At 45.1% G+C, this 115343-nt stretch carries 102 protein-coding genes and 1 riboswitch (1 of these 103 cut by a window edge); of the genes, 45 read left to right on the top strand and 57 right to left on the bottom strand.

The annotated features are described in order from the left end of the window. Positions 1 to 290 precede the first annotated feature (290 nt). The 3 genes from L3V37_RS01055 (at position 291) to L3V37_RS01065 (ending at position 4479) form a co-directional block, all read left to right on the top strand. Entirely contained in the window at positions 291 to 797 is a 507-nt protein-coding gene (locus L3V37_RS01055; protein WP_005374788.1) for a hypothetical protein, read from the top strand. 120 nt (positions 798 to 917) lie between these two features. Then, positions 918 to 2531 (top strand): alpha-amylase family glycosyl hydrolase, encoded by a 1614-nt coding sequence (locus L3V37_RS01060; RefSeq protein WP_237305668.1) that lies wholly within the window; start codon positions 918 to 920, stop codon positions 2529 to 2531. Positions 2532 to 2862: 331 nt separating this feature from the next. Beyond that, positions 2863 to 4479, top strand: a complete 1617-nt coding sequence (locus tag L3V37_RS01065) for an endonuclease (RefSeq protein WP_237305669.1) — start codon at positions 2863 to 2865, stop codon at positions 4477 to 4479. 99 nt (positions 4480 to 4578) lie between these two features. Here L3V37_RS01065 and pulA read toward each other — a convergent pair whose 3' ends face one another. Continuing rightward, positions 4579 to 8568, bottom strand: a complete 3990-nt coding sequence (pulA, locus tag L3V37_RS01070) for a pullulanase-type alpha-1,6-glucosidase (RefSeq protein WP_237305670.1) — start codon at positions 8566 to 8568, stop codon at positions 4579 to 4581. Positions 8569 to 9114: 546 nt separating this feature from the next. Between pulA and L3V37_RS01075 the strand changes: the two genes are divergently transcribed. The 6 genes from L3V37_RS01075 (at position 9115) to pdxY (ending at position 16565) form a co-directional block, all read left to right on the top strand. Next, positions 9115 to 10311, top strand: a complete 1197-nt coding sequence (locus L3V37_RS01075) for a tetratricopeptide repeat protein (RefSeq protein WP_237305671.1) — start codon at positions 9115 to 9117, stop codon at positions 10309 to 10311. Positions 10312 to 10848: 537 nt separating this feature from the next. Further along, positions 10849 to 11295 (top strand): helix-turn-helix transcriptional regulator, encoded by a 447-nt coding sequence (locus L3V37_RS01080; RefSeq protein WP_025768646.1) that lies wholly within the window; start codon positions 10849 to 10851, stop codon positions 11293 to 11295. Between the two features lie 410 nt (positions 11296 to 11705). After that, a complete protein-coding gene (gene speF, locus L3V37_RS01085; RefSeq protein WP_237305672.1) occupies positions 11706 to 13886 on the top strand; it encodes an ornithine decarboxylase SpeF in 2181 nt (726 codons plus the stop codon). Between the two features lie 61 nt (positions 13887 to 13947). Beyond that, complete coding sequence (gene potE, locus L3V37_RS01090) at positions 13948 to 15258, top strand: putrescine-ornithine antiporter (protein WP_005374814.1); 1311 nt, start codon at positions 13948 to 13950, stop codon at positions 15256 to 15258. A 147-nt stretch (positions 15259 to 15405) separates the two neighbouring features. Then, positions 15406 to 15594: an AbrB/MazE/SpoVT family DNA-binding domain-containing protein gene (locus tag L3V37_RS01095; protein WP_005374817.1), complete on the top strand. Its 189-nt coding sequence runs from the start codon at positions 15406 to 15408 to the stop codon at positions 15592 to 15594. Between the two features lie 101 nt (positions 15595 to 15695). Next, a complete protein-coding gene (pdxY, locus tag L3V37_RS01100) occupies positions 15696 to 16565 on the top strand; it encodes a pyridoxal kinase PdxY (protein ID WP_213886428.1) in 870 nt (289 codons plus the stop codon). Positions 16566 to 16630: 65 nt separating this feature from the next. On the opposite strand, the gene sstT is transcribed toward pdxY, so the two are convergent. From sstT to malT, 7 genes are all read right to left on the bottom strand, one after another. Further along, positions 16631 to 17848: a serine/threonine transporter SstT gene (gene sstT / locus L3V37_RS01105; protein ID WP_005374821.1), complete on the bottom strand. Its 1218-nt coding sequence runs from the start codon at positions 17846 to 17848 to the stop codon at positions 16631 to 16633. Between the two features lie 356 nt (positions 17849 to 18204). Next, positions 18205 to 19281: a ribosome small subunit-dependent GTPase A gene (rsgA, locus tag L3V37_RS01110; RefSeq protein ID WP_237305673.1), complete on the bottom strand. Its 1077-nt coding sequence runs from the start codon at positions 19279 to 19281 to the stop codon at positions 18205 to 18207. A 275-nt stretch (positions 19282 to 19556) separates the two neighbouring features. Beyond that, entirely contained in the window at positions 19557 to 19865 is a 309-nt protein-coding gene (locus tag L3V37_RS01115) for a PTS transporter subunit EIIB (RefSeq protein WP_005384641.1), read from the bottom strand. Continuing rightward, entirely contained in the window at positions 19855 to 20469 is a 615-nt protein-coding gene (locus L3V37_RS01120; RefSeq protein WP_042522188.1) for an SCO family protein, read from the bottom strand. The genes L3V37_RS01115 and L3V37_RS01120 overlap by 11 nt, the downstream gene beginning before the upstream one ends. Positions 20470 to 20478: 9 nt before the next feature. Beyond that, the gene (locus L3V37_RS01125; RefSeq protein WP_017820123.1) at positions 20479 to 20904 is read right to left on the bottom strand and encodes a hypothetical protein; all 426 of its coding nucleotides are present in this window, start codon (positions 20902 to 20904) and stop codon (positions 20479 to 20481) included. Positions 20905 to 21147: 243 nt separating this feature from the next. Next, positions 21148 to 22065 carry a DUF368 domain-containing protein gene (locus L3V37_RS01130; RefSeq protein ID WP_031778872.1) on the bottom strand — a complete coding sequence of 306 codons (918 nt, stop codon included), beginning with the start codon at positions 22063 to 22065 and terminating at the stop codon, positions 21148 to 21150. A gap of 578 nt (positions 22066 to 22643) precedes the next feature. Then, positions 22644 to 25352 (bottom strand): HTH-type transcriptional regulator MalT, encoded by a 2709-nt coding sequence (gene malT / locus L3V37_RS01135; protein ID WP_005374834.1) that lies wholly within the window; start codon positions 25350 to 25352, stop codon positions 22644 to 22646. Positions 25353 to 26086: 734 nt separating this feature from the next. On the opposite strand from malT, the gene L3V37_RS01140 reads away from it, so the two are divergent. The 5 genes from L3V37_RS01140 (at position 26087) to L3V37_RS01160 (ending at position 36384) form a co-directional block, all read left to right on the top strand. Continuing rightward, the gene (locus L3V37_RS01140) at positions 26087 to 28540 is read left to right on the top strand and encodes a glycogen/starch/alpha-glucan phosphorylase (RefSeq protein ID WP_005374836.1); all 2454 of its coding nucleotides are present in this window, start codon (positions 26087 to 26089) and stop codon (positions 28538 to 28540) included. A 117-nt stretch (positions 28541 to 28657) separates the two neighbouring features. After that, positions 28658 to 30838: a 4-alpha-glucanotransferase gene (gene malQ, locus L3V37_RS01145; protein WP_237305674.1), complete on the top strand. Its 2181-nt coding sequence runs from the start codon at positions 28658 to 28660 to the stop codon at positions 30836 to 30838. 283 nt (positions 30839 to 31121) lie between these two features. Then, complete coding sequence (gene glgB, locus L3V37_RS01150; protein ID WP_237305675.1) at positions 31122 to 33314, top strand: 1,4-alpha-glucan branching protein GlgB; 2193 nt, start codon at positions 31122 to 31124, stop codon at positions 33312 to 33314. A 151-nt stretch (positions 33315 to 33465) separates the two neighbouring features. Then, positions 33466 to 34143 (top strand): monofunctional biosynthetic peptidoglycan transglycosylase, encoded by a 678-nt coding sequence (gene mtgA / locus L3V37_RS01155; protein WP_151515271.1) that lies wholly within the window; start codon positions 33466 to 33468, stop codon positions 34141 to 34143. Positions 34144 to 34323: 180 nt separating this feature from the next. Continuing rightward, complete coding sequence (locus tag L3V37_RS01160; protein WP_237305676.1) at positions 34324 to 36384, top strand: alpha-amylase; 2061 nt, start codon at positions 34324 to 34326, stop codon at positions 36382 to 36384. Positions 36385 to 36453: 69 nt separating this feature from the next. On the opposite strand, the gene L3V37_RS01165 is transcribed toward L3V37_RS01160, so the two are convergent. Next, positions 36454 to 37170 (bottom strand): DsbA family protein, encoded by a 717-nt coding sequence (locus tag L3V37_RS01165; RefSeq protein WP_237305677.1) that lies wholly within the window; start codon positions 37168 to 37170, stop codon positions 36454 to 36456. Between the two features lie 97 nt (positions 37171 to 37267). Beyond that, positions 37268 to 37555, bottom strand: coding sequence for a hypothetical protein (locus L3V37_RS24225; protein ID WP_049872671.1), 288 nt, complete (start codon positions 37553 to 37555; stop codon positions 37268 to 37270). A gap of 448 nt (positions 37556 to 38003) precedes the next feature. Between L3V37_RS24225 and L3V37_RS01175 the strand changes: the two genes are divergently transcribed. From L3V37_RS01175 to L3V37_RS01190, 4 genes are all read left to right on the top strand, one after another. Further along, entirely contained in the window at positions 38004 to 38744 is a 741-nt protein-coding gene (locus tag L3V37_RS01175; protein ID WP_237305678.1) for a nucleoside recognition domain-containing protein, read from the top strand. Continuing rightward, positions 38744 to 39211 (top strand): YjiG family protein, encoded by a 468-nt coding sequence (locus tag L3V37_RS01180; RefSeq protein ID WP_005374849.1) that lies wholly within the window; start codon positions 38744 to 38746, stop codon positions 39209 to 39211. The genes L3V37_RS01175 and L3V37_RS01180 overlap by 1 nt, the downstream gene beginning before the upstream one ends. Positions 39212 to 39220: 9 nt before the next feature. After that, on the top strand, positions 39221 to 40345 hold the full coding sequence (locus tag L3V37_RS01185) for a M20 family metallopeptidase (RefSeq protein WP_130545723.1): 1125 nt from the start codon (positions 39221 to 39223) through the stop codon (positions 40343 to 40345). 208 nt (positions 40346 to 40553) lie between these two features. Next, the gene (locus L3V37_RS01190) at positions 40554 to 40928 is read left to right on the top strand and encodes a YkvA family protein (protein ID WP_053303903.1); all 375 of its coding nucleotides are present in this window, start codon (positions 40554 to 40556) and stop codon (positions 40926 to 40928) included. 104 nt (positions 40929 to 41032) lie between these two features. Here L3V37_RS01190 and L3V37_RS01195 read toward each other — a convergent pair whose 3' ends face one another. From L3V37_RS01195 to L3V37_RS01205, 3 genes are all read right to left on the bottom strand, one after another. Beyond that, entirely contained in the window at positions 41033 to 42337 is a 1305-nt protein-coding gene (locus L3V37_RS01195) for a dicarboxylate/amino acid:cation symporter (protein ID WP_017634452.1), read from the bottom strand. Between the two features lie 389 nt (positions 42338 to 42726). Beyond that, positions 42727 to 43992 carry a DUF1835 domain-containing protein gene (locus L3V37_RS01200; RefSeq protein WP_005374868.1) on the bottom strand — a complete coding sequence of 422 codons (1266 nt, stop codon included), beginning with the start codon at positions 43990 to 43992 and terminating at the stop codon, positions 42727 to 42729. A gap of 280 nt (positions 43993 to 44272) precedes the next feature. Further along, positions 44273 to 45163: a LysR family transcriptional regulator gene (locus L3V37_RS01205; RefSeq protein WP_213970676.1), complete on the bottom strand. Its 891-nt coding sequence runs from the start codon at positions 45161 to 45163 to the stop codon at positions 44273 to 44275. A 109-nt stretch (positions 45164 to 45272) separates the two neighbouring features. Here L3V37_RS01205 and L3V37_RS01210 point away from each other — a divergent pair, with 109 nt between their 5' ends. Together L3V37_RS01210 and L3V37_RS01215 are read left to right on the top strand one after the other, a co-directional pair. Continuing rightward, positions 45273 to 45581, top strand: coding sequence for a monooxygenase (locus tag L3V37_RS01210; RefSeq protein WP_237305679.1), 309 nt, complete (start codon positions 45273 to 45275; stop codon positions 45579 to 45581). Positions 45582 to 45588: 7 nt separating this feature from the next. Further along, complete coding sequence (locus L3V37_RS01215; RefSeq protein WP_165401686.1) at positions 45589 to 45960, top strand: hypothetical protein; 372 nt, start codon at positions 45589 to 45591, stop codon at positions 45958 to 45960. A 65-nt stretch (positions 45961 to 46025) separates the two neighbouring features. On the opposite strand, the gene L3V37_RS01220 is transcribed toward L3V37_RS01215, so the two are convergent. The 3 genes from L3V37_RS01220 to L3V37_RS01230 form a co-directional block, all read right to left on the bottom strand. Further along, the gene (locus L3V37_RS01220; RefSeq protein WP_237305680.1) at positions 46026 to 48194 is read right to left on the bottom strand and encodes a polysaccharide biosynthesis tyrosine autokinase; all 2169 of its coding nucleotides are present in this window, start codon (positions 48192 to 48194) and stop codon (positions 46026 to 46028) included. Positions 48195 to 48245: 51 nt separating this feature from the next. Further along, positions 48246 to 48686, bottom strand: a complete 441-nt coding sequence (locus tag L3V37_RS01225; RefSeq protein WP_154204039.1) for a low molecular weight phosphotyrosine protein phosphatase — start codon at positions 48684 to 48686, stop codon at positions 48246 to 48248. Between the two features lie 130 nt (positions 48687 to 48816). Further along, complete coding sequence (locus L3V37_RS01230) at positions 48817 to 49935, bottom strand: polysaccharide export protein (protein ID WP_017820139.1); 1119 nt, start codon at positions 49933 to 49935, stop codon at positions 48817 to 48819. 458 nt (positions 49936 to 50393) lie between these two features. On the opposite strand from L3V37_RS01230, the gene L3V37_RS01235 reads away from it, so the two are divergent. Then, complete coding sequence (locus tag L3V37_RS01235; protein ID WP_047102404.1) at positions 50394 to 51287, top strand: hypothetical protein; 894 nt, start codon at positions 50394 to 50396, stop codon at positions 51285 to 51287. Positions 51288 to 51356: 69 nt separating this feature from the next. Here L3V37_RS01235 and nfsA read toward each other — a convergent pair whose 3' ends face one another. Continuing rightward, positions 51357 to 52079: an oxygen-insensitive NADPH nitroreductase gene (gene nfsA, locus L3V37_RS01240; RefSeq protein WP_005384597.1), complete on the bottom strand. Its 723-nt coding sequence runs from the start codon at positions 52077 to 52079 to the stop codon at positions 51357 to 51359. 194 nt (positions 52080 to 52273) lie between these two features. On the opposite strand from nfsA, the gene L3V37_RS01245 reads away from it, so the two are divergent. Further along, entirely contained in the window at positions 52274 to 52915 is a 642-nt protein-coding gene (locus L3V37_RS01245; protein WP_005374889.1) for a MarC family protein, read from the top strand. 190 nt (positions 52916 to 53105) lie between these two features. Further along, positions 53106 to 53978, top strand: a complete 873-nt coding sequence (locus tag L3V37_RS01250; protein WP_237305681.1) for a patatin family protein — start codon at positions 53106 to 53108, stop codon at positions 53976 to 53978. 53 nt (positions 53979 to 54031) lie between these two features. Here L3V37_RS01250 and gbpA read toward each other — a convergent pair whose 3' ends face one another. The 3 genes from gbpA to L3V37_RS01265 form a co-directional block, all read right to left on the bottom strand. Further along, positions 54032 to 55495, bottom strand: coding sequence for an N-acetylglucosamine-binding protein GbpA (gbpA, locus tag L3V37_RS01255; protein WP_237305682.1), 1464 nt, complete (start codon positions 55493 to 55495; stop codon positions 54032 to 54034). A 98-nt stretch (positions 55496 to 55593) separates the two neighbouring features. Then, positions 55594 to 55694, bottom strand: a riboswitch (cyclic di-GMP riboswitch). A 268-nt stretch (positions 55695 to 55962) separates the two neighbouring features. Next, positions 55963 to 56463, bottom strand: coding sequence for a fasciclin domain-containing protein (locus L3V37_RS01260; RefSeq protein ID WP_237305683.1), 501 nt, complete (start codon positions 56461 to 56463; stop codon positions 55963 to 55965). A gap of 80 nt (positions 56464 to 56543) precedes the next feature. Beyond that, positions 56544 to 58025 carry a cryptochrome/deoxyribodipyrimidine photo-lyase family protein gene (locus tag L3V37_RS01265; RefSeq protein WP_237305684.1) on the bottom strand — a complete coding sequence of 494 codons (1482 nt, stop codon included), beginning with the start codon at positions 58023 to 58025 and terminating at the stop codon, positions 56544 to 56546. Positions 58026 to 58133: 108 nt separating this feature from the next. On the opposite strand from L3V37_RS01265, the gene L3V37_RS01270 reads away from it, so the two are divergent. Beyond that, complete coding sequence (locus L3V37_RS01270; RefSeq protein ID WP_237305685.1) at positions 58134 to 58439, top strand: DUF6482 family protein; 306 nt, start codon at positions 58134 to 58136, stop codon at positions 58437 to 58439. Positions 58440 to 58507: 68 nt separating this feature from the next. On the opposite strand, the gene L3V37_RS01275 is transcribed toward L3V37_RS01270, so the two are convergent. Both L3V37_RS01275 and L3V37_RS01280 read right to left on the bottom strand, forming a co-directional pair. Further along, entirely contained in the window at positions 58508 to 59488 is a 981-nt protein-coding gene (locus L3V37_RS01275; protein WP_017634441.1) for a rhodanese-related sulfurtransferase, read from the bottom strand. 463 nt (positions 59489 to 59951) lie between these two features. Continuing rightward, positions 59952 to 61247, bottom strand: a complete 1296-nt coding sequence (locus L3V37_RS01280; RefSeq protein ID WP_237305686.1) for an alpha/beta fold hydrolase — start codon at positions 61245 to 61247, stop codon at positions 59952 to 59954. Positions 61248 to 61457: 210 nt separating this feature from the next. Between L3V37_RS01280 and L3V37_RS01285 the strand changes: the two genes are divergently transcribed. Then, the gene (locus L3V37_RS01285; protein ID WP_237305687.1) at positions 61458 to 62615 is read left to right on the top strand and encodes a D-alanyl-D-alanine carboxypeptidase family protein; all 1158 of its coding nucleotides are present in this window, start codon (positions 61458 to 61460) and stop codon (positions 62613 to 62615) included. A gap of 84 nt (positions 62616 to 62699) precedes the next feature. Here the strand turns inward: L3V37_RS01285 and L3V37_RS01290 are convergent, their stop codons facing one another. Together L3V37_RS01290 and L3V37_RS01295 are read right to left on the bottom strand one after the other, a co-directional pair. Beyond that, a complete protein-coding gene (locus L3V37_RS01290; RefSeq protein ID WP_237305688.1) occupies positions 62700 to 65357 on the bottom strand; it encodes an alpha-amylase family glycosyl hydrolase in 2658 nt (885 codons plus the stop codon). 129 nt (positions 65358 to 65486) lie between these two features. Beyond that, entirely contained in the window at positions 65487 to 66950 is a 1464-nt protein-coding gene (locus tag L3V37_RS01295) for a helix-turn-helix transcriptional regulator (RefSeq protein WP_237305689.1), read from the bottom strand. 167 nt (positions 66951 to 67117) lie between these two features. Between L3V37_RS01295 and nfsB the strand changes: the two genes are divergently transcribed. Together nfsB and L3V37_RS01305 are read left to right on the top strand one after the other, a co-directional pair. After that, the gene (nfsB, locus tag L3V37_RS01300) at positions 67118 to 67771 is read left to right on the top strand and encodes an oxygen-insensitive NAD(P)H nitroreductase (protein WP_237305690.1); all 654 of its coding nucleotides are present in this window, start codon (positions 67118 to 67120) and stop codon (positions 67769 to 67771) included. Positions 67772 to 67840: 69 nt separating this feature from the next. Next, on the top strand, positions 67841 to 68131 hold the full coding sequence (locus L3V37_RS01305; protein WP_167415850.1) for a putative quinol monooxygenase: 291 nt from the start codon (positions 67841 to 67843) through the stop codon (positions 68129 to 68131). Here the strand turns inward: L3V37_RS01305 and L3V37_RS01310 are convergent. Next, a complete protein-coding gene (locus L3V37_RS01310; RefSeq protein WP_005374928.1) occupies positions 68128 to 69051 on the bottom strand; it encodes a LysR family transcriptional regulator in 924 nt (307 codons plus the stop codon). The two genes, L3V37_RS01305 and L3V37_RS01310, sit on opposite strands and share 4 nt — an antisense overlap. 132 nt (positions 69052 to 69183) lie before the next feature. Between L3V37_RS01310 and L3V37_RS01315 the strand changes: the two genes are divergently transcribed. Continuing rightward, positions 69184 to 69402 (top strand): VF530 family DNA-binding protein, encoded by a 219-nt coding sequence (locus tag L3V37_RS01315; RefSeq protein ID WP_005374929.1) that lies wholly within the window; start codon positions 69184 to 69186, stop codon positions 69400 to 69402. Positions 69403 to 71419: 2017 nt separating this feature from the next. On the opposite strand, the gene L3V37_RS01320 is transcribed toward L3V37_RS01315, so the two are convergent. After that, positions 71420 to 71872: a thioesterase family protein gene (locus L3V37_RS01320; protein WP_005374933.1), complete on the bottom strand. Its 453-nt coding sequence runs from the start codon at positions 71870 to 71872 to the stop codon at positions 71420 to 71422. Between the two features lie 210 nt (positions 71873 to 72082). On the opposite strand from L3V37_RS01320, the gene L3V37_RS01325 reads away from it, so the two are divergent. Beyond that, positions 72083 to 72847 (top strand): ferredoxin--NADP reductase, encoded by a 765-nt coding sequence (locus L3V37_RS01325; protein ID WP_005374935.1) that lies wholly within the window; start codon positions 72083 to 72085, stop codon positions 72845 to 72847. Between the two features lie 180 nt (positions 72848 to 73027). Continuing rightward, complete coding sequence (locus L3V37_RS01330; protein WP_017634410.1) at positions 73028 to 73474, top strand: RDD family protein; 447 nt, start codon at positions 73028 to 73030, stop codon at positions 73472 to 73474. A 59-nt stretch (positions 73475 to 73533) separates the two neighbouring features. Here L3V37_RS01330 and L3V37_RS01335 read toward each other — a convergent pair whose 3' ends face one another. The 10 genes from L3V37_RS01335 to L3V37_RS01380 all read right to left on the bottom strand — a co-directional run bounded on the left by L3V37_RS01335 (position 73534) and on the right by L3V37_RS01380 (position 84733). Continuing rightward, complete coding sequence (locus tag L3V37_RS01335) at positions 73534 to 74205, bottom strand: DUF2057 domain-containing protein (protein ID WP_237305691.1); 672 nt, start codon at positions 74203 to 74205, stop codon at positions 73534 to 73536. A gap of 216 nt (positions 74206 to 74421) precedes the next feature. Further along, positions 74422 to 75570 carry an AI-2E family transporter gene (locus L3V37_RS01340; protein ID WP_005386936.1) on the bottom strand — a complete coding sequence of 383 codons (1149 nt, stop codon included), beginning with the start codon at positions 75568 to 75570 and terminating at the stop codon, positions 74422 to 74424. Then, positions 75563 to 76249, bottom strand: coding sequence for a potassium channel family protein (locus tag L3V37_RS01345; RefSeq protein WP_017634413.1), 687 nt, complete (start codon positions 76247 to 76249; stop codon positions 75563 to 75565). Before L3V37_RS01345 ends, L3V37_RS01340 begins: the two co-directional genes overlap by 8 nt. 16 nt (positions 76250 to 76265) lie before the next feature. Continuing rightward, complete coding sequence (locus tag L3V37_RS01350; protein WP_237305692.1) at positions 76266 to 77156, bottom strand: HlyD family secretion protein; 891 nt, start codon at positions 77154 to 77156, stop codon at positions 76266 to 76268. 12 nt (positions 77157 to 77168) lie between these two features. Beyond that, positions 77169 to 77372: a DUF1656 domain-containing protein gene (locus tag L3V37_RS01355; protein WP_005374946.1), complete on the bottom strand. Its 204-nt coding sequence runs from the start codon at positions 77370 to 77372 to the stop codon at positions 77169 to 77171. Next, on the bottom strand, positions 77372 to 79015 hold the full coding sequence (locus tag L3V37_RS01360; RefSeq protein ID WP_033906682.1) for a TolC family protein: 1644 nt from the start codon (positions 79013 to 79015) through the stop codon (positions 77372 to 77374). The genes L3V37_RS01355 and L3V37_RS01360 overlap by 1 nt, the downstream gene beginning before the upstream one ends. Before the next feature lie 10 nt (positions 79016 to 79025). After that, the gene (locus tag L3V37_RS01365) at positions 79026 to 81200 is read right to left on the bottom strand and encodes an FUSC family protein (RefSeq protein ID WP_237305693.1); all 2175 of its coding nucleotides are present in this window, start codon (positions 81198 to 81200) and stop codon (positions 79026 to 79028) included. Positions 81201 to 81588: 388 nt separating this feature from the next. After that, the gene (locus L3V37_RS01370; RefSeq protein WP_237305694.1) at positions 81589 to 82458 is read right to left on the bottom strand and encodes a DMT family transporter; all 870 of its coding nucleotides are present in this window, start codon (positions 82456 to 82458) and stop codon (positions 81589 to 81591) included. 141 nt (positions 82459 to 82599) lie between these two features. Continuing rightward, complete coding sequence (gene yidZ, locus L3V37_RS01375) at positions 82600 to 83568, bottom strand: HTH-type transcriptional regulator YidZ (protein WP_005374957.1); 969 nt, start codon at positions 83566 to 83568, stop codon at positions 82600 to 82602. Then, on the bottom strand, positions 83543 to 84733 hold the full coding sequence (locus tag L3V37_RS01380) for an MFS transporter (protein ID WP_237305695.1): 1191 nt from the start codon (positions 84731 to 84733) through the stop codon (positions 83543 to 83545). The genes yidZ and L3V37_RS01380 overlap by 26 nt, the downstream gene beginning before the upstream one ends. A 132-nt stretch (positions 84734 to 84865) precedes the next feature. Here L3V37_RS01380 and L3V37_RS01385 point away from each other — a divergent pair, with 132 nt between their 5' ends. Together L3V37_RS01385 and L3V37_RS01390 are read left to right on the top strand one after the other, a co-directional pair. Beyond that, positions 84866 to 85336 carry a GNAT family N-acetyltransferase gene (locus L3V37_RS01385; protein WP_017820545.1) on the top strand — a complete coding sequence of 157 codons (471 nt, stop codon included), beginning with the start codon at positions 84866 to 84868 and terminating at the stop codon, positions 85334 to 85336. 24 nt (positions 85337 to 85360) lie between these two features. Next, entirely contained in the window at positions 85361 to 85819 is a 459-nt protein-coding gene (locus L3V37_RS01390) for a GNAT family N-acetyltransferase (RefSeq protein ID WP_053303884.1), read from the top strand. A 34-nt stretch (positions 85820 to 85853) separates the two neighbouring features. Here L3V37_RS01390 and L3V37_RS01395 read toward each other — a convergent pair whose 3' ends face one another. Then, a complete protein-coding gene (locus L3V37_RS01395; protein ID WP_017634421.1) occupies positions 85854 to 86366 on the bottom strand; it encodes a DUF2799 domain-containing protein in 513 nt (170 codons plus the stop codon). Positions 86367 to 86625: 259 nt separating this feature from the next. Here L3V37_RS01395 and L3V37_RS01400 point away from each other — a divergent pair, with 259 nt between their 5' ends. The 4 genes from L3V37_RS01400 to L3V37_RS01415 all read left to right on the top strand — a co-directional run bounded on the left by L3V37_RS01400 (position 86626) and on the right by L3V37_RS01415 (position 90609). Next, positions 86626 to 87336 (top strand): response regulator, encoded by a 711-nt coding sequence (locus tag L3V37_RS01400; protein ID WP_237305696.1) that lies wholly within the window; start codon positions 86626 to 86628, stop codon positions 87334 to 87336. Beyond that, positions 87336 to 88778: a two-component system sensor histidine kinase CreC gene (gene creC / locus L3V37_RS01405; protein ID WP_237305772.1), complete on the top strand. Its 1443-nt coding sequence runs from the start codon at positions 87336 to 87338 to the stop codon at positions 88776 to 88778. The genes L3V37_RS01400 and creC overlap by 1 nt, the downstream gene beginning before the upstream one ends. 75 nt (positions 88779 to 88853) lie before the next feature. Beyond that, positions 88854 to 90194: a cell envelope integrity protein CreD gene (gene creD, locus L3V37_RS01410; protein WP_237305697.1), complete on the top strand. Its 1341-nt coding sequence runs from the start codon at positions 88854 to 88856 to the stop codon at positions 90192 to 90194. Next, positions 90181 to 90609, top strand: coding sequence for a DUF2809 domain-containing protein (locus tag L3V37_RS01415; protein ID WP_237305698.1), 429 nt, complete (start codon positions 90181 to 90183; stop codon positions 90607 to 90609). The genes creD and L3V37_RS01415 overlap by 14 nt, the downstream gene beginning before the upstream one ends. A gap of 237 nt (positions 90610 to 90846) precedes the next feature. Here the strand turns inward: L3V37_RS01415 and L3V37_RS01420 are convergent, their stop codons facing one another. Beyond that, positions 90847 to 91521, bottom strand: a complete 675-nt coding sequence (locus L3V37_RS01420) for a fructose-6-phosphate aldolase (RefSeq protein ID WP_237305699.1) — start codon at positions 91519 to 91521, stop codon at positions 90847 to 90849. Positions 91522 to 91775: 254 nt separating this feature from the next. Between L3V37_RS01420 and L3V37_RS01425 the strand changes: the two genes are divergently transcribed. Further along, positions 91776 to 92717 carry a glycyl-radical enzyme activating protein gene (locus tag L3V37_RS01425; protein WP_237305700.1) on the top strand — a complete coding sequence of 314 codons (942 nt, stop codon included), beginning with the start codon at positions 91776 to 91778 and terminating at the stop codon, positions 92715 to 92717. A 2-nt stretch (positions 92718 to 92719) separates the two neighbouring features. After that, positions 92720 to 95158, top strand: a complete 2439-nt coding sequence (locus L3V37_RS01430) for a formate C-acetyltransferase/glycerol dehydratase family glycyl radical enzyme (RefSeq protein WP_237305701.1) — start codon at positions 92720 to 92722, stop codon at positions 95156 to 95158. Between the two features lie 84 nt (positions 95159 to 95242). Here the strand turns inward: L3V37_RS01430 and L3V37_RS01435 are convergent, their stop codons facing one another. Beyond that, positions 95243 to 95788, bottom strand: coding sequence for a TetR/AcrR family transcriptional regulator (locus L3V37_RS01435; RefSeq protein WP_031781077.1), 546 nt, complete (start codon positions 95786 to 95788; stop codon positions 95243 to 95245). 98 nt (positions 95789 to 95886) lie between these two features. On the opposite strand from L3V37_RS01435, the gene L3V37_RS01440 reads away from it, so the two are divergent. The 4 genes from L3V37_RS01440 (at position 95887) to L3V37_RS01455 (ending at position 97433) form a co-directional block, all read left to right on the top strand. After that, a complete protein-coding gene (locus L3V37_RS01440) occupies positions 95887 to 96360 on the top strand; it encodes an HPP family protein (protein ID WP_005374998.1) in 474 nt (157 codons plus the stop codon). A 138-nt stretch (positions 96361 to 96498) separates the two neighbouring features. Further along, entirely contained in the window at positions 96499 to 96714 is a 216-nt protein-coding gene (locus L3V37_RS01445) for a TIGR02450 family Trp-rich protein (protein WP_005374999.1), read from the top strand. A 112-nt stretch (positions 96715 to 96826) separates the two neighbouring features. Continuing rightward, positions 96827 to 97204, top strand: a complete 378-nt coding sequence (locus L3V37_RS01450) for a PH domain-containing protein (protein ID WP_005386881.1) — start codon at positions 96827 to 96829, stop codon at positions 97202 to 97204. A gap of 10 nt (positions 97205 to 97214) precedes the next feature. After that, a complete protein-coding gene (locus L3V37_RS01455; protein WP_005375001.1) occupies positions 97215 to 97433 on the top strand; it encodes a DUF6500 family protein in 219 nt (72 codons plus the stop codon). Here L3V37_RS01455 and L3V37_RS01460 read toward each other — a convergent pair. The 9 genes from L3V37_RS01460 to fliD form a co-directional block, all read right to left on the bottom strand. Then, positions 97430 to 97717, bottom strand: a complete 288-nt coding sequence (locus tag L3V37_RS01460; protein ID WP_005375002.1) for a hypothetical protein — start codon at positions 97715 to 97717, stop codon at positions 97430 to 97432. The genes L3V37_RS01455 and L3V37_RS01460 overlap by 4 nt on opposite strands. Positions 97718 to 97794: 77 nt before the next feature. Then, a complete protein-coding gene (locus L3V37_RS01465) occupies positions 97795 to 98790 on the bottom strand; it encodes a flagellar motor protein MotB (RefSeq protein WP_005375003.1) in 996 nt (331 codons plus the stop codon). Beyond that, complete coding sequence (motA, locus tag L3V37_RS01470) at positions 98790 to 99647, bottom strand: flagellar motor stator protein MotA (protein ID WP_005375006.1); 858 nt, start codon at positions 99645 to 99647, stop codon at positions 98790 to 98792. The genes L3V37_RS01465 and motA overlap by 1 nt, the downstream gene beginning before the upstream one ends. Before the next feature lie 10 nt (positions 99648 to 99657). After that, positions 99658 to 100386, bottom strand: coding sequence for a FliA/WhiG family RNA polymerase sigma factor (locus L3V37_RS01475; protein ID WP_005375008.1), 729 nt, complete (start codon positions 100384 to 100386; stop codon positions 99658 to 99660). Positions 100387 to 100398: 12 nt separating this feature from the next. Next, a complete protein-coding gene (gene fliL, locus L3V37_RS01480) occupies positions 100399 to 100899 on the bottom strand; it encodes a flagellar basal body-associated protein FliL (protein WP_005375011.1) in 501 nt (166 codons plus the stop codon). A gap of 22 nt (positions 100900 to 100921) precedes the next feature. Then, complete coding sequence (locus L3V37_RS01485; protein ID WP_237305702.1) at positions 100922 to 101995, bottom strand: flagellar hook-length control protein FliK; 1074 nt, start codon at positions 101993 to 101995, stop codon at positions 100922 to 100924. Next, complete coding sequence (locus L3V37_RS01490) at positions 101992 to 102312, bottom strand: hypothetical protein (protein ID WP_005375013.1); 321 nt, start codon at positions 102310 to 102312, stop codon at positions 101992 to 101994. Before L3V37_RS01490 ends, L3V37_RS01485 begins: the two co-directional genes overlap by 4 nt. Then, entirely contained in the window at positions 102296 to 102682 is a 387-nt protein-coding gene (gene fliS, locus L3V37_RS01495; RefSeq protein ID WP_005375014.1) for a flagellar export chaperone FliS, read from the bottom strand. Before fliS ends, L3V37_RS01490 begins: the two co-directional genes overlap by 17 nt. A 32-nt stretch (positions 102683 to 102714) precedes the next feature. Further along, positions 102715 to 104061 (bottom strand): flagellar filament capping protein FliD, encoded by a 1347-nt coding sequence (fliD, locus tag L3V37_RS01500; RefSeq protein WP_237305703.1) that lies wholly within the window; start codon positions 104059 to 104061, stop codon positions 102715 to 102717. A gap of 416 nt (positions 104062 to 104477) precedes the next feature. Between fliD and L3V37_RS01505 the strand changes: the two genes are divergently transcribed. Beyond that, a complete protein-coding gene (locus L3V37_RS01505) occupies positions 104478 to 104765 on the top strand; it encodes a hypothetical protein (protein WP_005375016.1) in 288 nt (95 codons plus the stop codon). A gap of 70 nt (positions 104766 to 104835) precedes the next feature. On the opposite strand, the gene lafA is transcribed toward L3V37_RS01505, so the two are convergent. The 9 genes from lafA to L3V37_RS01550 all read right to left on the bottom strand — a co-directional run bounded on the left by lafA (position 104836) and on the right by L3V37_RS01550 (position 113046). Continuing rightward, the gene (gene lafA, locus L3V37_RS01510) at positions 104836 to 105687 is read right to left on the bottom strand and encodes a lateral flagellin LafA (protein ID WP_005375019.1); all 852 of its coding nucleotides are present in this window, start codon (positions 105685 to 105687) and stop codon (positions 104836 to 104838) included. Between the two features lie 301 nt (positions 105688 to 105988). After that, positions 105989 to 106759 carry an EAL domain-containing protein gene (locus L3V37_RS01515; protein ID WP_005375023.1) on the bottom strand — a complete coding sequence of 257 codons (771 nt, stop codon included), beginning with the start codon at positions 106757 to 106759 and terminating at the stop codon, positions 105989 to 105991. A gap of 19 nt (positions 106760 to 106778) precedes the next feature. After that, on the bottom strand, positions 106779 to 108869 hold the full coding sequence (gene flhA, locus L3V37_RS01520; RefSeq protein ID WP_005375024.1) for a flagellar biosynthesis protein FlhA: 2091 nt from the start codon (positions 108867 to 108869) through the stop codon (positions 106779 to 106781). Positions 108870 to 108900: 31 nt separating this feature from the next. Next, positions 108901 to 110028 carry a flagellar biosynthesis protein FlhB gene (gene flhB, locus L3V37_RS01525; protein ID WP_005375025.1) on the bottom strand — a complete coding sequence of 376 codons (1128 nt, stop codon included), beginning with the start codon at positions 110026 to 110028 and terminating at the stop codon, positions 108901 to 108903. Further along, on the bottom strand, positions 110025 to 110801 hold the full coding sequence (gene fliR / locus L3V37_RS01530) for a flagellar biosynthetic protein FliR (protein ID WP_237305704.1): 777 nt from the start codon (positions 110799 to 110801) through the stop codon (positions 110025 to 110027). Before fliR ends, flhB begins: the two co-directional genes overlap by 4 nt. Beyond that, on the bottom strand, positions 110801 to 111070 hold the full coding sequence (fliQ, locus tag L3V37_RS01535) for a flagellar biosynthesis protein FliQ (RefSeq protein ID WP_005375036.1): 270 nt from the start codon (positions 111068 to 111070) through the stop codon (positions 110801 to 110803). Before fliQ ends, fliR begins: the two co-directional genes overlap by 1 nt. A gap of 12 nt (positions 111071 to 111082) precedes the next feature. Continuing rightward, entirely contained in the window at positions 111083 to 111841 is a 759-nt protein-coding gene (fliP, locus tag L3V37_RS01540; RefSeq protein WP_005375037.1) for a flagellar type III secretion system pore protein FliP, read from the bottom strand. Between the two features lie 18 nt (positions 111842 to 111859). Next, positions 111860 to 112231, bottom strand: a complete 372-nt coding sequence (gene fliN / locus L3V37_RS01545) for a flagellar motor switch protein FliN (protein WP_005375038.1) — start codon at positions 112229 to 112231, stop codon at positions 111860 to 111862. Then, positions 112228 to 113046, bottom strand: coding sequence for a FliM/FliN family flagellar motor switch protein (locus tag L3V37_RS01550; RefSeq protein WP_005375039.1), 819 nt, complete (start codon positions 113044 to 113046; stop codon positions 112228 to 112230). Before L3V37_RS01550 ends, fliN begins: the two co-directional genes overlap by 4 nt. A 379-nt stretch (positions 113047 to 113425) precedes the next feature. Here L3V37_RS01550 and L3V37_RS01555 point away from each other — a divergent pair, with 379 nt between their 5' ends. Next, the gene (locus tag L3V37_RS01555) at positions 113426 to 114445 is read left to right on the top strand and encodes an OmpA family protein (protein WP_237305705.1); all 1020 of its coding nucleotides are present in this window, start codon (positions 113426 to 113428) and stop codon (positions 114443 to 114445) included. Further along, positions 114445 to 115343: the 5' portion of a sigma-54-dependent Fis family transcriptional regulator gene (locus L3V37_RS01560; RefSeq protein WP_047102378.1), read on the top strand. Its footprint extends 433 nt past the window's final position; the window shows 899 of its 1332 coding nt (coding positions 1-899); it begins with the start codon at positions 114445 to 114447; the stop codon falls past the right edge of the window. The genes L3V37_RS01555 and L3V37_RS01560 overlap by 1 nt, the downstream gene beginning before the upstream one ends.

Here is a 115343-nt window from a genome sequence, read left to right on the forward strand (position 1 = left end):
TGACCTTTTTCATAGAAAATAAACTAATAAAAATACCCCTACATAGAGTTACCTTATTCACATAATTATTTTTATTACTTTGTTTTTTATATAGGTTGGATCAATAATTAATGGCAGTTCCTAATTTATTTTTTGTACTTAGGAAATAAACAAACTTCTCGAAGTGATTTAAATTCACAATCTGACGATATTTATTTGGCGTTTGATATTTCCATTTTAATAACGATTAATATTTCTTTTAACCGTTGAGTTTATTTTGCTTTGGATATACTAAAAAGGAATTACGTGAAATGAACATGATGAAGACCTCTCTTGCTGCTGCTCTACTTGTTGCCTTAGTGGGTTGTCAATCGACTGCAGAACCAGAAGCGGCCGCAGAGCCTGTTGTTAATATGTCTCAAGACGAAGTGGTTGCTTTCATGAAAGCGTGTGACAACCCAGATAGCACAGCGAAAGGACCTATTTCTAAACCACTATTTGTGGTGGGTACTTTTGCGGATTCCGATTGGAAACACGTGCCTCAGCGTCAATACACCTACAAAGGGAATAATTTCTACCAAGCCGTGGTTCAAGAAAAAGTAGGCTCCTACAAAATGCAGTACGCGACCGAGTTGTGGTTCCCACAATTTACCGCAAAAGGTAATAGAATGAACGTTGGTGAATTAACACCATTAACATTTGGTGGTTACGGTACGGATACTTCGGTTGATATTAAAGAAGATGGTAAATATGTATGGAGTCTTCAGTTTGAAGGAAAAGGTAAACCTGTTCATGTCATGGTAAATAAGTGCCAATAATATTCCATTCAATTATTTAAAATCTATTTTTATTTATTAACCCCTGCATGAAACACATGTCGGGGTTAATTTTATTACTCAAATTTCCGTAGTTTATTTGAGTAAGTTAGGGAGAGTAAAATGCGTAATATCCTACGTAACCATCACCTGTCTCGCTCGTTGCTTGCGTTAAGTGTGATTGGTGCTTTATCTGCGTGTAATTCTTCTGGTGGTGGCGACACTAATAGCAGCACTCCGCTACCGGATACCAGTTATGCTTGCCAAGCCAATGTCATGGCGCAAAGTAACCAACTTCGTACTTATCAAATCATGGTAGAGAGTTTTGTGGATGGTGATGCGAGCATTGGTCACGGTACAGGTTATGGCACCAGCCATCATAACGGCGATTTGCAAGGAGTGATTGATTCACTCGATTACATCCAAGATTTAGGGATGAACGCGATTTGGTTGACGCCAGTTTTTGAATCGGAAGCGATAGCGGGCCAAGAACACTGGGCCGATCGTCTGGATGCCACGGGCTACTTTGCTACGGATTACTTCACCATTGATCCACGTTTTGGTGATTTAGAAACGGCGAGAACCTTGGTCGATGAAGCACACAAACGCGGTTTGTACGTGTTTTTTGATGGCGTATTTGGCCACCATAAGAATGGTTTGATCAAACCATCTCCCTCCGGTTTGTTGCCATCGGGATCGAGCAACCCCGTTGATTACCCAGCCAGTCTCGATTTCTACAAAGAAGTGGCAACGTATTGGATCAAAGAACTGAAGATTGACGGCTGGCGTTTAGATCAAGCCTATCAAGTTCCGACAGACGCTTGGACACAACTTCGTAAAGCCGTCGATGAAGCCTCACAAAGTGTGACGTACACCAATAGCAAAGGCGAACAAGTGAATCCGTTGGGTTACATGGTGGCAGAGATTTGGAAAGGGGAGTCTGAAATCGCGAATGAGGCGTATGGATCGAACAGCGATCCAGCATTGTGCTCTGCATTTGATTTTCCTATGCGCTATCGCATCGTTGAAACTTTGGCCGTGAATGAGAGTGGCGTGGGTGGTCGCGGTGCGGATTGGTTAGACAACGGCTACAGCACACACAACCAATATCCAACACATGCGCAGCCGAATTTGATGATCGGCAACCATGATTTAGTGCGCTTTGGTGACTTGTTACAGCGCGGAAATTTAGCGGATGTGAATGATGTAGAATATTGGTTACGCCATAAAGCCGCATTGGCTTTCCAAGCGGCGTACACCGGGCCAATCACGTTGTACTACGGTGATGAAATCGGGGATCAAGTGGATGGTTTTGCCGCAAAAGAAGACAACAGCACCTGTGCCATTCAAGGTTTGTGCGATGATCACGTTGCGCGCAGCAGTGCGAAAATTGAAGGCGTGACGGCGACGCTTGATGCAAACCAAGCCGATCTCAAATCTTATGTGACATCGCTGATGACAATGCGCGATGCGCATCCTGCACTTTATCAAGGGTCACGCACGAATTTAGTTGCGAGTAACGGCAGTTATGTGGACTTGAAACAATCTGGTTCGGACAAAGTCTTGTTTGCGCTAAATACCTTAGAGAGCGCTAGAAGCGTCACTCTTACTCAGGAGAGTGTTGGTACTGGTGAGTTGGTGGATTTGCTCACGAATGAAAAAATTACTCCGAGTAATGGTCGATATCAGATTCTGATGTCGCCACTACAAGGACGATTCTTTGCGGTAAAACCTTAAGGAATTATCCTGAATTGATGCTCACCAGTTGAGCTGACCACAAGCTTTCTTATAAACAAGCCAAGTGTTGTTGCTGACCCCCATAGGCGCACACTTGGCTTTTTTCTGTCTGTTTTACTTTTCCCTTAATGGTTTTACGACGATGTAGCCAACAAGTTGCTTCGCTTTTTGTATTGGCGTTTGTTTTCAGCAGATGGATATTTGTGAGATAAGCTGCACATTAAAAAGTAAATTAACACTTGTGCAACGTAAAAATGTGACTGAAGGATTATTTATGCCCCACTAATATGTTTATCGTGTCTGGGATTTATATAACTAATGGAAAAGTATAATGAAATCCATAACGAACTCCCTCTGTCTCCTTGCTGCTGTTAGCTCTCCGTTTGCATATAGCCAAATTATCAACGGTGACTTTGAACAGTGGAATGGCAATGTACCTACGCAGTGGTCAGAGATTGACGCGGGCATTACAGTGTCGCCAAGCAGCGAGCAAATCAAATCGGGTGGTCTGGCTGCCCAGGTCGTCGTGAATACAGGTACCCAAAGCAACACCGACTTTTTGCAAACCATTAATGTGGAGCAAGGGAAAACCTATCCGTTTTCTGTTTCGGTTTATCATACCGAAGGAAATGTAAAAGCACGTCTGGTGGTTGATGGTTATCACAATTACTCGAACCCACAACAGATAAACCAGTGGCAAGAGCTCGCGCACAATTACACAGCGAGCTCGAACAAGACCATCAACGTCGGTTTGCGTTTTTACGATGAAGCCAGTTTTGATGGCTCAGAAGTTGTCTACGTCGATAATTTTCAACCGACCGAGACAAGTACACAACCTCCTGTAGAAAATTGTAGTGATCATGAGGTGGTTCTTACACTCACGACGGACAACTATGGCTCAGAAACTAGCTGGGAGTTGAAAAATAGCCAAGCGCAAGTGCTTTTCTCTGGTCAGGGGTATGAATCGTCAACCTCTGTTGAAAAGACCATGTGTTTGGCCGATGGTAACTACCAATTCACGATTCAAGACGAGTATGGTGATGGCATTTGTTGTGGCAGTGGCGCGGGGTCGTACACGCTGACTGAGGGAGATAAGACTCTTGCTTCTGGCGCTGAATTCTCGAAAAGTGAAACCACCGATTTTAACTTAGGTGACACAACGACGACCCCACCAGTGGTTGATGGTTACTATCAAGCGGCATCTGGTAAGACGGGATACGCTCTAAAAACAGCGTTGTTTAACATTATCAATAATCACTCCAGCCGAGGCTATTCTGCGGTCTGGACCTTGGTAAAAGATGCCGATATTGATCGTTATTACGAAAATGATGGCTCTATTCTCGATATGTATTCTGAAAAGCCATCTGGTAGCGATACAGTAAGCTTTACCAAAGTCACAGACCAATGTGGCCAATACAAAACGGAAGGGGATTGCTACAACCGTGAGCACTCTTTCCCGAAAAGCTGGTTTGGCGGTAAGGTTGAGCCGATGAACTCAGACGGTCATCACTTGTTTGCAACCGATGGTTATGTAAACGCGAAGCGCAGTAATTGGCCATTTGGTGAAGTGGGCACCGCGACCTACGTGTCTAGTAATGGCTCTAAACTTGGACAAGCAAGCACTAGTCTGGGCTACTCCGGTACGGTGTTTGAGCCGATTGATGAGTTTAAGGGCGACTTCGCCCGTGCTTATTTCTACATGGCAACCCGCTATGAAAATGTTGTAGGTAACTGGGAAGGCAATTCAAGCAATGCGGATGCTGTCCTTGATGGTTCAAGTTCAACGGTTTTTGAACCTTGGATGTTAAACATGCTGAAACGTTGGCACAAAAATGATCCCGTTAGTGAAAAAGAACGAAACCGCAATCAACAAGTGTTTGATTTTCAGGGCAATCGTAATCCATTCATTGATCACCCTGAGTTTGTTGAACAGATTTGGGGAAACTAACACCTTCTTGATTTTGGTATCCGCCATTTAGTGACGCCAATAAAACAAAGGGGAAGCGTGATGCTTCCCCTTTTTCATTATGGATGTTTTCAAATGAAACTAGTTTTTCGTAACGGTTACGATTGGCGCTGACTTGTCAGCTGCATTGAAGTGGAAGTTGTAATTTCCTGCTTCTGCAATCGCAATTTTTAGGTTTGCGCTACCGCCACCGGCTTCCATCGTCAGCCCTTTACCAAGTTCAACACTGCCTTCACCACCGAAGTTGGTGTCTGCTGCCCAGTCTGCGCTCGCAACTTTCATCTCGTAGTTGCCCGCCGCTAGGTCAATGTCTAGCGAGTAAACATCATTAGCGACGTAGCTGAACTTCGCTGCTGAATCTTGCGCTGGAGTGTCCCAACTTGTGATGGTGCCACGTAGGTACAGTGCAGTTTCACCGAATGTTGGTGCATCTGCTGACTTGGTCACTGACACGACCGGTTTTTCTACGCTTTCATCTTGAACATGTAGCGCGTTCAGAGTGAAGTTGTACTTACCTGTTTCAGCAACAGACAGCTTACAGTTACCTTCTGAACCTAATTCTAGTGAACCAGAAGCTATATTCGCAGCTTCACAACCGATGTTTGGATTTGCCCAACCAGAGTCCGCGAATTTGAACTCGTGTTCACCTGCTTCAAGAACGCCAGTTACAGAGTACATGCCGTTGCCAATAAAGGTCATCGCCCAGTCACTGCTATCTGACCACTCGTTCATGGTGCCTTTGACGTAAACCACGGTTTCGCCGTAAGGAGGAATACTCGATACGTCTTTGTTATCCGTGTTTACTGGTAGGCCAGCACCTTGCGCGCCGTTTTGTGGCTGCACGAATACCGCTGTTGTCAGTGCTGGTACTGTGAAGGTTTCATTGGTGAAGCTTGCACCTTTCACGATGTCATCCGCAGAGTTTTGTTGAACTTCATGTAACTCGAACCCAGTTGCGCCAGCAACTTTGAAAGATTTCTCAGTTGATGTTGAGTTCACAACGGCCACAACAGCATCGTAGTTCGAATCTAAATCGGCACCTGCTGATGTACCATCGTCGATAGACATCACAATCAAGCCTTCCACTTGGTCTTTCCCTACGTTGCGGAAGTCCACACGGTTCATCACTTCTTGCGCGGTATCTAGGCGGAACAGTTCGCTTGTGCTACGGATTTTTAGTAGCTCTAGGAATTGTTGCTTAGTCAGCTCGATGTCGGTTGAATCTGGTTTCGCCGTGCTGTCACCAACGATGGTTTTGATCAGCTCCCAGTTTGCACCGTCTTTGTCTTCACGTGGTAGACCAACGTTCCAGTTATTGTCGCTTCCGTCGAAGAATACACGGTTGAACCAGTCACCAGAATCGTACGAGTCGCGCTGCATAGATTTAGAGCGCAATAGCTCAGAACCCATGTGGATAAATGGAATGCCTTGACCAAGCATCACCGTTGATAGGGACACAGACTGCATACGTGCACGCTCGGCAGATGAAGTGCCTGTCGCAATCTTGTAGGCGTTGTTATCCCACAATGTTTGGTTGTCGTGCTTAGACACGTAAGAGATGTTCTCTGATGGCACTTTTGTGTAGCCTGCAGGCGCACCATTGTAATCAACGTTCTTACCCAGCTTGGTTTCGCCTTTGTAATCAAGAAGGATGTAGTCAGCCAAGTTACCAGCCATACCTAGACGAACCAGATCTTGGTTGTGTAAACGACCATTCACCGACTCTGCGTCAGTTTTGGTTTCTTCGTTAGGGTAAGCGGCGTTACCAAAGCCTTGGTTAAAGCGAAGTGGGTGCTTACCTTCAGAATCTAAACCGCCATCAAACGGGCTTCCGCCACGAACTGCGTCACGCAGACGATCAGAGAAAGTACCGATTTCTGTCCCCGCCATGTTGACTTGTGTCGCCTGATCGAAGCGAGCGTTTTGCGCGACTTCACCAAAGTCCCAACCTTCGCCGTAGAACAAGGTATTCGGGTCAATTTCACGGACTTTTTCAAGTGCGTAAACCATCACATCTTTCGGCTGGTGGCCCATAAGGTCAAAACGGAAACCATCGACTTTATAGTCATCCGCCCATACCATCAATGAGTCAACCATTAGTTTACCCATCATCAAGTTCTCGGTTGCGGTGTTATCACAACAGGTTGAGTTTTCGACGCCGCCAGTGTTGACGTTTAGGCGGTGGTAGTACCCAGGGACAATCTTATCCAGTACTGATTTTTCGTTCACACCAGATGCATTTGTGTGGTTGTACACGACGTCCATGACCAGTTTCAGATCCATTTTATGCGTCGCTTGAACCATTTCGCGGAACTCTAGAATACGCTTAGACCCGTTAGGATCGGTCGCATAACTGCCTTCTGGCACGGTGTAGTGGTAAGGGTCGTAACCCCAGTTGAAGCTGTCTAGCATGCGAAGATCGTTCATCAACGCTTGTGCTTTGCCCGTTGTTGGGTCGTAGCTATTTAATACCTCTTCAATTACTTTGCCGTCATCTTCGGTCTCACAAATGGAGGCTTCTGGCTTGATGCCACAAAGTTTACCCACGGTGTCGGTGATATCGACTCGCTGGTCAGCGTCTTCATCCACGGTTGCAATATCAAACGCAGGCAGGATATGTAGCGTTGTTAGGCCAGCATCTTTCAGGGCTTGTAAGTGAGATACAGACTCACGCTCAGGTTCTGTAAGCGCCAGATATTTGCCATCAAGACTTGGTGTGCCTTTGCTGTCGTTAAAGCTGAAATCACGAATGTGTGACTCGTAAAGGACGTGGTCTTCGTCTTTTTTAACCGTTGGGCGTGCGTAGTTTTTCCAATCTTGAGGCATTAAGCTTGGATCATCTAAATCAACCACTTGCGAGTATCGTGAGTTCTTAGACAAGCTCATTGAATATGGGTCTGTTACCAAACGCGTTTCAACGACGCCAGTTGTTGGGTGGTATACCTTAACTTGGTAGCGATAGTATTTGTTAACAACATTACTTTGTGCCTCAGAAGCCCAGATACCTGTTGCCGGGTCTTCTGTCATTGCAACGGTCGCTTCTTCTGCTAAGTTTTCATCGTAGATAATCAGATCAACATCTTGGGCAGTTGGCGCCCATAGCTTGAAGGTTGCAGCACCGCCTTCCACAATCGCACCGAGTTCTTGACCAATCGCGTTACCTGCCTTGGAATCGGCAAACACCGCATCCAAAACGCCCGGCTTTTGCACTTCAGTTGCAGAAATGACGTCACCATTTGCGTTGTAAGCCACCATAACGATTTGTGACTTCAGGATCGTACGCAAGGTCGCGTCATCGACATCGATACCCGCAGCTTGAAGGCTAGCAAGGTGACGGAAGCGTGATTTTAGTCCATCAGATAACTCACCAGCTTTTGTCAGCTCAACCGCAGTACCGCCAGAGATTTGCTTGTCTTCATCCATTTTGATGTCATTGCTAAGGCTGTAGAACAGCTTCATGGAATCCGCACTGGTCGCCGCTTCCCATGCAATGGTGTTGGCGTCTAACCAATGGGCTTTTTGACCATCAATATCAACAGGGCGCTCTTCTATTGGCTCGTAGTAAAGTTCACTGCTGCCGTGGAAGCCAAACAAACCTTTCGATTCGCCGATTTTCGTCAACTCTACTTTTGAGTTTGCGCTGCCGAACGCTTTCTCATCACCTTTGTGCAGAATGAAGTTCATGCATTCGTGTGGGTCAGAGGCGTCTGGGTTTATTTTCAGTACGTAGTAAGCACCGTAGGTGTCGTTGATGCCATCGAATGGGTGTGGCGCAGACCAATCCGTTCCTGTTCCCGGAATGCCCATTGCGTCTAAATCTGTGCTGGTACAGCCCTCACCGTTCCATAGGTGCAAGCCCCAACCTTCGTAGTCGCTTGCTGTTGAAGCTGATGCTACATCACGTTTGTAATAAATGACGACTTCGTTCTCTCCCGCAGGGTATAAGCCTGAGCCAGGGTTCGTCGTATCTTCGTTCGTGCTATCACTACCACAACCGCTGATTACCGCGACGGAAATCAAAGGCAGTACGGTTTTGGCAATTGTTGATAATTTAAATGTCTTATTGTCCACGTTTACAAATCCATTGTTATTGAATTGATATTGAGCTGCGCGCTGCCTTCGCTGACTCAATCATCAAGAAGGTTTTGCACACGCTAGAAAGGCAGATGCCAAAAAAGGAAATGTTCAATTAGATGCTAATACACTGAATCATCAGCAAAATGTGAGAGCAGGCTGTTAAGTTTTTTACAGATGCAAATTTTCTGTCACAGTCGATTTTGTTCACAAATTAAATAATAAAATAGGCGCATAGTGAGAGATTCTGCACATCATTAAAATGTAAATTTTTATGGGATGAGTAAGGGGGGATGATAGGGGATGAGAATGTCTCAGCCCCAAAACCGTGATTAAGTTCTATAAAAATGAGGGCTATATTTTTCTTTTAAAAATAAGTTGCAGTGATGTTGAATAAAATACCGCCATTAAGTCTTCGCAAGCTTCAGATTTTCGCTAAGTGGTCGTTATATAATGAAGGTAGTCGGCGTGATGTCGGCGCGTAATCATAAGATTTCCCTGAAAGGGAGTTGAATTGGGCCCTGAAACCAAAAGAGGCTATTTATGAGTAGTATGGGCATTGCCATTGCGGCAACTGGCCTTTCACTCGTCCTGATATTTGTGTGGATGATCTCGTTGTCGATGCGGAAACAGAGACTCGAGGCAGAGAGGAAAGCTCGCGAAGCCGCTTATCGAAAGGCGATGCATAAAGCGCGAGAGCAAGAGCGTAAAGAGCGAGAGTTCAAAGCAGAAACCGGGCATATCCCCACCATTTTATTTCTAGCGAAAGAAGCCGAAAAGGACAACATTCGTCAAGCGCTGTATTGGTATGATAAAGCCGCTAAACTGGACAATGTGACGGGGATGTACGGCATTGTTCGCTTAAGTGAACGCATGCGCGAAGATGTGATTTTAAAAGAGCAGGCAAACTTCTGGCGTACCGCAATTGCGGGAATGGAAGGGGATACCGAAGCGAAATTTTCGACGGGCAAGGCCTTGGTCTTTGGTCGAGGAACTGAAAAAAATATCCCAAAAGGTAGCCAACTGATTGAAACGGCCGCCGAAGAAGGTTGCATTGATGCCATGATTTATATGGGGGAATGGCAGCTTTCACCAGACAATAGTGCAGGACGCAGTGCAGATGCGCTTTACTGGTTTATGAAAGCGGCGGAAAAAGACAGTGCGGATGGCAAAATCCAAGTCGGCTTATGTTACCTAAATGGCATTGGTACAGAAAAAAGCATGGTTAAAGGTTGCTACTGGCTAGAACGGGCCGCGGAAGGTGGCAGTGCTAAAGCGATGTATCATGCTGGCGAAGCGTGGAAGGATAAAGGTAAAACGGGTAATGCAATTGCTTACGTTTGGCTGTTTCTTTCTGCCAATATGGGCTACCAACCTGCGCGTACGTTGCGTGATGAAGTGGCGACCAATATTGGTGTTGATGTTGTCGTTGGATTGCAGTCCATAGCGAAGCCGTTGCAAAGAAAGCTGGCCTCAGGAATGGTGAGAAAGCACTCTATTATTCGAGCCCTTAACAAAGTGTACAAACGCGAAGCGTATTTTCCTGCGGAAGAGGAGCTCAATGCGGTGTTGAATGATGAGAATAAAGACGCCTCCGAAGCTTGGGAGGATACATCAACACTAGATTTTCAGCCTAACATGACAACGGTAACAGCAGAAGGCCAGGCAAGCACATCGCCCAACGAAAAAAAGCTCTCTAAAGAGGCGCTCGATTTCACTCAAAACTTCCTTCAGCCATAACCTATCTTATCCAAAAGCCTCAAGATTGAGGCTTTTCTTTTGCTCTTTTGCCAGTATCTCTATCAGTCACGACAACAGAATGTAAACTTACTTAAGCAGTCATTTTACTGATGTGCATACTATTTATGCGATTTTTCAACATATTTTTAGTACTTAACTAAGATGGGATCTGTTTACCTTAAAAAAGAGGTTTTTCCCTCTTTATTTACTTCCGCTATTGGGCTTAGATCAAGACTTTTCAATTGATAGTAATAATGATTGAAGAGCAATACTTGATGCCCTGATTTATAGGTGAATAGTACTCATTACTTTATCTAATAATGTAAATTAAAAAATGTATTATAAATCTTAAATTGTTCTTTTATATTTAGGTGTCGATTATTGATTTTATGATTAATTAGGCGCAAGATAACGTAAAAATAAAATAGCATAGTTAATATGCAGAATTACACTAGGAAGTAACTTTTTCATTACATGTTTCATAATAAATAGAGATAATTTTTTATCTCTGTTTTTATTTATATTAGAGATTTGTGTATGTTGAGAATCATTAGTGCAGATAAATTTATCTCTTCAAGGTTTATCTTAGAGTACAGTAAGGCTGAGTTCGCTTCTTTATTAGGTGTTTCCGTCGCTAAAATAAGTAATATTGAAAGTGGAAAATCTTCAATCCCCCCGGTGTATGATTACGCCATTAATTACTTGTTGAGTGAACATCCATTTAAAGATAGTGCTGTTGAGGCTTTATGTTCTCACGAAACGTTAAACTTTGCTCGTCGTATTGACGTCAATACCAAAGTAAAACGCTTGTCCTGTAAGCGTTGTGATAGCCGTAGACTGCACGTTATGGCTGGCATGAGTGGCTTGTATTTTGTCGAGTGCATGGATTGTAAACACACTATGTACTCGTCAGGCATGTCTGTAAAACGTTATCAGCAATGGTCGAATGATGGAGTCAAACTAGATAGTCATTTATTTAATTGAATTGTGTTTCCTTTGCACCTAAAGTAAAAAGCCATCAATACATGTGTTGATGGCTTTTTTATTATGTGTTTAAATTTAGTTAAAATTAAAATATTTATCATTCCTAATAATATACTCCTAATAATTATATAGTGATGGAAATCTCAAAAAATTATTTTCTTGATATTTTATTTCTAACAATAATGGTTGTGGTCACACAATTTTTAATTGTTTTTCCTTTTAATTCTGGTTTCAATATCATTGGACTATCAATTGGAAAGTGATGAAGGTCGCGAAATTTTAATTCGAGGAAATAAGTCTTTTAAATGTGAAAATTTAATCACGAAATTTGTTTTTTGAATTTTAAATATCGTTTTCGTTTGTAATATCTGTACTTGTCAATTTTAAAGAACAAAAAAGAGATATTCCAAATGAAAAGTTTAATTATAGGTGTTAGTAATTACATGCCAGAAGACTTCAGTTTATTAGCTGAGTCTTTAGATGAACAATTTAATCGTCATTTACAACCTTTAGAGCAAGTTGAATTAACCGACGTTGGTGCGGCTATTATTACTTCAGCAGACATTAAAGCAGGTCTGCATAAAATGATTTCTGAAACGGGTTACGGTATTCCAGTTTTCTTAGTAACGGATGAAAACCCAGTTTCGGCAGAAGATTACGTTTGGCTAACTGGCGTTATCGATTTAGAAAGACAATCTATTGAGTACTACTGTCGTCAAATCAATGAAGCAGTAACCAAGTACGAATGTCGTCTTCTTCCTCCTTTCTTCAAGCAATTAACGCACTATGTTGAGATGGGTAACTCAGCGTTTGACTGTCCGGGACACCAAGGTGGTCAGTTCTTCAAAAAACACCCAGCTGGTAAACAGTTCTACGATTTCTTTGGCGAAAACCTGTTCCGTAGTGACTTGTGTAACGCGGACGTGGATTTAGGTGACTTGCTGATCCACGAAGGTTCTGCACACCAAGCGCAAGCGCACGCTGCAAAAGTATTTAACGCGGACAAAACTTACTTCGTACTCAACGGTACTTCTGCTTCAAACAAAGTGGTGTGTAACGCGCTGGTAACTGAAGGTGATTTGGTACTGTTCGACCGTAACAACCACAAATCGAACCACCACGGTGCGTTAATCCAAGCGGGTGGTATGCCAGTTTACTTAGAAACGGCGCGTAACCCTTGGGGCTTTATCGGTGGTATGGATGAACACTGTTTCGATGAAGAATACATTCGTGCTCAAATCGCGAAAGTGGACCCAGAACGTGCACGCGATGAACGTCCTTTCCGTCTTGCTATTATCCAGCTTGGTACTTACGACGGTACTATCTACAACGCTCGCTACGTAATGGATAAGATAGGTCATCTTTGTGACTACATCCTGTTTGACTCTGCGTGGGTTGGTTATGAGCAGTTCATCCCTATGATGAAAGACTGTTCACCACTGCTGCTGGATTTGAAACCAGAAGACGCAGGTGTGATCGTGACTCAGTCTGTTCACAAACAACAAGCTGGCTTCTCTCAAACATCGCAAATCCACAAAAAAGACCGCCATATCAAAGGTCAAGCTCGTTACTGTAACCACAAACGCTTTAACAACGCGTTTATGATGCACGCATCGACTTCACCATTCTACGCACTGTTCTCTGCGCTTGATGTGAACGCGAAGATCCACGACGGCGAAGCAGGTCTGCGTTTATGGCGCGATGCGGTTAAGACAGGTATCGAAGCGCGTAAAGAAATCCTTAAGAGTTGTGAATTGATTCGTCCGTTCATTCCAGATGAAGTCGAAGGCCAACCTTGGGGCAGCTACGACACTGACGTGATAGCAACGAACAAGAAATTCTTCATGTTTGAGCCAAACGCAAGCTGGCACAAATTTGAAGGTTACGGTGAAGGTCAATACTTCGTTGATCCATGTAAATTGTTGCTAACTACTGCGGGTATTGCAGAAGACGGCAGCTATGCAGATTTCGGTATTCCTGCAACGCTATTGGCGAACTTCCTTCGTGAAAACGGCATCATCCCTGAGAAGTGTGACTTGAACTCTATCTTGTTCCTACTCACTCCTGCGGAAGATATGGGTAAGATCCGTCACCTTGTAGCTCAAATTAACCGATTCGAAAAATTCATCCGTGATGATGCGCCTCTAAGTATCGTACTTCCAAGCGTCTACGAAGCGAATAAAGAACGCTACCGTGGCTACACCATCCGTCAGCTATGTCAGGAAATGCATGACATGTACAAAGAGCTGAACGTGAAACAGCTACAAAAAGCGATGTTCCGCAGCGAGTACTTCCCACAAATGGTTCACAAACCTGACGTAGCAACACGCAAATACTTCCGTGGTGAATGCAATTACCTACCACTTAAAGAGGCCGTTGGTCGCGTAGCCGCTGAAGGTGCACTTCCTTACCCTCCAGGCATCATCTGTGTGATCACTGGTGAAATCTGGACTCAACAGGTGGTGGATTACTTCCTATCTCTAGAAGAAGGCATCAACCGCTTCCCAGGCTTCGCGCCAGAAATTCAAGGTGTGTACCTTGAAGATGTTAACGGTCGCACTACCGCACATTGTTATGTCCTAAAAGATTAATCTACCCGTTCGCACCACGCTCCGGCGTCGGTGCGAACCGCTTATTCGTGGAGAATAATTTATGAGTACTGAAACTAAAAAAATGTCGGTGGTGCAGTTAACCATTCTGACATTCATCAACATGGCCGGCTCCGGCATCATCATGCTGCCAAGTAAACTGGCGCAAGTGGGCACCATTTCTGTGTTGTCTTGGCTGATCACGGCAGCGGGCTCTTTAGCGTTGGCTTACGTGTTCGCAAAATGTGGTCGCTTTAGTAAACGTGACGGCGGTATGAACGGTTACGCGTCTTATGCATTTGGTAAATCGGGTGCATTTATGGCGGGCTGGACTTACGGTTTGTCGCTCCTTATTGCGAACATTGCGATCGCGATTACTTGTGTGGGTTACGGCTCCGCATTCTTTGAAGTGACCCTATCTCCGGTCGAAACCTGTTTGTACACCATCGCCATTCTTTGGATTTGTACTTTCGCTAACTTCGGTGGTGCGAAAATCACAGGTCAAATTGGTACATTCACCGTGTGGGGCGTAATCCTTCCAGTATGTTCATTGGGTATTGTGGGTTGGTTCTGGTTTAACCCAACCATGTACATTGAGGCTTGGAACCCACACAGCTTGCCATTTGGTGAGGCAGTGAGTGCTTCTATTGCGATGACATTATGGGCATTCCTTGGTCTTGAATCAGCTTGTGCGAACTCTGAAGCGGTAGAAAACCCAGAGAAGAACGTACCAATCGCAGTGCTAGGTGGTACGCTAATCGCGGCTGTGGTTTACATTGTATCGACAAACATCTGTTCTGGTATCGTCGCAAACTCTGAGCTTGCCGCTTCTACAGCGCCATTCTCAACCGTATGGACAGTGATGCTAGGTTCTGCCGCTGGTAAAGTGGTTGCGGGTATGGCGGTATTGGCTTGTGCGGGCTCTCTATTGGGTTGGCAATTCACTATCGCGTCAGTGTTCAAATCGTCTTCTGATGCGGGCTTCTTCCCTAAATTGTTCTCTCAAGTGGACAAACGCGGCACACCGATCAAAGGTATGATCGCGATTACTATCATCCAATCAGTATTGTCTCTAATGACGATTTCTCCAACGCTGAACGAGCAGTTCGAAGCACTGGTTAACCTAGCGGTAGTAACAAACGTTATTCCTTACATCTTATGTATGGGCGCAATCTTTATTATGCAGCAAGTGGCGCACGTGCCAGAGCGCGAGATGAAAACCACCAACGTTATCGCTCTGATTGGCTCTCTGTACAGCTTCTATGCGCTTTACGGCTCCGGCTACGAAGCGATGATGTGGGGCTCTATCGTAACCTTCCTAGGCTGGAGTGCTTACGGTCTGATTGCTGCGAAGCATGAGCCTTTAGCAAATTAAAAAATAATACAGAAAGAGCCTTCCCAAACGCGGTGTGGAAGGCTCTTTGTTTTTAGGCATTTACGCCAAATCCAAGTCAGCTCGATGTATTTGAGGCTAGACATCCAATGACGTGAAAACTCATTTTCGACATTTGGAGGACGAAAGATGATAAGTCAACCTGTTAAAATCGGTGACGACACCGCCGTAGTCATTCCAAGCGTAATCCTGGCTCAGCTCGGGATAAGGGAAGGAGATACCCTAGAAATCGCACTGAATAAAGACAAAATGGAAATTAAGAAGATGGTGTTGAAAACCAACGCTCCAACTTACTCTGAAGATATTGAGGAGAATTGAGTTAGAGAATCTTGGTTTGTCGGATACACTACTGGTTTCGCAAAACTGGCGCTTGCCGCTGTCTTTGAACTATCGATAACTACAATAAGAGGTAAGGTACTATGCAAGGTATCCTCTCTATACAATCTCATGTTTCTTTTGGTCATGCTGGTAACAGCAGTGCCGTTTTCCCAATGCAACGCATGGGTTTCGAAGTATGGCCGATTCATACCGTTCAATTTTCTAACCACACGCAGTATCAAGAAGGCTGGACTGGGCGAGCGTTTGCGGCTGAAGACATCAGCGAGTTAGTTCGTGGCCTTGGTAACATCGGCGCACTGGAAAAGTGCCAAGCGGTATTGACGGGCTACCAAGGTAGCGCAGAGCAGTGCCTTGCTGTTGAAGATACCGTGACGAAAGTGAAGCAAGCGAACCCGAACGCACTTTATGTTTGCGACCCTGTGATGGGCGCGCCAGACAAAGGCTGCATTGTGGCTCCGGGCATTGCTGAAAATCTTCTAACGCGTTTGATGCCAATGGCGGACGTGATCGTTCCGAACCAATTCGAGCTAAGTCAATTTGCTGAGATGGAAATCCACTCACTAGACGATGCGATCACCGCATGCCAACGTGCGCTAGAGAAAGGTCCAAAAGTGGTGCTAGTTAAGCACCTTTACTGCCTAGAAAATGGCAGCTTTAACATGCTATTGGCTACGCAAGAAGGCATTTACCTTGCGAAGCGTCCTCAATTTGAGTTTGCTAAACAACCTGTCGGCGTGGGCGATCTTATTTCAGCTATCTTTACCGCGGGACTCTTAAAAGGCTGGTCTCCTAAACAAGCTTTCCAACATTGTCACGACGCGTGTTACGGGGTGTTGAGTGCAACGTACCATGCGGGTGAGTGGGAGCTGCAAACTATTGCTGCGCAGCAAGAGTTTGTTGAGCCAAGTAAGCATTTCTCAATTGAAGAGGTGGCTTTGGTCACCGCGTAATTGAGCGCAATTAAACAAAAAAGGGGAGCCATCATCGGCTCCCCTTTCTCTTTGTTCTGTCAGTCTTACTGAGCTTTTTGCTGCTCTGATTTACAAACTGCTGCCGTAAAGACAACGTCTGTTGAGCTGTTTAGCGCAGTTTCAGCAGAGTCTTGAATCACACCGATAATGAAGCCAACCGCTACAACCTGCATTGCTACGTCGTTTGAGATACCAAACAGGCCACACGCAAGTGGGATAAGTAGTAGAGAGCCACCTGCAACACCTGATGCGCCGCATGCAGAAACCGCAGCTACAATACTTAGAAGTAGCGCAGTCAGTAGATCAACTTCGATACCCATAGTGTGCACAGCTGCAAGCGTTAGCGTTGTGATAGTGATTGCAGCACCAGCCATGTTGATGGTCGCACCTAGAGGAATAGATACTGAGTATGTATCCTCGTCCAGTTTTAGCTTCTCACATAGTGCCATGTTTACTGGAATATTCGCCGCACTTGAACGAGTGAAGAACGCTGTTACACCACTTTCACGCAGACAACGGAATACAAGTGGGTAAGGGTTTTGTTTGGTTTTAACGAACACGATCGCCGGGTTTACAACGAGTGCGATGATCATCATTGCGCCAAGAAGAACCGCCAGAAGGTGTGCGTAGCTTGCTAGCGCGCTAAAGCCCGTTGTCGCAAACGTTGAAGCAACCAAGCCAAAGATACCAAATGGTGCAAGACGAATGATAAAGCGCACAATGTGAGACACGCTGTGGCTTAGATCTTCAAATACGGCCTTCGTTGTCGCCGATGCGTGGTGTAGTGCAAGACCCAGACCCACACCCCAAGCAAGAATGCCGATGTAGTTTGCTTCTACTAGTGCATTTACTGGGTTGTCGACCAGTTTAAATAACAGTGTGCGTAGAATTTCAGCAATACCTTGAGGAGGCGTTGCACCTTCAGCGCCGGTGACAAGCGTTAAATTGGTCGGGAAAAGGAAGCTTAGAACCACTGCTGATAGCGCCGCGAAGAATGTACCCATCAGGTACAGTACAACGATTGGGCGCATGTAAGTGTGTTGGTTTTTCTTTTGGTTTGCAATTGAAGCGGCAACCAAAATAAACACAAGGATTGGGGCGATCGCTTTAAGCGCACCGACAAAAAGGCTACCAATTAATCCCGCGCTTTCGGCATGGCTTGGAGAAATTGTCGCGAGCAAAATACCAAAGACGATACCGACAAGGATCTGGACGACGAGGTTACCACGAGCATATCGGGCAACGAGGCTGTTGTGTTGCATACATCATTCCTGCAATTTTATGCCAGAGTGGCAGGGCAATAGTCCATCATTACACGGCGATAATGCCCTTATATTACAAGGGGTGAGCATTGCTTCTGGTCACTAAGACACATGATTATCAATTATCCTGTTTTTATAAATTCAGCCATTTTCTTGCTGAATATCACATATCTTAGCTTGGTAATATTTTGTGTCTAGTTTTAGTTTGTTTTTGGATTAAATGTTTGCTCAATGTTATTTAAATAAGATTTTCATGTTGAAAATTATCATTAGTTATGAGTAATGGTTTTTAATAAAGTTGTTAAAAAGGAGACTTTCGTCTCCTTTGATTTTATTGACAACTCAAACGCAACAAATTAATAACTTTGTTGGCGCCTGCGCTTATCACTCATGGCATTTCGAGTGAGTTTCCCGAACTGTCGACTTTGAGCTCGTTGCTCTGCCAAAGTCGCACCGTTAAAGGCTTGTTCTCGCAATAGTTTTTGATAGTTATTGAAACGACGAACTTCCAGTTTGCCATTTTCAATCGCAGTTTGAATTGCGCAACCCGGCTCAGTTTGATGCTGGCAATCACCAAAGCGACAACGCTGAGCGAGCGCCTCAATGTCAGAAAATGCCTCACTGACCCCCGATTCACAATCTGCTAGTTGAAGCTCGCGCATTCCCGGAGTATCAATCAAGATGCCGCCATCAGGTAATAGATGGATAGAGCGCGATGTAGTTGTATGTCGACCTTTGCTATCGTCTTCACGAATATGCCCAGTTGTCTGTTCTTGTTGCCCGAGTAATGCATTAACAAGAGTTGATTTGCCAACGCCTGAAGAACCGATAAAAGCGAGGGTTTGTCCTTCTTTGCACCAGGTCATGAGTTTAGAAGCACTCTCTATTTCTAAGCCGTTGACTGTCTCTATAGCTAATAGAGGGTCGAGCTTCTGTACTTGGCTTTTTAGTTCATCAGTATTGTCACACAAATCGGCTTTGGAAAGCACGATGACGGGTTCGACTTCGGCTTCATGAGCCAAGGCAAGATAACGTTCAATACGACTTAAATTGAAGTCGTCGTTAAGGGAACAGACGATAAACACTGTATCCACATTGGCTGCGATGAGTTGCTCTGCCACTTTGCTGCCAGCGGCTTTGCGGCTAAAGAGGCTCAAGCGATCCAGTAAGCGAACAAATTGCTGATCTTCATTTAAGATTACCCAGTCTCCGACGGTCATATTGGGTAAAGAATGGTGGGCATTAAGATGAACTTGCCCAGTTTCTGTTGCCAATAAATAACCACTTCGGTGATGCGCAATTACACGAGCAAAGATAGTGTTGTCGTAATCGTCTAATGTCAGTTGTTGCTGAAAAAATGGTTTCCAACCCAATTGTTTTAGAGGGTTTGAAGTTGAAACTAATGTGTCACAAAAAGTATGTGTTTGATTCATTATTGAATTATCCCAGACGCAACAAAGCGCCTTAATACAAATCGCATTAGGGTCTAATTCGGATAGAGTTGACCCCGGTGAAGACCGGGCAGAGAAGGGGAGTTGTGGTTATGCCACAGAGTTGGTGCTGTTAGGGTTACCCTTGCGATGCCCAGTTAGTGTTATTCAATACAATCATCTTGTGTCCTCTTCGTTGGTTAATAAATAAGTGAGTTAATTAAGCCAAAAGAGTATAGCTGCCCTTTTTTAAAGAGGGTAGCTATACTGCAAAAATATTAACTTTGTTTTGTGATGCGCTCTTCCATAATCTGCGAATACGTGTTGGCTTTTAAGCCGTATATGATTTGGACATGACGATCATCCAATATCACAACTCCATGCGCGCCATGATTTTTGAGTGCGTTCTTATCGATGACGGACGTCGCTCTGAGGGTAAGACGCAGCCGAGTCGCACATGCACCAGTTTCTAGCAGGTTCTCTATGCCCCCAATGGCGTCAATGATGGTATCGACGTCTTGTTCGACATTGGGGTTGGTATGAGTTAGGAAATTGAAAAATTGCTTCAGCACTGACTTAACCGTCATTTGAAGAGCCTTCGGTCGTTAGTTTTGAAATGGCTTCAACAATCGGTGCCGGCGAGAGCGTATGCGGTACTTTAGTGATTAACGTGCCATCCGGCTTCAAGAAGTAAAAGTAAGAGCTATGATCCAGCGTGTACTTTAGTTCCGAGCCTTCCAATTCTGTCTTGCGGAAAATGACACCATAGTTGTGTGCCAAAGGTGTCGTTACATCAAGTGGTGCCGATAGGCCTTCAATCATTGGATGGAAGTAATGGGCATATTTTGCTGATGCATCGGCCTCATCACGCTCTGGGTCTAAAGAAATGAACATCGGACGTAGTTGTGCTTTTTGCGCGTCGTCAATTTGATTCAGTGCTCCTGCCAGCATTGCAAGAGAAGTTGGGCAAACGTCTGGGCAGCGAGTAAAGCCAAAATAGACGACTCGGATGCGAGGGTCATTCACATCGAAGATATTGACGGCTTGGTTATTTTCCCCAAACAATACCGTTTGTTGAGAGGTGGAACTGTCCACTTGCTCTGGCTTCGTTTTCTGATTATCTAAATAGCTCTTTACGCCAAACCCGAGTGCGAAAGCAGCTACGAGAAATAGGGACCAATTGCGGCTCATAACGATTCCTTATCTTTGCATTTTTATAGCAGGGTAAACGGTATTCTCTCCATCACTGAGTTCACCAACCCAAGTCATTGCATCCTCCGTGCAAACCGGGAGAATGATGTCACCTTGATATTGGCCAGGAGCGATTTGCTTAAGCAAAAACTTGGGCTCACCCATCTCCATTTCTCTTCCTGAAAGACTTAGGATGAGTTGCTTAGCATCGCTTGTATGCCACTCAACATTTAGAGTGGTAGGAACCAAGGGTTGAGCAGTTTCTGAGTTTAGCGTCATCGTAACATTTTCTTGGACGCAAGAGGTTGTAGAGAGAAAGCAGTATTCATCTATTGACTTGCTTTGAGTGGAAGAAGAAAAGCTTTTTATTAGAGTCGGGGCATAAAATCCCGCAACTAATGCGGCTGAAACAGCGGCGATTTGTAACACTTTCATTAAGGTTCAGCATTTATCACTTAACATTACGAGCATCGTAGCACAGATGCGCCGCTCGCCAACTCGTGACCTCGGTAAATTGTGCGTTATACCTCGGTGACCAGCTTCCTAGTAACGCGACGGACTTTATTGCATCAAATACAGCAGAGTTTTCAATTGAGATGTTTTGCCCTTAGCCAATAGATAAAAACGGAGCCAATTGGCTCCGTTTTTATTTGGTTCAGTATGTGTTTGATACCAAGGTTATTTATCTGAATCTGCGAATTTCTCTAGACCCAAAACCAGAGCAATGGCTGCAAGCATCATTACGACAGCAAGTACTAACTGAGAAGGTTGTGATGTCACGTGTTCAAATTCAAATGGTGATAGGTTGTGCTGTAGCAATGGCACTTGTTCGCCCTTCGAATTGGTGCGCCAAGTGATGGTTTCTTTCCATGGCCAAATCTTTGGCAACGTACCAATCATTAATCCAGTCAAAAACATCAGGGTGAAATCACGGAACTTGCGTAGTAACCACGACAATAAGTGAGAGAAGGACAGTAAACCGATCACGCAGCCAGACAAAAATAGCGCTAATGTATCGACTTGAAAACCTTTCACTGCGGCTAATACAGGAGCATACATGCCAATCAGCAGCAAAATAAAACTGCCAGAGATACCCGGCAAGATCATCGCACAAATCGCGATAGCTCCAGCGAATAAGGTGTTAATGGCCGTTGGTTCCATGTGTAAAGGTTTGAGCACAGTAATACTATAAGCAAACCCGACACCAACGAGCAGAATGACAAAGCGGACAAGATCGCGTTGCTCAACCTGACGAATAATGTGATACACAGAGACCAAAATCAGGCCAAAGAAAAATGACCAGAGTGGGATCGGGTGTGTGTCAAGAAGCCAAGTAATCAACTTTGCTAGCGTTGCAATACTGGTGAAAATGCCGGCAAACAGAGCGATAAGGAAGAATCCGTTGATGTGATTAAACGCGGCTTTAACCCCTTCTTTTCGCCAGATAGAGAAAAGTGAGGGGTTAATGCGTCGAATGCTTTCAAGCAGCGTATCGTAAATACCAGTGATAAACGCGATGGTGCCGCCAGATACACCAGGTACAACATCTGCTGCACCCATGGCGATTCCCTTGAAGAAAGTAATTAAGTAGTTCATTGCTCTAATGCTAAGTCGTTTCGATGGCAGAGAGTATACAAACATTGCGATGAAAAAAGTATGAAATAGTGCTGTAACTACTTGGTTTTATATCCAATCTATTGCCTATCTTTATTACCCGCCAAGAGACAATGCCGCCGTAACGAGCTTTTAATGCTTGGTTTACATTTTTGAGATGATTAACTCTACTATCAATTATTAATCTTGGTTGCATTATGCAATTGCAATTTGCATTATCAAATTGCATTTTGATAATTTGCGCGTGAACAAATCCAGCTTATATGAGATCTTGTGCCCAAAAATAAGTCTTTGCATTTTGGCATGATTAATGCATAATACTGCTCGACCCTTCTTAAGCCGAGGGTCACCTAGCCAACTGACGTTGTTAGTGAATACAATTTGTTCACACTAAATATAAGCCAATCGCGATTATTGCGGTTGGCTATTTTTTTATATGAACAACGTTACTTACGTGCTTTGCAAATTGCACTTCTCTTCCTGTCAGTCATAAAAAAGGGCTGACGTGTTACGCCAACCCTTGTGTTTTACTTTACGTTTTAACCCGTTTATCTAGCAGTTCAGTATCCCATTAACTGTAGCAAATTTTCAGCTGTCACAATGGCTTCTTTACGATTAGCAATATTAAGCTTTTGGTACAGGTTGCGAATGTGGGTTTTAATTGTCGTACCTGCCACATCCAGCTCTTGTGCGATTTGCTCGTTACTAAAGCCTGAATAAATCAGCCCCAGAACCTGCCATTCGCGTTGTGTTAATGGGCTGGTACGTACTAGCTCTGGCACATTAGGGTGATTCACCAACTTTTCAATAAAGTCTTCATCAAAGTGAATTGACCGGCTACGTTGATTCGATGAAATGTCCTTCATTAACTGTTGAGCACGGTGACGCTCAAGATCGCCCAGTTCATGGCGGAGGCTCAACTTCTCCAGCAGACCGCCAATGGTTGCACCATCAATCAGGAAGTTTCCGACCATGCCAGTTTGGTTCGTCATTACTAATGCTTCTTTTAACAGAGCCTTGGCTTGCTCCTCATCTTTTTGGCGAGCAGAAAGGACCGCTTCAACCACTAAGTTGCGATTAGTATCTGTGATTAGGTTAGTGCGACGAGCTTCACCTTGGAGGAAATCTAACGCAGCACGAGCGTCGGTATATTGGCCTAAGTTAATGTGGGCGCGGGCAATGTTACGCCATTGCAATTGAGAAAAGTGGTTGCATGCCGATTCAGGACGAACCGCAGTGTTGAGCCATTCTTGCATTGCATCGGTATTCCCGCGCGCTTGCCAAAATAGAATCAACGATAGTGAAGCGTTTGCAGTCCAATCTACATGGTAAGTCGACTGTTTCATCAAGTGTTGGATGTGCTCAATGAATTTACCGGCTTTGTCTAATTCACCGCGTCCAATCGCAATACGCGCCAACATCGAATAGCTATGTAAGTGCTTGCTTGGTGAATGGTTTTCGAGAATTTGCAGACCTTTGTACGCGCATTCTTCCGCTTCATCAAGTCGGTTCCAGCACCAAAGTACTTGCGCGCGAATACGCAGCAAAAATTCATGAAGAGGAACATGCTGAAGCTGCTGATCTTCAATCAGACGGAATGCGGAATCTTGTAGTTCAAAGGCAGCTTGCACGTAACCTTGTGCAATTAAAATCTCGCTTTGCTGCAATATTGCCCATAACGCTTGGTGATATACCTGGTACTGACGAGCTAGCTTTTCAGTTTGTTGCATCATTGGCAAAGCACGGTCTAGTTTACCTAGCACGTGGTTAACTTCACCAACAACCGAAGTCGCCACAATTCGGCTACGGTAAATTGTGTTATCAAGTTGGCTAAGCGCTAACTCCGCTAATTCGAGAGCTTTTTCTGGCTGGTTACTGTTGATAGCCACTTGAGCAAGCAACGCGTTTGCTTGACCTTGATAATGAATATCTAACGCAATGTTACGCTTTTTGTGTTCCTCTTCCGCTTCTTCAAGCAGGTGGCCCACTTGGTTATAACGATGCTGACTTTGAGCCAACCATGCTCGGAGCATCGTAAGTTTTGGGTGGCTGAACAACAGATCATCGTCCAACTTGTTAATTGAGCTTTCCAGTGTGCTGAGTTCGCCTTGGTTAAACATCTTCCAGCCGAATTCGTTTAGGATCTCTACCACTAAGTCCTTATCATTCGATTTTTGTGCATGATGAATCGCTTGGTGTGGTGCTTTTTGTTGTAACCAAGCGATAGCAGCATTGCGGTGGAGATCTTTTTCTTGCTGAGGAATACGAGCTTGGCGCTCATGAGATAAAAACTCGCCAAATAAGTTATGGAACCGGAACCAGTTCTGTTCCCCTTCGAGCGGGTAAATGAATAAGCCGTAACGGTTAAGCGATTCAATCATTCCCAGTGCGTCTTCGCGTTGGGTAAGGGCAAACACTAGCTCATCATTGAAGTGGTCAAGCACGGATACTTGCATTAAAAAGTGACGAGTTTCGTGATCGAGTAAGTCAAACACTTCTTCGACCAAGTAATCCCACAAGTGCGCGTGATTGAACTGCGATACCGACTCTACAGTTTGCGCCAATGTGCGGTTTTGATGTTGGGCTTGTAATGCGATCAACTGCATCGCCGATGGCCAACCTTCAACATAGGTTCTTAGGCTGTTCGCCATGTCTTCATCAATACCATCGGCGATACGCTGGTTAAAGAAGCGAGTGGTTTCTTCGGTATCAAACGCCAACATCTCGTTGCCAATTTCGATCATTAAATCACGAACACGTAAGTTTGCAGTGCCTAGAGGCGGCGCTGCACGACTGGTTACCACAACGGTGAGGTTGTCTGGCATGTGCTTTAAAAAGAAACGCATGGATTCATGGATTTCATCATTCGTGATTAAATGGTAGTCATCAAGCACCACGTAGCACTCTTGATGAAAGTCAGCCATTTCTGCGAATACTTCGCTAAATAGGGAGCGTAAAGACGAGATCTGACGTTTTTCCGCCAGTTTTTGTGCGTTAGCGCAACTGAAGTTGGTGGCTTTGTTTAATGCTTGAAGCAGATAGTTTACAAAGCGAAAGCCGTCGTTATCGCTGTCATCAATGCTGTACCAACCGACGTTTGGCTTATCGGATAGCCACTGCGCTGCCATTGTTGTTTTTCCGTAACCTGCTGGGGATCGGAATAAAACCAATTTGTAGTAAGGCGCTTGCTGTAGTAAGTCCAACACTCGTGGGCGCACGATGGCATTGTGCAGGCGTCCTGGTCGAGTAAGCTTAGATGGAATCCACATTAGTAGTTATGTCCTTATTTATGTATACCCAAATGACAGCAACGTGATCATTCTAGTAAAGCCCCCTTGAAAGCCGTCTTACTGAATGATGTCACCAGCATCAAAAACACTGTTTGAATACCGGATAATGTCGCTACTGTTGGGGCTTGCGTCCGTCTGAAAAACCATTCCATACGGTCACTTAAATATAAAAGCTAGCGAAAACTAGAAATAACTCACATCGCCTAATTCTAGTTTGTATAAAAAGCGTACAATCCTGTGAGCTGAGAGGGATGTTACGACATCAGAAATGTTCGTTACTTTGATCCACTTCCTAATTCTCAAGGGTTGATGGATTTACCATCAACTACGCCCTTTATTTGTGATTGTCGTCACTTAAATATCGTTTGTTTCGTTAGCGTTAAGATCGCGTTGCACATAGATTACGAAAAGTTCTTCTACGCTGACCGAGTTAATGTGACCGATATTACAATTTTCACATCATCAGATGAGTGGACTATAAAAAGCGTCATGAACGGGTTTTAACCTTTCTCACATTCCATTGTGATCAAAATCACTAAGAACTGGTGCAAAGTTCACTTTGTTGAGATTTGGATCACTAACCTAGCAATGGTACCCCCTCTACGCCCTCAGCCCTCCTCCTTCAAAGGATGAGAATTAGGAGGATGTTTATTCACAGAGGTAAATGCACGATGTATGGCAGATGAATTACCAAAAGACGTGAGAATTTCGTAATGAAACCTACTCAACAAAAACAATTTGACAAGAAGTCGTTCCAAGAAAGCGTAAAGAAACACCTATCTGTAACTTACGCTCATACGATTGAAAACGCAGACAGCCGCGCATGGTACCTAGCAATGGGGCATGCTCTGGCTGAATTTACTACTCTAGATTTGCTTGCGACAGAAGAAGATCCACGCATTAAAAGTGCGAAGAGCGTTAACTACCTTTCGCTAGAATTCCTTATCGGTCGTTTGACTGGTAACAACCTAATCAGCATGGGTCTGTACGAGCAAGTAACAGAAGCAATGGCTGAACTAGGTTACAACCTAACTGATCTGCTAGAAGAAGAGCGCGACCCATCATTGGGTAACGGTGGCCTTGGTCGTCTGGCTGCGTGTTTCATGGATTCATGTGCGGCACAAGAATTCCCAACTGTCGGCTATGGTTTACATTACGAATACGGTCTATTTAAACAGTCATTCAAAGATGGTCGCCAGCAAGAAGCACCTGACGCATGGCGCGGTGTAGAAGGTTACCCTTGGGAAATTGCGCGTCCAGAACTTGCGCAAGAGATCGGTTTCTACGGTCACGTTGAAGTGATTAACGAGAACGGTAAAGAAGTTCGCAAATGGGTACCAGGCATGACAGTAAGAGCAATGCCTTGGGATCTTCCAATTGTGGGTTACGAATCAGACACGGTTTACCCGCTACGTCTTTGGGAATGTCAGGCGATTGCACCATTCTCACTAGCAAGCTTTAACAATGGTGATTACTTCGAAGCTCAGCACGCACTGATCGACGCAGGTAACATCACTAAAGTGCTTTACCCGAATGACAACCACGAGAAAGGTAAAACACTGCGTCTAATGCAGCAGTACTTCCACTCAGCAGCGTCTGTACGTGACATCCTACGTCGCCACGAAGCTGCGGGCTACTCGCTAGCGGATCTACCTAAGCAAGAGACTATCCAGCTTAACGATACACACCCAACGATTGCGATTCCTGAACTAATGCGCATCCTGATGGATGAAAAAGGTTTAGCTTGGGAAGCGGCTTGGGAAATCAGCTCTAAGACATTTGCGTACACCAACCACACGCTACTTCCAGAAGCACTAGAGACATGGCCAGAGTCGCTAATCCAGCACCTGCTACCACGTCACATGGAGATCATTTACGAGATTAACCACCGCTTCCTACAAGACGTACGTGCAATGTGGCCGGGTGATGTCGCGAAGCAACAGAAGCTTTCTATCATCGAAGAAGGTTTCCACCGCATGGTTCGTATGGCAAACCTATGTGTAATCGGCTCTTACGCAGTAAACGGTGTAGCAGCACTTCACTCTGAATTGGTTAAGAAAGACCTATTCCCAGAGTTCCACGAAATGTACCCGACACGTCTACACAACGTAACGAACGGTATTACGCCACGTCGCTGGTTGAAGTTCTGTAACCCAGGTCTGTCTCAGCTTATCACTGAGAAAGTCGGCCCAGAATGGCCAGCGAAACTAGAGCAACTTGAAGGTATTGCGAAGTACGCTACTGACGCGACATTCCAAAAAGAATTCATGGCAGTGAAGAAAGAGAACAAAGAACGCCTAGCAACTTGGGTGAAAGAGAACATGGGTATCGAGCTCGATACTAATGCAATCTTCGATGTTCAAATCAAGCGTCTGCACGAGTACAAACGTCAGCATCTAGACTTGCTACACGTACTGTCTCTGTACCACCGTATTCTTAATGAACCAGGTTTTGAGTGTACGCCACGCGTTGTGTTCTTCGCAGCAAAAGCAGCACCGGGTTACCACCTAGCGAAAGAAATCATCTTCGCAATCAATAAGATTGCAGACAAGGTGAACAACGATCCTCGCATCGGTAACAAGCTGAAAGTGGTATTCATCCCTGACTACCGCGTGAGCATGGCTGAAATCATTATCCCTGCGGCTGACGTTTCTCAACAAATCTCGCTAGCGGGTAAAGAAGCATCAGGTACAGGTAACATGAAGATGGCGCTAAACGGTGCGCTAACTATCGGTACAATGGATGGTGCAAACGTTGAGATTCGTGAGGAAGTAGGCGATGAGAACATCTATATCTTCGGTCTAGATGTTGAAGGTGTGAAAGCGCTGAAAGCTCAAGGTTATAACCCATTTGATTACTACAATGCGGATCACTTACTCAAAGCGTCAATGGACTTGCTATTGGGTGAAGAGTTCACACCAGGCCAACCAGGCTTACTGCGTGCCACATACGACAGCCTACTAGACGGCGGTGACCCGTACTTATGTCTTGCGGACTTTGCATCTTACGTGAAAGCGCACGAAGACATGAGCGAACAATATAAAGATCAAGCTGGCTGGGCGAAGAAGGCCATTCTTAATACCGCCCTTGTTGGCAAGTTCACGTCAGACCGCTCAATCCGCGACTACGTGAACAATATCTGGAAACTTGAAGCGGTGAAACGCTAATAGAACCTAGTTAAGACCAAGGTAGCCAAGCGCTACCTTTGGTCATTTTCCAAAAGAAGTTATTGATAACAATAAAACCCTACATGGAAGGTGTTGGTATTACCTTCGGAGAAAGCGATGAAAGAACAAACAGCATTAAAGAAAGTCGCGGAAATGGCGAGATTGGCTGATAGCTATGTCAGTGCTTGGGGAGATGAGGCTAAAGTGTCTGAGGAGACGCTACGCCGCTTGCTCGCTTCGCTTGGCTACGATACTAGCAGTGATGAAAAACTACTGGCTTCTGCTGAAAAGAAACATAAAAAAGACGTACTAGCCCCTGTTCTTGTTTTACGCGACGGCGAACCAGTCGAAGTGGAACTAAACCTAGGTACGAGTGCTCGTGAGAGTGAATTCAGCTGGCGTTTAGAAACAGAACAAGGAGAGGTACTTGAAGGCTATCTTCAGTCCCAAATTGTTCGTGATGAGCGTGCTGAGGGTGGCCCTCTAGTGTTTGCATTGCCAAAGAACTTGGCTTGGGGTTATCACAAACTGATCATCAGTCGTAAGCGTCGTAAAACACCTTACGAGATGTCATTGATCATTACGCCGAAAGCGTGTTTCAAACAAGACGATCTAAACCAACACAAAAAGCTATGGGGTCCTAGTATCCAGCTTTACACACTGCGTACTCAGCATAACTGGGGCATCGGTGATTTTGGCGACCTAAAACAACTGGTGAGTGATATTGCCTCTCGTGGCGGTGACTTCATTGGCTTGAACCCTATTCACTCGCTGTTCCCTGCGAATCCAGAAGGGGCAAGCCCATACAGCCCGTCTTCTCGTCGTTGGTTGAACATCATGTACATCGACGTAAGCTCTGTACCTGAGTTCGCGCTAAGTGCAGAAGCACAACAGCGAGTGGGTAGCGCAGAGTTCCAACAACGTCTACAAAAAGCGCGAGACTCTCATTGGGTGAATTACACCGAAGTTTCGCAACTAAAAATGAGCGTTCTTCCGCTGCTATTCAGTGAGTTTAAAGCTCGCCATTTAGACAAGAACACCGATCGCGCTCGTACCTTCTTGGACTTTGTTGAAAAAGGCGGCGACAGCTTGCTACACCAAGCTGCATTCGATGCACTTCATGCTGATTTACATGCAGAAGATGCAAACATGTGGGGCTGGCCAGTATTCCCTGAGAAATACCGCACATTCGACGCAGCTGGTACTCAGAAGTACATCAAGGATAACCAAGATCGTGTTCACTTGTACATGTACCTGCAATGGATTGCAGACGATCAAATCAAAGAAGCGCAAGCGCTAGCCGAAGAAAAAGGCATGGCTGTGGGTTTGTACCGTGACCTTGCGGTTGGTGTTGCTGATTCTGGTAGTGAAACATGGGCTGATGAAGGCGCGCTAGTATTGGATGCAAGCATCGGTGCACCACCAGATGTACTTGGTCCACTAGGCCAAAACTGGGGTCTGCCTCCGCTTAACCCTCAGGTTTTAGAAGCGACTGGCTACGACGCTTACATCAAATTGCTACGTGCTAACATGAAGCATTGTGGTGCATTGCGTATCGACCACGTACTTGGCCTGCTTCGCCTTTGGTGGATTCCAAAAGGCGAGAAAGCGACAGAAGGCGCATACCTGTACTACCCAGTTGAAGACATGCTAGCAATCCTAGCGTTGGAATCTCACCGTCATCAGTGTTCTGTAATCGGTGAAGACTTGGGTACTGTACCTGATGAAATCGTTGATATCCTTCGTGATGCGGGTGTGCATTCGTACAAAGTCTTCTTCTTCGAAACATCAAAAGACGACGGTGGCTTTATTTCTCCGAAGCACTACGCTGAGCAGTCTATGGCTGCACTGTGTACGCACGATATGCCAACACTACGCGGTTTCTGGCACTGTGATGACTTGAAGATGGGGCGTGAGATTGGCCTGTACCCTGATGAACAGCAATTGGAAGGCCTATTCGCTGATCGCTTGAAGTGCAAACAAGGCATTCTAGACAGCGTTCGCTGGCATGGCTATCTGCCAGAAGGCATTGGTCATGATGCTCAGTACGTGCCAATGGATTCATACCTAAGCGAAGCGCTGCAACTGCACGTAGCCGCGGGTGATTCTGCACTGCTTAGCGTTCAGCTTGAAGACTGGCTAGAAATGGATCAACCGGTCAACATTCCTGGCACGGTGGATGAGTATCCAAACTGGCGTCGTAAATTGTCGATGAACCTAGATGAAATCTTCAGCCGTGAAGATGTGAATCGTATTTCTAAACGCCTTACTGAAGTTCGTGCACAGGCGAGTAAGTAAGATGCCTAGAGTGGCGTAGATGGACGAGCTGATTACCAATTTTGTTAGCTCAGAGGTACGAAAGTTCCGTCTAGGTCACTCATTCCTAAAACACAATCCGTTAGGATGAAGTACCGTTATTATGCCCGCGACAATAGCGGGCATTTTTGTATTTTGACGCCGTTTACGCAACGAACGTGAGAAGCGGAGTCTTTTTGTGAGTTCACAACGTTGGCTGTGGAGAAACCGATGTTTGATTCAGATCTCTGGTCTTGAAAAGGATGTTGGCTCTAGGGAGAAAGATTTGAAAACCACCAAAACCAAGAAAATAAAGAAACAACACGAACGCGCATACGAACTGCTTGCTGAGGCGGCTTACTCAGATCCATTTGCGGCGCTGGGTCCATTCATTGACGACGAAGCTTCGCTGAGAGTTTGGATGCCGGGCGCAAACAAGGTTGAACTGCTTGTTAATGGTGAACCTCGCGTGGCGCTTGAGCGTGATGGCGACAGCGGTTTCATCTTAAAAGAGCAACGCGATTTACACCTGACCCACTACCGTTTAGCGGTCGATTGGAATGGTGTTGAACAAATTATTGATGACCCGTACCAGTACCACAATATCTACCAAGAGTACGAGCATCTGCATACGCCAAAAGACATGTATCACTACATGGGCGCACACTTTGTCACGCTAGAACGTGGCGGTGAAAACATCTCTGGTGTGCGTTTCCTTGTTTATGCACCACATGCATCTGCTGTTAGCCTTGTGGGTTGCTTCAACCAATGGGATGGCCGTCGTCATCCAATGCAACGCTTAGACTACGGTATCTGGGGCCTATTCATTCCTGGTTTGGAAGAGGGGGTACAATACAAATTTGAGCTCAAAGGGCCAAATGGGGAAGGGTTGCCACACAAACAAGACCCTTGGGGTTTCTACTCTGAGCAATACCCATCGTTCGCATCCATTACTTACGATCACAAGCGTTACCAATGGCAAGATGCGAAATGGCAAAATCGCGCAGTGACACAAAAGCGTGATGAAGCGTTATCGTTTTACGAGCTGCATGCAGGTTCATGGAAGCGCGACGAGAAAGGTGATTTCCTGAACTACCGCGAACTCGCGGAGCAGTTGGTGCCATACCTTATGGATATGGGCTACACCCACGTTGAGCTGATGCCTGTGTCTGAGCATCCATTCTATGGTTCATGGGGCTATCAACCTGTTGGCTTGTTTGCACCAACTAGCCGCTTTGGCTCCCCTGATGATTTCAAATTCTTCGTGGATGCGTGTCACCAAGCAGGTATCGGTGTTGTGCTGGATTGGGTACCGGCGCACTTCCCATCGGATGATCATGGTTTAGCGAACTTTGATGGTACGCCTCTGTTCCATGATCCAGATCCGCGTCGCGGTTGGCACCAAGACTGGAACTCCTACATTTACGATTTAGGCCGTGAACATGTGCGTCGCTTCCTTGTCTCGAATGCGCTGTACTGGTTTGAACAATTCCATATTGATGGTATTCGCGTGGACGCAGTCGCGTCGATGCTCTATCTCGATTATTCACGTAGCCACGATCAGTGGGTCCCGAACGTTGATGGTGGCAACGAAAACTACGACGCAATCGCAACCTTAAAATGGATGAACGAAGAAGTGTACAAGCACTTCCCGAATGCGATGACGATTGCGGAAGAGTCAACGGCGTTTCCGGGGGTGTCTGCGCCAACCTTTATGGGTGGTTTAGGTTTTGGCTTCAAGTGGAATATGGGGTGGATGCACGACAGTCTTTCATACATCAAAGAAGATCCTGTTCACCGCAAATACCACCACAATACCATCACATTCCCGCTGGTTTATGCGCACAGCGAGAACTACGTCTTGTCTCTCTCTCACGATGAGGTGGTGTACGGCAAAGGCTCTATCCATAACAAGATGCCGGGTGATGAATGGCAGCAAACTGCAAACCTACGTGCATACTACGGGTACATGTATGGTCAACCGGGCAAAAAGCTGAACTTCATGGGCGCGGAAATCGGCCAAACGGCGGAGTGGAACCACGATGATCAGTTGCAATGGTTCTTGCTGGAATATGAGCGTCATCAAGGCGTTCAAAAGCTGATGCGCGATTTGAACCACTTGTACCGAAATGAAGCGGCGATGCACGATCAAGATTGTGTTCCTGCTGGTTTTGAGTGGCGTCTACAAGACGAAGCGGATGCGAGTATCCTAGCGCACGAGCGTATCAGTAAAGAAGGTGAGCGTATTCTCATCATCACTAACTTTACGCCCGTACCACACGAGCGTTTCCGTTTAGGCGTTCCAAATGCAGGTCAATACGAACTGCTGCTGAACACGGACGACAGCAAATACGGCGGCAGCGATTTTAAAGTGCTAACCAGTGTGAAAACGGAAAAAGTCGAAAGTGAATCACTGCCTCAATCACTTGAGCTTCGTTTACCACCACTTTCAACCGTGTTCTACAAGCTGCACAAATAATTTAGTCTAATCAAATTCTAAGCCCGTTTTACATTGTAAATCGGGCTTTTTTTGACCTATTTTTTACCTCTAAAACTTGTTGTTCTTGATTGAATCAGGCAAGCTCACGGGTTTGTTTATCATCAATCGCTAATGCATTGGGGAACTACACATGTTGAAAAGGCTTAAGTCATTTCTATTTAAAATGGTGTTGATATTGCTGATCGCCCCAGTCGTTTTGGTTGGTTTGGTGAAATATGTCGATCCACCAATATGGGGATGGAAGTTAAGCCGCATTGTTGCGCCACCAAAGAACTATCCAGACAATAGTCAACACGAATGGGTATCCTTGTCGCGCATTTCAAAAAATATGCAGTTAGCGGTGATTGCGACCGAAGATCAAAAATTCCCTCATCATTATGGTGTCGATTTCGAATCGCTATTCGACGTGATTTCCGAGGCTGGTGATAATGGTCCGTCGAGAGGCGCGAGCACTATTACCCAACAGGCTGCGAAAAATGTGTTTTTGTTTCCTTCTCACTCCTACGTTCGCAAGGCTTACGAGCTTTACTTTGCCTTACTGATGGAGCTGATGTGGAGTAAAGAGCGTATTCTAGAAGTGTATCTAAATGTGGTTGAATTTGGTCCCGGTATTTACGGCGCTGAAGCGGCAGCGCAGAATTATTTTGGCGTCAGTGCAAAGCAACTCTCGAAGTGGCAAGCAGCGCGTTTAGCCGTGGTGTTGCCAAACCCATATCGAATCAAAGTCTACCCACAAAGTGAGTACACTGCTCGCCGCACAAGATGGGCGATGAATCAAATGAGCAATCTTGGCAGCGTGCAACTTTAACTCCCTCAATCTATTGCACTTAAATAGAACTACGCCCCTATATCAATAAAATGTGAAGCGTCACAAGCTTTAGGGCGTAGCCTTTCAGAATGATGTGCTCAGTTTTTCATCCATTTACTATTAGTGTGAATAAAAATACAACACGAATACTGCGCCTATGCGAAACCAATGGACTGAACGATGAAACTGAATCTGATTACGACTACCTTATTGCTTGCATCGGCAAGTGCCATCGCCGAGCCAAACATCACCATTTCTACCACGACCAACAGCCGTGACTTTCCGTTAAGTGCAGAGCAGCCTTTGGTTGTGCCATTAACCAAAGATGGCTATACGCTCAAAATCACGGGTGTTGAAGGCGACTGTGTCGCGCCTGACGGTCAAAAGGTCAAATTCAACAAACCTATCGCGCTGAACTGTGGAAAGCCAACAGAACTGCCATTAAAAATCCGCTTTACTGGCGATTACTCTTTTGCTTTTGATGCGGAAGCGAAAACATTGCGCTTCAAGCGTGAACCTAAGAAAGCCGCGAAGACAGAATTCAAACGCCCAATCCCACAAGTGCAATGTGAGGTTTATCAAGGCGGCGAAGTCACCATTGCGCTGGGTGACAGTTTCCCCGATGGCACCAAGTTGCGTGATGCTTACTCTGGGCAGATGGTCGAAGTAAAAGATCAGCAAGTATCGCTGACGCCGAGCAAAGATTCCGGCGGTTTGGTGCTACTAGAGCCAGTGAAGAAAACCAAAGAAGCAGTGCCGTTTGATTACCGCAATGCCAACATTTACTTCGTGATGGTTGACCGTTTCAACAACGCCGATACCAGCAATGACAACAGCTATGGGCGCAAGAAAGACGGTAAAGAAGAGATTGGTACCTTCCACGGTGGTGACCTAAAAGGCGTGATCGAAAAGCTAGATTACATCAAGAGCCTAGGTACCGATGCGATTTGGTTATCGCCAATCGTTGAGCAAGTACACGGTTTTGTGGGTGGCGGCGATAGCGGCTCATTCCCATTTTACGCTTACCACGGTTACTGGACGCGTGATTTCACCAAGATTGATGAGAACTTCGGTAACGAAGATGATCTGAAAAAGCTGGTGGAAGAGGCACACAAACGTGGCCTTAAAGTATTGATGGACGCAGTAATCAACCACACCGGTTACTCAACGTTAGCCGATTTGCAATTTGATGGTATTGAGGTGTTAAAACCAAACGCTGAACTACCTAAGAAGTGGGGGGATTGGCAACCAAAAGCGGGTGAAAACTGGCATAGCTACCACCAGAATATTGATTACCAGAGTCCAAACTGGGCGAAATGGTGGGGCGGTGACTGGGTAAGAACAGGTCTACCGGGATACCCAGCTCCGGGCAGCAGTGATATCACCATGTCATTGGCGGGTTTGCCTGACTTTATCACTGAATCAGACAAAGCCGTGAAGCCAGCTCAATGGCTATTGGATAACCCTGGCACTCGCGTTGAGGCGCGTGATAATTACACCGTCTCGGACTACCTAATTGAGTGGCAAACTGATTGGGTGAAACGCTTTGGTATTGATGGTTACCGTGTCGACACGGTGAAGCACGTTGAAGGCGATGTGTGGAAACGCTTGAAAGAAGAGGCATCAAGCAGCCTTGAGCAGTGGCGTAAAGAGAACGGTAAGTCAGGTCAGCCATTCTGGATGATGGGTGAAGTATGGGGACATACCGCTTATCGCAGCCCTTACTTTGACGATGGCTTTGATGCGTTGATTAACTTCGACATGCAGAAGAAATTAGATAAAGGCGCGGCGTGTTTCAGCCAAATGGCAGACACTTACCAAAGCTATGCGGACACTATCGCCAATGAGAAAGACTTTAACCCTGTGAGCTACATGTCTTCTCACGATACCGAGCTGTTCTTCTCTCGCTTCAAAGATTACGGTATGCAGCGTAACGTCGCGAATGCACTGCTTCTGAGCCCTGGCGCTGTTCAGGTTTACTATGGTGATGAAGTTGGTCGTAACATTGGTCCTTACGCGGACGATTTCCACCAAGGCACTCGTTCTGACATGGTATGGAAGCTATCTGATGAGAAGCAAGCGCTGCTCAAACACTGGCAAACTCTTGGTCAGTTCCGTAAAGCGCACCCAGCGATTGGTGCAGGTCAACATCAAGTGATTGAACAAGAAGGTGCGTATGTGTTCTCTCGCTCGCTTGGCAATGACAAAGTCGTTGTGGCGTTTGTGGGTCGAGAAAAGTAGTTAGAACTTCGTTTTAAGCCTAGATAGAAAGAGCCCTTCCTTGAGTTATCAGGGAAGGGCTTTGTTGTTTTAGTTCGCCAGTTCTTGGTCGATGACTTTTTCTAGCTCGTCAAACGGCACATAGCCAGGAATGACTTGATCATTAATGATCAACGCCGGCGTGCCACGTAAACCAAGTTGCGTGAAATACTGATAGTTTTTATCAAGCAACGCCTTGGTCTCTTTGTCGTCGACAAGCTGCGCTTCTGTCCCCGTTTTTTTCGCGATTTGATTTAAGGAACGTGCGTCATGTGCGCCCGGTTTTTTCACCAATAACTCATGCACTTGTTCGTACTTATCTCGCTGGTTTTGCCAAACATTTAATGCGTAACTTGCCGAGTTGTAGCCGTTTTTCTCGTATTGTTCTTTAAAAGAGACATTGAGGTTAAGCACTTTTACCTGCGGATATTCCTTACCAACTTTGACCAGCTCTCCTTCTAAACGTTTACAAAAAGGGCAGCTGTAGTCTGTTACGTTAATAATGGTTAACTCAGGGTTTTCAGCACCAAAAGAGGAATGTTTGCCATCACTTAGATATTGACGAACCTCCTTCAAGGTGTCGCCAAATGACTGTTGATACGCAATGTACTCTTGAAGGTTTTGGTGCAATGAATCAAGAATTTGAGGGTTATCTTTTAGTATCTGAGTAACTTCCTCTAGCTTTTTTTCTGCGGTCTTTTCTGATGCGAAAGATACGGCAGGTACGATAGCCATCGTTAACGCCAAAAGTGTACGAGTGAATGTCATAATATTTCCTAAAACTTTTTAGATTTCGTTGTTTGTTATGTGAAGTGAATAAAATATGTACAAAAGTCAGGCAGAAAGGTCTCTCGCCTTGCTGGCTTTATTCTCTAAACACGCAAAGTTTTAGGTGAACCCGATACTTTTCCGGTATCGGTTCTGTGTATTCCAGATAACGAATTGCTGTGGTTGTCATCGGCAGCGCCACAATCAAAGCAAACAGAAAAAATGGAATAAGAATATGATCAAACTGATGTTGGTAAGCTTGAACCAGCTTTTCTGAAAGGTCGCAAGATGGTGATAAATTCACGCTTTCATCTTGCTGACTCTGTATTTGGTGAGCCTTCGGGCAGCTTTTCGAGAAACCAGAATTTTGGCTTAAGCATATCATCACCACCCAAAGCACGAGGGCGAGTGTCCATTTGGCTATTTTATATTGTGAGCGTAACAATGGGTCGTATAGTCCTGTTAATTCTGGTTTATGCCGTTTACATATGACCGGGCCATCCTAACCTAAATTTCGTGGCTGAATGTTACTTTCGAGTTAATCGATATTGCCTCAATGCCAAAGTATGAAGTACGTCATGAATGTTGTAGAAAGCAATATTCGTCAGAATCATTTGTTGAGTTGATGAAGAAGTCGTGAGCTATCGACATAGATTAATATACCTAATTGTTAGCACAAATTTTTATTATCTTTCAATTGTGATTGGAATCATAAAACAAAACTTCATAACTGAGTCGCGATAATGTTCGGCAGGCGGATTGATTTTGATCATCTCTCTAGCACATTATTCAGGTGAACATATGTGTTAAGTTCCACATGTGTAGGTAATGTTATGAAAATTCCTGTTCAAACTGAGCGTAAAGTTACACTGGGGTGCTACGTTGCTCTGGCGTTTGCGGTTGTGTTCTTTTCTGGCCTGATGCAATCTAGCGAATGGTACGGTGTATTCGATTTTACAACGCTTAATGGCTCTTTCGGTAAAGTGGCTTACGGCGTAACGGAAGGTGCGGATGGCGCGGTACAAGCTGCGACTACCTCTTTCCGCGGTACTGGCGGTAGCGGTGCTCGCGACGGTTTCATTTTCGCACTTACTTTGATTCCAACCGTTATGTTCGCATTAGGTATGATCAATGTACTTGAGCACTACGGTGCACTTGAAGCTGCCCGTAAGCTTCTTACTCCTCTTCTACGCCCTCTAATGGGTATCCCTGGTAACTCTGGTCTGGCTTTGATTGCTTCTCTACAAAGTACCGATGCAGGTGCGGCAATGACGCGTCAGCTAAAAGATGAAGGTCACCTAACTAAGCGTGAAACGGACGTATTTACGATGTTCCAGTTCACTGCAGGTGCAACCATCGTGAACTTCTTCTCATCAGGTGCTGTTCTGTTCACGCTGACGATGGCTGACGGCTCTCTAGCGGTAACGTCTTCTATTGGTTTAGCGGTTGTGGTGATGTTCGCATTTAAGATCATCGGCGCGAACCTGTTCCGTATCTACCTAAACATGACGGAAGGTAAAGAAGACAAACAAGACCAAAACAAATCAGAGAACCTAAAAGAGGAGACGGCATAATGGGTGACGTTAAAGCGAAAAAACCAATGGTGACGGATATCTTCGTCGAAGGTGCTAAGAAAGGTTGGGTAATTGCGACTACCTCTACGGTTCCTAACGTATTGATGGCGTTCGTTATCATCAAAGCGCTGCAAATCACTGGCGCGTTGGATCTGATGGGCACGGTGTTCTCTCCAATCATGGCGGTGTTTGGTCTTCCGGGTGAAGCAGCAGCGGTATTGATCGGTGCTTGGATGTCGATGGGCGGTGCGGTTGGCGTAGTGATCACGCTGTTTGACCAAGGTATCCTGAACGGTACGCATATTGCGATTCTAGCGCCTGCCATCTACCTTATGGGCTCTCAAGTTCAGTACATGGGTCGTATCATGGGCCCAATAGGTACTGAAGGTCGTTACATCCCAGTTATGATTGCAATCTCAGTATTGAACGCGTTTGGCGCAATGCTAGTGATGAATCTGTTTGTCTAGGAGTGAGTCATGCAATTCTCTCTAAATGAATATCTAGAAGAGCTACGTCCGCTAATCAATGTGGATTGTGGTACTTACACTACTGATGGTATCGAGTTTATCGCTTCTCAATTTGAAGAGAAGTACCAAGCGATGTCAGGTTGGAGCGTGAAACGCATCGACTGTGGCAGAGCGGGTGTTGGTCTTGAAGTTCGAAATAAGCCGGAAGCTGAGCAAATCGACGTGATGCTGATTGGTCATATGGATACAGTGTTCCCCGTGGGTACTGCTGAGCTTCGTCCGATGTCTCAAGATGCAGAGAAAGCCTACGGTCCGGGCGTCTCGGACATGAAATCTGGCTTGCTGAACATCGTATACGCGATGCGCAATCTAGACCAAGCGGTGTTGGATAAGCTGTCTATCGCTATCTGCATGAACCCAGATGAAGAAACGGGTTCTCTGGACTCTGTGGATTGGATTCAATCAGTAGCGAAAAACGCTAAGAATGTACTGGTTGCAGAAGCAGCACGTGCAGATGGCGGTTTAGTGAAAGCGCGCAAAGGCATGGCTCGCTACAAAATGACCTTTAATGGCGTTGCTGCTCACGCAGGTAACGAGCCAGAGAATGGCCGCAGCGCAATCACTGAGATGGCGAATTGGATTCTAGCAGTCAATGCAATGACCAACTTTGAATCTGGTACCACGTTGAACGTCGGTATTATTTCTGGCGGCAACGGTGCGAACATCGTCCCGGAGCACGCGGAAGCGATCGTGGATGTGCGTTTCTGGAGCAACGAAGAATACGATGATGTCGACAGCAAGCTAAACGGCATGCTGGAAACACCATTCGTTGATGGTGTGAGTATCGAGTTGGTTCGTGAAGCTTACAAACCTTCTATGGTGCCAAGTGCGCAAACGGAAAGCCTGATGGCATTAGTTGAAGAAGCCGCAAGTGAACTGGCTATCGACATCAACTGGAAAGAAGTGGGTGGCGGCTCTGATGCAAACAACACGGCGATTCTAGGCGTTCCAACTTTGGATGGTCTAGGACCTATCGGTGCGGGCTTCCACAGCGATCAAGAGTACTTGTTGCTTGAGTCTATCGAACCACGTATCAAAATGCTGATGCGTGTATTGGAGAAGATTGCTCAATAGGGCATTCTGCTTTTAAAGCTTGGTTCCCAAAGCTTTTGGCTTCAACCTTTTGGTTTGCAAGACTTTTTTCCAATGCAATAATCCCCGGACTTCGGTTTGGGGATTTTTCTATCTGTGTTTCACTTTACTATCATTTCTTGTTATTAATCTTGCGTTCAGGTTCGATTAATTAATATGTTGGACATAGTCATAAATTTCGGAGGCAACGATGACCACAACAATGTCTGTAAAATCGGCGCCGAAAGACGCCAAAGATCAAACGATGCAAGCGCCAGATGAGAAAACATTCTGGCGAAAAATGAAAGGGTCGGTTAAGAAAGCGGGTGAAGAAATTGCCGTAATGGGCATTAAATCATGGCTCGCGATGACAGATTCTAACACCTCTGTTCGCCATAAGGCGATTTTAGGTGGTGCGCTGGCATACTTTGTCCTACCAACAGATATGGTGCCAGACGTACTCGCTGGCGTCGGTTTTACCGATGACATGGCAGCACTTACCTTAGCCGCGAACTCAGTCGGTAATGCCATCACCGACGAGCATGAAGAACAAGCGAGAGAAAAGCTGAATTCGATGGCGGATTAGAAAGAGTATTTCTAGACGCGGAGAAAACAAAAGCCCCGATGTTTCCATCGGGGCTTTCTTTTAGACAGGACTATATAATTTCAGAATGGTAATCGTAGAACGATTTAGGCGTCAGCGCGTTTAAGATGCACTTCTTCTTCGGCTACGCCTGCCATTGGGTCGTTGAAGCGAGCTTCATCCAATGCACCCTCTGATTTTGCAACGATGACGGTTACAGCACTGTCACCAGTGATATTTACCGCGGTACGAATCATATCAAGAAGACGGTCAACACCCATGATGAGCGCGATACCTTCAAGCGGCAGACCAACTTGGTTCAATACCATAGCAAGCATGACAAGACCCACACCAGGAACACCTGCGGTACCGATAGACGCCAGAGTTGCCGTCATGATAACCATTAGGTAATCGCCCATAGTTAAATCAATATTGAAAGCTTGAGCAATAAACGCAGTTGCTACGCCCTGCATGATCGCCGTACCGTCCATGTTCACGGTTGCACCAAGTGGTACTGTGAACGATGATACACGGTTCTCAACACCCATGCGGTGCTTTGCTGTTTCCATTGTCACTGGAATCGTCGCGTTTGATGATGCGGTCGAGAAAGCAAACATGATCGCGTCTTCCATCTTACGCAGGAACGTAATTGGATTTAGACCAGTGAAACCTTTTAACATTAAGCTGTAAGTGACTAGGCCGTGCAGGACAAGCGTCCCCGCCAGTACTAAGAAGTACTCTGCCAGATTGACGATTGCGCCCAGACCAAGACCAGTAAATAGCTTCGCCATTAAGAAGAACACACCATAAGGCGCCAAGTTCATCAAAATCGCAACCAGTTTCATGATCACTTCATTCAGATCAGCGAAGAACGCTGCAATACGTTCACCAGGTTTGCCTGCTGCGCTGATCGCGATACCAAATAGTACCGCGAACACAATAACTTGCAGGGTTTTACCTTCAGCCATCGCACTGATAGGGTTGGTTGGGAACATATCGATGATCACCTGACCCAAAGATGGTGCTTCTGCTGATTTGAATGAACTTGCTGCGGTTAGGTCAGCGCCAGCACCTGGCTGGAATAGAGTACCCATAGTTAGAGCAAGCGTAATCGCGATAGCCGTTGTTGTAACGTAGAAAGCGAGGGTTTTACCACCCATGCGACCCAGTGTAGAAAGGTCTTTGAGAGAGCTAGTACCACAAACTAACGAAACAAATACTAGCGGTACAACAAGCATTTTTAAGCTGGCAACGAAGATCTGTCCACCAACTTCGAATAATCCATTAACAATGTATGCGTCGACAAATCCGTTGTCGGCAAAAAGTGTGCGAATTGCAAATCCTGTCAAGATACCCGCAACCATACCTAAAATTACGCGGCTGGTAAGCGACATCGGTTTCTTGGTATTCATGAGAACACTCCTTATAGTTATGCACCTTGAGTTCACTTCAAAGCGGCGAGCAGATTAGCAGCGGAGTGAGAAAATACGAAAGAATAATCCTCTAAATGGTTAATAGATGTGAACTTTATCACTAATAAAAATGGAATTTTAACCAAATATTAACGAATTGGCTGGATGAAAAGTTTGTATTTTAACACTTTTATCGAATATACAACCGATAACAAAGAGGATTTACAATAAATTCTAATAAGAGATAGAGTGCATACTCTCTTTGAGTGGATGCATTTCTGCATAACTATTTAAGTTGTATTCAGACTAGCGGTCGCTTCTTTAGCGATAATTTAGTATTGAGTGTTCATCAGAGCCAACGAACCCTTTATGCTTTCATATTTGTCAACTCAATGATGGTTGGCAAGTGTAGTTAGTTGGAGGTGATCCCAGCTCCAATAACTTTGACTGGTATTTTTAATCCCTCCAACCCAATAGCATTGTTTCGCTCGTATTAAGCCTTCCAAACACTGCTTGCCAGCCTCAGTGATACGGACGCTTTGTTCCCACCAGTGCCTTTCACGTGACTCAATCGTGATCAAAGGTGTTTGACACTGTGCTAGAGGGAGGAGTAACGCGTAAAACATCACGTCTCCTAGGTAAGGAAGAGGTTCTAGTTGTTGATATTGCTCAAACCAATCTTTGATGGGAATTGAACGATTTTGCGAGCTCAAAACCTTTAGTGCGAGGTGTTGTGTCAAGCTCAATCCAGTTTGTGAATTAGGTAACTCTTGCAAATGGCGTTTAAGCACGTTGAATATATTGGGCAAGCAATCCAGGTTATGCTGCTGAATCAAATTAACTATGGAAATAGGTGTCGGTGATGTAATAGCGTGCCAACACCGTTTAGCCTGACTGAATAATTTTGCTGTCACAGGTTTACGGTATCGCCAACAAGAACGAATAGCTTCTTCAGGCAACTGCCCAAAGCCGATGAATCGTTCAGTGCCCGGGAACTGGTTCAACTCAATGATCTCTATCACTTTATTCTCTACATTCTCTAACTGTGTTAGAGCACGAATTAGCATCAATTGATCATAACTGTCATGTTCGACCCAAAAGACGATTCGTTCAAATACATCACTTTGCAACAGATCGAGGTTTGATTGTTCCAATGTGACTATATCTTGAACCGAGTCTTCACGCTTCATCACGGGCAGCAGAGTCTCTACGACATATTGGGCACGAATGGCAAGGAAGTTCTGCGGTGTTGCTGGTATGGGGCCAATACAAAGCGGATCGATCAGGGCTAAAAATGTCCCTTCAAATCCGCTGGCTTTAAGTTGTTGTTGAATGTCGTGGCCACAACGAACGTGTAGCGTTTTTACTTTTGCATCTAGGGGCGGTTTTTGTTCTTTGATGGCTAGTTTGTGCGCTTCTAGCTCTTCGACATGAGCTTTTAGTTTACTCCAACTGGATAAGCCCAGTTCTCTTGCGAGTGCATGTTGAACGTCAGCCAATTGAATTGTATTGGGAGCCAAAGATTCTGGTTTGGAGTGAAATCGCTTAACTAACTCCAACGTGGCGTCATCGTATAGGCGGATAGCTTTGAGCCTTTTTTTAGCAATGGATTTTTGCTGATTGATATTGATCGAGAAGCTATTTGTAGAGTTCATATTTCACCTTTCTTATCTCTTCCACACTCGCCTATATAGAAGCTAAAAAGAAGGTAAAAACAGATTGTGCCTGCTAAACCAAGCAGGTGAGGATATTGCCGTGAACCGAGTTCTTTCCGCGAGTGTTGGGTGCTTTAGGCATGAGCAGAGTGATAGTAGGTGGTCGCTATCCTTCGTGCAACCTTTTGTGAGAGTGTAGCGTCACAAAATGGCCGTTTCTCTATATTTAGGGAGAATCAATAGGCGATAACACTAGCGATTCAACTCAATACCACTGTTGCTAGACTCGAGTTTCTACACTTTTGAGTAAAGTACGATAAAGCGCTTGAGTCGCAGGACCACTTTTGGCTCCTTTGGGTAAAGTGAGGTGCAGCGCAACTTGATATTGATGGGAGTGTTCGATCTCCAATACTTTAATTTTATCGCTCTTGCGGGCTGCGACTAAGTGCGCTGGTAGCCGACAAAATCCAGCGCCTTGCTCTACGGCGTGAAAAGCGTGGTCGAAGTTATCGACGGTAATACGCTGACGTGCGCGTAACCAACCCACATCTCTTTTCGTTTTGTCTGAATTGCCTAAGTCACGGATGACAATTTGGCTGGTGGTTGCAAAATCGTCGATGGAAACATGCGGCTTTTTAGCGAGTGGATGGTGTGCTGCGATTACAGGCAGCATGGTTGTTACGCCAAATGCTTCGGCAGGGTAGTTGGTTATCGGTAAGTTGATGATTGCGATGTCAGCGAGCTCATTTACGACCATTTCGGTTGTTTTGCTCAGTGACGTTTCAACCACTTGAACGGAGGTCGTGTTGTTGTCCTCCAAAAATTGACTGAGTGGTGCATAAAGCCAACAAGGGTCACAAAGATGATCTACTGCGACCGTGATTTGAGATTCCACCCCACTTTTTAACTGCTCGCTGATGACTTCTAGTTCCCGCGCTTGTTCAAGCATGGATTGTGCACGACGCAGTATGGTTTTGCCGTGCTCTGTCAAACCCGCTTTGCGCCCTCGTACTTCGATAAGTTGAATACCAAGTTGGTCTTCTAACTTCCTCACCGAGTAGATCAATGTGGTATGGCTCTTGTTGAGCAGTAAAGCTGCGGATTGAATGCTGCCTTCTTGATTAATCGCTTGTAGCGTTTGCCATTGTTCTAAGGTCGTTTTTAGTCTCATGAGTCAATTTTTTAGACAGTTAATGGCAAAATTATGAACTTTTTTGTCAGTTTTATAAAGGTAATAATCTTGTCATCGAAAACGAGTCAATAAGAAGAGGAGACTCAAGATGGCGAAATTATTGCAAGTTGATTTTGAATTTCATGGTCCGTTTGGTGACGAGATGTCGAATGCTCTGGTCGACTTAGCTAAGTCGATTAACCAAGAGCCGGGCATGATTTGGAAAATCTGGACGGAAAGCGAAAAAGACAAACTCGGTGGTGGTATCTATCTTTTTGAAGATGAAGCCACGGCGCAAGCTTATCTCGAAATGCATGCCGCACGCTTACGAAAAATGGGCGTAGTCGAAGTACGAGGTCAAATTTTCGATATCAATGCGCCGTTAACGACGATCAATCAAGGGCCTATTGGGGGATAAGGAGATGATGACCAACCGCACTTTTCTAACCGTTCATGGTGTCATATATACGGTATTCGCGTTTGCGTTGTTTTTTGTACCAACCATGATGTGGCCGATGTATGGCGTACAAATCAACGACCAATACGCGCTGTTTTTATCGCAGCATACTTCGATCTTTTTAGGTGGAATCGCTGCGGTGAGTTTGATGTTACGTAATGTGGAATCAGGGCATACTGCGAAACAGGTGTTTAAAGCATTATTGATTACTAATGGCTTAGGGGCAGTGATTACTACCTATGCCGGCATTATCGGAGTATTTGTCGGTTTTGGCTGGAGTGACCCAATATTCTTTGTCTTGCTTAGTTTGTTTACGTATAAGCAATTAAGAGTGCAATAGAAAAAGCCCTGCTGTTTCTAGCAGGGCTTTGTCATATTTGGTTTAATTAGCGATCTAGATTCAATTTATGATTCGCTTTTGTACGCGTAGTTATAGTAGCCGTATCCATAGCCGTATGAGTTAGATGCTTTTTTCTCAACTGCATTGAGAATCACACCTTTAACTTCAACGCCTGATTGCTCGAAGCGACCTTGCGCGACTTCAATCTCCTTCAAAGTCGTTTGATCAAAACGAGCGACCATCAGAGTTGTTCCTGCAAGCGCGCCAACGATGCTTGGGTCGGTAACTGCGAGTACAGGCGGTGTATCGATGATGACTAGATCGTATTGTGCAGACATCTCGTCAACAAAGTTCTTGAAGCGAGGGTGCATAAGAAGTTCTGACGGATTTGGTGGTACTTGGCCGCGAGTCACAACATCTAAATTATCAATGGATGTAGATTTAATGATGTTGCTAAGGGATGTCTTACCGCTCAAGTAATCAGAAAGACCGTTGTCCCAACGTAGACCGAAGCATTGCTGCAAATAACCTTTACGCATATCCGCATCAATAAGCAGCACTTTCTGACCGGTTTTCGCAGCGACGGCCGCAAAGTTGGTCGATACAAATGTTTTGCCGATAGATGGTGCAGGACCTGAAATCATAAGAACGTTATTCTTCGCTTCCATCATTGCAAAGTGCAAGCTAGTGCGAAGACTACGTAGAGCCTCAATGGAAAGATCGGCTGGGTTAGCTTCCGCTAGAAGGACTAGCTCATTGTTGCTGCCTTTGTTGCGCTTAAGCTTGTTTGCAAATTCCAGTTGTTGAATAGATTTTGGAACGCTTGCGTAAACTGGCATGCCAATCTGTTCAATTTGATCTGGTGTTTCCACACCACGGTGGAATGCTGCACGAATTAATACGAAAGCAACGCCTGCCATACCGCCAAGCAGTGTTGCTAGCACAACGATAAGCGCTTTTTTCGGCTTAATTGGCTTAGAGAAAGATTGAGCGTTATCTAAGATTCGAACGTTGCCAACTGTTCCGGCTTTAATAATGTTGAGCTCTTGAACCTTGTTCAATAGTTGGATGTAGATTTGTTGGTTTACTTCTACATCGCGTGTCATACGTAGAACTTCACGCTGTGTTTTCGGTAACTTTTGAACTTGTTTATTAAGACGTTCTTTCTCTTTTAGTAGTGTTTCACGTTTATCAAGTAGCGACTTATAAGCTGGGTGATCCTGTGTGAAGCGTTGGCTGATCTCACTTTCTTTGAATGTAAGCTCATTTAGCTGTGCTTCTAACTCAACCATTACTTTCAGCGTTGACTGAGCTTCAAGGCCTAAATCGATAGATTCATTTTCTTGACGGAATCGATTTAAAACGTCTTCAGAAGCGGTCAGTTTTGTTTTGATGTCTGGGAGGTGACCTTTCAAGAACTCGAGGCTTTGCTCTGCCTCTGCAGAATTTCTTTGAACGTTTTGTAAGAAGTAGTTTTGGCTAATGTCGTTCAAGATATCTTGAATCTTAGCGCGGTCTTCACCAGAGAAGCTTAAAGATATAATCCCGGTTTGCTTACCACGTTCGCTAATCGATAAGTTTTCTTGAAGTTTATTAATTGCATCTAATTTACTGATTTTGCTGACCGTGAATGAGTCACCAGTTTGAGCCACAAGTTCAGTCGCCAAAAATTGGTATCCATTCTTCTCAAGCAGTTCACCAACTTTACCTTCTAAAATGACGTTATTGTCATCTTCTAAGAGCCTGAACGTCTGTTTTTCAGAATCAATAACTTCAAGAGTTAAAGGAACGCCAACTGCGTAAGAAGGAGCATTAAATCGTGAAACGCTCAGACTGATTTGCTCACCTTGTAGTCGAGCTAGGCCTTTACCAATAATTGGCATGTAGTTTGGAGAAACGACAGTCGTTAAGTTGAACTTATCAACAGTACCGCCCAAGATCATACGAGATTTGATGATCTCTATTTCTGTTGTCGCTGATGATTCTGCTGAAAACAGCTCTCCCATATCACCAACCATCGCTGAAATACCACCTGAACTCTTACTTTCGATTTGGATAAGAGCGTCAGCTTTATAGATAGGTGTTGATAGAATGGCAACGCCGACGCCTATAATCGAAAATAGGACTACGGTACATAGAATGAGCCATTTGGCATCGAGAATGATCCCAAATAACTTTCCCAAATCGATCTCATCGTCGGCTTGACGTGATTGCTTAATAGTTTGTGTTGTCATTACTTTAACTTCTTAAATACCTTGCCATTGGCGTTTATTTAGCCTTGCGGCTTATAGTTTTTGAGACCACGCTTTTGCTGCTTTTTCTATAAGCGTATATGCATGTTCGAAAGCTTCTCTACTTTGTCTGTATGGATCAGGGATGTTTTGTTCATTTATCCACTGTCCAAACAGCATCGTTTTACCTCGTGCCTCAGGAGCGATTTTGGTTAAGGCTTCTAAATGACCTTTTTCCATAACCAATATCAGATCGTATTGAGCGCAAAGCTCAGGTGTTAATTGTCGTGCTTCGTGTCCATCTAAGCTTACGCCACGTTCGTTCGCGATAGTGGTTGCCATCTCGTCAGCAGCTTTTCCCGTTAGATGGCTCTTATCTACTGCGATTCCTGCTGATGCGACATGTTTGTTTGGTAGTAAAGACTGCAAAAGCCGCTCTCCTGTTGGAGAGCGGCAAATATTACCGACACAGACGACAAGAATATTAGAAAACAAATGCTTACCCTACTTTAAATTGTATGCTTATGATCTCAACTGAATTGCTGGCTTCTTTACATTGCGCAATTGAGCTGAGTAGCTATCGATTACGTGCCGCAAGAGATAATTTTCTTGTGGCACGCTGTTTTTACGGCCAAGTGCGTACTCGTAGTACACCTTCGGTTAGTTCATTAAAGCCGGAAATGGTTGGAACGAGTTGAGCAATCACACGATTCCAACGACTAACAGGTGCAGCCGTTACATAGACTATGTCGTAAGGGTTGAGATCAAACTCAGTACCAATCACCAAAGCAGAAGCGTCAGAAACATCTAGCTGATAAATGTCCGCCATTTTAGCTTCTTCTTTTGAACGTCTGATGACAAACACACCGGTAGCATCTGCGGAGATTTCACTGATACCACCAACGCTGCTAAGAGCCTCAGTAAGGCTCATGCCGCTACGATCAATTTTGAGTAATTTCGGATCGTTAACCTCGCCCATAACAAATACTTTTTGCGCATCGTTTCGAGGAATATGAACAATATCGCCAGGCTTTAGAAGGCGGTTTTGAGTTAAATCGCCTTGTTGCATCAGAGCATACAAAGAGACGTTTTCAACAACGCCATTGCGTGTCAGTGTCGCATTACGCCAATCAGCCTCGGCAGCCAGTCCGCCAGCTCTATTCACAGCATCTAGAAGTGTAAGGGGGATGTTTGTAATTGGTTGTTGTCCTGGCTTGTTAACTTCGCCAGTTACATAAGTCTTTTTAGAGCGAAATGCCGCAACGCTTACATCGACCTGTGGGCTCTCAATGTATTTTGCAAGGCGGCTTGCAATGTCTGCACGAATCTGACGTACGTTTTTGCCTTCAACATGTACGACACCTATGTAAGGGTAGAAGATCGTGCCATCCGAATGTACCCAGTTACCCGCTTCGGCTGAGCTTCGGTATGAGCCCGCTGGGATCGTTAGCTCTGGGTGATCCCAAATAGTGATATTTAGGATATCGCCAGGTCCTACTTCGTATTCATATTTTGCGATTTCAATATCTAACTCTGGGTTTGGTTTTGAAAAAGGGTCCACTGAATTTAAAGACGTTACGCGCTCCAAAGTTAAGGGATAAACGGTAACCTGAGACTCTATATCACTCGATTCAGTGCTCATGACTGTTTTGTCACTGACCGAAAGGTGGCTACCAGGCAAAGTACACCCTGTAAGAAGGATTGGAAGTACTGATATCCCCAAAAATTTATTAAATGTGTTCATTGGTTTATAACTACCGAAAGAAAGTTTGCCGACTGAAATTGATTCATTCTAATTGAACTGAGTTTCATCAATATTGACGATTTACTGCAGTTTTAAGCCTTTAGAAAGCGAGTCCATTCAGAATTATTTGTGTAATAAACACTCCAAATGGCTGCTAGCGACTTAGAGCTCTTAGTTTTATTAATGAAGGTGTGAAAATCCGACCCACAAAAAATAGTCAACTATTATCCATCTGGTTGCAATAAAGGCAACAAGTTACTCGAAAAAATACTGACGAATACATGACAAAATTGTGTCTATTTAGCGTTATTGAGATGAATGCATGATTTTGCACAAGCAAACAGGCAGTAATGTGAAAAAACTCATGCCAAAGTTGTATGCATCCTATTTACACTATATGCAACTGCCGTTATGCTTCGTGTTGCGGTCGGATATAACAACAAATATTGGAGCTAATTTTGAAAATCAAACTTTTAACGGCAAGTGTGGCTGCTGTTCTACTAGCAGGTTGTGGTAGTGACAGCGATCCTGAGGTAAAAACATACTCAGTACAGGCTTATGACCCAGCTGTTATCGGCATGGAAGTATCTTATGACTGTGGTGGAGACTTAAAAGGTCAGGCTGATGAGCTAACAACAAACTATGAAGGCATGGTTGGTAAAGCTCGCATTAGCCATATCGACGTAGTGAGTGCACCAGGTGAATGTACTTTCACATTGAAGCATACTGATAAGAGTGTAGATGCATCTAACGGAAAACCTATTACGTCTGATTACAAGATTCCTAAAGGTCTTGCCCAAGCTGACTCTTTAGTTACAGGTTCTCCATTTACAACGTTGGTAGCTAACTCTCTAGATGACGGAGAGGTATACTCATCAGATACTGCTGAAAAAGTATTTGCCAATTTAGGTATCGATATCAATGCAAGTGGTAAAACAGTTGACGAAATCCTTCGTGATACAGAGTCTGTAGTTGCTAACCTTCAAAGTGAAGGCGGCAATAGCGAACTTGCTACGAAGCTAGTTGCTACGGCAAATATCGTGTCTGATATCATTAAAGCGAACCCAACAGCTGCACCTGAAGCCGTAGCTGTAGCTGCAAAATCAATGGCAGAAGAAGTGATTGCGAAATACCCGCATTACCCTAAAGCAGGCGCGGATTCTGAAGAAGTGATTTACGTAGAAATCTCTGAAGAAGATACGAAGAACGTTGTTGAGCAGGTTGAAAAAGACATTGCTGCAGGTAAGCCTGTAGACCAAATCAAACCTACCGTTCCACCAGTTCCAGATGCGAAGCCTGGTAAGCCAGTTGATCCGGTTGCTCCACCATCAGGCGGTTCAGGCGGTAACTAAGCAAGTTTTTGCTGATAAATTCTAAAGGCCTCTTCAGAGGCCTTTTTTGATCCTATCGTATTGTAGTCATCACCTTTTAGTGAGCCCTTTTCTGTTTAAGTAAGGCAGGATGTGCGGACGTGATTCGCCAGCCAGTTTACTGGTGACTTCTTGTGACCAAGTACTCTGTTTTTGATTGCTCGAACGGTTTGCATAGTAGTTTTGCATAGTTTGGTCATACGTCTGAATATCATCCAAGTTTAGGTCTTGATACTGATTTTCATGCACCACGACATGCTTAGGTAGGCGAGGTTTTACTTCAGGGGCTTGATCTGGATGACCAAGACACATACCAAATAAAATGGCGGTATTTTTAGGTAAACCTAATAATTCGTCTACTTTTTGGGCATTGTTTCGTAAACCACCAATATACACACCTCCTAGTCCCATCGACTCCGCCGCAAGCAAGCAATTTTGTGCCATGATGCCCGAGTCTACAGCGCCTATTAGCGTTAACTCGGTAAAGTCAGCTTGAACATCTGGGTTGATACTGGCGTGGCGTTGGTAATCAATGCAAAACACCAAAAACTCAGCCGCGCTTTCAACGTACCCTTGATTTCCGGCATATTGAGCTAATAGCGTACGTTTTTCTTTGTCGGTCACGCGGATAATTGAAACGACTTGCAACATGCTTGATGAGGACGCCGCAAGGCCGGCTTGAAGAATGGCATCTAATTGTTCGCTCTCAATCGGTTGTGAGGTGAATTTTCGAATTGAGCGGTGATTGAGAATTGTTTGAATCGTGCTGTTCATGGTGACTTAACATCCCCTGTTACGTTAAAGGCTGAAGACTCACCTTAGCGACATTTGATGAGTCGGTAAACTATCTCAAAAGAAAAGCAATGCTTGGTGCATAAGTGTGAAGACGAATCGAGAATACACCACTCGTTCTGTTTGAGAGCGTATATACTGTTTTTAGAATCAATAATTTAAATGCAGTGGAAAATATGAAAGAACTCATTGTTCATACAGTTACGGTGTTTATGGGCTTCTTTGCCATCATGAACCCTATCGCCAATATTCCCATCTTTTTGAGTTTAACTGCTGATGAAGATAAAGAAACCATCCGTTCCATTGCGCTCCGCTCGGTTTTTATTGCATTTATTATCATCGCGATATTTTCTATTGCCGGTAAGTTAATTTTTGATTTGTTTGGTATCACGCTTTATGCATTGCGAATAACAGGCGGCATTTTGGTGTTTTTGATAGGTTTTAACATGCTTCAAGGTGATTCGACGCATCAGAAAACCAAAGAGAAGGCGTATTCACCAGCTCAGCAACGGGCGGCATTGAGTATTGCAGTGTCTCCACTGGCGATGCCAATATTAGCTGGGCCTGGAACGATTGCTACCGCGATGAACTTTGCGACAGCGGGTGGTTTCGATCAAACCATTATTACTATCGTTTCTTTCGCTGTCCTCTGTGTGATCACCTATGTACTGTTTTTATTTGGAGACAAATTGGTCAAAGCGGTTGGACCAAGTGCTCTAAATGTTGTGACTAAAATGATGGGCTTAATTCTAGCGGTTATTGGTACTCAAATGTTCATTGATGGCGCGGGCGAAGCCTATAAAACGGTTTTCTCCTAGATTTCTCTTAGACCTTGCCACCTTGGTTAAGCCCGCAATTACATTTCTAACGGGTACGGATTTTTTGAACTTTAGTTTTCATTTTCTAAGAGAGAAATAAATAGACTTCACCTATTTCAATAATAAGAATATTCAATTGTTGTGATTGCACGAATTTCATTACTCTTTTGGCAAGGAGAATGGGGGAAATATGGCAACAAAAGCAATTGTAGTAGAAGGTGGCGCGATGCGAGGCGTCTTCGCAAGCGGAGTGTTAGATGCGTTTTTAGAGCAGAGTTATAAACCGTTTGATTTTGCAATCGGTGTATCTGCTGGTGCATCAAATTTGATTGGGTATTTGACCGACTACCCGCATCGCAGTATTAACGTCATTACTAAGCTGGCCACAAGCAAACGCTTTTTTGACCCAACTCGCTTCGTTAAAGGTGGGGACCTCATTGATGTGAAGTGGCTGTTTGAAGAATCTAATCGCTTGTATCCCGTCGATGAAAATAAACTGTTTAATGGCGTTCCTTTTCTCGCAGCGACAACAAATGTAGATACAGGGCAGGCAGATTATTACCGCGTGACACGTGATAATTTTCACCATGCGATTGAAGCGACAACAGCATTACCGATTGCCTACAAGCATACCCCTTGTTTTTCTGGCGGTTGTTATACCGATGGTGGGGTCGCTGACTCTATACCAGTGCGTGAGGCTTATCGTCGAGGGGCTCGCGACATAACCGTAGTACTCTCTCACCCGCTGAATTATGCCAAAAAGCCAGTTAAGACCACATGGCTGATGAAGAAACTGTTTGCGGAGCACCCCAAAATGGCGGATGCGATGTTAAGACGTGCAGATAACTATAATCAATCATTGGAGTTTATTCGTAACCCTCCACCAGGAACACATGTTAGGGTAATTGCCCCACCAGATAATTTTCATGTTCAGCGCTTATCAATGCGACAATCCGTTTTACTAGAAGGGTATGAAATGGGGCTGATTGAGGGGCGAGTGCATCTCTCTAGTTTATCTGGTGTTTATGGTTTAGACCGGGAAAATTGTCATTTTTGCGTTTGATTATAAAAGAGCCTCATAGTGAGGCTCTTTTTACTTAACGTTCAAAGGGTGATTTAGTTGACTTTATCCCAAGCCATCTCCCAGTGTGAACCTATTCCAGGCTCGTAATGGTTTGCGGCTTCTTTCCACTGCATACAGTAACCAGAGTATGGGAAAGGTTTACATTGATAAATGCCCCCGTCGCTGGCAAGCACTTTTGTGCCCGCAGTGTAGCTAGATAGTCCTTCAGGGAAGACAAAATCGTACTCACCAGATGGTGGTGGAGTAACTGACTCTTCTTTTAAGTGAAAGTCGAGTGTTTGCTGATCCACCAAGTTGCCATCTTTGTCCTTAATACGTGTCACGAGCATATGGTGACCCGGCTCTGATTTACTTAAAGCGAGCGATATCGCCTCTACCGAGCCGTCTTTCATTTCGTTTGCCCAACTTGCAAGTGGTTCGCGATGGTGATTGTAAACGGTGAGTTCTGCATTTAAATCGCCTTCAGCAGTTAGTGTCAGATCCAACGTTGTCGGTGTTGACTCAATGATATACTCGTCTGCTAAGCCATCTACTGTGAGTGAGTATTCTGGGACAGGAGTTTCAATGTTATAGCCGATCTCTACTCGCTCAAGGCCGCTATTTGCTTGCAGATACACCGGATTAGTACCATAAACAGGAGTGAATTTATCCTCTGCATACTGCCCGGCTTGCAGTTTTGCTTGTTCTTGGTTTAGCTTAGTCGCGAGTGCGTAAGACCAGTTTTTCGCTTGGCCCATTGCTGCATCGGTAATTTCTAGTTCAGTTCTATACGCCACGTTTTCACCTGCTTGATCAAATACGCGTGTATAAACCGAATCCCCAATATTTAAATCCATTGTAGGAATAATTTGACCGCCTTGCTTCCAATCTGGAATAACGGGACTGTCACCATCAAATTTCACATCGATCACGTTATAAAATGAGGCTGCAGTGTCGCCAACATCCCATACTGCCAGGATGACATGGTATCCCTCGCGAGTAGGCACATTACATTGATGGCTTACCTGTTTCGGGGGTTGAACCATATTGCCGTCGACGACACAGAAAGGAGTTAGATCAAAAGAGTCTCGTGATAGTGAAGCGTTTGGGTTCCAATCAGGCTTGGTGATGTAATATTTCCAGTCGCGCGTCACGTGGTTAGCGGTAAATGTCCATTCAAAAGTTTGTGTACCTGCTTGAATAGGGCGTTTTACCCAACGGTCGGCAGTTTGCTCATCAAGGGCAGCTGCTAAAGCGGTTTCGGCACTCGCTATTTTACCATCGCGAGGCCCTGTTTCGGGAAAGCCATCAGGGCCTTCAACGCTTTGCGGTTCATATTGAATCGCACCGCAGTTATTATTTTTTTCGTTAGTATCTGGCGTTGGATACTTACATAGTGCCGAGCGACTTGCAGCGACACCACCATTGGTTTCTGATACATAACCGTGAGCCGCAGCACCTGAGCTAATGCTTGCAAGTGCTAACGCGAGTACGGATTTGGTTGGAAATGATTTCATCACATGTCCTCTGTTATGGCTGACAAACTAGTGTCACACCCCGGCGCATGCTGAGCATAAAGCAACGCTACAGAAATTGGACTTCTGTAACACTGCGTCATGGTAACCCCGCTATCATGAGCATTCTTTTAGATTTTTAAATGCTGACAGACCGGAAGCTTTGCGTCCCACCCTTTCGAATGGTTTGCCGAAATGTGATTGAGCAGCCAAAATTTAGCTTAAGAATTTACATGTGGAAAAGTAAACGTCACTGACATGGAATCCTGTTCTCAAATTGAAAGATAACGATATCTTAACCTCGTCAATATTGTGCAGTGTCGTCTTACAAGGTATTGATTTTAATTTTGTTTTTATCCTTTTTATAGTCATGGTGAATGAGTGGGGGTTGGGGATAAGTGGAGAGGAATCGTGCTAAGGGTGGAAGAAGTTCTGTCTAAAGGGCGGATTGTACCGCCCTCTGAATGGTGTTATTTCGGCATGATGACAGTATCAATCACGTGAATGACACCGTTTTTAGCTTTCACATCGGTTGCAATGACATTTGCATCGTTAACCATGACTTTATCGCCCATGGTTTTAATCATCACATCTTGCCCCTGAACCGTAGTCGCTTTGTCTAGCTTAACAACATCGGCAGCCATCACTTTCCCTGGGACGATGTGATAAGTCAAAACAGATACTAACTTGTCTTTGTTTTCCGGCATTAAGAGCATGTCGACTGTGCCGTCTGGCAGTTTTGCAAAAGCGTCATCCGTTGGTGCAAAAACAGTAAATGGGCCTTCTCCTTTGAGAGTGTCAACCAAGCCCGCTGCTTTCACCGCAGCAACAAGCGTATTGAAAGAGCCGTTTTCAGCGGCAACGTCGACAATATCGGCTTTCATCATGCCATGCTCATGAGCCTTGACGGGAAGCATAAAAGATAATGTCGCCATCAGTGTAGCCGCGATAACTAAGATACGTTTGAACATAGTGTGTTCCTTACTAGTTGAGGGTACAACGGGTTCCCTGGAGTGTGTTTGCATTTGTACGCATTGTGATTGAAAGATGATCATCGCGCCCTACTTTCTTTTGAGGGTCTAACATGTCGCGCAAGAATTCGTCTGCCTTCTTGTTTCACATCGGCTCGTTTCCGCCACGTCCATAAGCGCTCTCTTGCTGCCTTAGCTGCGTTGTCTGGTGCGATAATAGGTGCAAGGTAACGGCTATCTGGCTGCAATTGATACATGACAGCTTCCATCTGGGTCATTGTCCAGGGCTCGAATAAAAGAGGGGGAGGAACCATTTGTAACTCAGGTACCCACTTGTAGATGAACGTACCGTTAGGATCATGTTCTTGGGCTTGCTTGATCGGATTATAAATACGGATTGTGTTAGTCCCGGTTACTCCTGCTTGCATTTGGAATTGTGGGTAATGAATTCCAGGCTCAAAGTCGAGAAACAGTTGCGCTAAATGCGTTACACCTACTCGCCAATCCATGTTCATGTGGTGAGTAAGAAAGCTAACCAGCATGGCACGCATGCGAAAGTTAATGTAACCAGTGTGGTGCAAACAGCGCATGCAGGCATCAATCAAAGGTACGCCAGTATGCCCGGATTTCCATGCTGCTAACTTTTCTTCATTGAAAGTACTACTTTGTTTAATCAATGGTTCGTAAGCCCGATTAACGCAGTAAAACTCCATGTCGTATTCCGATTCGAATTTTTGGATGAAGTGACAGTGCCAATGAAGCCGTGAAGACAATGCAATTAAGCTGCGACGAAACCCAGCGACTTGCCAGTGTTTCAAAAGGTATTGATAAACTTCACGCAAGGATATGTTACCCCAAGCGAGATATGGAGAAAGTCGAGTACAGGCTGTGCGTGAGGCTGTGGGACTAGAAATGCTTCGATAGTAATCACGACCTCGACGATGAAAAAAGTCCTCTAGTGTTTTCCAAGCGAGCCGGCTTCCTCCCGTTTGCATTCCTTTGCATTTTGATAGCCAGGATGATGGTGGCGAAAACGAACAGCCGAGAGTTTCTGCATCCAATGAATGCAACAAGTCGGTTTGGAGCTCAATAGGGCTTATTGAGGCTCTCATGACAGAGTCCCAATGTTTGTCCCAACCTTGCCGGTTTTTTGCACCTCTGATAACAGCACCGTGTTCGAACTCAAACCAGTCGATGTTCTGCTTATACAGCCAAGCGGCAACTTGTCGGTCTCGTTCAAAGGTGCAGTTGAGTCCTATTTCTTGGTGAGAAAAAACAGCGTTGATTTGATATTGCGCTTGAATTGATTGGAAACATGCTAAGGCATCGTCAAACAGCACCGTGATTCGATGCCCATACGCTTTGAGCGTCTCATCCATGTCTTGCAGTGATTGCCAAACAAATCGCCAGTGGCGCTCAGAATAGTGTGGGTTGTTCAATAGCAATGGTTCAACAATATACAAAAGCACAGTTGGGTGCTTTGTTGATAATGCTTGAGTTAGTGGTTGATGGTCAGTCAGCCTTAAATCTCGCTTTAACCACACGACATTGATTGTTTGCATCGGAATCCTCTTTGTTTCCGATGTTGTACGCAAGTAAACCGAAGAAATCTCATCCAATGATCGGTTTTATTCTACAAAACGTAGAGGTAACTTTCAGGGAGGTGACGCATGGCAATACCATTGAGTAAGTTACAAAAATACTTCTATGTAGACAAATTGGTCATTCATTCGCTTGATCTCGCATTGTACCAGGCATCTGTCGTGATTGATGGAGAAGCGCAATTTATCACTGATGACAACGGTATCTTTTTGAGGGCTCATTCCCTGATCGAGATGCAGAAGAAGTGCAGGAATATCAAAGCAAATAAGCAGGTTATAGTGCATCAAAGTGCTTATGATGAAATGGTGGGGCTACCCGAAGGCAAAAGAGACAATCAACTAGAGGTATTGGTGAGGGATACAAAATTGTATTGAAAGAGTATTGGTGCGTAGTAAAAGCGAGCCACCTTACGGCAGCTCGCTAAATATAAGGAGAGTTGGGCTTAGTCTTGTTTACGCTGCGCTTCTTTTTGCGCGTACTTAGCGGCACGTCGGGCTTCTCTTTGCTTGGCACTTTCACCACCAACATGCTGCTCGCCTCGCTGCTCTGCAAGAACAATTTGTTTTTCACGCTCGCGGAATCGAGCAATTTGTTCTTCTGAGTGTGTGCCGTGACATTTTGGACAGCTCACGCCTTGCTCGAACAATTCTGACTGTTTGTCTTCTTCAGTGATCGGTAGACGACAAGCGTTACATAAATCGTAATCTGCTTTTTCTAGCTGGTGGTTCACTGCAACACGCCCGTCAAATACGTAACAATCGCCTTCCCACATGCTCTCTTCTTGAGGAACTTCTTCAAGATATTTAAGAATGCCGCCTTCTAGGTGGTAGACCTCATCAAAGCCCTGTTCTTTCATGTAAGCCGTTGATTTTTCGCAGCGGATACCACCGGTACAGAACATCGCAACTTTCTTGTGTTTTGCCGGGTCCATGTTTTCCTTTACATAGTCTGGGAATTCACGAAAGGTTTCAGTATTTGGGTTTACAGCGCCTTTGAATGTCCCGATCTCGATTTCGTAATCATTACGTGTATCGACAACAAACACTTCAGGATCAGCAATAAGATCGTTCCACTCTTGAGGTTTCACGTAAGTACCCACTACGTGGCGAGGGTCTATACCTTCAACACCTAATGTTACGATCTCTTTTTTCAGTTTCACTTTGGTGCGATTGAATGGCTGGGTCTCAGAATACGACTCTTTGTATACGGTGCCAGTCAAACGAGGTTCGTTGTTTAGCCACTCCAGTAGCGTATCAATACCTGCACGATCAGATGCAACAGTACCGTTGATACCTTCACTTGCCAGTAGTAATGTTCCGCGAATATGGTGTTTTTCCATCAACGCAAGTAATGGCTCGCGTAGCTCTTGATAGTTATTCAGCTCAACAAACTTGTACAGCGCACAAACTACATACTGACTCATGAGGTTTCCTTTAAAAATACAGGTGGTCAACGACCTTAAAATTTTAGCGGCACGAAGTATACCTGACTAAACTAGTCGGAAATACGGACAAATTATACGGATATTATGAGTAGGCGGGGCCTGGCGGTCTTTGATAGGGGGAGCATGTCCGCAGGTGAAGCCGCTATGTGTTCAAATTATAAGCATTAATTATAGTGGGTTAGGTAGGTTGGAGCCGATACTTTTGGTTTGAATTTATGCTGTTATTCTCTTTTAGGCCCTTCAAAAAAGTTAGGCGCAAGAAGCACCAAGTAATCACCGGAGTCATTGACAAGGAAAGGACATGTCGCAGTTTTATACATGAGGTTGTGAGGGATAAAGGTTTAGGGACAAAGAGTGAATGACTGATCGCCATTGTTCATAAACCGCTATAAACGCCTTTTCATCAAATACTAAAAAGGCGTATTTCTAACGTCTGTCCTGCTTATTTCAACGCAGCTGCGGTCTGTTTACCCATGGCAATGAGCCTGTCGAGAATGCGTTCACCGTCGGCACGCAAACCGTTGTGCTCGTACTCGTTGGTGATCCACGCTTTTGAATTTGGGATTAACGCGAGCGTCTCTCGGCTGATATCCATTTCAACAAACATATCATCGGCGTAAACGGCGCAACTGACAGGCACTTTATTTTGAGCCAGTTGATTTTGATCGTACAGCGCAGCCCAATCGTCTTTCGCGGCCAATATTTCTGCGGCGTCTTTTAGTGGTTTAAGGTTGACGTATTGGTCGAACATCCACGGGAAGACCATTTCCCCCGTAAAGTAAAATGGCTGGCCAAGTTCATAATTAAACTCTGGTCGGGTTTGGCGAACACGGTGCGCACTCCAACTCGACGCAAAGCCTTGGCAGTAAATCGATTCATGCAAAATGGCGTAGATCGGGTTGGTTTGGAAGTTTTGCTGCGCCAACATATCGTTCAAGAACTCATAGCGAAGTTGTGGTTTGCCGTTCACTTCAATCAACGCGCTTTCTAGCCAATAGTAAGTTGGCAAGAAAGTATCACTCACACCAAAGTTGATGCCGATTTGTTGAAATTGCTCCACCGTGAAGCGTTGACCATTTGGTAGGTACTCTTCATTTTCCAGCAAGTGATTCGCAATGTTTTGGCAAAGTTGTTGCGCACTTGGAAATTGTTGGAAGAACGCTTGGTTTTTCTCCATGGTGCGTTTGAAGGTGGCTTCATACACATCGTCGGCATGACGCGAGACTGATGGCACGCCACCTGTGATGTAGCTTTGTAGCAAGCTGTCTGGGAACAAAGACAAATAGGTGAGGGAGCAAAACCCACCAAAGCTTTGACCTAAGATCGCCCATTTTTCGACGCCAAATTGCTCACGAATGTACTCCGCGTCGCGCACGATGTTATCCGCTCGGAAGTGGCTCAAGTAGTCTGCTTGTTGCTGCGGTGTGAAATGAGCCAGAGTCTGATGATTAATCACCGAACTATTGCCCGTACCGCGCTGGTCGAGGAGCAAAACTCGGTACTCTTGCAGCGCGCGCTTTACCCAGCCGCTATTGCCGTTTTGACGCGGAGAGGGAAAGCCCGGCCCGCCCTGAAAGTAAACCAACCAAGGTTTGGTCGATTCTTCATCGCCGACTAGGCAAACCGCACGGGCGAAGACTTCAATGGTGCCTTTACTCGCGTCTTGGTAATCCAGAGGAACGGTAAAGCTGTGGGGAGTGTAATGCAATCCTGCGTCGATAAATGATTGAGCGTTCATTGTTATCTTTATTTCCTTATTGAGGGGTAGCGCTACTTTACTGCGAATGGCATGAAGAACCAATGCTATTTCCCAATCGTCTCTTCAGTTCTATATCTTGGTCAAATCAATGTAAGTTCAAGAAAATGAAACGATTAGCGACTGGTGCAACTGGTTGAGTGAGCTATGCTCAATAGAGTTGCGACAAAGTAAGAGCATGGAGGAAGTCGGATGAAAGTGTCACTGGCTCGATGGACAATTGTGACTTGTTTAATAAGCGTACCTACTTTTGCCGTTGTTACGCCCAACCCACCTCAGTTACAGGCAAAAGGCTACGTATTAATGGACTTTCAATCCGGTGCCATTATTGCCGAGCATAACGGGCGAGCAGGCCTTGCTCCGGCGAGTTTAACCAAGTTGATGACCGCTTATGTAGTTGGACAAGAAATCAAAGCGGGGCGTTTGAAATGGGATGATGTTGTCACCGTGAGCGAAAACGCGTGGTCGGCCAAGTTTCCCGGTTCTTCTAAAATGTTCATCAAACCGAAAGATGAAATTAGTGTTGCGAACTTAATGCGCGGCGTGATCATCCAATCAGGAAATGATGCGTGCGTTGCACTGGCTGAGCATGTTGCAGGCAGTGAACGCGGCTTTGTCGCCTTGATGAACGGTTGGGCGGAGAAATTAGGACTGCAAGACACCTATTTTGTGAACTCCCATGGTCTTGATAGTGATGGCATCCAAACCTCACCAACCGATATGGCAAAACTCATGCAGTCGATCATCAGCGATGTTCCTGATGTGTACGCGCTATACAGTGAGAAAGTCTTCAAGTGGAACGACATTACGCAGTACAACCGCAATAAGTTGTTGTGGGACAATTCCATTGATGTCGACGGGGGAAAAACCGGCTACACCAGCAATGCTGGATACAGCTTGGTGAGCTCGGCCAAAGAAGGAAGAATGCGCCTTATCTCGGTGGTGATGGGTACGCCAAGTAAACAGGCTCGGATCAGCCAATCGAAGAATCTACTCAGCTATGGTTTTCGCTTTTATGACACCAAACAAGTTGCTAAACAGGGCCAAGTTGAGTCTAAAGTTCGCGTTTGGAAGGGAAATGCTAATCAAGTTGAAGCGATCTTCGCTAAAGATGCCTATCTCACTCTGCCTCGTTCAATGACGGCTGGGCTTGATAAGAGTGTGGTGTTAAATGAACCGTTGATTGCGCCGATCGCGCAAGGAGATGAGATTGGTAAGGTCGTTTGGAAAAGCGATGACAGGACCGTGGCGAGTTATCCCTTGGTCAGCAGCCAAGTAGTAGAAGAGGGCTCGTGGTTCGGTCAGCTTTGGGACAGTCTGGTGCTGTGGGTGAAATCGTTCTTTAACTAGAATAAAAACGAGCAGAAGTGCCTTTCTGCATTCTTTTGTTGATGGCCGCCCAGCTAAACGCTGGGCGGTGTTTTATTTAACGGTTTATTCCGACAAGGTGATGATTGGTAAATCGTCCCAAATCTTACTTTCATCCGATTCGCCACCGGAGAAGTTCCAAGGGCCTTTGTCTTGCTCTAGCGGACGGTAAGTTGCCGAAAGGCCGTCTAAGTCCCAAGTCGTGACATAGAAGCGGATACCATCGAGCGAATCTGGGCGGCCTAGTGCATCGCTAGCAAAGTCCATCGAAATGGTGTTGTTGGCTTTGTCTACCGTGACCATTGGTGCTGGCGTTACGGCTTCTCCCCATGTCGTCGCATTTGCTCCTTTGGTGTTGTAAATCGAGCTTTGCCAGCCAAAAACAACCGCATTGCGACTCCAGGTTCCGTTTGGCATAGAAGCGTTGATCTTCGGTAGCTCAGACAAGTTGGTTGCGGCTTCTTCCGGTAAATCAATAAAGATGGTGAAACCCACGTGGTCGAAGCCGTTTGGTGGCAACCAAGTGTCGGTGATTTTGTCCATAGTGAAGGTCAAACGTACGTTACTGCCAACGGTAAACACTTCTGCTTTGTTGATCGCGAGTTGGCTGTTGTCTTTGTCGAACGTTGGATCGGTTGGTAATGAGTAGTTACCGTTGGGACCGCCCATGCCATCTTGTGCATCACCTGCGTCATCAATAGTGTCGTCTGGCGTGTTCGACCAGCTTAAGTCCGACACAAAGTTCACATCTTCAATGCCCGCTTTTTTCTCAGTGGAGTAAATCGCGAAGCGGTGTTGCTGTTCGCCAATCGCAAAGTGACGGGTAGATAAAGTCACGCTGAACTGACCGTCAGCACCTACGGTAATGGCTTGTGCTGTTTCCAGATTACCGTCGACGACAAGGTTTAATTTCTCGTTTGCATTAGCAGTACCAGCAATCACGATGTCATCTGTAATGGTTTGTCCTTCCCAATCCTGTGCCAGTTGGATGTTGAGGTCTGGGGTATCTACAGATTGATTGCTGCTTGTTTTTGAGTAAATCACTGCTGACTTGGCTGGCAACTCAAGGGTTACGTGACCATTTTCATCTGCGATTAACTGTTGTGGAGCTTCTGCCCAGTTCGACATGATTTGTTGTTTGAAGACGGTGCCGCCAACTTGTTCTACATCGAGTTGGTTCATCAACATCGGCGAGTTAGATGTGTTCATCACAACCAAGACTTCGTCGTTATCCAACGTTCGGGTAAAGGCGAAGACGCCCGCGCCCGCTTTATCGCTGCCAATCACTTTTATTTCGCCACGTGTCATGACTTTGTTTTCAGTGCGTAGCTTGGCAAGTTCTTGAATAAACAAGTACATCTCACTGTTTTGGTCGAACGAGTCTACGTAGTCGCCATCTTCACGGTACCCTCCGGCGAACATCGCATCACGCGCCGCTGACATCGCTTGCTCTGTACCTTGGTAAATCACAGGAATGCCCGGTACACTCATCATAGTGATCAGTGCTTGTTTCATGTCATTCACGCTACCTTGCGACAGAAAGCGCGGCATGTCGTGATTATCAATGAAGTTCGGCATGATGTATGGATTCGGGAACATCTCCATCATTTTCTCAAGACGGAAACGCAAATAGTCGGTCGGTTGCCCTGATGCAAATACACGCGTCATGGTCGCTTGCAATGGGAAGTTCAGTACCGAGGTTAGCTGTTTCGGCGAGCCACTTTCACCGATGTAAGTCAGCATCTTCTCTTCGCCTTCGGTGTGGTAAGGCGTAGATGTTTCGAATACTTCACCAAAAGTAAGGAAGTTATCGCGACCAGTATCAACCGCTTGAGTCATCACACCATCGTCGGCGTGCAGGAAGTCGTTCCAGAAATCGTGCTCAACAAACTTCACGGTATCGATACGGAAACCGTCAACGCCCACTTCGCGGATCCATTTTCGGTAGCTCTCTTTTAAATAAGCGCGTACTTCAGGATCGGACGTATTTAGATCATCCAGATCCGACAGTTGCCAGGTTTTTTCTTGGACGGGATCGTTGTGGTCGGTGATGCTTGGCGTCCAGTGGTAGCTGCCTGTGCCATCTTCTTTACACTCATTCATGTTTAGCGGGTAAGGCAGTTCTTGTCCTGCTGGCAGCGCATTTTCAATCAAACGGAAACCTTGGCAAGGAAGGCTAGGATCGTAATTGTATGGATCATCGTAGGTGAAGAAGTTGCCTACATGGTTGGTCACGATGTCCTGAATTAAGAACATGTTACGCGCATGCACTTCGCGTGCTAACGCTTGGTAGCTTTCCATGTCACCAAAGTGTTCATCCACTTTTTGGAAATCGCGCGCCCAGTAGCCGTGGTAGCCGCCGTAGTTTTGCTCTGCATCCCACCATTGGTTAGCAACTGGCGGTGTAATCCAGATAGAGGTAGCGCCTAGGTCTTCGATGTAGCCCAGTTTGTCACTGACACCAACCAGGTCTCCACCACTGAATTTCTTGTCTGAGGTAGGATCGTATTCATTCTGACCTTGATCGTTAAGCGTGTTGTCGCCGTCGTTAAAACGGTCGATCATCAAGAAGTAAATGATCTGGTCTTGCCAATCAGGAGATGCCACGTGGCTTCCTGTATCGGTTGGCATAGTTTCATCGCTACCACAGCCAGAAAGAGCTAGGGCGATCGCTATAGGGAGTATTTTTATTTTATTCATAGGGTTAGGTAAGGTTTCAAACACGGTTTTTGTCTCCGTTGTGCAGCAATGCGGAAACGATAAATCAAAGGTTTGAAATTGAGAGTGTCATTTCACGCCAAAAAAGACGTGAAATGATGTCACGAAGTGCTGAATTTGAACTGTGCTACATATTTAACTGAGTGGTTGCATAATTGGGTATTGAATCGGGTAATGGTCTTTGGCTAACTCATTACCAGAATGATCATAGAGTCGAAATCGACACTGTTTAGCCGTTTGGGTGAGGGGAAGTTGTAGCGCCCAGCATGTGTAATCTTCTGCATTCTGAGTTTGGCTCATTGTGTGCGGAGCTGGCGCATCACCCACGTAGCAATCGATCTTCGCCACGTCTTTTAATCTACATGCGAGTTCCACAAACAAGGTGTACTGTGTACCGAGTTGGATAAGTTGTTTTGTCGGGACAATGTATTCCGTTGCGCCAATTAAAAGCCCCTTGGAGACCACGTAATCACGCTGGTGGTTGTTATCAATGTAGCGCTCACCATCGACTTCATAACACAGTCTAAAGGTCAGTGGATGTGCGACAGGAAGCTCTGTTGTCGCCCATAGTTCGGTGCCATTATTCAAAAAACGCTCGAAGAAGGCGGGGTAGCGCCGCCATGCGCCATCACGGTCACGGCATTCTACCGAGACCACTTTTTCAAACGCAATATTATCCACTTCCATCCAGATTTTACCGACGGGTTGGTCAATGTCGTTATCGGCTAAAGTATTGGCTTTGGCATAGTACAAGCGGATGGGTTGGTTATTGAGGTGAGTGCGATTATCCAAGCATTGCTGGCGATATTGCATTGGCGAAAACGGATACCAACGGCGAAAGGTTCGGTGGAAGTTGGAAGGCTCTTCATAACCCAGTTTATAAGCGATTTGCTGTGTCGTGAGTTGAGTGTCTGCAAGTAGGGCTAATGCGTGCTTTTTCTTGGCGAAGTCGACGCATTGCGAATAGCTCATTTGTTTTTCTTGCAGGCGACGTTGCAAGGTGCGTTTGGAGACGCCCAGTTGCCTTGCCGCTTGCTCTAACTTGAGCGCGTAATTACTGTTTTTGATGAACAAGGCGTTCAAAACACTCAGCAATTCGGGTTGTTCAATTGGCTGGTGAGAAAGCAGCAAATAAACATGTTTCACCAGCTCAAACACGCTTGAACTCGTTTTAGAATCTCGCGTTTCCTTTAGAAAAATATCGGCCGTGAGTGGATTGTTGGCGTGAACTTGTACCTGTATTGATTCGCTTAATTCAAGCATTTCCAACTGCATTTTGAGCAAGCCAAACACCGACTCCGCCCAATTTGGCATATCGGCTGTTCTGCATTCTACTTGCAGATGGATTTGGGCATCACCATGTTGCAATGTGACGTACAAACGGCGGTCGAATAATGAGACACTTTTACTCCACCAAAGCAGCCCTTCTTGGAGGTTAGGCGCTTCTTTCAACATCATGCATTGCAAGGCCACCAACTTCTCAATGTGCCAATATTCGCCGGCAATTCGAAGGTGATTGTGACCGAGCTTTTTGCACAGAAAGGATGTAATAACGTTATCTTGAGGCAGCATGAGTTGAGTTTGGTTGCGAGCAAACATGCATTATTGCCGAAAAGATGAAGAAGTTCAGTGAGAACGCTCAAAGCCTTTCTTATCGTTTTATTTTCAAATTTATTTTGAAAATGTTTTTAATCGAAATCGGTTTTTCCCTTTATCTCATGAGGTTATGCTGTTACTCAGCTTAAACTCATTAATTGGAGAGCCTCATGGATATCGTACAAGCTGCAAAATCTCGTTACTCAACGAAAGTGTTTGACCCAACGCGCAAGCTATCTCAAGAAAAAATCGATGCAGTTAAAGAGCTGATTCGTTTTAGTCCATCGAGTGTGAACTCCCAGCCTTGGCATTTCATTCTGGCAAGCACAGAAGAAGGCAAACAGCGCATCGCTAAAGCGGCGCAAGAGAATTACGCGTTTAACGCGGCGAAGATTCTCAACGCATCTCACGTATTGGTGTTTTGTGCAAAAACAGGCATTGATAACGACTACATTGAAGCGCTAATGGCGCAAGAAGAAAAAGATGGCCGATTCCCAACCGAAGAAGCGAAAGCGGCTGTGCGCGGTGGTCGTAGCTACTTTGTGAACATGCACCGTTTTGATCTGAAAGATGCGAACCATTGGATGGAGAAACAAGTTTACCTTAACGTGGGTACGTTGCTGCTGGGTGCTTCGACGTTAGAAATCGATGCAGTGCCAATTGAAGGGTTTGATCCCAAAGTGCTGGATGAAGAATTTGGCTTGCGTGAAAAAGGTTACACCAGCGTTGTAATCGTGCCGCTTGGCTACCACGCGGAAGATGACTTCAACGCGAAAACGCCAAAGTCTCGCTGGGACACAGAAACCGTATTCACCGAGATCTAATTCGAGCTTACTTACAGGTGACGTAGAACCCTGTAATCAATATATAAATCGCAAAAGAGTGATAAAACGATGATCCACTTAGTCGCAGAAGTGAAAGCCTATCCAGACAGTAAGGATCAGGTGGTGAATTTGCTTTCTGGTTTACTAGAGCCAACTCGCAAAGAAGAAGGCTGTTGCCAATACGAGTTGTATCTCGACGAAAAAGTTGATGGCCTATTTATGTTCCAAGAAATCTGGGCATCGCAAGAGGCCTTGGATAAGCATTTGCAAAGCCCGCATATGGCGACGTTTCTTGAAACATTGGAAGAGAATGATTGGGTTGAATATACCCAGATTCGTCCTCTTCGATTTATCGCCTAATGACAGAAGGTTGCCAGCACGTTGGCGCGTTGCTGGCAGCATTTTTGTTGGATAAAGTCGCGGAAAGTCCGAATCGTTGGCGTCAATAATCGACGATCGGCGCACACCATGTAGAGCGGCACTGGGCCGCAATCCCACTCTGGTAACACTCGCACCAATCTTCCCTCGATTAAGTCTCGGCTGATGTCCATCAATGATTTATTCGCAATGCCTTTGCCTTTGATCGCTAACCGGTGTGGCAAGTCACTATCGTTGCTCAACAAGTTACCGCTGACCACGATTTGTTCTTTCTCGCTGCCACGCGTGAGCGTCCATTTGTTGTAGACCGAATCCGCGACCATGTAGCACAAGCAGTTGTGTTGCGTTAAATCGGCAGGAGAGGCGAGTTCTGGATGTGTAGCTACGTACTCTGGCGATGCACATAATATCCGTTCATTTGACCCACATAATGCCAATACGACCAGATTGGAGTCGGCCGGCTCGCCGTAGCGAATCGCAATATCGACAGGCTTGGTGTACATATCCGTCAAGCTATCGGACAGCTCTAGTTTAATGGAAACATTTGGGTAGAGATCGATGAACTCATCCACCCAATCGAGCAACATATTGCGACCAAAATCGGAGGGTGCAGTAATGTGCAACTGACCAGACAACTCCCCGCGCGCACTTGAGATCTGATCCAACCCCTCTTGCAATGTTGCCAACGCTTGCGTGGTTTTGTCTAAAAACAGTTCGCCCTCTGAGGTTAAACGCAGGCTTCGGGTGGAACGCACAAACAACGGGAAACCGATTTGCCCTTCAAGACGCTTAATCGATGCGCTAATGGCGGCAGGTGTCATGTCCATGCTGTTAGCGGCTTTTGAAAAGCTGCCTTGGCGCGCGGTTTCGACAAAAATATTGAGGTCGTTGAGGGCTTTCATCGTGAAAAGGATGTTTGTGAAGTTTGAGCTACTATAGGGGAGAGTCGCAGGGCAATTCAAGGTTAAAACATTAGGTTGCACGGCGAGTTTGAGTTAGATTAGCGCGCAACTTCACTTTACCGGATCAATAGCATGAGCCAACAGCAGCCGAATAACCCACTTCACGGGTTGAGTTTAGAGAAAATCGTCACCCGACTAGTTGAACACTTTGGTTGGAATGGCATGTATGAGCGCGTTCGTGTGAACTGTTTCAAGAAAGATCCTTCAATCAAATCGTCGCTGAAGTTCCTGCGCAAAACGCAATGGGCCAGAGATAAGGTGGAAGCGCTGTACATCGAGACATTCTGCTAACCGCTTTATGGTCTGCAGCAAGCGGTAAGTAGATTCTTAGTCTCGCTATGGCTCGCTAGAATGACGCAGCTTTTCTTATCGCGTAGGCTGGAAGAGTCGCTCTGCTGATACGTCTAAAGCGAGATTCAGAATCTACCCTCAGATTGTATTGAGTTTATTCATAGCTCTATGGCCTGCAGAAGCGGTAAGTAGATTCTTAGTCTCGCTATGGCTCGCTAGAATGACGAAGTTTTTCTTATCGCGTAGGCTGGAAGAGTCGCTCTACTGATACGTCTAAAGCGAGATTCCGGATGGTCACATAGGCTTGTCTGGAATCGCTTTTTTAGATGGTTTTGTAGAGGTCAGAGTCAAACTCGAACCGTCATTCTGAACCGCGAGGAACGAGCGTGAATCAGAATCTACCTTCAGATTGTATTGAGTTTATTTATGGCTTTATGGTCTGCAGCAAGCGGTAAGTAGATTCTTAGTCTCGCTATGGCTCGCTAGAATGACGAAGTTTTTCTTATCGCGTAGGCTGGAAGAGTCGCGCTGCTGATGCGTCTCAAGCGAGATTTCGGATAGTCACTTAGGCTTGTCTGGAATCGCTTTTTTTAGATGGTTTTGTAGAGCTCAGAGCCAAACTCGAACCGTTATTCTGAACTGCGAGGAACGAGCGTGATTCAGAATCTACCCTCAGATTGTATTGAGTTTATTCATAGCTCTATGGTCTGCAGCAAGCGGCAAGTAGATTCTTAGTCTCGCTTTGGCTCGTTAGAATGACGTAGCTTTTCTTATCGCGTGGGCTGAAAGAGTCGCTCTACTGTTACGTCTAAAGCGAAATTCCGGATGGTCATATAGGCTTGTCTGCAATCGCTTTTTTAGATGGTTTTGTAGAGATCAGAGCCAATCTCGAACCGTCATTCTGAACCGCGAGGAACGAGCGTGATTAAGAATCTACTCTCAGATTGTATTGAGTTTATTCATGGCTTTATGGTCTGCTGCAAGCGGCAAGTTGATTCTTAGTCTCACTTTGGCTCGCTAGAATGACGAAGTTTTTCTTATCGCGTAGGCTGGAAGAGTCGCGCTGCTGATGCGTCTCAAGCGAGATTTCGGATGGTCACTTAGGCTTGTCTGGAATCGCTTTTTTAGATGGTTTTGTAGAGCTCAGAGCCAAACTCGAACTGTTATTCTGAACCGAAAGGAACGAGCGTGATTCAGAATCTACTCTCAGATTGTATTGAGTTTATTCATGGCTTTATGGTCTGCGGCAAGTAGATTCTTAGTCTCGCTATGGCTCGCTAGAATGACGCAGCTTTTCTTATCGCGTAGGCTGGAAGAGTCGCGCTGCTGATGCGTCTCAAGCGAGATTTCGGATGGTCACTTAGGCTTGTCTGGAATCGCTTTTTTAGATGGTTTTGTAGAGCTCAGAGCCAAACTCGAACTGTTATTCTGAACCGAGAGGAACGAGCGTGATTCAGAATTTACCCTCAGATTGTATTGAGTTTATTCATGGTTCTATGGTCAGCAGCAAGCGGTAAGTAGATTCTTAGTCTCGCTTTGGCTCGCTAGAATGACGTCACTTTTCTTATCGCGTAGGCTGGAAGAGTCGCTCCACTGATACGCCTAAAGCGATTTTCCGGATGGTCACTTAGGCTTGTCTGGAATCGCTTTTTTAGGTGGTTTTGTAGAGATCAGAGCCAAACTCGAACCGTCATTCTGAACCGCGAGGAACGAGCGTGATTCAGAATCTACCCTCAGGATTGTATTGAGTCTATTCATAGCTCTATGGGCCTGCAGCAGCGGTAAGTACATTCTTAGTCTCACTTTGGCTCGCTAGAATGACGAAGTTTTTCTTATCGCGTAGGCTAGAAGAGTCGCTCTACTGTTACGTTTAGCGAGGTTTCGAATGATTCACTTTAGGCTCATTAGAATGACGCTAGTTTTCTTATTGCGTAAGTTGGAATGGTACCTCAGCATCATTCCCGATAGCGATGAAGAAGCGCTGTCGGGAACCTCGCCTTTAATCTCTCGTTTCTTGCTACTCCAAATGATGCGTACTACCCACGGTTCCTTCCAAGTCTAAAATCGACTGGCGAACGTGATCTGGAATCGCAGCTTTAACGTTGTTCTTAAAATCGAACATCACACCAGTGGCGGTCGCGATGGTCGCAATTTTACCCCACTTCTTACTCAGCACTTGGTACTCCATCGTGATGCGATCTTCTTGCATGTCGATTACGCGAGAACCGACTAATAGCGTGTCTGGGTAAGTAACAGGCAATTTGTAGCGGCATTGAGTCTCGCTCAGTACTGGTCCAATTTGCGAGGTCTGCAGGTCGACCAGCAGGTTAATTTTGTTGAAGTAATCTAAACGTGCGGTCTCGAAGTAGCGAAAATAGACCACGTTATTAACGTGTTGCAGAGCATCCATTTCACCCCATGCGACTTTTATCTCTGTGATAACGGGAAAGTCCTTTAACAGTGTGTCCATTTTTATTGCTCCTTTTTCATCTGCTTTGCCACAAATTGCGACGCGACTTATCACTTTGAGCATTTATTCTAGATGTAATCATTTAATATGTAATAAAATTGTTTTTAAAATGTGAAATGAAATAGTGGTTTGATTATGTAAACTAGAAACTTTACATAATCGAGTTGAAGGCGTAAGTTTAACTAAGAGTAACCAGATAGGAGGTGTCTCATGATTGAACTCAAAGGTTTCAACCTCGCAAGAGTTGAGAAACGCATTGATTGGACAGGTGAGCTGTTCAGTTTGAGAATATCTGGCGCGCCTCTTTCATTTAAAGCTGGCCAATTCACCAAGCTTGCTTTGCTTGATGATGAAGGTAAGCCGATCAGCCGTGCTTACTCTGTGGTTAATGCGCCAAGCGAGCAATTCGATTGGTTGGAATTTCTAATAGTAGCCGACCCTCAAGGACAACTTTCTCCACGGCTCCAAAAGCTTAAATCTGGTGATAGCATTTATGTCGGTGCCACCGCACATGGCGATTTAATCCATGATTCTATTCCTAAACAGGCTCATGACCTGTGGCTGCTATCTACAGGTACGGGGATTGGACCGTTTTTGTCGCTGCTGGATGATATAAACTTACCGCCTCACAATGAGCGCATTGTGCTGGTTCATGCCGTTCGTTTCGAAAAAGATCTGGTTTATAAATACCTAATTGAACAGCTTCAGCAACGATATGAAGGCAGATTAAAGTATATACCGATAGTCAGCAGGGAAGTGGTTGATGGTAAATTACAAGGCCGAATTCCTGAACTCATCGAATCGGGTTTACTGTCCAACGCCGCTGATGCGCCATTCTCAGCTCAGCGTAGCTTTGTCATGATGTGTGGGAATCCACAAATGATCAAAGATACCGTGCCCGTTTTACAAGAGCTAGGCTTGGAAAAGTATCGCCATCAAACTGGGGGAAATATCATTTACGAACGTTACTGGTAGCGTTTTGTTAAATTGATACGGTTATGCTCAAGATGTAATGATTACTTTTGAGATACGACCGCGATTTAGTATGTTCTTAGTTGAATATTATGTTGGCAATACCTAAACTGCGCTCACCATTGCGCGTCTGTACACTCAGTCATTCTCGCTTAACCAATTACATTGAGGTGACTGAAGTCCATGTATGCTTTTATCGCGAGCAAGCAACAGAGAATCATTGCTGGTTTTATCGACCTGCTCTTTGCGATGGTGGTCGTGTTAATCATCGCATTGAGTATTAACTCTTTTCTTAACGACTTTCAGCTCTCTTTAGCAGATAACCTCACGCTTGTTCGTGAAACTCAGGCGTTTTACTTGCTTTCTTTACCAACGGTTTTAATGATCAACTGGAATGCATTGAGTCATGGGCAAACCATTGGTATGCGCATGATTGGTATTAAAGTTGTAATGAAAAATGATAGTAAGGCAACGAAAGTTACAGCAGGGTTAAGGCTTGTTATTAGCTACTTGCTGGAGATGCTCATTCCGGGGATCCCGTTGGTAAATTTGGCATTATTGTTCTTTCATCCGGAGCGACGTTTGTTGCATGACTTGATCGCCAATACTAAAGTTGTCCAAGTTTCCTAATTTTTGATCAAAAAAGCCACGTGAAGTGGCTTTTTTAATATCGATAAAGTTAACCAGATTTACTGTTGATTAACATATTTCTTAAAGCGAGCTTTGGTTTCTGCGTCTGCTTTTTGGTACCAGAAGTGCAGCATCTCTTCAGCTGTCGAATCCGCTTTAACCGCAGTTGCTCTCACTTGCTTCATATCCGCAGGAACCTTTGCAGGAAGCGTGACTGGCTGCATGGTCGCTGCGCCAGCAAAAGCCACGGCTGCTGCACCGCCAGCTTGGTTATAATCTTCTATTTCACGTACGTAATCACGACCGATTTGCATACCCGGTTTGAGCAACTTGTCCTGGTCAACCGCGATTGCGTTGCCAGAATCATCAACCAGTTTCCAATCTAAGTCTTTGATCTTCTCTTCCGCATCACGTAGGTTGCGGTATTCTGGCATTTGTAGAGTGAGTTCGGTATTGGTCGCGTCAAATCGTGTAACGATAACATCGCTTTCAACACTTAAACGGTCATTACCTTGGTTGAAGTAAGGGGCGAAACGAAATACGACTTGGTTAAGGCCATCAGGTAACGTCAGTGTTCTTTCAGAGGCGAAAAAACCACCCGAAAGATCTGCTTTTTCACCGTTAGCCGCTAATACTGAAACGTTGTCAGGAACACTCACGGTTACATCTGCGAATGCCATGCCACTCATTGCGAGAGCAAGCGCACAAGTTAAAGGCTTGATCAATTTCATTGTTTTTATCCTAAGCAAATTAGTGGTCATCGAGAGTGCATCGTTCATTGCCCGATTGCAACTCCCAAGTGTAATAAGTATGAAAATTTAACAAGAACGTCATTTTTATCGCATTTATTACGACGAAACTGTGATCCAAATAGAATCAAACCGCTGAAATGCAGCGGTTTGATATCATAAGTTATAGATTAAATTTCTTTCTAACTTATTGATTTATTAAATTCCAGCACCGTGTCCAGGTTCTGATTGGTCATCAGAAGCGTCTTGTTGTTCTGCCATTTCTTCTTGCTGTTGTGCTTTCTCAATGCTCAACCACCAAACAAATAACTCATACCAAATTGCTAGGATAACGGCACCTAAGAACAGACCAACGATGCCGTAGAAAAGCATACCACCGATGGCACCGAGCAGAATCACAGGCATTGGCACGTCGACGCCACGTCCCATTAACATTGGCTTGAACAGGTTTTCAGAAAGAGCCGCAACTACGACCCAAACAGTAAACATGGTTGCTGTTGAGGTGTCTTGGGTCATGTACATGAAGCCAATCACAGGTAGCACAGCGAGCAACGCCGGGAGCTGAGCGATACACAAGATCATTAGAAGCAGTGTGAGTAAACCTGCTGCGGGAACGCCAAATACGAAGAAACCAGCACCGATCAACAGTGCTTGAATCGCCGCTACACCGACTACGCCAAGCAGTACGCTTTTAATTGTCGCAGCGATAAGCGTGGTCCAGCTTTTTGCGTTTTCACCAGCGGTTCGAATCGCGATGGTTCTTAAGCCTGATGCTGCAGATTCAGAGTACGTCATGAAACCTGCTGCAATCGCAAGTGACAAGATTGAAAGCAGTAAACTTCCCAATACGCCCCCAAGTGTACCCAGTAAAGATGTGAGTCCTGCCTTTATTTGTGGCATAAAGGTTTGAATCGCTTGCTCAAGATTAGTAGCGAATAGGGTCCACACTTCGTAGAGCTTATCACCCACGATAGGCCAATCCGCTACGGAAGGTTTTGGCCCTGGTATTTTCACTTGTCCATTTTGTAGTACTTCAAGCGCGTGCGTTGCACCATCCACAATGGAGCCTGATACCATAACAAGTGGCGTGACAAGGAGGGCAATACCAAGTAAAGCAATGGTCGTGGCTGCCAGGCCTCTACGACCACCATATACACGCTGCAATTTTTGGGTAAGCGGCATTAAAGCAACGGCTATAATAGCGCCCCAAATAACCGGAAGTATGAAGGGTTTGATGATGTCGTACGTAAACATCAGCAAGACAAAGATCAAGCCAATGCGTATTGCCGATTCCACCATATTACTGATGAAAAGCTTACTGTCGATTTTTACCGATTGTTTATCCATTTTTGTTTACCTGATGATCAATGTTAGAACTGACGAGACTTGAAACAACAATCGCCATATAAAAAACACCTGTGATGGCCTCTAAATACACCACGACTTGAGCCAATGGTGTTAGAGGACTAATGTCGCCATAACCGAGCGTGGTTAAGGTAACGAAACTGAAATACGCTGCATTGGAGAAGTTCTGCCCCCAAGAAATCGCTTCCATACCGGTAAAGGCTTCAGGCGAAAACTCAAGCAGAATGAGGTAGGCAATCGCCCACATCAGACCAAGCAGCAAGAAAAGCGCTACCGAGCCAATGACTTTGTTGCTGTTGACATGGCCGGTGAAAAGAATCTGTCTTGCGATGGATTTAAAAGTGCCGAAAAAGAACGCAAAGGTGAGGGCAAGCATCACCACATTCATCTCTCTGATGTCGAAAACGGTCTTGATCACAATCACAAGAACCCAAACACCAAACAGGCTGTAGAGGAAACGAGACCAGGTTTTGTCAAAGCGAAGGCTCGCAAAACAGACGATAAACGTCAGAACCGTGAAAGCCTGAAGTATGTGTTCAATCGTCCCTTCACCTACGACTTGTGCCATCGCACTCCCTAGCAACAAAATCACTAGTGCTAAGGTTAGATAGAAGAAGTTGTTTTCTTCATTAATATTTTTGAGGTTTTTACCAATGACCATGGCTCTTCTCACTTAGTTATTGTTCACTTTCTGCGGATGACTCTTTCATCACCATGATGGACGCAGAAAGCCCGAATCGAAGATCAACATCTTCAGGAAGTTCTTGTAGGGAGATTCGCACCGGAATACGTTGTGCTAGGCGAATCCACTGAAAAACAGGGTTTACGTTTGGAAGAAGGTTGTAGCCGACCGTGCCGTCTTTGGGCGCAATACCCCAACCAATCGAGTCAACCGTCGCGTCAATTGGCGTGTCTGGGTGAGACATCAAAGTGACACGCGCTTGGCTGCCAGGTTCGATTTGCGCAAGTTGGTTTTCACGGAAGAAACCAAATACCCAAAAGCTGTTTTTGTCGATCAGTGCGAGCAGTGGTTGGTTTGCGACCGCTTGCGTACCGTTTCTAATATCGAGGTTAGATACAAAACCATCGACGGTCGCATAAACTTTGGTAAAGCTGAGGTTAAGGCGTGCTGATTTTAGTTGTTCTTCTGCAGATTTGATTTGCAGTAGCGATTCTTCGTAAGCGATTTCACGACGAATCAGATCCTTATGAGAAACTGCGCCACGGTCTTTGGCACGAATGTCTTTTAAGCGGTCATATTCGATTTTTTTACCGCGAGAGCTAACAATGGAGCGCTCCAGTGCTACTTCGGCTTGAGATAACGCAACCTGGTAAGTCGCAGGGTCGATTTCAAACAGTAAATCCCCCGTTTTTACTTCTTGGTTGTCTTGCACCGCGACATTTATAATTGGGCCTGATACGCGAGGAGCCACTTTGATGACGTTAGCACGCACTTGCCCATCTCGTGTCCATGGGTTATTAAAGTATTCCTCAAACTTTTGATAGCCGAGCCAAGCTGCGCCACCAAGAATGACAAGATTGAGTGCGATTACGAATAGTTTTTTCATCTTGTTTGGCACCTAAAATTGAATATAAAAGCTGTCGATGGCCACCACATAACCGACCATGATGGCAATAAACGTCAGAGACGGAAAAGCGATGAAGCGAGACAAACGTGTCTTGTTCAATATCATCACCGTTATCCACGTGGCCGTGACGGCGAGAAAGAGCACCAGTAGCGTAGGAGAAAAGTAAACGTCTCCCCAAGAGAGTTCATGAGGCATTACCGATCCTCCGTTTTGTTTTCATCACTGGTCTCAGCCGGAGTTTCGAGTCGCAAAGGCGGCAATACGCGGTTTTCTTCATTTAAATAACTTCCCCAGTCAGTGCGCTCTGTCATCTGCGTGGCAATCGATTCACTGATGAAAGGTTTACCTGTTTGGGTTTGCCAGCCTCCACCGAGGGCTTTGTAGAGCGCGACAACTTGGTTCGCAACATTACCTTTGATCGTTGCGTAGCTGTCTTCTGCGCGGGTCATTTTTTCTACCGAGTTAAGCAGACGTTCGAATGAAATTTGTCCGTTTTCGTACTGTGTCATGGATATGTTGAACGCACGAATGGAAGAGTTGACCGATTGCAAGCGTAAATCTTTTTGCTGCAAATACAGGTCATACGCTTCGATTGCATTGGTGACTTCATTAACGGCTTGCAGTACCTTTTTGTTGTAGTTCGTCAGCGTTTCTTGGAAGCGAGCATCTTCGAAACGAATGTTATTTTTCACGCGCCCGTATTGGAAAATGTTCCAACTGAACGTTGGGCCAACCACCATGGTGAGCGAATCGCTAAAACTGAAACTGCTGCCATCGGGAACCGTACTGTCGATACCGATGGAACCGAACAACGAAAAGCTTGGGTACAGAGCGGTTTCTGCCACGCCAATCTGCGCACTTTGCGCGCGAGCTTGCATCTCAGAGACTTGCAAATCCGGACGTCGCATCACTAAGTTAGCATCCACTTGCGTATCCAAAAGCGGTGGACGTGGCACAATGGAACGCTCGTCGGTGCCCGATAGCGCCGATTTTCTGCCCGTCGATTTGAACTGGGCTTCGTACTCAGCGATTTGCTTGTGCATCCCATCCGACTGTAGCAGTCGATCTACTTCTTCTGGTAACAGACCCAGTAGCAAAGCCAACACAGTACGTGATTGCTTCATTGCCACTTCGAGGCTCGGTAACGCTGCTTTGGTGGTGTAGAGTTGGTTTTTAGCTTGTTGAACGTCCAATTCTGTAACGTTGCCAGAGTCGAACTGCACCTGTGTAATGCGGACGACACGCTCTTGAATCTCTATGTTGCGGCGAGACAGCAAAATACGTTCTTGGAATGTGCGATAGTTGATGTAATTGCGCGCCACTTCGGCGGTTATGGTGACCATGATGTCGTGATACGATGCGATGGATGCGTAGTAACCCGCTTCTGCCGACTCAATACCGCGAGCATACTTGCCCCAAACATCCATTTCCCAAGCAGCATCAAACGACAAAGTGGCGTTATTCACGCCCTGATCATTTACGTAGGCACGCGCTAGGTTTCCTGACACGGTTTGAACTTGTGGGTATTGCAAGCCAGTCGAAATACCAAGCAATGAACGTGCTTGGACAATTCGTAGCCCTGCGGCTTCTAAATCGAGGTTTTGTTTGCTCGCCAACTCAACCAGCTGATTAAGAGTCGAGTCATTAAATTGCTGCCACCATTGTTGTAGCTGTTGCTCTGATTGCTGCGTATCTTTGGCTGCTTTTTGCACCGACCAGTCACTTGGCAGTGGCGCCTGCTTTGGATGAACATAATCTGGTCCTACCGTGGTACACGCACTGAGTCCGAGCAAAGAAAGTATGGCGAGGCTTGGTTTGGTTAGTTTTGGAAGCATCATATCCCCACCTTTAAAAACGCTTCTGTTGTAAGTTCACCCAATCGATATCCTCGTAGGTTTGCTTGCAATGCTTGATTGCTTCGAACACGTTCCGTTTTAAATTCAGCAAGATATAAAAACCGGCTATCTCTGAATAAGCGTAGTCAGATAAATCCAACTCACTAAAAAAATCTTCCAGTTTATCTTCGAATGTTTGGTAATCCTGACTGTATTGGTCGAATACGGAGTCGAGTTCTTGTGTTGCTTGATGGCTGGCTAAAGCGCCCGCCATCAAAGGAATGATGGAATCGCGGTGCTGTTGGCGAAGCTGAGTAATTAGTGGATTGGTCATCAACTTTTTCTCGGCGGCCATTAAGATGTTGATGTGATTACTGAGTACATCACACGCTTTGCTAAACGCGCCAATCGCTTCTGGCGTGGTTTTGTCAAAGTGTTTGTGGTTGATTTTCGAACCCCACACCTTGAGCTTTTTCGATGAAACGTTGAGCGTCACCAAGTGCAAGGCCCGTTTGAGCGGCGTGATAATCGAGCTGGATTGCTTCTGATAGGAGTCAAACAGATCCCGAGTGTGCCTAAAATAGCGCTCTTTTATGGTCAAAAAGAGGTGTTCTGGTCGTGAGCTAAACGGGAAGTAGTGCGCGAAAATGATCATGAACACCACCATGTAGAACAGCAGCATGATCGTCATGAGGATCCCGAAGTGATAGAACATGTTGTTATCTAAACCGAGAACAAACAAGCCCACCATGTAGAAAATCGTCACTGGCCCGTTGAACAGATAAAAGCCGATAAAGGTGTAGATAAAGATGAATAGGCCAAGCTCTAACCCGAGATCCAATTGGGGAAGAATGAAGACGTAAGAAGGCACCGCGAACAAGAAGCCGAAAGTGAACAGCACTAGCAACAAAATCGGGTGCACAGGCACGAACGACAGCAAAGACATAAACATGGTCGAGAAGACCACGAACGAGTAGCCGCCTGGTGGATTGAAATAAATCCAAATCAGTCCTGCAACCCAATAAGTGACAAAGGTTTTGACCGCGGTTTTAAAATTTTCTGCGTCCCACCATAGAAACTTGCCTTTCGGTTTCGGCAGCGGTACGTCAAAGGAGACATTGTTCGTCACAGAGTCAATACAACTAATGCTTTCCGCCAAACGCGATAAGTTTTGATGCATGAGCCCCAAGAGGTGCCCCAGCATAAGCGCAGAGCCTTTCTCTAGGTGCGCTGCGTCTTCAAGCAACGCTTGGTTGTATTCGACTTTGAACTCTTGAGCACGAAAAGCGGGCTCTTTTTCGTCCCAGACCTGTTGGCAGGTATCAAACAGCGCGTCAATTTCCGCAACGGCTTGATCAAAGTTGCTGATGCTTTCACGGTCTTGCTGGTGGCTAAAGTGGCTGTGCGCCGCGACGGTCAATTGTTGCGTTACTTGCTTGTTCAAATGAACCGCCAAGCGCCACTCTTTCATGTAGGCCGACACGTCGCTGCATTCCACACTGACTGTGGCAAAACGCTGTTCGAGCGCATTTTGGGCGGCAAACATCTGTTCGATAAGAGAATCCACGTTAGGTTGTGGCTCTCCTGCTTCTGGATTTTCTTCTCCCTCTTCTTGAGGAGAGACTTGCCCTGCCGATTTTTGCTCGAAATTTTGCAAGATAGCGGAGAACAACGCACGTTGTGCTTGGTTGAGTTGTTCGATGAGTTGTCTTAGGTTTTGTTCTGTTTTGGTCGGGAATAAGAAAGTCCCCACGAGTGTGTAAACCACCACCCCAAACACCGTCATATAAGCGCGGTCAACGCCATAAAGAAACGCACCCTCTGCGTCACCGCCATTGGACATCATCAGCGTCATCACACCGGTCAGCATGAGTAGCGTTGGATCTTTTTGATAGGCATTACGGAAGTAAAAAATGAAAGAGACCACAACCGACACGCTCAGCATGTACAGCAAGCGGTCTTGAGCAAACAATCCCACCAGTAACAAGCCAACGACGGCGCCAACCAACGTACCGAACACACGTAAGGTACCTTTGGCGAGGGATTCACGACGACTGCCTGTGGATGCAATCAGCATCACTGTGGTTGCGGCCGTCGATGCTTGCGGCCAACCCATGGCAAACGGGATCAGATAAGCCAGAGTCAGGCTAAGCGATACTTTAATAGCGAATTTTATTTTGTCGTTCATAGTGTCAAAGTTTGCTCAGGCTTATCGTTATAAGTTGATGAATTTCTTATGTGAATAATCAGAATCTTGTTCTGAATAAATTCGGGGGGCGGAATATAGCGGGTGAAAAAGTGTGCTTTGTAAACCCTTTGTCAAAACACAAAGTGCGTATTTGGCTCGATCTCGCGCTAGCCCTTGGCGTTATTGACGAAACGCCTAAAACGAGCAAAATCGCGATCTGTGACGATTCTCACTTTTGAAACAAAATCGTCGTGTTGCGTGAGCCAATTCTCACCTTATATCCTTCGCCTGATACTAAAGCAGGCCACTCGTACCATCTGCAATGAGCTTTGCTGCTTTAAAAAGCATAGATGATGAATGGGTATTTGAGAGGGAAAGTTATTATTTTTTATCGGCTTGCCGATTGTTCGCTTGTTTTTTTGGATCGAGATAAAAAAACCAAAGCGATACCACCAAGAATGATGCCACTGGTTAAAAGAGTATGCAGTGAAAGAGGCTCGTGGAGTACGACGGTGCCGAGTAGCGAAGCAATGGCTGGCACGGAAAGTTGGCTGACGGCGGCTTGAAGCAAAGAGAGCTTACGCATTACTTGATACCAAAGCGTATAACCAAGGCCAGAGGCAATGGCACCAGATGCGATAGCGAGCAACACTCCGCTCCAAGAAAGGTGGATTGAGGACAAGATTAATGGCGAAAGGAGCACGCCAATTATTGATGCAGCGATGAATCCCCACGTGATGCCACTACTTGGAGAAGGCGCTTGTTTACCGAGCGCAGTAAACGCAGCCCAACAAACGCCAGAAATCAACATAAGAAGTGCAGAGCTAATATCGGGGCGAGTGGCAGATGGCAACATCAACCAAACAAATCCAACAATTGAAAGACCGATACCGATGATTTCGAGAAACTGAAAACGCTCACCTTGCAACCAATAGATCGCCAGTAATGTAAGTTGCACGGCACCAAACAAAAGCAAAGCACCTGTTCCTGTCGCCAGTTGTAAGTACGCGAAAGAGAAAAGGGCAGCGTAACCAAATAACGCCACGCCAGCAAAAAAGCGAAAGCGAGAAGTTGGCCGATCGGTTTTCCACTGACCTCTCACGACAAGCAATGCGATTAAGATAACAGCGCCAGATATCAATCGAACGAGAGTGAAGCTTCCTGCATCAATTAACCCTTCGGCCAAGGCAAGTCGGCACAATAATGAATTGGCAGCGAACGCCAGCATTGCAATGGCAGTGAGTAAAAAGGTCGACATCCTTGATCCTTAGCGTGTAAATGAACAGCTAGTGTAGATCCAAAAGAACATTTTTATTAGTTGATAAAGTGATTAGTTATATCTATCAGAGCAAGAAAGTCATTAAAAATAACCAGAGAAAACCTGACCTTAGCCTGAGTCTTACTGTGGTTGGGAAGGTTGTTTGTACAATGACTTAATGGTGTTTTTCAACCATAGCAATTTGGGATTGTACGCATTGCGTTTATGCCAAATCATGGTAAATGGAATCAGTAACTTGTCTTGTTGAGCTTGGTCTAATGGAATTGGCAAGCACACCAAATCGAGATGCAGCTTTTCTGTGTAACTTTTGCAATAGTGCGGCGCGGTGGTGATCATGTCATGCGTCGGCTGCGCTGCCATAAAAAGGGATTGCTCAAAGTTGGACATCGTCAGCCCGATAGAGCGCTGTAGCCCTAGTTCCGTTAATACTTCATCCAACGCCCAAGTTTCACTTTTTTCCCAAACAATATTGATGTGTTGGTAGCTCAGAAAGGTCTCGAGATTCCACTCTTGCTGTAATGCCGGATGATCTTTATGTAAATACACCATCGGCAGGTCATAAAATAGAATCTCAAAATCCAAGAAATACGGCAGAAGATCCAACGACTCTTTCGATCTCGGGTGACTCTCTCGGCCGGTAAAACCGATATCCGCCTCTCCTCGAATGATGGCGTCGAGTGAATCGTAATCCCAGTTACTGGTTTTTACTTTCGCTTCAGGGTATCGCTGGTGGATAGCGACGATGAGTCTGTCCAGCACTGTGAGCACTAATGGCGACTCAATCGTGATATCAAAACGCACTCCTTTAGGCGTAATATCGCTGCGTTTTTCTGCAATTTGGCTGCCAATTTGCAGCCATTCTGCGAGATCTTGCTCCATGCTTTGCGCCAAAGGCGTTGGTGCAAGACCTTTAGGTGTTTTGACAAACAAAGGATCATCGAACCAATGACGAAGTTTGTTGAGCGACTTACTTACGGTAGAGGGCGTAACGTTCAGCTTTTTTGAGGCTTTCGAGACGCTTTGCTCTTGTAACAATAATTGCAGAGTGAACAGTAAGTTTAAATCAAGTCGCGCTAGGGATTTCTTCATTATGGGTATCGTGAACAGGCTTTGGAATCAATAGTATTAGAGCAAGGCTGATTACGCTACCTAGCACTAAGATAAACACCAACATATTCAGTGCAGTAACGCCGATGAAACCCATAAACCAAATATAGAACGCGGAACTACAAACTTGAGCAATGCCCAGTAACGAGCTTGCCACGCCAGCTTGTTGAGAGAATGGGCTGAGCGCTTGGCTCATGGCCACGCCAAAGCCACAAGCGAAGCCAGCGCAAATCAGCCCAAGTCCGAACACATAGTAAAAAGGTTGTCCATCATGGAAATGGGCAGCACTGAGTACGATGGCTGCGCAAGCGAGCAATACTTGAGAGGTCATCATTAAGGTTCGTTGCTTAAAAATCCCCAATGCCAATGGCGCCGAGAACGAAATCAACATACTGATCGTCGCAGTCCCAGCCATGATGGAAGAATAGCCACCGCGATCAAAACCAAGCATGCTCATCACGACAATTGGTGAAGCGTTAACAAAGGTCAGAATGGTGGTCACTCCAAGTGCAGTAATGATCAGCCTACTGATAAAAAATCGCTCGAAGAAAGTCCCTTGATGGCTCTCTGGCGTTGTCTGTTCTTCACCTTGTTGGCTGGGTAGTGATTCCTTGAGAACAAAAATGGCCAATACACTGACGAGAATGCCCATTCCTGCCATTGTGGTAAACAAACTCGGCCAAGGAAATTTCAGCATAATCAAGTGACCAATCACGGGTGCGATCACTGGAATGATACAGGTGATGCCATTGAGCATCGACAATACTTTCGCGCGGCGTTCATCGTCTAACGTGTCGCGTAAAATCGCGAATGCGACGACATAGCAAGATCCAGCCCCGATGCCTTGGCAAAAGCGAGCAATCAAGAAAGTGTTTGGTTGCTCAGCCATCCCGCCGAGAAAAGACGCGAGCACGAAGATCATCGCGCCGACGACGGCAACAGGCTTTCGTCCCACAGAGTCTGCAATTTTCCCCGCGAATAACATGGTGGTAGCCATGCCAGCTAAATAGATCGAAAACGCAATATGCAACTGAGATTCACTGGCGTTGAGATCTGACGCAATTTGAGGCAAACCAACAAGATACAAATCAATGGCAGTAGGGTAGAGTAAAACGAGTGCAAAACTACAAAGTAAAAAACGGGACATGGAAACCTCTCTATCGAATGGCGAGGATAATAGAGTGCTAAACGTTTGCCTGCGAGTGGGAAATACGACACCAGGTATTTCTATTTACGACATACCCTGTATGAATTGAGCATAAAAACAACAAGGAAGATTATGATTACTATTGAAAAGTATTCGCCTGAGCGACATGAACACACTTGCGAACTTAGCGTTCTAGAAGAGCAATCGCAGTTTACGGTCGCGGATGTGGGTGAAATGCTTACACGTCTTGAACCCACAGAGCTTCCGCATCTGATTTTGGCAGACGATGACGTGGTTGGCTTTTTTCTATTTGATGCTGCTTACAGCGAGAAATACGATTTTTGCCCGAAAAACAGTTTAGGCGTACGTGCTTTGCTGGTGGATCACCGTCATCAAGGCAAAGGCATCGCCAAGCAAGCCATTCAACAGTTTGCCGATTTCGCCAAACGCCATTATCCCGAGTTTGATGCGCTTTATCTCACTGTGAATTGCCGCAACATACCCGCTTATCAGTGCTATTTAAAATCAGGGTTTGAAGATACCAATGAGCTTTACCACGGCGGGCCAGTTGGACCGCAGCACATTATGAGACAGCCGCTTTAGCTAGGAAAAACCAAGGATGGAAAGATGAGGATTGAAATCGACAATTTAGAACGGTCGCAAGTGATAGCGCTGTTGGAAGGACATTTACAGGACATGTACGCCACGTCACCACCAGAAAGCGTGCATGCGTTAGATTTAGATAAGCTCAAAGCGCCAGAAGTGACATTTTGGACCGGATGGAAAGGTGAGCAACTGCTTGGGTGTGCAGCGATTAAAGAGTTGGATGACCAACACGCGGAGCTGAAATCCATGCGCACCACGCCTACGGCAAGAAACCAAGGTGTGGCATCTCAATTATTGATTCATGTGATTGAGCAAGCGAAGCAAAAAGGTTTGCAGCGCTTGAGTTTAGAAACGGGCTCGATGGAGTTTTTTAAACCAGCGCGCCTGTTGTATGAAAAGCATGGCTTTGTGTACTGCGAGCCGTTCGGGGATTACGAACTCGATCCGAACAGTCAATTCATGACCCTAGAACTGAGCTAGGGCCATGAGTTTTTAGAAGCTAAATCCAATCGATTTAGAAATTCAGATTCAAGTTGATGGTTGGCGACAAGAGGCTTGAACGCTCGTCAGCCAATCGCTTTCTCTTCTCTTTCAGTCTCTTGGCATTATCTTTGTCTGGATTGCCATCAAGCTGATTATCGATGACCGAGATTTCAGTATCGATTTGTTGGATGCGTTGCTGGCGTTGATATTCTTGATGACCTAACTGGTAGTTCTCAATAAACTCTTTGCTGCTGCATACACCGTAATATTCTTTGCCTTCGATACCGACAGTGTACCCATTGTCTGGTGAGCAATATTGGATAGTGCCTTTATCAAAGCCTTCTTTCCATTTCGCTCGGTCGGGTATCACACCCGCTTCACCACAGTCTTCGGTATAGCTATTGATAATGCTTGGATCGTTGCCGTCTCGGCCATCTTGATAACCTACGTTGTACCAGTTTGCCGTTTTGCACTCATCCGGAGACATGCTGGCGCAACCTGAGAGCAAAGTCAGTAAAGCCAGGGGGATTAGCGCTCTTTTCATCAGTGACTGTCCTTTAAATAAAATCGAATTGATAACTTGAGTTTAAAATGAACACTGTTCATATCAATGGTTGAAATCATTGTATCCACAATTGTGGTGACTCATTAATCTAAGTGATAAATTTATTATGCTGAATAGAAGTGTGTTTGATTAGTATTATCCACGAACTGCGCCTTTGCTGCATCAATCCACTAGCCTTGGCCCCAAATTAAGTGATAATACCAACATAAAGATAAACACCGTCAATGAGGCTAAGACATTGAGCGAACAACCCACCGTCCTTATTATCGAGGATGAATCTGCTATCGCAGAGAACCTGATTCATGTATTAGAGATGGATGGCTACCACGCAGAGTGGTTTGCAACAGCAGGAGAGGGCTTAGCTTTTTTGCAGCACAACTCCGCAGCGTTACTTGTGTTAGACGTAGGCTTACCGGATGGCAATGGTTTTGAATTATGCAAAACCATCCGTGAGTTTTCTGATATTCCCATAATCTTTCTCACCGCAAGAAGCGATGAAATTGACCGCGTAGTCGGTTTGGAAATTGGCGCGGATGATTACGTGACTAAGCCATTTAGCCCGCGCGAAATGTTGGCTCGCATTAAACTTCGAATCAAAGCTAAAGCGCCAATGATGGAGGACAAACCAGAGCCTGTAGCTGTTCCAGAACAACCTCATTTGAACCATGATTTAGTTGCGCAGAACTTCGACTACGGTGTTGGCGGGCAAATGCTTGGGTTAACTGCGGTCGAATTTAAGATTCTCGATAAACTGATTTCTGTCTCTTCCAATGTATTGAGCCGAGAGCAGCTCATGGTCGCTGCTGACATGGCGCCAGAGGCTGCATATGAGCGTAATATCGATACCCACATCAAAGCTATTCGTCATAAGTTGAAGCCGTTTGAGATGTCTGAACGCATCTGTACCAAGCGTGGCTTTGGTTACTTTTACTGCATTAAAGGTGAATGATGAATCGCTGGCCGAAGATCCCTCTTGGACTCAGACTGTTTTTTCTCTACTTCATCTTAGTCGGAATGACGGCTTACATGGTGAGCAAAACGGTCGTCCAAGAACTTAAGCCAACCGTGCGTCAAACCACCGAAGAGACGCTGGTAGATATGGCGAACTTACTCGCGGTATTGGCGGAAGAAGACGTCGCGAACGACAAGTTGTCTGAGAGTCGCTTCTCCAAACTACTAGCGGCTTATGGGCAGCGAGAGCCTCAAGCGCGCATTTGGGAAATTGGCAAAAAAGCGATCAACCATCGAATTTACATCACCGACAAACAAGGGATTGTGATTGCGGATTCTTGGCAGCAAGACGTTGGCAAAGACTACTCGCAATGGAACGATGTTTATCTCACGTTGCGTGGTCAATACGGCGCGCGCAGTACCATCGAAGACCCGAAAGATCCGCTCTCAACCGTTATGCACGTGGCTGCGCCCATTTACCACAAAGGTGAAATCATTGGCAGCGTAACGGTGGCAAAATCCAATCGCTCAGTACAACCTTTCATCGATCTTTCTAAACGCAATGTATTGTTTTGGATGGTGTGGATGAGTGGTTTAGTGCTATTGGCAGGGGCATTATTTGCTTGGCGAATTCACTCGGCATTGAACAAGCTAGAAGACTACGCGACCAAAATGGGTGAGGGTGAAAAGGTCTCTAAGCCGACATTTCGTATCTTTTATGAGTACGGCACGCTAAGCGACGCATTGGAGAAAATGCGCAATCAGCTCGATGGTAAACAATATGTGGAAGAGTACGTACAGACGCTGACTCATGAGCTGAAAAGCCCGTTATCAGCGATTAAAGGCGCGAGTGAAATATTGCAAATGCCGTTGCCTGAAGAAAAGGTCACGCGCTTTGCTGGCAACATTGAGCGAGAAAGCGACCGCATGCAGTCATTGATTGATAAGTTGCTCGAACTTGCTCGTCTTGAAAAGCGCCCTGAGCTAGAACAAGTCGAAGCTATCCCGCTAAAACAAATGGTCAATGAGGTGGTTGAATCGGCGGATGCGCGCTTGAGTGCTAAGTCGGTGATTGCCAACATCCAAATTGATGACCATCTCTCCGTACTTGGTGATGCCTTCTTACTGAAACAAGCCGTTTTTAACTTGATGGATAATGCGCTGGATTTTGTTGATTCAGAGGGATGCATTGAATGGAAAACTGAGGTCACGAAAGAAAAGGTGTGCCTGTCGATTTTCAATTCAGGTCCTCACATTCCCGACTATGCGATGCCTCGTTTGACCGAGCGCTTCTATTCCCTCGCTCGGGAAAATGGTGTTAAGAGCACTGGGCTCGGGCTGAATTTTGTTGAGCAAGTGATCAAGCTGCACAAAGGTCAGTTGCAAGTAGAAAACGTCGATTCTGGCGTGAAAGTGACCCTGATTTTACCAACTCCATAGAAACTCCACATTAGCTCCATTTGTTCTCCAAATTGCTGATTTAGATTACTCCCATCAGCAAATGGAGAATGAAACATGAAAAAGATCCTCACTAACCAACTCGGCATGAAGTTCGCCTTCGTGTTGTTTTTGTTTGTCTTACTGCAAATCCCGCTTTCAATGGTCACAGGGCTGATCTCAGAACGCTCATATCGCCAAGATGAAGTCAGAAACGACATCGCACGCAGCAGCAGCGGCGAACAGCGCATCATTGGTCCATTCATCATGGTTAACTACACCGAAACCAGTTACCGAGATAACAAAGTACAGATTAAAGAGCGTCGTAAATTTCTTTTACCTAGCACTTTTGATATGAGCGCGAATCTGGACAGTTTTGAAAAGTACCGAGGCATTTACCGCGCGCGTTTATACAAAGCACAAGTGGCACTGAAAGGCACTTTCGATGCAGACGATCTCGCGGCGTTGCAGGGGCTTGATATTGAAAACATGAGCCTAGTGGTTGGCATTGAAGACAGCCGTGGATTGATTCGTTTGGATGACATGACCATGGCGAGCTCTGATATCGAAGTCGCACCGGGAACAGGGTTAGATCAGTTACCACAAGGCTTCCACAGTGATCTGACACTTGCAGACCTAAACCCAGCACAATCTTTGGCTTTCGATCTTAACTTCTTGCTGCAAGGGATGGGGCAGCTTCAAGTCACACCAATCGGCAGTCAAACAACGGTTGAACTCTCTTCAACTTGGGCACATCCAAGCTTTATCGGTGATTACTTACCGGTGTCGTCAGAGGTATCTGAAGATGGATTTAACGCACAATGGGCGAGCAACAACTTCTCAACCAATATCGCGCAGCTGTTCCAAAGCTGTTTGTCATCGAATCACGCTTGTCACGAGCTTGAACAGCGACAAATGGGCGTAGATTTGATTGATCCCGTGGACCACTATTTGAAATCCCACCGAGCTGTGAACTATTCACTGTTGGTTATTACATTAGTATTTGCGAGTTTCTTCTTGCTGGAGCTGTTCCAGGCGCGTCCGGTTCACCCAGTACAATACGGTTTTATTGGTCTGGCTTTAGCGCTTTTCTATCTGTTGCTGATTTCGATGAGTGAACACCTCGGCTTCAATTGGGCATATGTGGTGTCGGCAGTTGCATCGACCGGGCTTTTAAGTGTGTACGTGAGCGGTATGTTGAGCAACACCAAGCACGGAGCGATATTCGGAGCGTGTTTACTTACTCTCTACGGATTACTGTTTGGCTTGCTACAAGCAGAAAGCTACGCATTGGTGATGGGGACATTACTGTGCTTCGCGATTTTGAGCTTCACTATGATCATTACACGCAACATCGACTGGTACGCACGAAATAAGAAAGCAGAAGAAAGTGCAAAGGCGAATCATGAAGACGTTTAAGCGAGCAACTCTCACTGGTCAGCCAAGCGATATGGTGGAAGAGACGTCCGCTATCCACCTGCAATTTTCTGCAAAAAATGGACTGAAAAGCTTGGTGTGTTTTATCACATTGGTCGTTATTGCGCTCTATGTTCGAGACAGCTTTATTCGCCCGACATTTGGTGATGTTCTGGTTGTGGTTTGGCTCTACTACTTTCTTGCAAGCTTGTTCTCCATGCCCGTTAACTGGCTGGTTTCACTGGTGGTGTTGATTGCGTTTGCCGTCGAGTTGGGGCAATTGCTTCAGGTCGCAGCTTGGCTTGGTATCGAATCTTCATCGCCTCTGGCTGTAATTTTGGGTGCCACATTTGATTGGAAAGATCTGCTGGCTTACTGCATCGGAGGTCTACTGTGTTGGTGGATGGAAAAGAAATGAAAAACGAGATGAAAGCCATTGCGCTACCAAACCGACTCCGCCATTCCAAACGAGGTATTCGTAAAAGGATCAAAATCAGTTTACTAAAGCGCGTGTACCTTTGGTCACTGACCAATAGAGAACTACTGTAGCGCTACTTCTCTATCTGAAATACAAAAGGGAATCTTAACTCACCAGCGCACAGGTGAGTTAAGACTCCCTTTATTATTCATTGAGACGTCTAGCTGCTACTTTTAATTAGCTTTCAAATGAAAGTTTCTCGCCGAACGTCTCTTTCCAGTCTTTATCGAACTGCTCAACCGCCGGTTTTACTGCTGGATGTGCGAACATTTGTGCCGCCACATCAGTTGGCAATGTAATGGCTTCGATTCCCAGTTTCATCACCTCCATCGCTTGTTGAGTGTTCTTGAAGCTGGCTGCCAAAATCTTCGCTGGTAGTTGGTTTTGATCGAGCAACAATTGAAGATCCGCGACCACTTCAACACCGTTGCCGTTCATCGCATCAATGCGGTTTACGTAAGGTGCTAGGTAGTCTGCTCCGCACAGTGCTGCAAGGAAACCTTGTTGAGCTGAATAGATAGCGGTAGCAAGAACCTGAATTCCCTCTTTTTTCATTAGCTTAATTGCTGCTAGTCCGGTTTTTGTGGCTGGCACTTTTACCACCATATCGTAAGGCAATTCATTCAGTTGGCGTGCTTCTGCCACCATACCTTCGACGGTTGAACTCACGACTTGAGCGTGAAAGCGAGGTGTACCGCCAAGTGCTTCTTGCATGCCTGCTAGGGTTTCATTCAGTCCCTGTTTTGACTTCGCCAAAATGCTTGGGTTTGTCGTCACGCCTTTTAGCGGTAGGCACTGGTTAAAGCGTTTTACTTCTGCCACATCAGCAGTATCTAAATAAAGTTCAATCATGGTTTCTACCTTAAACAAAATCTTCGTTTTGATGATGGGATCACTATAGATCTGACAATCGAACGAGATCTTGATTTTGATCAATTGAAATTTCATTTGAAACTATAATAGTTTCATTAAATGAAAGCCAAGTGAAACTTGTAAACGCTCAAATGAAGCTTTCAGTTCGAACAAAGAAAAGCCGCTCATAAGACTTAACCAGCAAGAAACGGATTAAGTACACAGCGGTAGCACAGACCAAGAGGCAAGCAGAGATGTATTTCAATATTCAACGATTCTCTACCCATGATGGCGATGGCATTCGTTCCATTCTTTTTCTTAAAGGATGCAGCTTGTCTTGCCCTTGGTGTCAAAACCCAGAAAGCCGCAGCGAAAAGCATTCACTCTTATTTGATCAGCGAAGCTGTATGGAAGATTGCCAACTGTGCGTTTCTGCGTATCAAGCCACAACTCAATCCACAGCGGGTATTGAAACGGTGGGTGATGGTATTCAACGCATCGACAACCAGATCATCATCAATCGCAAAGCCATCAAAGAAGACCAACTGATCGCGCTTCGAAACGTCTGTCCTACGCAAGCACTGACTGTCTGCGGTGAAGAGGCAAAATCAGACATGCTGTTCGACACCTTGATGAAAGACAAACCTTTCTACGACCAAAGCCAAGGTGGCGTGACCTTCTCCGGTGGTGAGCCTCTCATGCAAGCGGATTTGGTGGCAGAACTCGCGCAGCGTCTGCATGACAACCAAGTCTCTACGGCTATTGAATCGTGCATGCATGTGCCGTGGAAGAACGTCGAAAAAGCCGCGCCGCATATTGATTGCTGGTTGGCGGATTTAAAACACACCAATGAAGAAAAGTTTCTTAGCTGGGCGAAAGGTTCACTAAAACGCATCAAAGACAATTTCCGAAAACTGGCACCTATCGCGAAACGCATTGTGATTCGCGTTCCCGTTGTGCCGGGGTTCAATGACACCATCGAAGAGTTGAAAGACATCATCGATTTTGCGGCTTCACTAGAAAGCTGCCAAGAACTTCACTTGCTGCCGTACCACACGCTCGGCATCAATAAATACCGTTTGCTCGATATGCCTTACGAGTGTTCTGACAAGCCATTAAACAAACCAGAACTGCTAGAAAGCGCCATGCAATACGCAAGCGAAAACACCCAACTTAACGTGATTGTAAGAGGTTAACTATGGACCTGAATTACCTTCCTGAGCGTATCAAAGCGCACAAATCGGCACTGGTAAATATCGTAACGCCACCTGTCTGTACCGAGCGTGCAGAGGCATACACTCGTGCTTACCAAGCAAACGAAGACAAACCTGTGATTGTCCAACGTGCGCTAGCACTGCAAGAGCACTTACGCACTCGTACGATTTGGATTAAACACGATGAGCTAATCGTCGGTAACCAAGCGAGCAAAGTACGCGCTGCGCCTATTTTCCCAGAATACACTGTACGTTGGATTGAAGCGGAAATTGATGAGCTAGCCGACCGCCCTGGTGCAGGCTTTGCTGTCACTGAAGAAGATAAGCAAAGCATCCACAGCATCACACCGTATTGGCGTGGTAAAACAGTTCAAGACCGTTGTTATGGCTTGTTCACTGATGAGCAGCAAGAAATCTTAGCCAGCACCATCATTAAAGCTGAAGGCAACATGACTTCGGGTGATGCGCACCTTGCGGTGGATAACGAAAAAATCTTGAAGCTAGGCATGAACGGCTTGCTAGAGGATGTTCGTCAGCACCGTGCTAACAATGATGTTTCGACCTTTGAAGGCTTGAAGAAAGAGCAGTTCTATAAATCAGTCGAAATCGTACTGCTTGCGATTCAAGATCACATGGTGAGCTACGCTGAATTGGCGGCAAAAATGGCGTTAGAAGAGACACGCCCGCTGCGCAAAGCTGAGTTAGAAAGCATTGCGGCAAACTGTCGTCATGTAGCAAGTCACGCACCAGAAAACTTCTGGCAAGCACTGCAGTTGAGCTACTTCGTTCAGTTGATGCTACAAATTGAATCGAACGGTCACTCGGTTTCTTTCGGTCGTATGGACCAATTCCTCAACGAATTTTATGTTCGCGATATCGAAAACGGCACGATTGAGAAAGACTTCGCACTGGAGCTTTTACAAAGCTGCTGGTTGAAGTTGCTTGAAGTAAACAAGATTCGCTCTGGTGCACACTCAAAAGCATCGGCAGGTTCTCCGCTGTATCAAAACGTGTGTATCGGCGGTCAGAAGTTGAATGAAAAGGGTGAGCCTGAAGATGCAGTGAATCCACTTTCTTGGGCGATTCTGGAATCTTGTGGTCAGTTACGTTCGACGCAACCTAACTTGAGTGTGCGTTACCATGAAGGTTTAAACCAAGAGTTCTTAATGGGCTGTATTGAAGTGATTAAATGCGGCTTCGGTATGCCAGCGTTCAACAACGATGAGATTGTTATTCCTGAATTCATCAAGCTTGGTGTAGAGAAAGAAGACGCTTACAACTACGCATCTATCGGCTGTATCGAGACCGCAGTTCCGGGCAAATGGGGTTACCGTTGTACGGGCATGAGCTTCATTAACTTCGCCCGTATCTTGCTAGCTTCATTGAACGAAGGTGTGGATGCAACAACGGGTAAAGCTTTCTTGCCACACGATAAGTCATTAGCAAAAGGCAACTTTGAGAGCTTTGAGCAAGTGACAGCTTCTTGGGCAGAGCAAATCCGCTACTACACCCGTAAATCGATTGAGATTGATACAGTCGTCGACAGCGTGCTTGAACAGCAAGCACAAGACATATTCTGTTCAACGCTGGTGGATGACTGTTTAGCTCGCGGTAAAACCGTGAAAGAAGGTGGCGCGAAATACGATTGGGTATCTGGCTTGCAAGTCGGTATCGCAAACTTGGGTAACAGCCTAGCAGCCATCAAGCACCTTGTTTTCGATGATGCGCAAATCACCCAGCCCCTTATCTCACAACAACAGCTAGCAAAAGCATTGGCTGAAGATTTCGACGGCATGGAGAACGAACAGCTTCGCCAACGTCTTATCAACTTTGCACCAAAATACGGTAACGATGATGACGCAGTAGACCAACTACTGGCAGACGCGTACCAAGTGTACATAGATGAGCTAGAGCAGTTCGTTAATACGCGTCATGGGCGCGGTCCAATTGGTGGCGGTTACTACGCAGGTACATCAAGTATCTCGGCAAACGTCCCATTTGGCGCTTCAACTATGGCAACGCCAGACGGTCGTAAAGCGAAAACGCCATTGGCAGAAGGTGCAAGCCCATCCTCTGGCTCAGACCGTTTAGGTCCAACAGCGGTATACAACTCGGTCGGTAAGATCCAAGCGAATAAGATCCTTGGTGGCGTGCTGCTTAACCAGAAGTTAAGCCCGGCAGCGGTTGAGTCTGAAGGGGATAAACTCAAGCTCTCTATGTTGATTCGCACCTTCTTCAACCACCACAAAGGTTGGCACGTGCAGTACAACATCGTCTCTCGCGAGACCTTGCTAGCAGCGAAGAAGAACCCTGAACAATATCGTGATCTGGTTGTGCGAGTTGCAGGCTACTCTGCCTTCTTCACCGCGCTATCACCAGATGCGCAAGACGACATCATCGCACGTACTGAGCACGAGCTGTAAGTACACTCACTAAGTAAAACAAAAGGCACCGATAGGTGCCTTTTGTTTGAATACTTAATTCGCGAATGACTATACCTGACCGCATTACAGCTTGTGCAAAATGGTCACGCATTTCTTCGTGACGTTGTCGTATTCTTTCGTCATGTAAGCGGTAGTGATCGCGCCCTCTTTCATGATGCAAATGGCATCGAGTAATGAAGCGTTGTCTGATTTGAGATAGCGTTGAATTAGCTCTCTGACTTGCTGCTTATGGTAGCGGCAATACGTTGCGATCTCGCCACTGTCGTCACTGAATTCCGCGGACGTATTGATGAAAAAGCAACCGCGAAACTCGCCCAACTTTTCTTCAGAGCCATGAAACCAGCCGTTGAGTGCTGTAAATAACTGATCGATCACCTCCGCGCACGTTTGTGCTGAAGAAAGCTTTTCCTCCAACCATTCCATAAATATTTGGTGGCGTTGTTCTAATGCGGCGATGATAAGCGCTTCTTTGCTCTCAAAATGGTTATATAGCGTGCGTTTAGCCACGCCGGAAACATTGAGGACTTCATTGATGCCAATAGAGTTGATGCCTTGTTTGTAAAACAGTGACAAAGCTGTGTCGATCAATAACTGTTTCTTTTTGTTCATAACTATGTCCTCAAAAAGTTCCATAAACACATATTGACAAAGGTAGACAGATTTGTCTATTTTATTTTGTAGACAATTCGGTCTACTTTGAGGTGTTTATGAATAATTTAATTTTATCGTTGGTTGCCGGGCTTGGCGCTACGTTGGCTATTGGCGTATTGTCCTACGCTGAGGTATCACTGACGGAGGTTGTACTCCTGATGGCACCATTTGGTGCTACCGCAGTACTGGTGTTTGGGGTGCCTAGCAGCCCTCTCGCTCAACCAAAAAACGTGATCATTGGTCACTTCATTACGGCATCTATCGGTATTGCGTTTAGCCAGTATGTTGACGTCACGCCGGTCACGCTCGCGATTGCGACGGGGCTAGGTGTTTCTGCGATGCTGATTACGAAGACCACTCATCCACCTGCGGGGGCAAATCCAATTTTGATCATGGCGTCTGGGCAGGGATGGAGTTTTCTCTTCACGCCTGTCCTGATTGGCGCGGTAGTGATTGTTCTGGTCGGTAAAGGGTTACAGTTGCTACAAAGTCAGTACTTAAACCCTCGACTGAATGGTCAGAAGACCTAGTCGGATTGTAGTTAGAGCCGCGAAAGGGAGTGATCTCTTTTGCGGTTTTATCTTTTGTCGGTTTGCAAAAACAAAATCTGATTCTCTCTTGGTATTCAGTCGTATACATCAACATGGTAGTTAAATTGGTACAATGCGATGAACAGAATCCACCCTAAGAAACTATTGCACAGTAAATGGACGGCAATTTCACCTAAAAACAAAGAGAAGCATTTTGTCGTGACGGAAATGGAACTAGATGAAGATGGTAACGTTGTGAGATGTGTCATCGAGGCAGTCATGAGTAAACGCGACCGAGAGATGAACTGGCAAGACCTAAAAGACTCTGAGCAATGGATGCAAGGGTGGAAGTGAGTGACGCTTCGTTGTTGGGCGAATCAAGCAGAAACGTGCGTTGCGAGTAGGCAAAAGTGGTGCTATCTGATACGTTGATAATTCGTTCTAACGCCCACTCAAAGGATTAATTATGATTGATTTCGACAATTCCTCTGTATTTAAGCTTAAGCCGATTGACGTTTCTAATGCCAGAGAAGACTTCCTTAAGTTCTTGATTGATGGTGAGACTATTTTCGCTGCTTTTAAAACAGTTCGTGACCAAGTGGTGTTTACGAACAAGCGAGTGATAGCGGCAAATGTGCAAGGGATTACCGGCTCAAAAGTGGATTACACTTCTTTGCCTTACAGTAAGATCAATGCATTTTCTATCGAGACCTCTGGTACTTTTGATTTGGATTGTGAAATCGAGTTCTTCATGAGTGAGGTGGGAAGAGTGCGTTTTGAAATTAAAGGCTCGTTTGATTTGATTTCTTTCAACCGTATGGTTAGTGAGTATGTACTAGGTTAAGGGATTAGAAATGAGAGCTTCGCTGAGAGACAAAATTATAGAGGTCTGTGACAAAAAGATCGCGAGTAAAGGTGAATTGGTTGGTCTCTCATTTTATGCGTTTTTCGCTAATAAAAATGACGACCCAGAGCTGTTGATGGAAGCGGCTACGTGGTGGATTCAGACTCATCAGCTCGACCACTTCGAAAAAGCAGTAAAAGTAAAATCAATGGTCGAGTCGGGGAGCTAAATTAAGAAAAAGAAGTAAAGAAAGCAGACAAATGCTAATAACGTTGCGGACAAAACAGGGTAGATAATGTAAGAGTCCTGCTTGTTGGTTCGTTGAAAACATAGCGAAACAAGTAAGACGTTATAAACAACAAGTAACAAGCTGATCATGGTTCCGCTGTTTAGTGTCATACTTGATAGCTGAGTTAAGAAAAACGCCAATAAAAGGTAATCGAAGACAATGAGCCATAAAAAGGCTTTCTTCAGTAAGTCGCTTTTTCTTTTTTCGGATGATGTTATGTGCATATAGAACTCAACTAAAAAGTCACAGTAACAGAGGCTTTGGTTAGAGAGGTCACCATCAGAGTGGTGACCTTTTAAGATTATAATTCTTGAATTTTTACTTCGCTGGTGGCGGTATCGCCGGAGTAATTGATGACTTCTTGACGAATGACTGGTTGGTTGAATTCAGCCTTATCTTTCGCTTTTTGCAGTTCGCTTTCTTGGTGGTTGCCAAAAAGGGTCTCAAGCACTTTAGCGGCAGGAGTCGTTAAAACAAACAGCTCAATACGACGGTTTTCGCTAGAATCTGGCTCATCAGGATTAAGCAGCGCTCTATCTGACATACCCGTTACCTGCATTACTCTATCATCCGGCATACCGCCTTCAACTAACGTATTTCTTGCTACGTCTGCTCGAGAGGCTGATAACGCCCAGTTAGATTGACGACCAAAACGCTTTTTAAATGGAATTGCATCTGTGTGTCCGCTGATGATCAGAGGGTTGTTAACACGATGAAATACAGGTGCTAGTGCGAGCAGTAAATCTTCAAAAAAAGGAGTAAGTTCTGCACCACCACGGCTGAACATATGCTGTTTGTAATCATCTTGAAGGACGATACGCAAACCTTGTGGTGTCACCGTGACGTTTACATTTCCCTGCGCATTAATTTGGGCAGTCATTTGCTCAATTACTTTCGCTAGTGCGGCAAGTTGCTCTTGAGTATCGAAGTTACCAGGAATCAAAGAATCAATTTCTGGTCCATCCCCATCACCTTTGAAGTAAGAGCTTACCACATGGTTGGAGTTGTGTTTACTTGGCACAGAAGAGTCCTGTGCCAAGTCGATAGGAGAAATACTTTGTGACGTATCAAATGGGTTGCCGTAACTCTTGTCGAATACGCTTGAACTATGCAAGTGGGCAACAATCGCTTTACGCTCTTCTTTGTCTACCACCTGCATAACCCAAAGTACAAGAAACAGCGCCATTAGGGCGATCATGAAGTCAGCAAACGCGACTTTCCACGCGCCGCCATGAGACGACTCATCATGGCTGTATACTTTGGCACGTTTGAACACTACATGCTCTTGTTTTTGCATTATCCCTCCTGTTCAGCTAACCACTTCTCCATTTGGTTGAATGTTGGTTTGATGTCTAGCTGAATATGTTTACGACCAGCGTCAATGGCGAGCAATGTCGGCTTTTTCGCTACGTAGGCAACCAAGGTTGCACGAACGCACTCAAAAGCAGTCATATTACGTTTTACTCGCTGAGCCATGGCGTTACTTAGTGGATCTAAGCCACAGTAACAACCGAAAATACCAATGAATGTACCAACGAGAGCTGCCGCAACGTGATAACCAATCATAGCGATTGAGCCATCAATAGCTTGCATGGTGATAATGATGCCACCAACTGCTGCAAGAATACCGAAGCCAGGTAGTGCTTCTGCTGTACGCTGTAGTGAGCGTGAAGGTAAAAGCATTTCGTTCTGTATTGCTTCGATTTCTTGCTCTAGCAGTCCCTCTAATTCATGAGGCGACATCTGTCCCATTGCCATTAAACGTAAATTGTCAGTAATGAAAGAAATTAGGCGATGATCTTCTGCGATCGTCGGGTAAGCGAGGAACATAGAGCTTTGCTCCGGAGCCTCAATATGAGAATCCAGAAACTTGTATCCGCGGTTTCTCGCTGTCTCTAGCAAGTTGTTGAGTAGTGCCATTAATTCCATGTAGTACTCATGCTCTTCTGTTGGACCTTTAATGGTCGCTGGCACTTGGCGACGCATTTCTTTCAGTACATGAGGCGGATTACCGATGATCAAAGAACCAGCAGCGGCGCCAATAATGATAAGGAATTCGGCTGGCTGCCAGATAGCACCTAAGCTACCACCGGCCCACATATATCCACCGAAGACGCACACCAGGATAGTGAGCACTCCAAAAAACTTTTGCATCTTGTGACTCCTAAGAGGACATTAATTGGTTGAGTTGTTTCAGCGCTTGTTTGTGAAGCTGACATATACGAGGTGGTGTCAGATCCAATACCAGAGCTATTTCGTGTAAGTTGAGTTCATGTTGATAGAACAGAGTCAGGAGCAGTTGATCGCGCTTAGGTAATTTACCCAAAGCACTGTCTAAACTACGACGAATATGTTCATGCTCCATGCCATCGTATTGCCCGCCAATGTAGCTATCACCGCTGCTCTCCATCAGTTGGTCAAGGCTTTGCATCTCGCCTGCGAGAGCGGCATTTTGGCGGTTGTAATAATCTTGCTCATTCGTCCCTAAAGCCTGGATGATTTCGGCATCCGTTGGCATTCGACCTAACGTTCGAGTGAGATCTCGAGTCACGTCGTTGAGCTCGTGGGCTTGTTGACGAGTCTTACGTGAACGCCAATCTAGTCGGCGTAATTCGTCTAAAATAGCTCCCCGAACTCGACAAACGGCGAAAGCAGGAAAGTGAGGATCGTCAACATCGCCATATCGGCGTCCAGCCTCGACTAGAGCGATAAGGCCTATCTGCTGCATATCTTCAATACTACAGTGAGAAGTGGCATGAACGCGCAGCTGGTTAACTACGCGTTTTACCATGACCTGATGACGTTGTAGCAATGCGTTTTCATCAATTGGTCGTGACGGTGTTGTCACTTCCTCTTCTGTGGTGTAAGTGTCTTGTACATTCATGTCCAACATGGTTGTGCTCCGTTATTGCACAACATATTTAGTCAACAAAACATCGTCGATTTCTCGGACGATGTCTGTTTTAGCAAAAGCGAGTAGAAGCGTTTGCTTCACTTCGTCTTGCAGAATATCGATGGCACCCGCTTGCTGTAACTGATCAAACGTTTTGTCGCTAAACAGTTTTAATAGAGAGTTTTGTACCATAGGCATGTATTCATCGATCTCTTTGATACGCTCTGGACGGCGTGTCTCAATTGCCAGTTCTAGCATCACAAAGTGAGTCTGTTTCTTGCCTTTAACGGTCAAAACGACTTTGTCCAAAGGATGGAAGCTAGGGCCTTTACTTGTCGGTTGTTCTGTGACCAAAAAAGACAGTGGAGAGTCTTCGATCAGTGAACCAGAGTCAGGTGACTCTTGAGCGTGTTTGTTTAAGTACCAGATTCCGCCCATAATTGTGACGGCCGAAACGAGGGCACTGGTGATGATCATGGCGATAAACAGGGCGATCATTTGTTGTTTGGTCATAACCTTTTTCCTCGAAGATTCACTAAGCTTGAGTGCTTAGCCAGTGTTCTGAATAGTTAGTTGTTGTCGTGGTTTGGAATGCACCAGATTCTCGTGCGGCGAAAATATTGGCGTCTTCTTCGTTTGCATGTGGGTCATTTCGACCTTGGTTTTGATCAGAGCCAACATTGACATCGACATGAACGAAGTTTTGCTCTTGTAACTCAGTACGCAATCGTTCCGAAACTTGCATTAAAGCTTCTCGTGTTGCTGCGGCATTGGCGTTGATGTGGACACTCAAGCGGTCACCTTCAACACGTACAAGTAAATCCAATTTCCCTAAGTCTGGTGGGTCTAGGCGGATTTTTGCTTCTTGTACATTTTGTTGAGCTTGGAGCGTCACGCGATCATGTAATACTTGCATCATTTGCTCCCCCCACTTTCCGGCAGTGGTATCAACACGCACTGCTGCCCACTCAGAGCCTTGAGCTTGAACATGACTCGACGCAACCGGTGAATGTGCAGGTTGTGTTGTAGGAGCTTGTGCTTGAAGTAGAGAGGCGGTTGGTTGCCCTTGAACAGGTTGATTCAAAAGAGTTTGAAACTCAGCACCGGAGATAGGCAAACGCGAACTCGATGAAGTCGGCAGACTTTGCTTCACATCTTGTTTTGATGATGTGTTTAACATAGCGTTAGACGAATCTTGAGCAACAGACTTAACTTCGCTCGCAGCCATTAAAGATGATGCTTTTCCTAGTTTCTCAGCCTGCTTCTCTGCCATGGTAATCATACCCTGGGTTAAAGCTTGAGCTTGCGCTGCAAGATCAGTCGATTCTGTTAACCCTGGTGTACTGGTCAAGTTGGCATCCGGATCTGAAGCTGAGCGGTCATCAGTATCAAAACCATGACTTTGTACTTTGTTTGCGCTGTTCAAAGTAGAGGCCGTAAGGTGAAAACTCGGTACCGCTGACGCAGAGTTAAAGTCTTGCTCACCATTCTGCTTGTTCCCTGATTTAAAACCATGAGAAAAGCCGTGTACCGAGTTCGCTTGCTTGATGTGACCCTCATTGTTAGCTGGCGAATTACCCGAGTGCTGAGTTGAAGAAGGTATGATCATTGAGTTAGCTCCATGGTCATTGCTAATTGATAGGCCATAGCGCGTTCTTGATGGTCATTGACCATGTTCATCTCTTTTTTCAACTCGTTGGTCGACTTCTCTAATACTGCGAAGGCATTAGCGTGCACTGTTTTCGCTCGCTGGATTTCAGGTGCAAGCTTAGGATCTTTCAAAAAAGGCTTGTGACTGATCAAAAGCTCTCGCAACTGCAAGTCGTACCGCTTGAGCGCATGCCAGTCGGCCGTTTTTGCGGCGAACTGGATGAGCTGAGATAAATGACGGAATCGCTCTGGCGATACTTTATGCTTGTTGTCCAAAATTCATCCAACCTTCACGAATGTTACCCATTACACGCTCAACGTTAACCAAGCGATTTGCATCGTTTTGCACGCTAGCGTAATAAAGTTCGACTTGGCAGAAGTCATACAGCTGGCGTAGGTTTTCCGCAATTTCACCGCCGTTTTCATCATCTAAAGCACTTGTTAGTCCAATCAAGATGTTCATGCATTTGTTGATTCCATTCCCTTTCTCGGCCAAACGATTTGCGGCTAGGTGGCCGCGAATACGTTCAACTTCATCGAGTAGGCCATCGATTAACATGATGACCAATTGGTGTGGATTTGCTGCTGCCGCTTGAGCGTCGAGATCGACTTGTTGGTACGAATCGTAACCAGAATCCATAAGCATGAATATTTCTCCTAAATTTGGAACCAAATGTCTTATTTTTGAGCATTAAACATGGACATGGTTTGGTTCATTTGGGTCATAATTGAATTCATTTGAGTGAATTGTTTGAGATAGCGGTTGTACGACATTTCGTACTTACGCTCTAAATTGGTTTGTTTATCTTTGATTCGGTCTAAGCTTGACTGTATTGCGTCTTTACGCGTGCTGAAGGTACCTGATGAGAACTTCAAGAAAGGCTCTACCATCGCGTCAAGAGAATCTAGCAAAGCGTCATCCCCATTAAACAACGCCTCTAAGCCTGCGCTGTTTGTTTGTTGAGCTTCTTTGAACTTTTCTTGATCAACTTTCATTTTACCGTTGCGGTCTAGGCTCACGCCGATTTCGCTTAGGCGCATACCATTGTGTTCACCTCGGATTAACCCCGTTAACTGACTCTCAATAGAACGCAATGTCGAGTCGCTAGCGAGCACGCCGCGTTTCTTATCTTCACCGCCAATTTGGGTGTACTGATCGATAGTCGAAACAAGGGCATTGTAGGTTTCCACAAACTTATCTAGTTGTTCTTTAGTGCCTTCGCTATCAGCTCCAATTTTTAAACCGATTGGCGAATCTCCCGCGGCTTGCGGTTTAGATACGGTAATGTCAACACCGTCGATGACACCTTCAAAAGTATTACTTGCGTTGGTCAGTTTCAGGCCTGAGTCTTTTGCACCTAGCCACATAACCGCATCTTGCGGAGCGTTAATTTGCTTGAGGTTGGTGAAGGCGTCTTCAAACCACGCTTGGCCAGTACCCGATGCAGATACGTTGATCTTATTTTCGACACCAGTCTCAGTGCTCGATAGCATAAAGTGTGTTTGACCATTCGAGCGAACTAGAGTGGCGTTAACGCCAGGGTTATCCGTGTGATTGTTAATCGCACTTGCTAAATCACTGATCGTTGCAGTGCCGTCACCATTAACATCAACGGAGGACAAGTCTAGAGTCATTGTTTCACCGTTGATGGTGAATTCTAAAGATCCAGTTGTTGGTACTTCTGTCGTTGCCTCAAGGTCTGCAGGCATACCTGTAGATACTTGATGCGCCGTTGCCACTTTTTCTACAAAAATCTGATAGTTACCCGTTAGCGCTTTAGCATCCGCGTTTGCAGTAAAGTTACCTTCTTGAGAGAGTGTCGCACTGTTTTTGATGATGCTGTTTGTGCTGTTATTCATCTCTTTCATTGCAGTACGAAAATCACGTAGTGCGCTTTCAACTTTATTAAAAGCTGACAGTTGTGACTGGTACACATTAGCTTGCGCTTGGTAACGGTTTTTGAATGGGTTTGTGTCCAATTGTGCGAATTGGGTTGCCATTTTTACTGGGTCTAAAGAACTCATGAGGTGTGCTCCTCTCATCTCTTATTGGCTTGAATACTTTGAATGCTACGCCTTAGTTTAATTATCAGTGGCAAGATACGTGCCGTATATTAAATTCAATTAAAACAAAGGTTTAAAGCTATTTTGTTTTCTTGGGAGGAAGTGGTGTTTCCACCTTGTTTGTTCCGCCTTCCTCCATGGAAAAAGTAATTTCCTTATAAGAAAAGGCGACCTAAACAAAGAAAATATTTAATTGTATTGATGGTTCTAATTAGGAGAGATGTTTTAATTAGACGTTATATTCAGCCTTTACTTCAGCTTGATTCAGATAATTCTTACAGAGTACATTAATTACGTTCTGATATTATTTTTGATAGTGTGACGTGCAAGTGTTCTCACTAAAAATTAAATTTTTTACGTTTCAAAGAATGTCAGTTATGAATGAATTTGCGTTACGATTGATGAAATGTGCTCGTGCATATGAAGAGTTCATTAACAAAAAACTATTAAGTAAACAGAGCATCAATTCTGATGAGATAGCTAGTATCTTAAAGGAAGCTAAGTTCAATTTTCCTGAACTTAGAGATAGTAAAATAGGAAGCAAATTAGAGACGATAGAATTAGAACTGTTTAATAAGGTTTTATTTAATATTATGTTGAAATTCGGATTCAGAGTGCCTGAATCTCACAAAGATAATACGAGCTCTATTTATATTCGTAGATAAAAATAAAGCCTTCCATAGGAAGGCTTTATAATTAAGACGATTTAAATTAAGCGCACTATTAACTAAGTAATTAGCGTAGTAGTGACATTGCCATGCTTGGAAGCTGGTTAGTTTGAGACAGAACAGTTGTACCTGCTTGCATCAACATTTGGTTCTTAGTCATGTTTGAAGACTCTACTGCAAAGTCTGTATCCATGATACGACCTTTAGATGCTGTAACGTTTTCTACCATGTTACCAAGGTTAGCCATAGTGTGCTCAAGACGGTTGATGTTCGCACCGAAGTCTGCACGAGAGCTACCAATTTTTTCTACTAGACCGTCAGCGCCGCTGATTTTGTCTAGTGCTGCTTTTGCTTTAGTCGCGTCATCGATACCATCTGTAATTGCTGCATCAGCAAGAATAGTAGTGATTTCACCGATACCTGCGCTTGCGCTTACAGTCAATGTTTCAGCAGAAGATGCACCGATTTGGAATGTTACGTCACCTGCACCGAAGCCGCCGCCTTTAAGAAGGTTTTGACCACCGAACTTAGTGTTGTCTACGATGTTGTTTAGTTCTGCAGTAAGCTGTGTGAACTCTTTGTTAAGAGACGCACGGTCTGTTGCACTGTTTGAACCGTTCAACGATTGTGTAGCAAGGTCGTTCATACGGTAAACGATGTTTGTCATTTCATCCATCGCACCTTCAGCAGTTTGCATCATAGAGATGCCGTCTTGTGCGTTACGCATTGCTACTGACATGCCGCGTGTCTGCGCTTCTAGACGGTTAGCAATTTGAAGACCAGCAGCGTCATCAGCAGCTGAGTTCACACGGTAGCCTGTGCTTAGACGTTCCATTGCTGTGTTTAGAAGTCCGCTTGTTGTGTTCATTGTGTTTTGAGTTACAAGCGAAGCGTAGTTAGTGTGCATTGATAAAGCCATCTTAGTCTCCTTAGTTAGTCACTATATCTTTCAGGCCTCGGGATATTCCCTTGTCACTAACTAGAGGCGGTCGGTCTGCTTTAATGATTAATTTGAAAATTAAAAAATTTCTAAAAAAGATAAAAATTGATGATTTTTAGTGATTTGTATTCCATGAAAACCGGGAAAATCATCATATAAGCCTAAATTTATTAGTTAAGTTAAAGAAACTATTGCCCAATGATCTTGTGGTTATCCGTTATAAATAAAAAAACAGCACGAATAAATCGTGCTGTTTTAAATATAAATGGTTGAGTTTCAACTATTCCTCATCAAAAGACTGAAAGGAGAGAGAGGTTGGGATATCGCTGAAATAACCAAAATAATAACTGGCACCCAATAAACGATAGCGGTTAAGTTCCGTTTGACTCGCTACACGTCCGGCAACCCAAGTATATTTATGCTTTCTTAAGAACTTAGCAATAGGTAGGAAAGCGTGTCTTTCTTCTTTATCCTCTAGTGTGACTGACAATTTGATCATATCGGGACTAAAGTCTGCGACGCGCTCGAAGTTCACTTGCGATGTCGCGACTTCAAACCAAAGTGAATATGCATTCTCTTTTAACTTTTTGGTGAGTGTGGCGACTTTATCACGATCACATAACGTTTCATCAGCTTGAAGAGAAGGAATCACATGTTGAAAAGCAGAAGAGTGGAATTGAATTGTCTGTTCGAGAAAATAAACCCCAGGCTCCCACAGTAATGCATCCACGCGAATCGGCACGACAACATTACTAATCAAGTCGTGATGAAAGGCTTCTAACTGAAATTGTGTTTGTCTTAGTGCAAGGTAAAGACTGAACAAATCCAGGCAGTACTGCATTTGTTCAGAGAGTTTGAATTGATAGACACTTTGTTCTCCACGCATACCAAATCTCAACGTCAGGTGTTGGAATTCTACTTCCCCTGATTGAGCTTCCCTAATTGCTTGGCATGCGTGTTGGACATCATTGTGTTTTAAAGCATCAAAGACTAATTGATCGTCATCCGTGACGATATGTTGTACTGCGAGACCAACCAAATGTTCGTACATCGCATGTGTTGAAATAAGATTAACCAAGGTTTCCTACCACATTGATTTGTTTGTTTTCTGGGATTTCGTTGTAAGACAATACTGCCAGCCCTTGTGTAAATGTACGAGCGTAACGCGCTAGAAGAGGGCGCAGCTGTGGCATAACGAGAAGGATCGGAGGTAGCCCCTGTTGCTTAAGCTGTTGTCTGATCAATGGCAAGTTTTGTTGGAACTGACCAAGAATGTTTGGCTCAATTGGGAAGCTATCTAGTGTTACCGTACCAGAAGATTGTGCTTGTTGCAGTGAAGTTAGTAGCATTTGTTCTAGCTCATCAGACAGTGCGTAGACATTTAACTCGTTCTTTTGTCCTGCAATTAAGTTAACAAGCGTACGCTTTAGTGCACAGCGCACATCAGATGCAAGTAGGATCGGGTCCTTTGTATTTTCCGCGGATTCCAACATTGTGTTGGCAATCGTGCGAATATCTTTTAGTGGCACTTGGTCCAATAAAAGCTGACGATATACTTTCAGCTGCTGCGCTGGATTAAGTGCTGCTGCTAATGCTTCTGCTAGTTTCGGGGCTTGTTGTGTCAAACGCTGGGTTATTGCTTCCACATCGTCGTGCGTAAACAATTCTGCAAGGTTTGTCTTCATGATTTTACTAATATGAGTGGCAATAACAGTGCCATCATCGACAACTTGGTAACCCATATTAAGTGCTTTTGCTTTATCTTGATGCTCAATCCATACAGCTGGCAACTGATAAGCAGGATCGCTACCCAAAATGCCATCTACCTCACCGTAAGTTTCGCCAACCGCTATCGCCATTAAACGCTCTGGTTCAATAAAACCTTGCTCAATGACTTCGCCATTTAGAGAAATTGTGTATTGGTTTGGCTTGAGGCTCAGATTGTCACGAATACGAACTTCAGGTAATAAAAAGCCAACTTGTTCAGAAAGGTTTCGACGCACACCGCGAATTCGTTGTGATAAAGGTGCCCCTTGTTCTTTGTTGACTAGATGGACGAGTCGGTAACCAAGCGCAAGTGATAATGTTTGGACGTGAGGAATATCATCCCATGTCAGCGGTGTATCATCGTCTTGCATCGCTTGTGAAAGTGCTTCGACCTCTTCAATCTGGGAGTCTTGCACTGGCTTCTTGGTTTGACGCCACCCTGCGAACGCTAATGCGCCAGCAAACGCAAAAAAGGCTAGGTGTGGCATACCCGGTACCATACCGATTACCGCCATAATACCTGCGACAGTAAATAGCGTTGCAGGAGTTGCTAGTAATTGCTTTTGCATGGTTTCCGACATGCCATTATCGCTATCATTAATTCGCGTAACGATAATCGCGGCAGCCGTTGCCAATAGTAGTGAAGGAATTTGAGCAACTAGACCATCACCGATTGTGAGTAGGGCATAAGTTTTAAAGGCGTCAGACGCAGCGAGTCCATGCTCGAAGACACCAATACTAATACCACCAATGATATTGATAAACAGAATCAACAAACCTGCGATGGCATCGCCACGCACAAACTTTGATGCACCATCCATCGAACCATGAAAATCGGCTTCGTTGGCGACTTCTTTACGGCGTAAGCGAGCCGTTTCCTGATCGATAAGGCCAGCGTTTAAGTCGGCATCAATTGCCATTTGTTTGCCTGGTAGAGCATCCAATGTAAAGCGGGCTGAAACCTCAGAAATACGTTCACCACCTTTGGTGATTACGACGAAGTTGATGATCATCAAGATGACGAAAACCACCATACCAACGACGTAGTTACCGCCAATGACGACTTCACCGAATGCTTGAATGACCTTACCCGCTGCGTCACCACCATTATGTCCTTCTAGGAGTACAATTCGCGTAGAAGCCACGTTCAATGTGAGACGTAATAATGTTGCGACCAGCAAAATAGTTGGAAAAACAGAGAAATCTAATGGTCGCTTTGCGGTTGTGCTGACCAGCAATACTAGGATTGCTAAGACGATATTAAAGGTAAACAGCGCATCCAGTAGCAGAGGAGGCAAAGGAAGAATCACCATTGCTAATATCATTAGCAAGACGATTGGAATGCCAACGTAGCCTTTGGTTGATGTTTGAAGTTGTTTTAACCGGTTAAGCATACTTTCGTGTCCTTGGATAAACGCGGGTTAATCAGTGCTGCAAATGTTTTGGAATCGAAAAATGAGGTAAAGGAATTGGCTCTTTTCCCTCACCTTTACGAAAGGCTTTCAATTGCAAAACGTAAGTAAGAATATGTGCCACTGCGATGTACAGTTGGCTTGGAATTGCTTGTTCAATCGCCGTCGTGTGATAAATCGAACGGGTAAGTGGCGGGGAGTTAATGATTTCCACTTTGTTTTCTCGGGCGATACGTTGAATGTGCATAGCAGTTTCGTCTACGCCTTTTGCGACGACAAAGGGCGCGTCAGAAAGCGAAGGCTCGTATTTCAGTGCGACTGCGTAGTGCGTTGGGTTTGTGATGATCACGTCAGCCGTCGGCACCATTTTATCGATCTTACGGCGCGCAAACTGTTGCTGTATTTGACGAATACGTTGTTTTACTTCCGGACGACCTTCATTATTTTTAAATTCCTCTTTCAATTCTTGTTTCGTCATGCGGAGTTCTTTTAGGTGTTCCCAACGCTGATAAGGAATGTCGATAACCCCAAATAACAACAATGCAAAGCCCATTAAGAGTAAGCCTTCAAACAGAATTGACATTACTAGAGAAAAACCTTGGCTGAGCGGGAGATTTTGCATGCCAAGTAATGGCTGTAAGTGGTTGTCTAAGTAGCCATATAAGATGCCGAAGATGACGGCTACTTTGAACGTCGACTTTAAGAGCTCAACCACTGAGCGGGTCGAAAAAATGCGCTTTATCCCGCTCAAAGGATTAATTTTGCTCAGCTTTGGCATCACGTTCGCGGGACGGAACATCCAGCCGCCTAGCACAAGGCTACTACCACAGGTCACGATAATAATGACGGTAAACAATGGTAATAGCATGTCGATGATGACCGCTAAACTTTGTCCCAATTGCTCGACAAGTTGTTTAGGATTTTCTAGGTCGGCTCGCGTCAGCATCATGTTGTAGCGAAAGATCCCCGACATGCTTTCCCAAATACTATTAAGCTGAGAGTAAAAGTAGAGCGCCACCGCTAGAAATATAACCGCAGTAGTAAACTCTTTCGCGCGAGGAATTTGTCCTTCCTGGCGGGCTTTCTTTACCTTCTGCGGTGAGGCTTTTTCAGTTTTGTCTTGAGAAGATTGATCGCTCATGCTCCCCCCAACATAAAGTTACTCAAGTGTCTAATGGTGTCGTGAACGAGCGCCGTGTAGCGACCAGGAACACCAGAAACTGAGATTAACACGCTGAATAGACCCAGCAGCATCGTCATAGGAAAACCTAACGCATAGACATTAAGTGATGGTGCGGCTCGGTTCATTACACCAAAACTGATGTTGGCTAGAAGCATGGAAACAATAGCGGGCAAAGCCAAAGCGAGTGAAGAGGCAAACATCCAACCGAAAATATTGACAACACCTTGCAGAGAAAGCGATGTGATACCAGATCCGACTGGCCAAACAACAAAGCTTTGAATCACGATATCTATGACGAGTAAGTGTCCTTCTAGCGCGAGGAACAACAAGGTTGAGAAAATCAGAAATATGCGTCCCAAAATGGCGACAGAAAGCCCGTTAATAGGATCATTCATCATCGCCATACCTAAGCCCATTTGCAGAGAAATCACCTGGCCAAGCATGGTGAAAACGTTAAAGAGCATGTGCAAAATTAACCCAAACATTACTCCCCAAATAGCTTGCTCAAAAGCAAGGAACAGGGAAGTCATAGAGAATAACTCGACTTGTTGCATGGGTGGCATTAACGGTCCAGTAATGACAACGATCGAGAGGGCCAGTAAAGTACGAACCCAAACAGGAATAATCGCATCACCAAAGAAAGGCATTGAAATAAATACGGCTCCCACACGAAAAAACGGCCACCAGAGTTGACCGAGTATCGCCGAGAGCTCTGCAAATGTGATGGCCATTAGCCAATCATCCCTGGTATGTTGTGGAACAAGAAATCAAACAGTTCCATTATCTTACGTAGCATCCAGTGACCTGCAAAAATCACCATTAATAAGGTAACGAGCAAACGTGGCAAAAAGCTGAGTGTTTGCTCGTTGATTTGTGTGGCAGCCTGAAATACGGCGATACACAAACCGACAATTAAGCCTGGAACAACCAATACGGCAACCATCAAAATGATCAGCCATACTGCATCGGAAAATAACGTTACGGTTAGTTCTGGGGTCATAACTGCTCCTCGTTAACCGAAGCTGGCAGATAAGGTGCCAACTGTCATTGCCCAACCATCCACGAGTACAAATACCACCAACTTAAAGGGAAGTGAGACAATTAAAGGTGATAGCATCATCATACCCATTGCCATCAGGACACTGGCGACAACCAAGTCGATGACCAAAAACGGGATGAAAAGCATAAAACCAATTTGGAAGGCGGTTTTTAGTTCACTAATGACAAATGCAGGCAAGACAACGGCAAATGAAATATCCTCAACGTTTTGGTCGAGAGGCTCATTGGCAATACGTAACATTTGTTCAAGAGAGCTTTGGTGCGTCTGTGCCAGCATGAACTCTCTCACTGGTTTCTCTGCAACAGAAAAAGCCTGTATTAGCGTGATTTCGCCGTTGTCGTATGGCTGAAACGCATTTTCATAAATATCGCTCCAGACAGGGCGCATAATCAGTAACGTCAATGCGAGAGCGATCCCGACCAACACTCTGTTAGGTGGGCTTTGTTGAAGACCAAGAGCTTGGCGCAAAATCGCAAGGACAACGACAATTCGAGTAAAGCTCGTCGCCATCAAAATAAATGCTGGAAGAAAACTGAGCGCCGTCATCAACAACAGAATTTGCAGTTTAACGCTGTATTCTTGTTGTGTGTCGCCATCAGAAACGGACAAGATAGTTAAGCCGTTGTCAGCCGCCATTGTTGGGAAAGCAAACAAAAGTGACACCAATACCAAAAGAGGTAACCAACGGTGCCAAGCGCTCAGATTTTTCATTGTGATGCCTACCTAAGATTATTGACCAACGCCACTCAATGCAGAGTCATGTACATCGATCAGACGAAGTCCATACTTATCATTGACAACGACAACTTCAGCGTGGCCCATAAGAGAACCGTTTACTTTCACGTCTAAAGGCTCGCCATTGAGCTTTTCCAACTCGATAACCGTGCCTTCACCCGCTTTCATTAAGTCCCCAAGTGGGATCTCCTTACTCGCAACTTCCAGCGTGACTGTGACAGGAATGCTTTTGAAAAAGCTAAGGTCACGTTCCGCAGTGGCTGGTTCTTGTTGGAGCGTATCTTCGGCTTCAAAGTCTTCTAATTGAAAATCATCAAAGTTCAGTTCTTCTGCGTCGAATGCATTAGTTTCTAGCGCTTCGCTCATCGCTGCGGTTCCTTATCAGGGTTAAAGATCAAAACAAGTTGGCCGTCTTGCTCGGCAATACGACCTGTAAATAGAGATTGGTTGCCAATGCTTACTGGAACCGTGTTAAGAAGTTCAATAGGTAAAATATCGTTGGGTTGTAAGCCAACCACATCACTTAAAGGCATCTTCTTTTTACTTAGAACAACGTTCAGTCGAACGGGGGTCGTCTCTAAAGAACGACAGAAAGGTTGAAACAAATCGGTATCAGGTTGCAGTTCAAGCTGCTCGATCAGCGTTTGAATAAGATGACCATCTAGCTTGAGATGAATTGAGCCTTGATGATCGTCAAACGCAATGTTTAATTGAACGTTAATGCCAATTCCTCTAGGGGTCTCATACTCACCCGTGTCCCACATTTCACCAGGAGCAAGCCAACCGATGATGATTCGACTGATGCGCTCTTGTAAACGTAAGTCACTGGCCGTCAGAGTAGCGGCTGAACGCTCTGCACTTGCACCATAAAATCTATCAGCCAACTTTATTAGCGTGTGAGGGTTACCATGGATGAATACCATGCCGCCTTCCTGATGTTGATAGGTCGACGTTTGCTCTTTGTCCATCTCAACCGATGTAAAGCGGTGCAAGTCTACTGAGGTTAAGCTAGCTTCCACTTTTCCTGTGCTGAGCCAATTTTGTAATTCAGTCGTAAGGTTTGAGCAAGATTCTGAAATTAAATTATCGAGCTTCTCACGAATGATATGAATAGGTTTGCCTAATAATTCTACATCAAGTAGTTGACTATCAGAAATAGGCTCGCTAACTCTATTTTCCATTTATATTTTACCGTGCGTTAACAATCGAAAGTGTTTTAACTTAATGGCGTGTAGTCTACACAGAAATTTTAATGATCTTTTAGCTCCAAACTCTAAGATTGTGACTTTAGTTCACATGTTGCTTTGTTCATATAGTCATAATCTTTTAATGAAATTTAAAAAGAGTTAGTTTTCTTTATAAATCGCTTAATAAATAAAATAACAATGTTGAGCGTTTTAGTTGTTATAGATTTTTTAAATTGCCTTTATGGCGTAACAACAACTTCAAATAAATAAATTATAAGATGCTGTTTTTTATGCTTAAAGCTTCCATTGGAGGCTAGGCGTGCTCTCTTGAGCGTTTTGTAACCAATTTTAATATTCAGAATAGGTAATTAAAATGATTAGCTATGCCAGTTCTCTCGGCTTGGTGGCATATTTAATTAAACGGTTTAAGTCATGGGAATGTAAGATATACATGAATCATGTCCGTTTGATAATTTGTAACACAATTATTGTTATCAGTTTTATTTTTTCAAAAGTGTCATATTCAGAAGAAGTCTTAACAATCCCTATGGACCTCTCTAAATGGACATATGAGGGAAATAAATTCAAATGCAACTTGTTGCAATCAAATAATGACTATGGGAAGTTTTATTTCCTAGCGGAACCTAATAATAAATTCTATTTTATTTCCGATATAGAATATGAAAACAATAGATGGAAAACGATTGCTTTAACAACTCAAAATGCTCCTTGGAGTAATGAGCTTTATAGAAAAGAATTTGGCTCCCTTGAATTTACTAAGCCGTCTCAGCGTTTCATCTTTAATAAAGGCGCTGAAGAATTCATGGATTCAATTGCTTCGGGTAGTTGGGTGACGCTGTCACTTAAAGGAAGTAATGCTTCCTCTGTTTCAGAGATTGTGATTCCTACTCTTCAAATTCAAAACGCATTGAAATCATTTAATGCGTGTCGCGCGCGATTGCCTAAATTGTCTTTTTCAGAGGCAAGGGATATGGCGCTCTCATTTGAGTTTGGTCAGAAGACGTTAAGTCGTGGACAGAAAGCAACACTAGAAGCGCTGTATAGCTATGTATCTGTGGATGATCGAGTGACCAAAATCCTCATCGACGGTCACACCGATAACGTTGGTTCAAGTTTAACGAACCTTTCTGTGTCACGTACTCGAGCAGAGCAAGTCACCAACGCTTTGATTGAGCTTGGGGTCGACGAGTCGATGATCGAAACACGAGCTCATGGTTCGCGTTACCCAATTGCCAGCAATAACTCGGTTAATGGCCAAGCAAAAAACCGACGTGTCACCCTGCGTTTAGTGAGAGACAACGAGTATACGGCTACGAAACACTACCCAGATCTACAATCACAAAATCAACAAACGAAAGTTAAGGTTCAATGATGACGAAAACGAAAATTTTGTTGGTTGAGCCAAATGAAGCTCTTGCTCAACCAGTATTGGATGTGTTGCAAAATGCAGGTTACACCGCGAAACACACTCGTACTGGTCGAGGCGCTTTGCTTGAAGAGCGAGCAGAAATCACTTTAGTGAGCTCTACGCTGCCAGATATGTGTGTTCGTGAGTTTGTCGCGTGTCACCAAAAGCAGCGAAATTCGGGTGTTGTTATTGCGATTGTCGACCAAGAACAAGGCATCTTGGCTGCTGAGACGATGAAAGCGGGCGCTACTGATTATCTATTACGCCCATTTGAATCTAATCAGTTGGTTAATCTGCTTAAACGTGTTGAAGCGTTAGGTAAGCCAATGGCCAACATTGTTGCAGAGTCTTGGAGAAGCAAACAAGTTCTGCAATTGGCGCATCGTGCAGCATGTACTAACGCGAGTGTGCTTATTACAGGTGAATCGGGAACGGGTAAAGAAGTGCTGGCGCGATATGTGCATGAGCACTCTCCGCGTATCAATGGTCCATTTGTGGCGGTTAACTGTGCCGCCATTCCAGAGTCAATGTTAGAGGCTGTGCTATTCGGTCATGTAAAAGGCGCGTTCACCGGAGCGACAAATTCTCAAAGCGGTAAGTTTGAAGAAGCAAATGGCGGGACGATTCTGCTTGACGAGATTGGTGAAATGTCACCTGCGGTTCAAGCGAAATTGTTACGCGTCCTTCAAGAGCGTGAAGTAGAACGTGTTGGTAGCCATAAAGCCGTTCAGCTCGATATTCGTGTTATTGCGGCAACCAACAAAGACTTACGTGAGGAAGTTCAAAAAGGCACGTTCCGTGAAGATCTTTATTATCGATTAGACGTGCTGCCTCTGCACTGGCCGCCTTTGCGTGAAAGAAA

It is taken from the genome of Vibrio sp. D54 (assembly GCF_021728075.1).
GTDB lineage: Bacteria > Pseudomonadota > Gammaproteobacteria > Enterobacterales > Vibrionaceae > Vibrio > Vibrio alginolyticus.

Bases quoted from the DNA above. Each gene is read 5' to 3' on its own strand.
- L3V37_RS01055 (WP_005374788.1), top strand. From the start codon at position 291: ATGAACATGATGAAGACCTCTCTTGCTGCTGCTCTACTTGTTGCCTTA.
- L3V37_RS01060 (WP_237305668.1), top strand. From the start codon at position 918: ATGCGTAATATCCTACGTAACCATCACCTGTCTCGCTCGTTGCTTGCG.
- L3V37_RS01065 (WP_237305669.1), top strand. From the start codon at position 2,863: ATGAAATCCATAACGAACTCCCTCTGTCTCCTTGCTGCTGTTAGCTCT.
- L3V37_RS01075 (WP_237305671.1), top strand. From the start codon at position 9,115: ATGAGTAGTATGGGCATTGCCATTGCGGCAACTGGCCTTTCACTCGTC.
- L3V37_RS01080 (WP_025768646.1), top strand. From the start codon at position 10,849: ATGTTGAGAATCATTAGTGCAGATAAATTTATCTCTTCAAGGTTTATC.
- speF (WP_237305672.1), top strand. From the start codon at position 11,706: ATGAAAAGTTTAATTATAGGTGTTAGTAATTACATGCCAGAAGACTTC.
- potE (WP_005374814.1), top strand. From the start codon at position 13,948: ATGAGTACTGAAACTAAAAAAATGTCGGTGGTGCAGTTAACCATTCTG.
- L3V37_RS01095 (WP_005374817.1), top strand. From the start codon at position 15,406: ATGATAAGTCAACCTGTTAAAATCGGTGACGACACCGCCGTAGTCATT.
- pdxY (WP_213886428.1), top strand. From the start codon at position 15,696: ATGCAAGGTATCCTCTCTATACAATCTCATGTTTCTTTTGGTCATGCT.
- sstT (WP_005374821.1), bottom strand. From the start codon at position 17,848: ATGCAACACAACAGCCTCGTTGCCCGATATGCTCGTGGTAACCTCGTC.
- rsgA (WP_237305673.1), bottom strand. From the start codon at position 19,281: ATGAATCAAACACATACTTTTTGTGACACATTAGTTTCAACTTCAAAC.
- L3V37_RS01115 (WP_005384641.1), bottom strand. From the start codon at position 19,865: ATGACGGTTAAGTCAGTGCTGAAGCAATTTTTCAATTTCCTAACTCAT.
- L3V37_RS01120 (WP_042522188.1), bottom strand. From the start codon at position 20,469: ATGAGCCGCAATTGGTCCCTATTTCTCGTAGCTGCTTTCGCACTCGGG.
- L3V37_RS01125 (WP_017820123.1), bottom strand. From the start codon at position 20,904: ATGAAAGTGTTACAAATCGCCGCTGTTTCAGCCGCATTAGTTGCGGGA.
- L3V37_RS01130 (WP_031778872.1), bottom strand. From the start codon at position 22,065: ATGAACTACTTAATTACTTTCTTCAAGGGAATCGCCATGGGTGCAGCA.
- malT (WP_005374834.1), bottom strand. From the start codon at position 25,352: ATGTGGATTCCATCTAAGCTTACTCGACCAGGACGCCTGCACAATGCC.
- L3V37_RS01140 (WP_005374836.1), top strand. From the start codon at position 26,087: ATGAAACCTACTCAACAAAAACAATTTGACAAGAAGTCGTTCCAAGAA.
- malQ (WP_237305674.1), top strand. From the start codon at position 28,658: ATGAAAGAACAAACAGCATTAAAGAAAGTCGCGGAAATGGCGAGATTG.
- mtgA (WP_151515271.1), top strand. From the start codon at position 33,466: ATGTTGAAAAGGCTTAAGTCATTTCTATTTAAAATGGTGTTGATATTG.
- L3V37_RS01160 (WP_237305676.1), top strand. From the start codon at position 34,324: ATGAAACTGAATCTGATTACGACTACCTTATTGCTTGCATCGGCAAGT.
- L3V37_RS01165 (WP_237305677.1), bottom strand. From the start codon at position 37,170: ATGACATTCACTCGTACACTTTTGGCGTTAACGATGGCTATCGTACCT.
- L3V37_RS24225 (WP_049872671.1), bottom strand. From the start codon at position 37,555: ATGATATGCTTAAGCCAAAATTCTGGTTTCTCGAAAAGCTGCCCGAAG.
- L3V37_RS01175 (WP_237305678.1), top strand. From the start codon at position 38,004: ATGAAAATTCCTGTTCAAACTGAGCGTAAAGTTACACTGGGGTGCTAC.
- L3V37_RS01180 (WP_005374849.1), top strand. From the start codon at position 38,744: ATGGGTGACGTTAAAGCGAAAAAACCAATGGTGACGGATATCTTCGTC.
- L3V37_RS01185 (WP_130545723.1), top strand. From the start codon at position 39,221: ATGCAATTCTCTCTAAATGAATATCTAGAAGAGCTACGTCCGCTAATC.
- L3V37_RS01190 (WP_053303903.1), top strand. From the start codon at position 40,554: ATGACCACAACAATGTCTGTAAAATCGGCGCCGAAAGACGCCAAAGAT.
- L3V37_RS01195 (WP_017634452.1), bottom strand. From the start codon at position 42,337: ATGAATACCAAGAAACCGATGTCGCTTACCAGCCGCGTAATTTTAGGT.
- L3V37_RS01200 (WP_005374868.1), bottom strand. From the start codon at position 43,992: ATGAACTCTACAAATAGCTTCTCGATCAATATCAATCAGCAAAAATCC.
- L3V37_RS01205 (WP_213970676.1), bottom strand. From the start codon at position 45,163: ATGAGACTAAAAACGACCTTAGAACAATGGCAAACGCTACAAGCGATT.
- L3V37_RS01210 (WP_237305679.1), top strand. From the start codon at position 45,273: ATGGCGAAATTATTGCAAGTTGATTTTGAATTTCATGGTCCGTTTGGT.
- L3V37_RS01215 (WP_165401686.1), top strand. From the start codon at position 45,589: ATGACCAACCGCACTTTTCTAACCGTTCATGGTGTCATATATACGGTA.
- L3V37_RS01220 (WP_237305680.1), bottom strand. From the start codon at position 48,194: ATGACAACACAAACTATTAAGCAATCACGTCAAGCCGACGATGAGATC.
- L3V37_RS01230 (WP_017820139.1), bottom strand. From the start codon at position 49,935: ATGAACACATTTAATAAATTTTTGGGGATATCAGTACTTCCAATCCTT.
- nfsA (WP_005384597.1), bottom strand. From the start codon at position 52,079: ATGAACAGCACGATTCAAACAATTCTCAATCACCGCTCAATTCGAAAA.
- L3V37_RS01245 (WP_005374889.1), top strand. From the start codon at position 52,274: ATGAAAGAACTCATTGTTCATACAGTTACGGTGTTTATGGGCTTCTTT.
- L3V37_RS01250 (WP_237305681.1), top strand. From the start codon at position 53,106: ATGGCAACAAAAGCAATTGTAGTAGAAGGTGGCGCGATGCGAGGCGTC.
- gbpA (WP_237305682.1), bottom strand. From the start codon at position 55,495: ATGAAATCATTTCCAACCAAATCCGTACTCGCGTTAGCACTTGCAAGC.
- L3V37_RS01260 (WP_237305683.1), bottom strand. From the start codon at position 56,463: ATGTTCAAACGTATCTTAGTTATCGCGGCTACACTGATGGCGACATTA.
- L3V37_RS01265 (WP_237305684.1), bottom strand. From the start codon at position 58,025: ATGCAAACAATCAATGTCGTGTGGTTAAAGCGAGATTTAAGGCTGACT.
- L3V37_RS01270 (WP_237305685.1), top strand. From the start codon at position 58,134: ATGGCAATACCATTGAGTAAGTTACAAAAATACTTCTATGTAGACAAA.
- L3V37_RS01275 (WP_017634441.1), bottom strand. From the start codon at position 59,488: ATGAGTCAGTATGTAGTTTGTGCGCTGTACAAGTTTGTTGAGCTGAAT.
- L3V37_RS01280 (WP_237305686.1), bottom strand. From the start codon at position 61,247: ATGAACGCTCAATCATTTATCGACGCAGGATTGCATTACACTCCCCAC.
- L3V37_RS01285 (WP_237305687.1), top strand. From the start codon at position 61,458: ATGAAAGTGTCACTGGCTCGATGGACAATTGTGACTTGTTTAATAAGC.
- L3V37_RS01295 (WP_237305689.1), bottom strand. From the start codon at position 66,950: ATGTTTGCTCGCAACCAAACTCAACTCATGCTGCCTCAAGATAACGTT.
- nfsB (WP_237305690.1), top strand. From the start codon at position 67,118: ATGGATATCGTACAAGCTGCAAAATCTCGTTACTCAACGAAAGTGTTT.
- L3V37_RS01305 (WP_167415850.1), top strand. From the start codon at position 67,841: ATGATCCACTTAGTCGCAGAAGTGAAAGCCTATCCAGACAGTAAGGAT.
- L3V37_RS01310 (WP_005374928.1), bottom strand. From the start codon at position 69,051: ATGAAAGCCCTCAACGACCTCAATATTTTTGTCGAAACCGCGCGCCAA.
- L3V37_RS01315 (WP_005374929.1), top strand. From the start codon at position 69,184: ATGAGCCAACAGCAGCCGAATAACCCACTTCACGGGTTGAGTTTAGAG.
- L3V37_RS01320 (WP_005374933.1), bottom strand. From the start codon at position 71,872: ATGGACACACTGTTAAAGGACTTTCCCGTTATCACAGAGATAAAAGTC.
- L3V37_RS01325 (WP_005374935.1), top strand. From the start codon at position 72,083: ATGATTGAACTCAAAGGTTTCAACCTCGCAAGAGTTGAGAAACGCATT.
- L3V37_RS01330 (WP_017634410.1), top strand. From the start codon at position 73,028: ATGTATGCTTTTATCGCGAGCAAGCAACAGAGAATCATTGCTGGTTTT.
- L3V37_RS01335 (WP_237305691.1), bottom strand. From the start codon at position 74,205: ATGAAATTGATCAAGCCTTTAACTTGTGCGCTTGCTCTCGCAATGAGT.
- L3V37_RS01340 (WP_005386936.1), bottom strand. From the start codon at position 75,570: ATGGATAAACAATCGGTAAAAATCGACAGTAAGCTTTTCATCAGTAAT.
- L3V37_RS01345 (WP_017634413.1), bottom strand. From the start codon at position 76,249: ATGGTCATTGGTAAAAACCTCAAAAATATTAATGAAGAAAACAACTTC.
- L3V37_RS01350 (WP_237305692.1), bottom strand. From the start codon at position 77,156: ATGAAAAAACTATTCGTAATCGCACTCAATCTTGTCATTCTTGGTGGC.
- L3V37_RS01355 (WP_005374946.1), bottom strand. From the start codon at position 77,372: ATGCCTCATGAACTCTCTTGGGGAGACGTTTACTTTTCTCCTACGCTA.
- L3V37_RS01360 (WP_033906682.1), bottom strand. From the start codon at position 79,015: ATGATGCTTCCAAAACTAACCAAACCAAGCCTCGCCATACTTTCTTTG.
- L3V37_RS01365 (WP_237305693.1), bottom strand. From the start codon at position 81,200: ATGAACGACAAAATAAAATTCGCTATTAAAGTATCGCTTAGCCTGACT.
- L3V37_RS01370 (WP_237305694.1), bottom strand. From the start codon at position 82,458: ATGTCGACCTTTTTACTCACTGCCATTGCAATGCTGGCGTTCGCTGCC.
- yidZ (WP_005374957.1), bottom strand. From the start codon at position 83,568: ATGAAGAAATCCCTAGCGCGACTTGATTTAAACTTACTGTTCACTCTG.
- L3V37_RS01380 (WP_237305695.1), bottom strand. From the start codon at position 84,733: ATGTCCCGTTTTTTACTTTGTAGTTTTGCACTCGTTTTACTCTACCCT.
- L3V37_RS01385 (WP_017820545.1), top strand. From the start codon at position 84,866: ATGATTACTATTGAAAAGTATTCGCCTGAGCGACATGAACACACTTGC.
- L3V37_RS01390 (WP_053303884.1), top strand. From the start codon at position 85,361: ATGAGGATTGAAATCGACAATTTAGAACGGTCGCAAGTGATAGCGCTG.
- L3V37_RS01395 (WP_017634421.1), bottom strand. From the start codon at position 86,366: ATGAAAAGAGCGCTAATCCCCCTGGCTTTACTGACTTTGCTCTCAGGT.
- creC (WP_237305772.1), top strand. From the start codon at position 87,336: ATGAATCGCTGGCCGAAGATCCCTCTTGGACTCAGACTGTTTTTTCTC.
- creD (WP_237305697.1), top strand. From the start codon at position 88,854: ATGAAAAAGATCCTCACTAACCAACTCGGCATGAAGTTCGCCTTCGTG.
- L3V37_RS01415 (WP_237305698.1), top strand. From the start codon at position 90,181: ATGAAGACGTTTAAGCGAGCAACTCTCACTGGTCAGCCAAGCGATATG.
- L3V37_RS01420 (WP_237305699.1), bottom strand. From the start codon at position 91,521: ATGATTGAACTTTATTTAGATACTGCTGATGTGGCAGAAGTAAAACGC.
- L3V37_RS01425 (WP_237305700.1), top strand. From the start codon at position 91,776: ATGTATTTCAATATTCAACGATTCTCTACCCATGATGGCGATGGCATT.
- L3V37_RS01430 (WP_237305701.1), top strand. From the start codon at position 92,720: ATGGACCTGAATTACCTTCCTGAGCGTATCAAAGCGCACAAATCGGCA.
- L3V37_RS01435 (WP_031781077.1), bottom strand. From the start codon at position 95,788: ATGAACAAAAAGAAACAGTTATTGATCGACACAGCTTTGTCACTGTTT.
- L3V37_RS01440 (WP_005374998.1), top strand. From the start codon at position 95,887: ATGAATAATTTAATTTTATCGTTGGTTGCCGGGCTTGGCGCTACGTTG.
- L3V37_RS01445 (WP_005374999.1), top strand. From the start codon at position 96,499: ATGAACAGAATCCACCCTAAGAAACTATTGCACAGTAAATGGACGGCA.
- L3V37_RS01450 (WP_005386881.1), top strand. From the start codon at position 96,827: ATGATTGATTTCGACAATTCCTCTGTATTTAAGCTTAAGCCGATTGAC.
- L3V37_RS01455 (WP_005375001.1), top strand. From the start codon at position 97,215: ATGAGAGCTTCGCTGAGAGACAAAATTATAGAGGTCTGTGACAAAAAG.
- L3V37_RS01460 (WP_005375002.1), bottom strand. From the start codon at position 97,717: ATGCACATAACATCATCCGAAAAAAGAAAAAGCGACTTACTGAAGAAA.
- L3V37_RS01465 (WP_005375003.1), bottom strand. From the start codon at position 98,790: ATGCAAAAACAAGAGCATGTAGTGTTCAAACGTGCCAAAGTATACAGC.
- motA (WP_005375006.1), bottom strand. From the start codon at position 99,647: ATGCAAAAGTTTTTTGGAGTGCTCACTATCCTGGTGTGCGTCTTCGGT.
- L3V37_RS01475 (WP_005375008.1), bottom strand. From the start codon at position 100,386: ATGTTGGACATGAATGTACAAGACACTTACACCACAGAAGAGGAAGTG.
- fliL (WP_005375011.1), bottom strand. From the start codon at position 100,899: ATGACCAAACAACAAATGATCGCCCTGTTTATCGCCATGATCATCACC.
- L3V37_RS01485 (WP_237305702.1), bottom strand. From the start codon at position 101,995: ATGATCATACCTTCTTCAACTCAGCACTCGGGTAATTCGCCAGCTAAC.
- fliS (WP_005375014.1), bottom strand. From the start codon at position 102,682: ATGCTTATGGATTCTGGTTACGATTCGTACCAACAAGTCGATCTCGAC.
- fliD (WP_237305703.1), bottom strand. From the start codon at position 104,061: ATGAGTTCTTTAGACCCAGTAAAAATGGCAACCCAATTCGCACAATTG.
- L3V37_RS01505 (WP_005375016.1), top strand. From the start codon at position 104,478: ATGAATGAATTTGCGTTACGATTGATGAAATGTGCTCGTGCATATGAA.
- lafA (WP_005375019.1), bottom strand. From the start codon at position 105,687: ATGGCTTTATCAATGCACACTAACTACGCTTCGCTTGTAACTCAAAAC.
- L3V37_RS01515 (WP_005375023.1), bottom strand. From the start codon at position 106,759: ATGTACGAACATTTGGTTGGTCTCGCAGTACAACATATCGTCACGGAT.
- flhA (WP_005375024.1), bottom strand. From the start codon at position 108,869: ATGCTTAACCGGTTAAAACAACTTCAAACATCAACCAAAGGCTACGTT.
- flhB (WP_005375025.1), bottom strand. From the start codon at position 110,028: ATGAGCGATCAATCTTCTCAAGACAAAACTGAAAAAGCCTCACCGCAG.
- fliR (WP_237305704.1), bottom strand. From the start codon at position 110,801: ATGGCCATCACATTTGCAGAGCTCTCGGCGATACTCGGTCAACTCTGG.
- fliQ (WP_005375036.1), bottom strand. From the start codon at position 111,070: ATGACCCCAGAACTAACCGTAACGTTATTTTCCGATGCAGTATGGCTG.
- fliP (WP_005375037.1), bottom strand. From the start codon at position 111,841: ATGAAAAATCTGAGCGCTTGGCACCGTTGGTTACCTCTTTTGGTATTG.
- fliN (WP_005375038.1), bottom strand. From the start codon at position 112,231: ATGAGCGAAGCGCTAGAAACTAATGCATTCGACGCAGAAGAACTGAAC.
- L3V37_RS01550 (WP_005375039.1), bottom strand. From the start codon at position 113,046: ATGGAAAATAGAGTTAGCGAGCCTATTTCTGATAGTCAACTACTTGAT.
- L3V37_RS01555 (WP_237305705.1), top strand. From the start codon at position 113,426: ATGATTAGCTATGCCAGTTCTCTCGGCTTGGTGGCATATTTAATTAAA.